Below are 115343 nucleotides of genomic sequence, written 5' to 3'. Positions count from 1 at the left end.
AACAGGCCCAGCGCCACCAGCGCCCCGGCCAGCAGCCCCAGCGTGAGCGCGCCCGACCACGGATACAGCGCCCGGTTGAGCTGCAAGGCCACCACCAGCGGCCCCAGCCCGGCCATCAGCAGGCCGGCCGAGATATAATCGAAGGGCTTGGGCTCGGTGCGCGGGCGCAGCGGGGGCATTTGGGTGATGATGAACCAAAGGGCCAGCAGGCCCAGCGGCAGGTTCACGTAGAACACCAGCCGCCAGCCCGCCACCCCGGGAATGAGGTTGCTGCCCTTATCCGTGAGAAAGCCGCCCAGCAACGGCCCCAGCACCGACGACGTGCCGAACACGGCCCCCGTAAACCCCTGGTAGCGCCCCCGCTCGGCCGGGGCAAACAAGTCGGCAATGATGATGAAGGCCATGGCAAACAGCCCCGCCCCGCCAAAGCCCTGAATGGCCCGGAACACCACCAGCTGCGTCATGCCATCGCCCAGCACGGGCAGCGGCCCAAACTCGCCCGCCAGTCCGCACAGTCCCGAACCGACCAGGAAAATGCTCACCGCCACAATCTCAATCGTGCGCCGCGAGTACATATCGGCCAGCTTGCCATAGATGGGCACCAGCGCCGTGCTGGCCACCAGGTAGGCCGTGGCCACCCACGTAAACCGGTCGAGCCCGTGCAAATCGGCCACGATGCGCGGCAGCGCGGTGCTCACGATGGTCTGGTCGAGCGCCCCCAGAAACATGGCCAGCAGAATGCCGGCGAAGGTGAGCATCTTCTGGCGGTGGGTGAGGGTTTCGGTCACGGCTTTTGATTTTGATATATTCACGGAACATCATGCTTCGCTGCGCTCTGCATGACGGGCTACGGGCTTCTTTGTTCGGATTACAGCAACCCGCGAATCCAGCCGCCATCTACCGGCACCGACGTGCCGGTGATGTAGCTGGCCCGCTCCGAGCACAGAAACGCCGCCAGCGCCGCGAACTCGCGCGGCTCGCCCAGCCGGCGCATGGGGATTTCGGCCTCCCAACGCGCCGTGGCCTCGTCCGCTGTAATGCCCTCGCGGGCGGCGGTGGCATCGGCCAGGCCCACCACGCGCTCGGTGCGGGTGTAGCCGGGCAGGATGTTGTTGACGGTGATGCCCTGGGCGGCCACTTCGGTGGCCAGGGTGCGGGCCATGCCCGTCACGGCCGCCCGCAGGCTGTTGGAGAGCATGAGGTTGGCCACCGGTTGCTTCACCGAAATAGAGGTGATGTTGAGGATGCGGCCCCAGCCCCGCGCCTGCATGCCGGGCAGCACGGCGCGGGTCAGCTCCACCACGCTGCCCAGCAGCAGGTGGGTGGCGGCTTCCCACTGGGCCGCGCTCAGGGTGTCGAAGGTGCCGGCGGGCGGGCCGCCGGCGTTGGTCACCAGAATATCGATGCGGCCGAAGCGGGCCAGGCCGGCTTCTACGAGGCGGGCCACGGCGGCGGGGTCGGCCACGTCGGTGGCCAGGCCCAGCACGGGCGTGCCGTGGGCGGCCGCGATGGCGGCGCAGGTTTCCTGCAAGGCCGCATCATGGCGGGCGCAGAGGATGAGCGTTGCGCCTTCGGCGGCCAGCTCCTCGGCCACGGCGCGGCCCAGGCCCTGGCTGGCGGCGGCCACCAGCGCTACTTTTCCTTTCAGTCCGAGGTCCATAACCGGGCTATTTCAGGCGCAGGTAGTCATCCGATTTGTCGAGCCAGTCCTGGCGGGGCGGGCTGAAGATGTCCACGTCCAGCGTGTCTTCGATGGCTTCGGCCTTGTGCCACACGTTGGACGGAATGTGCAGCACCTCGCCCACGCCCACCACAATGGGTTCGGCCTCTTCGGAGCCAATCCAGAAGCGCAGCGCACCTTCCAGGATGTAGGTAATCTGCTCGTTGTGGTGCTGGTGCAGGGGCACGATGCAGCCTTTTTTGAGGTAAACGTGGGCCAGCATCATCTTGTCGCCGGTGATGAGGCGGCGCGAGAGCTGGTCGGTCACCTGTTCTTTGGGCATATCGTCCCAGGTGTATTTGGTGGCAGTGGGGTTGTCGGGCATTGGGGGTGGGCTTTGGGTTTGATAAAAAGGCGAACGTCATGCAGGGCGCAGCGAAGCATCTTTACTGCGTAACTACCCTAAATGTTAGAATTACTTATGCGGTAAAGATGCTTCGCCGCGCTCTGCATGACGGGCTTTTATATTCCTTCTCCCCTACTCTCAAACCCTACACCCGCACCCTACTCGCCACTGCCGACACGCACAGCCCCATCACCGCAATCAGCGCGAATGACACCCGCAAATTCGTTGCACCCGCCACGAAGCCAATGGCCGGCGGCCCCAGCAGAAACCCGAAGAAGCCAATGGTGGACACCGCCGCCAGCGCCATCCCGGCCGACATATGCGTCGATTTGCCCGCCGCCGAGTACACCAGCGGCACCACCGCCGACGTGCCAAAACCGACCAGCAAAAAGCCCAGCAGCGCCATGGGCAGCGTGGGCCAGGCCACGGCAATGCTCAGGCCGGTGGCGGTGAGCAGGCCGCTGAGCTGAATGACGCGCTTCGGGCCAAGGCGATGAGCCAGCCAGTCGGCCCCGAACCGGCCCAGCGCCATGGTACTCATGAAGGCCGTGTAGCCCGCACCCACCCAGGCCGGCTCGGCGTGAATGACTTTCTTGAAATACACCCCGCTCCAGTCGAACATGGCTCCCTCGCAAATGAGCGCGCAGAAGGCAATGGCTCCCAGGCCCAGCAGCTCCTTGTCGGGCTTCACGAAGATGGGCTGGTCGGGGTCAACACCCAAATCTTCGCGCACGGTGGAGCCGGCGCTCACCGCCAGTCCGGCCAGAATAAACAGGGAGATGAAGACAAAATGCACGCCCGGTGGCACCGCGTGCCCAATCATAAACGAGCCCACGGCCGCCGCCACAAACCCCGCCAGGCTCCACAGCCCATGGAACGAGGCCATGATGGGCTTGTGCTGATACAGCCGCTCGACGCCCACGGCCTGGGTATTCACCGAAATATTCGTAAGGTTGCCGCCCACGCCGAACACAATGAGGCACGGCAGCAGCTGCCAGAGGCTGCCGGCCCAGCCCAGCCCCAGCAGCGCGGTGGCGTAGAGCACTACGCCCCACATCACCACCCGGCGGCTGCCGTGCTTGGCCACCAGCCACCCCGCCAGCGGCAGCGACAGCAATTGCCCCAGCGGAATGGCCAGCAGCACGCCGCCCAGCGCGGCCTCCGAAATGCCCATCTTTTGCTGTACGCTCGGAATGCGCGAGGCCCAGCTGGCAAAGCACAAGCCCAATAAAAAGAACAAAGCCCCCACGGCTAAGCGGTGGGTTTTGCGGGAAATCAACCCAGTGGGAGAAGCCAATGAAATCATGTTAATGCGCCGGGTCAGCACCCTGCCCAGCACCAAAATGGGTGCCGAGTCGGGGCAAAACTAAGCTCTCGCAACGCCCCGCCACCGCCATAAGTTGCTTCCGAATCAAAAATTGCGCCGCCCTGGCAGCAAACGTTACCGCTCTGCAACGCATCCCACTTTAATTGCAATACACAATCAGACAACATTTTACCATAAATACGAACCAACGTTTTTTACCGCCGCCGGCTCGCCCTACACCTGCGTGTCCTGCTTAATCTGAGCCATGATTTCGCGTAGCCCCTCGGCAATGGTGTCGGTTAGCGGCCGCAAGGTTTCGGGGTCGAAGCTGCCAGGCCACTGGTCCAGGGCTTTTACCGGGGGCAGCAGGTGCAGGGCACCCAGGTGTACTAGGCTCGGCGCAAGGGTGTGGGCGGTGGCTTTTAGCAGCGCAAGGCTCTGCGTTTGCATGCCCTGGGCCAGGCCGGCCAGCGCATCTTCGCAGCTTTCCACAAACGTCTCCAGCATGAAAGCCACGAAGTCCAGGTCGCCCTGGCCCACTTTCAGCAGCTCATCCACCGCATACAGCGGATTGGTGACGGGGACGGCAGCGGAAGGCATTGCCGCCAAAGCCACCGGCAGGGCGTCGGCGGCTTCGGCCGGCCGCAGCACAAACCGGCTCACGATTCTCAGCAGCTCCTCCTCCTTGAATGGCTTGGTGAGGTAGCCGTCCATGCCGGCGGCCAGGCACTTTTCCCGCTCGCCGGTAATGGCGTTGGCCGTGAGGGCCACAATGGGCGTGGCTAGGCCCAGTTGCTGGCGCAGCAGCGCCGTGGCGGCGTAGCCATCCATCACCGGCATCTGGATATCCATCAGAATCAGGTCGAAGTGCTGGTGCTGGGCCAGCTCTACGGCCACGGCACCGTGCTCGGCCTCGGTCACCTGCACATGGGCGTGGTTGAGGAAGGTTTTGGCAATCTGGCGGTTGAAGCGGTTGTCTTCCACCAGCAGCACTTGCTTGTTGCGCAGGTCCTGCCGGATGGGGCTGTCGGCGGGCAGCACTTCTTTGGGGGTCAGGTCGAGGGCAGAACCCACGGGCAGGCGCAGGGCAAATTCCATCTGGGTGCCCACGTTCTTCTCGCTTTCCAGCTGCACCTCGCTGCCCATCAGCTTCAGCAGGTTGCGGCAGATGCTCAGCCCCAGCCCCGTACCACCAAACTTGCGCGTAACCGACGAGTCTTCCTGGCTGAACTCGTTGAACATGCTCTGCACAAACTCCGCCTCGATGCCCACGCCGGTGTCGACCACCCGGAATATTACTTCGCCGGGGCCGGTGCCGTCGGTGGCGGGCACGTAGTCGCAGGCAATGGTCACGCGGCCTTTTTCGGTGAACTTGATGGCGTTGCCGGCCAGGTTCAGCAGCACCTGCCGGATGCGGTAGGGGTCGCCGAGCAACACGCGGGGCACGGCGGCGGCCACCTCCGTACTGAGGCACAGGCCTTTTTCCACGGCTTTATAATGCAGGGTTTGCTCCACTTCGGCCAGCAGGTGTGCGGGCGTGAAGCCGACGTGCTCCAGCGCCATCTTGCCCGCTTCGAGCTTCGAGAGGTCGAGAATGTCGTTGATAATCACCAGCAAATGCTCGGCCGATGTGGCGATGGCCTGGCGGTAGCTGTCCTGGTCGGGGGCCAGCGCCGTTTTGGCCAGCAGCTGGCTCATGCCCAGAATGGCGTTCATGGGCGTGCGGATTTCGTGGCTCATGTTGGCCAGAAACAGCTCCCGCGCCCGCACCGCCGACTCGGCCGCCAGCTTGGCGTGGCGCAGCTGCCGCTCGGTGTTCACCCGGTCGGTAATATTGAGGCCGTAGGCCACCACCATCTGCGGCGTGCCGTCGGCATGGTACACCGGCTGGAGGCAGCGCAGTTGATGCACCATGCCCCCGGGCCGGTCGAAGCTTTCCTCATACGTCACCAGCGCGTTGCCGCTGAAGGCTTCCATGATGCGGGCCTGCCGCTCTTCGGCCAGGCTCATGGGGTGGCCATACTCGGCACAATACTCGAAATTATCCTTGCCAATGACCCATTCGCGCTTGGCGGCATCCTTAATCCCGGTGGCATTCACGAGCAGGTAGCGCCCCTCGGCATCGAACACGCCGATGTCGCAGGGAATGTGGTCGAGAGCGTATTGGTAGAAGGCGCGCTGCTCAATCAGCTTTTTCTCGGCCTGGCGGCGGCGCGTGATATTCGAACCCGTGCCCACTACCATGCGCAACGTGCCATCGGGCCAGAACACCGGAATAAAGTGCCGCCGCATCTGCTGCGGCCCGTCAATCGACGTAAATTCTTCTTCCCAAATCACTTCGGTGTGCGTCTGCACGGCCTCGGCAAACAGCCGTTGCCGCCGCAGGGCCAGCTCGTCTGGCCGGCCCCGCCGGGCACCCAGCTCAAAATCATTTTTGCCGATTATCCACTCCAGCATGGCTTGTTCCCGGAAGCAGCGGGCATTCACAAACCGGTAGCGGGCATCGGCATCAAACACGGCCACTTCTACTTTCAGCTGGTCGAGCAAGGTTGTGAACATTGCGCGCTGCCCGGCCAGCTCCTGCTCCAGGGCCGCCGCGCGGCGCACCGCCGTCACATCGCAAAACGTGAGCAGGTGGCCCAGGTCCTCATCGGCGGGCACGGCGTAGCGGCATTCGAGCACGCGGCCATCGGCCAGGACAAAATCCCCGGTGGCCGAGGCGGCACGGGCGGCGCGCCAGGCCCGCGTGCAAGCCCCAAATCCGGCCGGCTCGCGGAAGCAGTGTTGCACGGCAGCAGTTACGTCCAGCTCCGGGCCGTGAAGCCCGGGGTCGGCCGGCAGCCCAAACAGCTCGCGGCACAACTGATTGGTGGCCAGCACCCGGCCTTGGGCGGTGGTCAGCAACACGGCCTCGCCCGCTGCCTGCATCAGCATGGTGAAACGGGCTTGGTGGGCGCGGTTTTCGGCCTGCGCCAAGGTCAGCGCGTGCCGTAAATCGGCTAGCTGTTCAGTGAGCGTTTGGTCTTTCTGACCGGTGGGCAGCAACTCAATAGAATCTGAATTAGAAGAGTTATAATTATTGTAGAAAACGACCATATTTCAAATAATATTTCTTGGACAGAATCAACAAATGTACAATGATTATCTAAATTAACCTACTCATAATCTATGCCTTAACCAACATTACATTCCTACTATTTCGCCATAAATTACAATATTATGCTTCACACTAAATATGACTCAACTCATTATACAGTGTGCTAATCCGAGCCTCTGAAGGCAGTTACTATGCGCGCTCATTCCTACAAGCACATGATTGTCTGAATCGCAGCAGCTTGCGTGGCTTCCTGTTGGGCTGGCACTCAATCCGGGCTCTATGCCACCGATGCTTACAGCCAATGACGGCAGGGGGCGCAACGGGCTTATTGTGCAGCCACTATTGCAGCAGGCGAGCCAGCGCCCGCCGGTAATCGGGGTTGTTGGTCATACCGTTGTGGCCGGCCCCGGGCAGCACAATGAGCGTGTCCGTGGGCTTGAGCAGGGCCTTCAGGCGAAGGGTCGAATTATAGTCGATGACTTCGTCGTGGTCGCCGTGAAACAGCACGATGGGCGCGCTGACTTGGCCAATTAACTCATTGGTCGGCATGGGGTAGCGCAGGATGAAGCCCGGCACAAATGGGTAGAGCCGCGCCGCCATATCACGCATGCTGAAGTATGGGGCCTGCAAAACCAGCAGCTTCGGATGGTGGCGGGCGGCCAGCCACGTAGCCGGCCCGGTACCGAGCGAATAGCCGAGAATGACGGTGCGATTTTCGGGGTATTCGGGCAGGAGTTTCCGGTACACGGTGTCCACATCGGCCAGCATCTGGGCCTGGTTGCTGATGCATCCGCCGCTTTTGCCGTAGCCGCGGTAGTCGAGCAGGAACACGTCGTAGCCCTGGGCGGTGTAGGTAGCCGCCGCGTCGCCCCAGCTATTGAGCGCGCCGCCGTTGCCATGCAGGTAGAACACCAGCCCTTTCGAATCATGCGCTTTAAAAAGCAATCCGTGCAGGCGGGTGCCGTCGGCGGCGGTGGTCCACCGCTCCTCAAACTGGCCCGGGAAATGGAATTGGTAGCCGGCCGGCAAATGCGTGGGCGCAAACAGCAGCTTCTCCTGCTTGAAATACAGCACGCCGCATAGCAGCACGTACAGCGCCGCCGCCACGCCCATCACAATCAGCACAACTTTCATAAGCAGCCGGCCGCAGCCCAGGGAAGCACTTGCCTCGCCAGTTGGCAAGGTAAAGCCCGGAGGCCCAAAAGCCCTTTAGCCCCCAATCGTGGCCATGCTCTCGAAGCTGAGCTGGTGCAGGGGCCGCTGCCGCTCGGCCTCGAAGCCGTTGGCGGCCCGGTGGCGGAAAGCGGCCGAGAGCGCGGCTACAATTTCCTCGTCGGATTTGCCGCCGCGCAGCAGGGCACGGGTATCGAGCACGCCCTGGTCGTAGAGGCAGGTTTTGATGCCGCCTTCCGCCGTGAGGCGCAGGCGGTTGCAGGTGCCGCAGAAGGTGCGCGAGTAGGCCGCGATGATGCCCACCGTGCCCCGGTGCCCGGCAATGCGATATTCCGAAGCCGTGGCCCCGGCCGGCATGCTTATCGGCAGGAGCGCGCCAAAATGGTCTTCCAGGTGCTGGCGAATGCGGACGTGATTCCAGGGCAAGGTGGCGGGACCGGCGGCGTGGCTGCCGCCGTTGAAGGGCATTTCCTCAATGAAACGCACGTCCACGGGCAGGTCGCGGCTAAGGGCGGCCAGCGGCACGAGGGCGTCGATGTTCTGGCCGTCCATCACCACGGCGTTGATTTTCACCTGAATACCCGCATCGAGCAGGGCATGGAAGGTTTCCAGCACCTTGGGCAGCTCGTCGCGCCGGGTAATCTGGAAGAACCGTTCACGGTCCAGCGTGTCGAGGCTGAGGTTCACGGCCTTCACGCCCAGGCGGGCCAGGGCGGGCACATGCGGCGCGGTGAGCACCCCGTTGGTAGTCAGGCTGATATCGTCGATGCCGGGCAACTGGGCCAGGCGCTCCATGAAGGGCATCAGGTCGCGCCGCACAAAGGGCTCGCCGCCCGTGAGGCGCACTTTGCGCACGCCCAGGCCAGCCAGCAGGCCCGTGAGGCGCAGCATTTCCTCGTAGCTCAGCAGCTCGTGTTTGGGCATGTACTTGATGCCTTCTTCGGGCATGCAGTAGAAGCAGCGCAGGTTGCAGCGGTCCGTCACGGCCAGGCGCAGGTATTCCAGCGGGCGGCCGTGCTGGTCGTAGAGGGGCGTGATGGCCGGCGCGGCCGGGGCGAAGAGAGATGGAAGCACGTTTATCACCAATTTTGCCCGGCTGTACGTAAGACTGCCGGCTTGTGGTAAACCCCGGATGCGGGAAAGGTGTTCAGGCCTTAGCCCGAAGCGCCGCCAGCGGCCGGTTTTCACCCCAGAATTTACGTCGAAAGATATGTCATTAAAAGTCGCCCTCTTCGGTATTACCCGCGAAATTGTGGGTACTTCGGTTATCGAGCTGCCGGCCCCCGCCCCCGCTACGGTGGGCGAGCTGCTGGCCGAAATGCGCCACCAGTACCCCGCTCTGGGCGACCTGCGCAGCTGCGCCGTGGCCATAAACAACGAGTACGCCAGCGCCGACACGCCGCTGCACACCACCGACGAAATTGCGTTGATTCCGCCCGTGGCCGGCGGCTGAGGTACCTTGGACTTTGCAGTCCGCGCATGAAGTAACCATCCAATGTTCCCACTCGCGGACTACAAAGTCCGCGCTACTACCTGCATGACTCCCCACCTCTCCATCACCGACCAGCCCATTGACATCGCCGCCGCCCTCGCGGCCGTGCAAACCGATGCCTCCGGGGCGGTCAACTCCTTCATTGGCACGGTGCGCAACCAGTCGGGCGGCCGGCCGGTGCGCCGCCTGCACTACGAGTCGTACGACAGCATGGCCCTCACGCAGCTGGGCCACGTCGTGGCGCAGGCCTACGAAAAGTGGCCCATGCTGCAGGAAGTAGCCGTGGTGCATCGCAAAGGCACGCTGGAGCTCGGCGATGTGGCCGTGGTAGTAGCAGTGGCCACGCCGCACCGCGCCGAGAGCTTCGCCGCCTGCCAGTTCATCATCGATACGCTGAAACAGGTGGTCACCATCTGGAAGCGCGAGGAATATGAGGACGGGACCGAATGGGTGGCGGCGCATCCATAGCCGTTCCCAATGCTCAATAGTGCAGATTGTCCCACAAAAAAGTCCCGACTTATACAAGTTCGGGACTTTTTTGTGGGACAATCTGACACATCGTGCCGTCTGGCGCGAAAGTGCTGCTGTTATTCCGGCACGTAAAATTTGCCGTTGGTTATCGTCTTGGTTGTGTTGGTGTTGGAATTGATACCCGTGAACGTAAATGTGCCACTGATACTATGCCCCGTGAATTCGGTGACGGTGATACTGCCACTGCCTACGGCGGTGGTCAGGCCGGGGGCAGTTCCCGCGTAATACCTTCCCGAACCGCTTTCAAAAGTGGCCCAAGCGGGCGAAGCAGGCCCAAAAGGATAAGTGCCGACGGCGGCGGGTACCTCCAGCTGGATGTCGGTTCGGATGCTGCCGGATTCGTAAATCCGGCCTCCCACCCGCACAGTTTGCGCCGGAATTTGGCCGCTGCCACCCGTGCCAGTCAGGTAGGATTGTGTGGTGGTTTCGCTGCCATTTTCCGTCCAGCTCACGGTGTATGGGGTGGGCTTTGGGGTAGGGTCCGGGGTGGCCTTTGAACAGCCGGCCAATCCAAGCACTACGAAGCCGATGGGTAGATATCGTTTCATGCTACGAAGGTACTTCACAAGAGGTTATATACCCTAAAAACCCTGGCATGCCATCGGCAGCCAGGGTTTCTGATGCAGTTGAAGGCGCAGTAATAGCCTGCGGCTGACATTTATTTGCTCGGAATCAGGTAGCCGAGCGACAGTTGGAAGGCCGAGTGGCGGGCGTTTTTCAGGTCGCCGTTGAAGTAGGTGCTGTTGTCGGATTTCACGAAGTCGCTGAAGGCTCCGGTGTAGCGCAGGCTCAGGCTCAGGCCGTTTTCGGCTTCGTAGCCCACGCCGGCCAGGTAGCCCAGCTCGTTGCGGTTGAAGCCGCTCACGTCGGTTTTATTCTGCGTTTCGGCCGTGCTGGGGCTGCCAATGGCCGGGGTAGTCGTGGTTTTGGTTTGGTTGTTGGCGCTTAGCAGGTAGGAATACTGCGGGCCGGCCTCGAAAATCAGGCCCGAGGCGCGCACTTTCAGCAGCACCGGCACATCGAGGTAGTTGTAGTTCACGCGGCCTTCGCGCTTCTGAGTACCGAATACCGACGAGTATTCCGTAGGCTTGTTCTCAAAGCCTTTCTGCGAATACAGGATTTCGGGCTGGAGCGACAGAAAGCCGTCCTGAATGAGCGGCACATTCAGCACCACGCCGCCCAGGAAACCGATTTTGTTGTTGTAAGTAGCCTGGTTCTGAAGGTTGCCGGCCAGGTTGGAATAGTTGGCCCCGGCGCGCAGGCCGAGGCGCACGCTCTGGGCCTGCGCCGACGAAACAGCGGCCGTGGCCAAAAGCACGGCCGTAACAAGTGCAGTCTTTTTCATGATAAAATAAGGTTGGTTGATAAGACGTGTCGCGGACGCATCCTTCAAAAACGTGCCAACGCGAGACCTGAACGCCCACTAACCGGATAATAGCCTGAACCGTAGGGCAAAAAAACAACCGCCGAACGGGCGGTTATTTTCAGCAACTGTGCATGAGCCGACGACGCTACCGGCTACTGCTCAGCTCCTGCGTGGCGGCGGTGCGCTCCTCGGGCGTGTTCACGTTGCGCAATTCGCCGGGCATGGGCGGGCTCAGCAATTCGATGTCGGAATTGATGAGCGCCTTGCGCGGGCAGGAGTAGCCCAGGCTCAGAAACCGCAGCAGCTGCCCGTAGCTGCGCGGCTCCCAGATGCTAACCAGCGGCTCGGGAAACGCATCCCACGGGCTGCGGAAAGACGTGGCCATCCGGGCAGGCTGCCGGTTGCTCACCAGGTATTCCAGCGTGTGGCGGGTGAGGAAGGGCAGGTCACAGGCCAGCACCAGCCAAGCCGCGTTGGGGTCGGCCTGCAAGGCGGAGAGGATGCCGCCCAGCGGCCCTAGGTTCAGGAAGGTATCGGGCAGGGCGGTGAGGCCGGCGGGCAGCTCCCCGGCCTGGTCGGGGCGCACGGACACGCGCACATCGGGGCAGAATTCGGCCAGCAGCGCGGCCGTGTGCTGGCGCTGGTCGAGGCCGTGGTAGTGTAGCGCGCCCTTGTCGGTTTGCATACGCTCGCTGCGGCCGCCGGCCAGCACGAGGCCGCGCAGCACCGGCACCGCCAGCTGGTACCATTGCCGGATGAAGGCCGCGATTCTGGCGGTATCGGCCAGCGGCAGCACGGGTGGCAGCGGGGCGGCGCTTAGATGTTCCAGCAACACGGCGGGCAGCTCCGTCTGGCCTTCGGCGAGGAGAATCAGGCGCACGTCGGTGAGGCGGTCGAGCTTCTTATCGAGCGGCTTGCGCGGGTCGACGATGACGACCTGCTGGCGGGCGCGGAAGTGGTTGCCGTTCACCAGCACCACGCTTTCGTGGGCCAGCAATTCGGGCTGCGAGAACTTATCCAGCGCCCGCGTCAGGTTGAGCTGGCGGTAGGTGATTTTATCCACTAGCTCGGCCGAAAGACCATTTTCGGCGATGTAAGGCACGGGCTTGGCCGCGATACCCAACGATTCTTCCGCGGCCGCAGAGCCGGCGGCGGCGTGGTCGGCATCGACGTAAGCCACGCGAAATTGCGGGGCCAGCAGCGGCAGCAACCGGGCTACCAGCGTTTGAATATCGCCGCAGGGCGCACCCAGAATGGCCAGCTCGTGGCGGCCGAATTCGCCCACGTCGGGCCGGGCGAGGGCAGCGTGCTTGGTCCGTTTTACGGTTGAGGTTGCGCTACTTTCCATGGTAAAAGTTACGAATTTTCGGCGCGATGAAAGTCTTTTTTGCCGCCGGTTTTCTCGATGAGCTGCACGCCTTCGATGCGGATATCATGCGAAAAAGCCTTGCACATGTCGTAGATGGTGAGGGCGGCCACAGTAGCCCCGGTCAGGGCCTCCATTTCCACGCCGGTGCGGCCCGTAACCACGGCGGTGCATACCACGCGCAGGGCATCGGCCCCATCAGGCTCGATGGTGATGTGGCAATCGTCCAGCCCCAGCGGGTGGCAGAGGGGAATGAGGTCGGCCGTTTTTTTGGCCCCCATGATGCCCGCCAGGATGGCCGTGTGGATAACCGGGCCTTTGTGCGAGGGCATTTCGCCGGCCTGCACGCGGCTCAATAATTCTGCGCCCAGCACCACGCGGCAGTGGGCTCGGGCCACGCGACGGGTGGGCATTTTGGCTCCCACATCCACCATGGTGGGCTGGTTGACGGCGTTGACGTGGGTGAAATTCTTGGTCAGCATAGGGCGTAGAGACGCATATTTGCGTCTAATCGTTGGATGGATAGTAGCGCGGACTTTGTAATCCGCGTCCCCAGCAAATATCCGAACGACAGCCAGGCGGCGCGGGGGCGCGGACTACAAAGTCCGCGCTACTCCTATTGTTTTACCGCAAACTATTGGGCCGGGCAGCCGTTTTCACCCCGGCACCGGGCCAAAATCGCCCCGCCCGCCCCGGCGAAACCCGCCGCGCCGGCCCAACCGGGCCGCCTATTTCACCCCGATTTTTATCATGACCAATACCGCATTAGTCGTTGGTGCCAGCGGCATCATCGGCAGCAACCTGGCCCAGGAGCTGCTCGCTCATAACTGGCCTACCTACGGCCTGGCCCGCCGCCCCGGCACCGACATTGCCGGCCTGCAACCCGTGGCCGCCGACCTCATGGACGTGGCCAGCCTCGAAACCGCCCTGGCCGAAATCCGGCCCACGCACGTCTTCATCACCAGCTGGATGCGCAACGACACCGAGGCCGAGAACATCCGCGTGAACGGTGCTATGGTACGCAACCTGCTGGCCGTGCTTGGCCCGAAGCATACCGTGCAGCACGTAGCCTTGGTAACGGGTTTGAAGCACTACCTGGGGCCGTTTGAGGCCTACGTGAGCGGTGGCGTACCGCCGCCCACGCCCCTGCGCGAGTCGCAGCCCCGCCTGGCGCTCGACAACTTTTACTACGCCCAGGAAGACGAGGTGTACGCCGCCGCCGCGCGGGACGGCTTCACCTGGAGCATCCACCGGCCGCACACCATCATCGGCAAGGCGGTGGGTAATCTGATGAACCTGGGCACCACGCTGGCCGTGTACGCCAGCATCTGCAAGGCCACGGGGCGGCCGTTCCGCTGGCCCGGCTCGCGGGCGCAATGGGAAGGCTTGTCGGATGTGACCGATGCCCGCGTCATCGCCAAGCAACTGGTGTGGGCCGCCACCACCGAGGCCGCCCGCAATGAGGCCTACAACGTGGTGAACGGCGACGTTTTTCGCTGGAGCCAGCTGTGGGGCCGCCTGGCCGAGTGGTTTGGCGTGGCGGCCATGGGCTTCGATGGCACCATTCACCCACTGGAAACGGAGATGGCCGGCGATGCCGACCTGTGGCGCGAAATTGCCACCAAAAACAGCTTGGCCGAAGCCGATTTGAGCCGCCTTGCCTCGCCCTGGCACACCGATTTGGACCTGGGCCGGCCCATTGAGGTGATGACGGACATGGCCAACAGCCGCAAGCGGGGCTTCACCGTGTTCCAGCCCACGGAGGACTCGTTTTTCGATTTATTTGCGAAGCTGCGCGAGGACCGGCTCATTCCGTAGGGCGCTAATTGAACGTCATGCAGAGCGCAGCGAAGCATCTTTACCTCAATACTAACTCTTCCGACTAGAATTACTACTGCAATAAAGATGCTTCGCTGCGCTCTGCATGACGTGCTTTTCGATGTAATTTTTACAACCTTCCCCCCATGCTCACCCCCGCCGAAGCCACCGCCCGCGTCCTCGCCACTGCCCACCCGCTGCCCGCTGAAACCGTGGCCCTGCCCCACGCCGCCGGCCGCATCCTGGCCGAAACCCTCACGGCCGACCGCGACTTTCCGCCATTCAACCGGGTGGCGATGGATGGCATTGCGGTGAGCTTCGCCGCCTGGGCCGGGGGTCAGTCGGAATTCGACATTGCCCACACCCAGTACGCTGGCGAGCCCGCCCGCCCGCTGCCCGGCCCGCAGCAGGCCGTGGAGGTGATGACCGGCGCAGTGCTGCCGCCCGGGGCCGATGCGGTGATTCGCTACGAAGACATTCTGCTGCACGACAACCGCGCCCGCATCCAAATTCCGCCGCCCGCTGCGTCCGGCGTCAACATTCACCACCAGGCTGCTGACCGCCGCGCCGGCGATGCCTTGCTGCTGACCGGCACCCGCCTCGGCCCCGCCGAACTGGCCGTGGCCGCCACCGTGGGCGCGGCTGAAATAGCCGTGCTCCGCGCGCCCCGTGTGGCCGTGGTGAGCACCGGCGACGAGCTGGTGGGCATCAGCGCCACGCCCCTGGCCCACCAGATTCGGCGCTCCAATGTGTATGCTCTGCAAGCGCTGTTTGCGCAGATGGGGGCCGATGTTTCGCTGTTTCACCTCTCCGATAACGTGGAGGAATTGCGCGTGGGCCTCACCAATATCCTGGCCGCCGGCTTCGATGCCGTGGTGCTGAGCGGGGCCGTGAGCAAGGGCCGCGCCGACCACCTGCCGGGCCTGCTGCGCGAGCTGCACGTTGAGGAAATCTTCCACGAAGTGCAGCAGCGGCCCGGCAAGCCGCTCTGGTTTGGGGCGCGGGCCAGCGGGCCGGTGGTGTTTGGGCTGCCCGGCAACCCGGTGTCCACCTTCATCACGGCCTGCCGCTACGTACGGCCCTGGCTGCGCGCCGTGCAGCAGCCCGAGGGTGCGGCCGAAACGGCCGCCACTATTGAAGCGCCCGCGCCGGCCGTGCTCACGGTTGATATCGCCTTCAAACCCCAGCTCACGCACTTCGTGCCCGTGCGCCTGACCGTGGACGCCGAGGGCCGCCGCCTGGCTACGCCCCTCCGCGTGGGCGGTTCCGGCGACATGATGGGGCTGGTAGGGGCCACCGCGTTTCTGGAGCTGCCGCCGGAACCGGCCGTGTTTGCGGCGGGCAGCGCATGGCCGGCATGGGGGTTGTAGCTCGGTAGCCGCTATCCAGAACCCGTCCTCAACAAGGCGGGAGCCGCTTTCGCAACTCCGGAAGGCTATCCCACCGAGGCGGGATGCTCTTCTGAAGTCCCAAAAGCCGACCCCGATAAGGCGGGATGCCCTTCCAGCAATCCAAAACCCACTCCCGACTTGTTGGGATGGCCTTCCGGCACTCCAAAACCCGGCCCCAACTTGTCGGGGTGCCTTTCCGCACCTCCCGAAGTCGGCACCGACTTGTCGGGCTACGCTACGCCGTTAGCTGCCGCAACCGCAGGTGTTGCAGCAGCATAATGGTTTTGCCGTCCTGGATTTCGCCCGTTTTCACCAGCGCCAGGGCTTCCGGCAGCGGCATTTCGAGCACCTCGATTTCCTCTTCCTCGATGCCACCGCCGGCGTGCTGCTCGGTGGCCGCCGAGTATTCGGCCAGGTAGAAAAACAGGCGCTCCGTGACCGAGCCGGGGCTCATGAAGGCCTCCATCACCTTCTCAACGTGGGTGAGGCGGTAACCGGTTTCCTCCTCCGTTTCGCGGATGATGGCCGCGTCCGGGTGCTCGTCATCGAGCAGGCCGGCACAGGCTTCGATGAGCATGCCCGTGGGGTTGCCGTTCACGAAGGTGGGCAGGCGGAACTGCCGGGTCAGGATGACGTGGTCGGTGGCGGGGTCGTGCAGTAGGATAACGGCCCCGTTACCCCGGTCGTAGGCCTCGCGCGATTGGGTTTCCCAGGTACCGTTTTTGCGTTGGTAGTCGAAGGTGATTTTGCGCAGGGTAAACCAGTCGTCGGATAAGGTTTCCTGCTCGCGGAGGCAGATTCGTGCGTTCATACAGGGGTTGAAAGTTCGTTGTTGAAAACAAGTAACGACGCGGTTGGGCAAATCGGTACCGCAGCTAACCGTCGGCGAAAAGCCCGCCGCCCGCCCTTTGCATCCCGGCGAACGCCTGGCCCGGGACCGCGCAGCCGGCCTAACGGTGCGCTCACAACGCCTGCGTTGGCTTGCGCCGCAACGCCCGTTCCGTTGTATCTTCGTCCTACGCTGCTATCCAGAAAGACCGAGGGACCGGGCCCGATGACGTCTTGGCAACCTACCACGAGTAGGTGCCAACTCCCGTTTCACCGCCGTTTTTGGTGAAAGAAGATGACAGCCGGAACCGGACGCTTGCGCCCGGGTTTCTTTCTGGATATGCGCCCTTACGCTGCTATATCGACCCAGAAAGAAATGTCCGTTTCCGCCCCTACCCTGCCCACTATTTCTCCGGAACGCGAAGCTTTCGCTTCGCGCTACCGCCTCCCCGAGCTGCTCCGCCAGCGCCTGCTGATTCTCGATGGCGCGATGGGCACCATGATTCAGCGCCACCCGCTCACGGAGGAGGATTTCCGGGGCACCCGCTTCGCCGACCATCCCAAGCCGTTGCGCGGCAACAACGACCTGCTCAGCCTGACCCGGCCCGACATCATCAAGGGCATTCACGCCGAATACTTTGCCGCCGGGGCCGATATGGTGGAAACCAACACCTTCTCGGGCACCACCATCGCGCAGGCCGACTACGGTCTGGAGCACGTCGTGTATGAGCTGAACTACGAGTCGGCCCGACTGGCCCGCGAGGCCGCCGATGAGTATGCCACGCCGGAGCGGCCGCGCTTCGTGGCCGGCGCGGTCGGCCCCACCAACCGCACCGCCTCGCTCTCGCCCGACGTCAACCGGCCCGGCTTCCGCGCCGTGACGTTTGATGAGCTGGCTACCGCTTACCTGGAGCAGGTGCGCGGCCTCGTGGACGGCGGCGTGGACACGCTGCTCATCGAAACTATTTTCGACACGCTGAACGCCAAAGCGGCGCTCTACGCCGTGCAGAAGTTCTTCGACGAAGGCGGCCGCGTGGTGCCCGTCATGATTTCGGGCACGATTACGGACGCATCGGGCCGCACGCTTTCGGGGCAGACGGTGGAGGCTTTCTGGAACTCGATTCGGCACCTGCCGCTGCTGAGCGTGGGCCTGAACTGCGCCCTCGGGGCCGACCAGCTCCGCCAGTACGTGCAGGAGTTGAGCCGCATTTCCGACGTCCACATCTCGGCCTACCCCAACGCCGGCCTGCCCAACGCCTTCGGTGGCTACGACGAATCGGCGGAAGAATTTGCCGCGCTGGTAGAAGATTATCTGAAGGAAGGCATCGTGACGGTGGTGGGCGGCTGCTGTGGCACGACCCCGCAGCATATTGCCGAATTGAGCAAGCTGGCCGAGAAATACCAGCCCCGCCAGCTACCCACCAAAATTCCGCCGGCCACCCGCCTGAGCGGTCTGGAGCCCTTCGGCATCACTAAGGAAAGCCTGTTCGTGAACGTGGGCGAGCGCTGCAACGTGACCGGTTCGCGCGCTTTTGCCCGCCTCATTCGCACCGGCGCGTATGAGGAAGCCCTGGCCGTGGCCCGCCTACAAGTGGAGGAAGGCGCGCAGGTCCTCGACATCAACATGGATGAGGGCATGCTCGATTCGGAGCAGGTGATGACGACGTTCCTGCACCTCATCGCCTCGGAACCCGACATTGCGCGGGTGCCGGTGATGATTGACTCCTCGAAGTGGAGCGTGCTGGAAGCCGGCCTGAAATGCGTACAGGGCAAGAGCATCGTGAACTCGATTTCGCTGAAAGAGGGCGAGGAAGCCTTCCGCGAACGGGCCCACACCGTGCGCCAGTACGGGGCCGCCGTGGTGGTGATGGCCTTCGACGAAAACGGCCAGGCCGACTCGCTGGAACGCCGCAAGGAAATCTGCCAGCGCAGCTACGATATCCTGACGAAGGAAGTGGGTTTCGACCCCTCCGACATCATTTTCGACCCCAACATCCTGACCGTGGGCACGGGTATGGACGAGCACCGCAACTACGCCATCGACTTCATCGAGGCCGTACGCTGGATTAAAGGCAACCTGCCCGGCGCGCTCACCAGCGGCGGCATCAGCAACATCAGCTTCTCCTTCCGGGGCAATGATTTGGTGCGCGAGGCCATGCACACGGCCTTCCTCTACCACGCCATCCGGGCGGGGCTGGACATGGGCATCGTGAACCCCGGCCAGCTCGGCGTATACGACGAAATCGAGCCCAAACTACTGGAGCTGGCCGAAGACGTGCTGCTGAATCGTCGTGACGATGCCACCGAGCGCCTCGTGGAATTCGCCGATACGGTGAAGCAGAAGGACAAGGCCGAAGTAGTGGCCGACGAGTGGCGCAGCCTCCCCGTGTGGGAGCGCCTGCAACACGCGCTGGTGAAGGGCATTACCGAGTTTATCGACGAGGATACCGAGGAAGTACGCCAGCAGGTGAACCGGCCGCTGGAGGTAATCGAAGGGCCATTGATGGCCGGCATGAACGTGGTGGGCGACCTGTTCGGGGCCGGCAAAATGTTCCTGCCGCAGGTGGTGAAATCGGCCCGCGTGATGAAGAAAGCCGTGGCCTACCTGGAGCCGTACCTCTTGGCCGACAAGCAGGGCTCGGAACGCCAGACGGCCGGCAAAATCCTGATGGCCACCGTGAAAGGCGATGTGCATGACATCGGCAAGAACATTGTGGGCGTGGTGCTGGCCTGCAACAATTTCGACATCGTGGACCTCGGCGTGATGGTGCCGCTGGAGAAGATTCTCGACGAAGCCCAGAAGCAAAACGTGGACGTTATTGGGCTCTCCGGCCTCATCACGCCCTCACTTGATGAGATGGTGTACGTGGCCCAGGCCATGGAAAAGCGCGGCCTGAAAATCCCGCTGCTCATCGGCGGGGCCACGACTTCGCGCCTGCACACGGCCGTGAAAATCGCGCCGTCGTACAGCGGCGCGGTGGTCCACGTCAACGATGCCTCGCGTTCGGTGGGCGTGGCGGCCGGCCTGCTCGGCTCGGGCGAAAAGGCCTACGCCCAGACCGTGGCCGACGACTACGCCGCCCTGCGCGCCGACTACGCCAGCCGTCAGCGCGACAAACGCTACCTATCCATCGAGGCCGCCCGCGCCAACGGCGTGCAGTCGGACTGGAACACGGTTGCCATCACCAAGCCCAGCTTTCTCGGCACCAAAGTGCTCGCAGACTACGACCTCGCCGAGCTGGCCCGCTACATCGACTGGACGCCCTTCTTCCACACCTGGGAGCTGAAAGGCCGCTACCCGCGCATTCTCACCGATGAAAACCTGGGCGAAGCGGCCACCAAGCTGTTTGCCGATGCACAGGCCATGCTCACCAAAATCATCGATGGCAAGCTGCTCACGGCCCGCGCCGTGCTGGGCTTCTGGCCTGCCAATACCAAGGACTACGACACCATCGAAATCTACGCCGACGATTCGCGCGAAACCGTCGCCAGCGAGTTTTTCACGCTGCGTCAGCAGGGCGAGAAAGGTCCGAAAATCCCCAACATCGCCTTTTCCGATTTCCTGGCTCCGAAGGAAACCAGCCGGGCCGACTACTTGGGCGGGTTTGCCGTCACGGCCGGCATCGGCATCGAAAAGCTCATCGAGCAGTACGACGCCGACCATGACGACTACTCTAGCATCATGGTAAAGGCCCTGGCCGACCGCCTGGCCGAGGCCTTCGCCGAGCGCCTGCACGAGCGGGTGCGCCGCGAGTTCTGGGGCTACGCGCCCGACGAGCACCTCACCGGCGAGGAGTTGGTGCAGGAGAAGTACCGCGGCGTGCGCCCCGCCCCCGGCTACCCCGGCTGCCCCGACCACACCGAGAAAATCACGTTGTTTAACCTGCTCGACGCGGAGGGCAAAACCGGCATTATTCTCACCGAAAACCTGGCCATGTACCCGGCCTCTTCGGTGAGCGGCATGTACTACGCGCACCCGGATTCGCGGTATTTTGGCCTCGGTCGCATTGGCGTGGACCAGGTGGCCGACATTGCGCAGCGCAAGCACATGCCGCTCAAAGAGCTGGAGCGCTGGCTGATGCCCAATCTGAACTACGAGCCGAAACAGTAGCGCGGACTTTGTAGTCCGCGAGTTGAACGACAACTGAAAGAATATACCGACCTCACGCTTCCAGGCGCGGACTATAAAGTCCGCGCTACTATCCATGAAAGTTACCGACCACCTCGCCCAGGCCAACGGCAAAACCCTCTTTTCCTTCGAGGTGCTACCACCTAAAAAGGGCGAAAATATCCACACGCTGTTCTCGAATATCGAGCCGCTGATGGAGTTTAAGCCGCCGTTCATCGACGTGACGTATCACCGCGAAGAGTACGTGTACCGCCACCATCCCAACGGCCTGCTGGAGAAGAAAACCGTGCGCCGCCGCCCCGGCACGGTGGGCATTTGCGCGGCCATCAAAAACCGCTTCGACGTGGACACCGTGCCCCACCTCATCTGCGGCGGTTTCACGAAGGAGGAAACCGAGAACGCGCTGATTGACCTGCACTTTCTGGGCATCGATTCCATCCTGGCCCTGCGCGGCGACCCCATCAAATCGGAAGGCCATTTCAAGCCTGAACCCGACGGGCACGCCTACGCCTGCGACCTCATCGGCCAGGTGGCAAACCTGAACAAGGGCGAATACCTGGATGAGGAACAGGATGATACCTGGGCCACCAACTTCTGCATCGGCACGGCCGGCTACCCCGAAAAGCATTTCGAAGCGTCCAACTACGCCTCCGACATCCGTTTCCTCAAGCACAAGGTGGACCGGGGGGCCGAATACATCGTGACCCAGATGTTCTTCGATAACGAAGAGTTTTTCAAGTTTGAAAAAGCCTGCCGCGACGCCGGCATCACCGTGCCCATCATCCCCGGCCTGAAACCGCTGACGACCAAAAGCCAGCTCACCATGCTGCCACGGACTTTTTTCCTCAACCTGCCCGAGCCGCTGGTGGAAGCCATCAGCCAGTGCCGCGACAACGAAGCGGCCCGCGCCATCGGCATCGAGTGGTGCCTCAACCAGAGCCGCGAGCTCATGGCCCACGGCGTGCCCTGCCTGCACTACTACTCCATGGGCAAGTCGGAAAGCATCCGGCGGGTAGCGGCCGAGCTGTTTTAGGCAAATTTCTCCCGAATAGCTTCGGGCCAAAAGGCGTTGCGCAGTGCCGAAACCACCTCCGGCAAGGCATTCACGCTAACCTTTCGGCCGGCGCGGTAGTACAGGGCACATGCGGCCGAAGCGGCCGTACTTTGCAACCTACTTACCGTGTTTGTGCTATGAATGGTGAATTGCGTAATCGGCCGGCGGGCCTGAAACTTGGCGGCGTAGTGCTGGCCGCACTGCTGCTCACGGGCTGCGACTCGACTCCCCGCGACCGGCAGGAGGCCGTGCGCGAAGCGGGCCACGAATTGGACACCGTGGCCCGCACCGCCGCCGGCAAGCTGGCCCGCATCGGCAAAGCCACCGCCCGCTACGATGCCGCCAACCGTGCCCGCCGCGCCCGCCCCCTTGACCCGCGCCAGCAGCTGGCGATGGAAGCCAAGCTGCTCGGCCCCTACAATGGCCAGATTAACGCCCTCACTCCCCAGGACTTACCGGCCGCCTACGGCCAGCTGGTGCGCGAAACCCGCACCCAGCGCGCCACCTGGACCGACCGCGACTGGGACTACGCCCGCGCCATCTACCAGCGCCTGAACGACCAGCTGAAGCAGGTGCGAATGGACATGCCTGCCCGCGACGAAGTGCGCGTCCGCGCCCGCCAGGCCGAGTTCGTGAGCCTGCAGGCCAGCCGCGCCGTGAACGGCATCGATGCCGCCACCCGGCAGCAGCCCAAATAGCGTTAAGAGTTAGCGGTTAGGAGTTAGAGCAGAATTCAGGATGGTATACGGGTGTAGAGACGCAATATTTTGCGTCTCATCGTTGAACGGCTCGCGGGAATACCGTTAGACGCTTCCGTTCAACGACGAGACGCAAAATATTGCGTCTCTACCTCGTTCAAATGCCTATGCACTAAAATGAGAAGCGCTCTAAGAGTTTACTAGCTTTTGTAGCAATCCGCTCAATCAACTCCTAACTTTCAACTCTTAACTCTTAACTCTTGTCCAGCCCCGATTCCGTCGTTTTCCTCGAATCATTCTACGAGCCGATGGCGGCCAACCTGGCCCGCACCCGGTTGGAGGCGGCGGGTATTCCGTGCTTTTTGAGCAATGAGAACCTGGTGGGACTGATGCCGCTCTACAGCCCCATCACGGGCGGCGTGCGGCTGCATGTGCGGCAGGGCGACGCAGAAACTGCGCTGCAAATTCTGCACGCCGAACCCGCGCCCCGCGCCACCGGCCCCGATGTAGCTTCCTTTGCCGCCGATGCGCCCGACCCGGTGACGCCCCGCTGCCCGCGCTGCGGGTCGTCGGACGTGGCTTATGGGGCGGCCACGCACAATACATACGGGTTCTGGTCGGGGCTGCTGTCGGTACTGCTGCGGTTTCCGGTGCGGGGCAAGCGGTTCCACTGCTTCCATTGCGGCAATGAGTTTAAGTAGTTGACAACCTGATTCAAATCCAATTTCGGCTCTTACAGCGACTATTGGCAAATATCCCGGTTGAGAATACCAGAAGCGCATCTTTTGCGTTCTTGCGGCATGGCTTTGGCGAATAACCGGCGGCACCTCGGGCCGCTGCTGCTTGGGTTGTTGATGACGCTGGGAACGGCGCGGGCGCAGGCCCCGGCCGGCGATGGCATCCTGGGCGAATATTACGAAGGGGCTGATTTCGAGCGCCTCGTGACGCGGCGCTATGATGCCACGCTGGCCTTCAACTGGGGCCACGCGCCGCCCGCGCCGGGACTGGGAGCCGAATATTTTTCGGTGCGCTGGACGGGCTGGCTGGTACCGCCCGTGAGCGGGCGCTACGTGCTGCATGTAGCCGTGGACGACGGCATGCGTATCTGGCTCAACGACAAGCTGGTTCTGAACGAATGGCGGCCCCAGCCCGTGCGCTACTTTACCACCAGTATCTTGCTGAAAGCCGGCGAACCCTACAAGCTGCGGGTCGATTACTTCCAGGATATTCTGGACACCAGCGCCCGCGTAACCTGGGAGCGGCCCGACGTGCCGCTGACGCCGCCGCCCTCGTCCTGGCGCAACCTTTGGGGAATGACGGCCGCCACGCCTAAGCCCGAGCCCATTCCAACGCAGTTCCTATTCCGCCACAACCCCCGGCCCTCCGCAGCTCTGGCGGCCGGCACGGTGCCCGCGCCGAAGCCCCTGCCCAAAACGCCGGTAGCGGCAACGGCTACCCCAGCGGCAAAGCCACTGGTTATCAGCAGTTCCAACAGGCTCACCGCTACCCCACCGCGCCGGCCATTCGCACCGCCACTGGCCGTGGCAAAACCAGCCACCTTGGTGCTGCCCGCCACCTCCGGTACCGGCCTGCTGCTGACCGACTCTACCGGCCCCGCCCGTCTGAGCCGCCTAGCCGTGGGTGAAGAGGTGACCTTGCCCAAACTTTATTTCAACCAGGGCAAAGCACAGTTGCTGCCATCCTCACGCATCGCCCTCGATCGGCTGGCCGCCGCTCTGAGTGCCCAGCCCGCGCTACGGCTTGAAGTGCAGGGCCACACTGACAACATGGGCAATGCCGAGCTCAACCGCCAGCTCTCACAGCAGCGCGCCGAAGCCGTGTGCCTCTACCTCACAGCGCACGGCGTGAACACGGCCCAGCTTCGGCCGATGGGCTACGGCGGCACCCAGCCCGTGGCCGACAATGCCGACCCTGCCCAGCGCCCCCGCAACCGCCGCGTGGTGCTACGCCGGCTCTGAGCCGCCGCCAGCAGCAAGGGTAAATAAGCGGGCAAGCAGTAGCCATAGGTGAGTTTTTCGCGTAAGCCGGGCATCACGTTTTCCTATCCGCCATGCCTCCAAAGAAAACTCCCGCAACTCCCGCCGCTCCCAAAAAGCCGGCCGCGCCCGCCAAAGCCGAGCGCCGCCCCACGGCCAAAGACATGAAGGCCGCCGCCCAAAAGCTACCCTACCCGGCCAGGCAGGCCGACATGAAGCTCCAGCCCGACTCAGACCTGGCCAACTACAAAGCCGCCGGCAAGCTCAAGGACAAAGTGGCCATCATTACCGGGGCTGATTCCGGCATTGGTCGGGCCGTGGCCATTGCCTTTGCAAAAGAGGGCGCGCACGTAGCCGTGGTTTTCAACGAAAACGTGGAGGATGCCGAAAAAACCAAGCAGCTGGTGGAAAAGGAGAAGCGCAAGTGCCTGCTACTGCAAATGGACGTGCGCGACCCCGAGCAGTGCAAGCAGGCCGTGCGCCGCACCCTGGCCGAATTGGGCGGCCTGAACATTCTGGTGAACAACGCCGCCTTCCAGATGAGCCAGGCCAAATTCGAGGACATCCCGGAGGAGCAGATTCGCCGCACCTTCGACACCAACATTCTGGGCTACATCTGGATGGCGCAGGCCGCGATTCCGCACCTTAAAAAAGACGACTGCATCATCAATACGGGCAGCATTGTGGGCATTACGGGCATTCCGATTCTGGTGGATTATGCCTGCTCGAAAGCTAGCATTCATGCCCTTACCAAGTCGTTGGCGCTATACTTGGGCGAGAAGGGCATTCGGGTAAACTGCGTGGTGCCCGGCCCGGTCTGGACGCCCAACATCCCCGGCACCATGCCCATTGAGGAAATTGCCAAGTTCGGCCACGAAGTTGCCCTCAAGCGCCCCGGCCAGCCCGAGGAACTGGCCCCCGCCTATGTGCTGCTGGCCTCGCAGGACGGCTCATTCATGACCGGCAGCCTCGTGCATGTGACGGGCGGCAAGCTCAGCAGCGACGAGTAGTCTTAGCCTGAATTCAGAACAATCATATTGAGCGCAGCCGAAATACCGCGCGTGTGGTAGTAACTCCATCGTATTGATTAGTGATGGCACGCGTGATGTCCCGGCTACGCTCAACATGACCGTACTTTCTGATACCTGCTCAGTCGCCTATACCTATTTAGCAAAGTTTTCGCGCCGCTGATAGTCAACCAACCAAGCCACCGGTTACCTTGCCACGTATCATGCCCTTCCAGGGCGTTAGCCAGCGAGTTATCCGTGTTTTTCATTTTTCTTCTTTCACTTTAATTCCCACTTTTTACATGGCCGAAAATTCCTCTTCCTTGCTCGACCGCAGCCGCACCATCGCGGGACCGGGCTACAACCGCTGGCTGGTGCCGCCAGCGGCCTTGGCCATTCACCTAGCCATCGGGCAGGTATATGCCTTCAGCGTATTCAAAAAACCCCTCGGGGCGCTTATTAGCGGCAACGTGGACGCGCCCGCACCCACCGACTGGACACCGGGCCAGATTGGTTGGATTTTCTCCATTGCCATTGTGCTGCTGGGCTTGTCGGCGGCCATTTTTGGCAAGTGGCTGGAGCGCGTGGGGCCGCGCAAGGCCATGATGGCGGCCGCGCTCTGCTTCGGCGGCGGCTTCATGATTGGTTCGCTCGGCATCCATCTGCACAGCCTCGTGCTGCTGTACCTGGGCTACGGCGTGCTGGGCGGCATCGGGCTGGGCCTGGGCTACATTTCGCCGGTGAGCACGCTCATTAAGTGGTTTCCCGACCGCAAGGGCGTGGCCACGGGTATGGCTATTATGGGCTTCGGCGGCGGTGCCATGATTGCCTCGCCGCTGTCGGTGGCACTAATGGCGCACTTCAAGAGCACGGGCACGCTGGGCGTGGCAGCTACGTTTATCACACTGGGCATCATTTACTTCCTGTTTATGCAGTTTGGGGTGTGGACCATCCGGGTACCGGCCGATGACTGGGTTCCCGCCGGCTACGTGCCCAATGCCGAACACAACGCCCTGATTACGACCGGCAACGTGTCGGCCGATAACGCCATCAAGACGCCGCAGTTCTGGCTGCTGTGGGTGGTGCTCATGACCAACGTAACGGCTGGCATTGGCGTGCTCGAAACGGCCTCGCCACTCATTCAGGACACATTTTCGAAGGCCGCAATGGGCGGAGGCAAGTTTGTGACGGCGGCGGCGGCGGCCGGCTTCGTGGGCCTGCTCAGCATGTTCAACCTGCTGGGACGCTTCTTCTGGTCGTCGGCTTCGGATAAGCTGGGCCGGAAGGTTACGTATGCCATCTACTTCGCGCTGGGCATCGCGCTCTACCTGCTCATTCCCACGCTGGGGCACAACTTGCAGCTCACCCTCTATGTGGTGGTAGCCTGCGTGATTATCAGCATGTACGGTGGCGGTTTCGCCACCATTCCGGCGTATCTGTCCGACCTGTTTGGCAAGTATCAGGTGGGGGCTATTCACGGGCGGCTGCTCACGGCCTGGAGCACGGCTGGCGTGGTGGGCCCTCTCATCGTCAACTACCTGCACGAGAGCCGCAAGGCCGAAGGCTTCACTGGTGCCGCCGCTTACCAAACGGTATTCTACACCATGGCGGGCCTGCTGGTAGTGGGCCTGCTGGCCAACTTCGCCGTGACGGCCGTGAACGAGAAATACTTCGAAAAAGGCCCCGTTACGCCCCAGGGCGGCGGACACTAAGCGCCATTCCTCCCTTCTAAATCCGACCCCAACATGAACCCTCAACCCAATAACGCCGGCACCCCGGCGGCCGAAACCAGCTCGACGGGCACCCTGGTTATTGCCTGGCTTTTCGTGGGCATCCCCCTGGCCTGGGGCGTGTCGCAAACCTTTATCAAGGCCCTGACCCTGTTTCAATAGCAGCGTCGCTATAGCAGATTAGGAAGCAGCCGGCCCGGTGGGTCGGCTGCTTTTTTTGTTAGGGAATTGCTGTTGCGAAGTGTAGGCCGAGAATCACGAGGCTGAAACTTAGCTGCGATACCTACCACGCGCCTTACCTTCCCGCCATGAAAAAGCTCTTACCCCTCGCCCTGCTCACGCTTCTCGCCGCTGCCCCGGCCGCGCCGCCCACGCAACGGGTACGCCAGTTCCGGCAGGCGCACGAGCGGGAGCTACTGGCCGAATTCGGGCAACTGGTGGCCATCCCCAACGTGGCGGCCGATACGGGCGGGCTGCAGCATACGGCGCAGTTTATTCAGGGCATGATGCGGCGGCGCGGCATTGCCACCGAGCTGCTGGCCGCGCCCACGCCGGACGTGCCGCCGGTGGTGTTTGGCGAGGTGCGCGTGCCGGGCGCTACCCGCACCGTCATTTTTTATGCCCACTACGACGGCCAGCCCGTGAACCCCGCGCAGTGGGGCTACGGCCTGCAGCCCTTCCGGCCGCAGCTGGCTACCGGCCCGCTGGACTGGGGCGGGCAGCCGGCCGAGCTGCCCGCCGCCGGCCAGCCGCTCAGTCCCGACTGGCGACTCTACGCCCGCAGCGCCTCCGACGACAAGGCGGGCGTAATGGCTATTTTGAGCGGCTACGAAGCCCTTAAAGCCAGCAAGCTCAAGCCCATTGTCAATATCAAATTCTTTTTTGAGGGCGAAGAGGAACGGGGCTCGCCGCACCTGGCCGAGATTCTGGAACGGCACAAGGCCCGGCTGACTTCCGATGTGTGGGTGATTTGCGACGGGCCGGTGCACCAGTCGGGCCGCAAGCAGGTAGTGTTTGGGGCGCGGGGCGACGTGAACATGCGCCTGACCGTGTACGGCCCGCGCCGGCCCCTGCACAGCGGCCACTACGGCAACTGGGCCCCCAACCCCGGCCTGGCCCTGGCCCGCCTGCTGGCCTCGATGGAGGACAGCACCGGCCGGGTGCGCGTCGCGGGTTTCTACGACGACGTGACACCGCTGAGCCCGGCCGAGAAAACCGCCCTGGCCCAGGTGCCCAACCTCGACGAAACCATCCGGCAGGAGCTGGGCTTTGCGCGGGCTTACGGCCCCGGCCAGTCGCTGGTGGAGCTGCTCAACCAGCCCTCGCTCAACATCAACGGGATGCAGAGCGCAAATGTGGGCACCCAGGCCGCCAACGTAATTCCGACCACTGCCGCCGCCGTGCTCGACCTGCGCCTCGTACCCGGCAACGACGCCCAGCGCCAGGTGCAGAAAGTGGTGCGCCACATCGAAACCCAGGGCTACCACGTCCTCAGCGCCGAGCCCACCGACGCCGAGCGCGCCCAGTACCCGCTGCTGGTGAAAATTCAGGCCGAGCCCGGCTACAATGCCCAGCGCACCCGTCTCGACCTGCCCATTGCCCGCCAGATTATCGCGGCCGTGCAGACCACCGTGGCCGAGCCAGTGGTGGTGCTGCCCACCATGGGCGGCAGCCTGCCGCTGTATGTATTTGAGCAGCAGCTCCAGGCCCAGACCATCACGGTGCCGGTGGCGAACTACGACAACAACCAGCACGCCGAAAACGAGAACATCCGCCTCGGCAACCTCTGGGATGGTATCGAAACCATGGCTGCGATTATGCAACTGAAATAGCCCTATCGACGCGGTTGCAGAAAATTCTGCTTTTGAAGACCGGCCGTCGGGAAGATTTTGCTCGTAAGGGGTTATTAGCTGAGCCGTTCTATACGGCGCTGTTTCAGCCCAATCCCCTTTCTTGCTGATGTCCGTTCCTACTTACCCAAGCGGCACCGTGCGCGCGTTGCTTGACACGCCGCATGTGTCGGCCGCCACGCGTGCCGCCGTGCAGGCCCGCCTCGACGCGCCCGCCTACGCGCCACAGTTTCTGGCCCCCGAGACCTACGCCCTGCTCGAAGCCGTGGCCGCCCGCATCTTCCCCCAGCCCGACCGCGCCGGTGCCCCCATCCCACTGGCCCCGGCCGTGGACCAGCGCCTGGCCGAAGGCCGCGCCGACGGCTGGCGCTACGACGCCCTGCCCCCCGACCGCGAGACCTACCGCCTAGGCCTCGGCGGCATTCAAGAAATTGCACAGGCTCAGTTTCAGGCTGATTTCGTTGCACTAGCCGCCGAACAGCAGGATGCCGTGCTGCAAACCCTGACCACCGGCACCCCGCCCGGCACCGCCTGGGAAACGCTGGACGCCGGCCGCTTTTTCGAAGAAATGCTGGCTGAGCTCACTGAAACCTACTACGCCCACCCGCTGGCCCAAGAGGAAATCGGCTACGTAGGCATGGCCGACTTGCCGGCCTGGACGAAAATCGGCCTCAATGAAAAAGAAGACCGGGAGGTGACAATGAGTAAATGAGTGAACGGGGGGATGAGTGAATGACGCTACTATCAGCACTCTTTCCCCGTCAGCTTCATTCACTCATCCCCCCATTCACTCATTTATCGACTGCAAAAATGCCCGACGAAGAAGTTCTCGAAGAAGGCGTCCTCAACCCCGTCAAGCCCGAAATACAGGACCCGCTGCTGCGGGCGCTGTTGGCCGACGAGCCCGCCGCTGCCCCCGTAATCACCGATACCCCGAAAGAACAACCGCAAGCCATCGAGCCCGAAGCCGACGAAGTCGACTGCGTGGTGATTGGGCTGGGCGCGGGCGGCGCGCCCCTGCTGGCCCGCCTGGCCCAAGCCGGCCTGAAAGTGGTGGCCCTGGAAGCCGGCCCCTGGCACAACCCTGAAACCGACTTCGCCACCGACGAAAAAGCCCAGGATTTCCTATTCTGGAACGATGAGCGGCTGGCTGCGGGCGGTGACCCGCTGGCGATGGGCAAGAATAATTCCGGCACCGGCGTAGGCGGCTCCACGCTGCACTACACGGCCTACACCCCGCGCCCGCTGCCCGACGACCTGCACATCCGGCGGGATTTCGGGCAGGGCGAGGACTGGCCGGTGAGCTATGAGGAGCTGGAGCCCTACTACAATGAAGTTGAACGATTTATCGGCGTTTCCGGCCCCACGCCTTACCCTTGGGGACCCGCCCGCAGCCAGGGCTACCCGCTAGCCCCGCTGCCGTTGAACAGCGCCGCCCAGCTCATGGTGCGCGGCGCGGAGAAGCTGGGAATCAAGACCTCGCCGGCTGCCAATGCGGCCCTTTCGGCGCGCTACTACCAGGAAGGCGTGGGCTGGCGCGAGGCCTGCACCAACCGGGGCTTCTGCCAGGCCGGTTGCTCCAACGGGGCCAAGTCGAGCATGGACGTGACCTTTATTCCGCTAGCGGTCAAGCACGGCGCGGATATCAGGCCCAACAGTTTCGTGACCGAGATTGAGCGTGATGCCCGGGGCTACGTCACCGGCGTGGTGTACACCCAAAACGGCGAGCAGAAGCGCCAGCGCTGCCGCCACCTCTTCCTCTGCGGCGGCTCGGTGGAAACCCCGCGTCTGCTGCTGCTGAACGAGCTGGCCCTAACCAGCGGACAAGTCGGCCGCAACCTGATGGCCCACCCCGGCCTACAGGTCTGGGGCACATTTGCCGATGAAGTTCGGCCCAACAAGGGCATTCCCGGCGGGCTGATTTCGCAGGACACCCACCGGCCGGCCGGGGCCGATTTCATCGGCGGCTACCTGCTGCAAAGCATCGGGGTGATGCCCGTAACATTTGCCGGGCAGGTGGCGCGGGGCCGCAAAATGTGGGGCCAGCCCCTGCGCGACTACATGCGCAACTTCAATCACATTGCCGGCATCAATATCCTAGGCGACTGCCTGCCGCACGACGACAACTTTATGGAGCTGGCTGAGGAAAAAGACGCCCGCGGCCTACCCAAGCCGCGCCTGCACTTCACGGCCCAGGAAAACGAGCAGCGCATGAACGCCCACGCCGAGAAAATCATGCGCGGCATCTGGGAGGCGGCCGGCGCTACCGATATCTGGTCGTTTCAGCGCTACGCGCACGTCATCGGCACGGCCCGGATGGGCCGGAGCGGCGACGACGCGGTGGTGGATGCAAACGGCCGCGCCTTCGACGTGCCCAACCTATACATTTCGGATAACTCGACCTTCCCCAGCGCCCTGAGCGTGAACCCGGCCCTGACCATTATGGCCCTGAGCCTGCGCACGGCCGATAAGTTTCTGGAGAGCCTGAAGTAGCAGTGAAGGGCGTGAACTGTCGTGCAGAGCGCAGCGCAGCATCTTGCTCGCAGTCACTAATTAATGCGGATACAACGATTACATTACTCCTTCTGGCAAGATGCTTCGCTGCGCTCTGCATAAGGGTTTAAATCCGAAATCAAACCAACTTATGAAGTCTTTTCTCACAGAAATCAACGAGCATTTCGGCGACGGCAACTACGAGGGCGACCAGTTCGGCGGGGCAACCGGGCATAACGGCAACGGCCTGCCCACGGGCCTGCCCAACAACTTCATGTTTGCCACCGGCATCGAGTGCAGCTACCCGACCATTGACAACGGCAAAACCCGCCGTGATTTGTTGGCCGAGTGTGACCACTACAACCGCTACAAGGAAGACCTGGCGCTGGTGAAGGAAATGGGCCTGAAGGTGCTACGCTACGGCCTGCCCTACTACAAAATCCAGCTCAGCCCCGACAAATACGACTGGGAATTTGCCGACTTAGCCATGGCCGAGATGCAGCGGCTGGAAATCACCCCGATTCTGGATTTGATGCACTTCGGCGTACCCGATTTCATTGGCAATTTCCAGAACCCCGAATTGCCGGTACACTTTGCGGCTTATTGCGAAGAAGTTGCCAAGCGCTATCCCTGGGTGCGTTTCTATACGCCAGTGAATGAGATTTACGTGACGGCCAAAATGAGCGCCAAGGACGGCATTTGGAATGAGCAGCTGAAGTCGGACAAGGCTTTCGTAACGGCCCTGAAACACCTGGTGGCCGCCAGCATCATGGGCACCCAGAAGATTGCCAAGCACCGGCCCGACTGCATCATCGTGCAGAGCGAGTCGGCCGAGTTCACCCACGAACTGCGCGCCGAGCACACGGTGGAGGTACAGATGCAGAACAAGATGCGCTTTGCCTCCCTCGATTTGCTCTACGGTCATCACCCCGAGGGCGACGTGGTAAACTACCTATACGACAACGGCATGACCCGGCGGGAATACGACTGGTTCATGGCCGGCGAGCCACCCGGCTACCAGGTAATGGGCAACGACTACTACGGCCGCAACGAGAAAATCATGCTACCGAACGGTCAAATCGTGACCAGCATGGACGTGCTGGGCTGGTACAACATCACCCACGATTACTACCAGCGCTACAAAAAACCGGTAATGCACACCGAAACCAACACCCTCGGCGACAAAGAGGCCTCCACCTGGCTTTGGAAGCAATGGGTCAACATTCTGAGGATGAGGAAAGAAGGCGTACCCGTCCTCGGCTTCACCTGGTATTCCCTCATCGACCAGATTGACTGGGACAAGGGCCTGGAGCGCAAGGTGGGCACCGTGAATCCCTGCGGCCTCTTCGACCTTGACCGCAAGCCCCGGCCCGTATCCGAAGCCTACAAAATGCTGCTGCAGGAATACGGTCAAATCACCATTGTGCCGCACGGCGAGCTGTTTGAGATAACCAGTGCGCCCGCAACGCTGAAGGTAGAAGTATAGCGCTGGCCAGCGCTATACTCCGCCATCATCCGGTCTTCACGCCGGGGCTGCATTCTTGCCGGCCATGAAGCACCAACCGCTCAACCACCAACTCCGCCGCCTGCTGTGGCAGCACGGGCTGCTGCTCTTGCTGGGCCTGGCCCTCTACCTGCTCGACAAGCACGAAGGCTTGCCGCCCGACGTGATTACGGGCCTGCTGCTGGCGGCGGCGGCCGGCAAAACCGGCTACTTCCTGCTCCATAATTTCCGGGCGCTGGCGGCGTTGCGCGAAACGTTTAAGCAGTTCCTGCTGCTCGTGTCGCTCAACCTGGGCATGATTGCACTGTCTTTTTCCCTCGATTTCTACTGCCTCTACCGGGTAAATGGGCACGCCTTCGCTGGTCTGAGGCCGGGTTCGGAACTGGAAATCTTCGGGCAGCTATTCTATCATAGCGTGGGTACGCTCATCAGCAACTCGGGTAGTACCGTGACGGCGGCGGGCGGCCCCACGCAGGTGCTGCTGCTGCTGGAAAAAATTGCGGGCTTTGTATCCACCGTCTTTGTTATCTCGAATGCGGCCAACTACCTCGGGCCACTGCCCAGAGCACGGCCCCGGCCAGTACGCCGGAATCATCGGCCGGAATCGCCGCCAATCATATAGTCCCCGTGAGCCCAACGCCGTAAGTGCGGACAATGCCTGTTTCAACCCCCGCCCTGCTCCTGCGCGTAGCCGCCATCTGGCCCCTGCCGGGCCTGGGCCTGCTGGCGCTGCCCGATGGCCCTACCCCGCACCTCACGGCCTACGAATTGCACGCGGCCGTAGCAGTAGAAGCGGTTTTGCCCAATGGCACGCGCCATCCAGGCACGGCCACCGTGGAAGAAATCACCCGGGGAGCAGTCCCGGAGCGCGGCCTGTTACTCGATTTTGGGACGAGTATTGTCGTGCCCAACCATTCCGAAATCTGGTTGAGCGCGCCCACTCCCTCTGGCCCCGATGATTGAGCGGATTAAATCCCAGGTCTTGGCCATCCGTGTGCCATTTTAATAATGCCAGGTAAGGGCACGCTCACCACGCCCTAAATCCATTGGCAGAGCCCCGACCGCTATTCGTCTGGCAGGTTTAATCTTTCACCAGAAATTTTCCTGTTTTCGGCACGGAACTAGTTGGGAGCCGCTTACGCTTTGCGTAAATTGCCGGACTACTTACGGTCTTGGCAATTTGGCTCTTCTATACTTCGTATGAAATTTCTTGCTCCGCTGCTCCTGGTGTGCCTCTTGGCACTACCAGCCGCCGCCCAGCGTATCGTAATCAGCGGCCAGGTAGTGGAAGCGACTAACGGTGAGCCGGTACCGTTCGCATCCATCTTCGTACCACGCACCAGTTTCGGCGTGACGGCCGATGCCGATGGGAAATTCAAGCTCGCCGTCACGGGCTCACCCGATTCCCTCGCGGTGTCGGCCATGGGCTTTGCCACCCAGCGCCGCCGGCTCAGCAACGCGGCCGTGCAATCGGTACTGTTCCGGATGAAAACGGGCGGCGTGACCCTCGGCGAAGTATTCGTAAGCTCGCGTCAGCCCGAAAACCCTGCCTTCCGCATCCTGCGCGAAGTGCAGCGCCACAAGCCCGAAAACGAGCGCACCGCCCTGAAGGCCGCTGAGTACGACTCGTACAACCGTATCGAAACCAGCCTGATTGACCTGCCGGCCTCCCTCAACAAGCGCAAGGCCATCCGCGATATCCGGGCGCTGGCCGTGCGCCAGGGAGCCGTCGCCGTAGGCGACCCCGACGCGCCACTGCCCGTATTTGCCTCCGAGGTGGGCTCGCGGGTGTACCAGCGCAATGCGCCGCTGCGCCGGCGCGAAGACCTGCTGCACAAGCAAATGCGTGGCGTAGGTCCGCGCGAGGGCTCGGTGCTCTCGCAGATGCTAGGCTCCAACTTTCAGAACTTCGACTTTTACCCCAACTGGCAGAACGTGCTGGGAAAGGACTTCATCTCGCCCATTGCCGAGGGTGGGCGCGGCACCTACGACTACGAATTGCAGGATTCGGTGTTTGTGGGCAAGGATTTCTGCTATCGAATTGCCGTTACGCCCAAGCGCAGCCACGACCTGGCCTTCAAGGGCACCATTTGGATTACGGCCGAAGGCTACGCCCTGCGCCGCCTCGACCTGGTGGCCAGCCCCGAGGCCAACATCAACTTCGTGAACGACCTGCGCGTAGCCCAGGAGCTGACCCCGCCCACCGACGGCCCCGGCCTACCCACGCGCACCAAGCTGCTCATTAGCGTGCGGCCTTCGGCCAAGCAGGCGGCCATGCTCATCCGCTACACCACCGTGAGCAGCAACTTCGTGCGCAATAAGCTGCACGACGAATCCGGCTTCTACGACCAGCCCATCGTGTCGTCGCTGATGGAGCCAGCGGGTGAAAGCCCCGTCGGCGGCCTGCTGGCCGGGCTGCCCCAGGGCGGAGCCGGTGGTTATTTCGACGCGCACCGCCCCGATACCCTGAGCCTGAGCGAACGCCAGGTATTTGCCGTGCTCGACTCGGCCAAGGCGCTGCCTTCGGTGCGCAACCTGCTCGACTGGGTCGACCTATTCGTGAACGGCTACAAGCGCGTAGGCAAGCTCGATTTTGGCCCGATTTCGACCATCTACGCCCACAATGACTTCGAGGGCGACCGCATCCGCTTTGGCTTCCGGACCACGCCGCTCATCAGCCGCGACTGGCTGACCCAGGTATACGTGGCCTATGGCACCCAAGACGGCCGTTTCAAGTACGGCATCCGCGAGAGCTACATCGCCGAGCGCCGCCACTGGACGGTATTCTCGGCCGAGTTTAAGCACGATGTGGAGCAGACGGCCCTTCTCGACAACGATTTCCTCGACAACAACAGCCTGTTTTCGGCAGCCTCACGCTGGGGCCGTTTCCGCCAAGGCCGCCCCGTGATGCGCGACCTGGCCTCCCTCAGCGTGCAGCGCGACCTGTTTCATGGCTTCACCGAAACCCTGACGGCGCGCTACCAGAACCTGGAGCCACTGTTTGACCTGCACCTTAATTCGGGCAAGCCCCCCCTTGGTGGTCCCCCACCGGTAGATGCGCCCTCATCCAACATCCTGCACCTAAGCGAGTTGGTAATGGAATCGCGCTATGCGCCCGACGAAACCCTGGTGCAGAGCGAGAACCGCCGCCGTGCCGTGGGCCTGAAGCGCCTGCCCGTGTTTGGCTTGCGCTACACGCTTGGTGCCATCGACTGGACGAAGGGCGACTTCATGTACCACAAGTTCAACCTGTCGGTATCGCACAGTGTGTCGGTAGGCTACTTTGGACGGCTCAACTACCGGGTGGAAGGCAACTATATTCCGACGGCCCTGCCCTACTTTATCCTCAAAACGCCCCTCGGCAACCAAACCCCGTTCTACAACGCCAACGCCTTCAACCTGATGAACTACTTTGAGTTCGTCACCGACCGTTCGGCCTCGTTGCGCCTCGACCAGCACTTCGAAGGCCTGTTACTGAATGCCATCCCCGGTATCCGCACGCTCAACTGGCGGCTGGTGGGCACGGCCAACGTGCTCTACGGTGCCCTCTCGGAGCGCGCCCGCCGGGCCAATAACAACTCGTCGGACCTGCCCGGCACCATTTCGCAGCCCTACGTGGAAGCCGGATACGGCATTGAGAATATTTTCAAGTTTTTGCGGGTCGATTTCATCCATCGCCTCACCTACCGCGATGTGCCCGACACGCATAACTTCGGCGTGAAATTCAGTGCGCAGTTCCGCCTCTAATGTCGGCGCAACCCCGATGAAAGTCCGCCCAGCTATTTTGCCGGGCGGACTTTCGTATTTTAGGGGCTGTATGTGGTTACTCACTCAATTGCACGAGCACGGAAAACGAGGAGCGGGAATGATTCAACGCACTGGCGGCGATTGGGGCCGCCGGGCGTGGCCCTGGCTGCTTGGGCTGCTGCTGGTGCTACTGGCCGCGCCCACCCACGCCGCCCAGCCTGAAGACACGCTGGCCGTGGGCCCGTCCCACCCGGCTCTGTACCTGGAGGAGAATTACTACAGCATGCTGGAAGACCCCACGGGCCGGCTCCAGTTGGCCGAGGTGCAGTCGCCAGCCTGGAGCCGCCGCTTTGTAGTACTGCGCGGCTCCGGCCACCCGCCCAACATCCAGCATCCGCGTAGCATTTACTGGCTGCGCATCACGGTGCGCCACGCGGCCACAGAGAACACCGCCTGGTACCTGGAGCTGTACGATTCGCACATCGGGCAGGCGGTGTTTTTCAGTCCGCGCCCCGGCTCAACCACGGCTTACGACAGCGTGGCGACCGGGGCCAGCTACTCCTTCGCCACGCGCCCGCATCCTTACAAAAACTTCCTGTTCGACCTGCCGCCCCGGCCCGGTGAAACCGCCACCTACTACCTGCGCCTGCACTCCGACACGCGCACCAGCTTCCGGGCCATGCTGCACAGTGGCGCGGGCCTCATCCCGGAACTGTCGCTGCAATACTGGCTGCTGGGCATTTTCTACGGCATCCTGTTCATCATGGTGCTCTACAACCTGATTCTCTTCTTCTTCCTCAAGGAGCGCACCTACCTCTACTACGTGCTGTACGTGGTAAGCGGGGCGCTGTTGTTTCTCACGGAGGACGGCCTGGGCTTTCAGTACCTGTGGTCGGCCTGGCCCGACCTGAACCACTTCGTGGGCGCGCTGGCCCCGGTGCTGCTGCTGCTCACGTTTGCCACCTACGCCAGCGGCTTTCTGGACACGGCTTCGCGCCTGCCGGCCCTGCACCGGGCGGGGATGTGGGTGGTGGGCAGCAGTACGGCGTTGCTGGTGCTCGATGCGGCCGTGGTGCATTCGGGGTTCAGCTTCTGGCTGTATCTGCTGCCTTATGGGTTACTGTACTACGCTGCTTTTCAGGCCTATCGCAGTGGGTTGCGGCCCGCCCGCTACCTGCTGCTGGCCCAAGCGCTGGTGGCTACCAGCCTCACGTTTCTCATCATGCGCAAGCTGGGCATCGACTTCTACAGCAACGTGTACACAGTGTACAGCCTCAACGCAGCGTTTGTGGTGGAGGTCGTGATTCTGAGCTACGCGCTGGGCGAAAAGCTTAAGGGCCTGATGGACACGACCCTGCTCACCCAAAACCGCCTGCTCAAGCAGCTCCGCAAAAAGCATCAGGCCCAGGACCGCCTCGTGGAGCAAATGCGCGAAAACCAAGCGCTTAAAGACCAGCTCAACACTGAATTGGAAGGCCTGGTAGCCCTGCGCACCACCGAGCTTCGCCAGCAAAACGAAACCGTGGCCGCCCAAAACCACGACCTATTGCAAGCCAACGGCCTGCTAGCCCTGCAATCGGCCGCCATCGAAAAGCTCAACGGCGACCTCAGCCGCGACCTCCACGCCGAGAAGGCAGCCCGCATCGAGTCGAAGGAAGTCGACTTTGGCGAGTTCAGCCAGATATACCCCGACAAAGATGCCTGCCTGCGCTACCTCGCCGACCTGAAGTGGGGCCACGGCAATTATCACTGCCGCAAGTGCGGCCACGAAAAAAGCTGTGAAGCCCGCGAGCCCTACGCACGGCGTTGCACGCGCTGCCGTTACGTGGAGTCGGCCACGGCAGCCACCCTCTTGCAAAAGTGCAAGTTCTCAATTGTTAAGGCGCTATACGCCGTGTTCCTGTTACACGCACACAAAGGCAATTGTTCGCCCTCCGAACTGGCCCGCATTCTGGACCTGCGCCAGGCCACCAGCTGGGCCTTCGCCCAAAAGGTATTGCAGGCGTTGCAGCGTCGCCGCCAGGCTCCCGACTACGAAGACGGCGAACCCTGGACCCATGTGTTACTGGATGCTTCGGCCGAAGCCGAAATAGAAGAGAACGAGGCCGCTGAAACCGAGCGATGAGCCTCAAAATATTCCGGTAACGTTTGTGCCGGATCCAGCGACAGATTTGCCCGCTTAATGACATAATGGATAGCTTTTCCGCCCAGTAGCTAGGAAGAGATAGATGATGCGTGTTTTTTTTCGTTTCACGCCGCTTCTTTTCATTGTTTTTTAGCCTGAGGCGGAAAATTCGAAAACGCTTTGGCTACTTATTTTAAGCGGGAATACGAAAAGAGTGCGTGTGCAGCAAGCGTATAAGCCCTGCCGACACCAATGGAGGAAACGGCCAAATGGAGCGTTTACAGGCATTTTTCAGTTGAATTTGCCAAACACAATTCCTTACATTTGGATAACTGAACAATCCAGATGGTTTCACTCTCCTCTCTGTTTCACACTCCTTTACTCTCCGGCCGGTCCTCGGTATTGGTGGCGCTGCCTCTGTCTTCGATATGGCGGAGTTTACTACTAATGGTGCCGCTGGTAGCCGCCTGCCAGCGCGGGGCCGTACCAATGGCTACCACTGCGGTACCGGCTGAATCCACCGCAGCGGAAATCCCACCGCCCACCTTCAGTCCCCGCGTGCAGCAGCTGCTGGCGCAGATGACACTGGAGGAGAAAATCGGCCAGATGACCCAGCTGAATATTTCGGCAATAAATCATACTGGCACCAACGGCGATGTATCCCTAGACTCGGCCAAAGCAGCGGGCTTAATCCGGGATTTTCATATTGGCTCCTTCATCAATGGGGAGGCGGTGCCGGCCGGGCAATGGCTGCGCTACTCGGCCGCGCTGCAACGCATTGCCCTGCGCGAGTCGCGGCTGCACATCCCCATGATTTATGGCATCGACCACATGCACGGGGCCAGCTACGTGGGCGGTACCGCCATTTTCCCACACAATATCAACCTGGGAGCCAGCTTCAACCCGGCTCTGGCCCGGCAGGCGGCCCGCGCCACTATCCTCGAATCGGCGGACCTGGGCCACCACTGGGTTTTCGCCCCAGTGCTGGATTTAGGCCTGAACACCTACTGGCCGCGCTTCTACGAAACCTTTGGCGAAGACCCGCTGGTGGCGGCCACGCTTGGCACGGCGTTTACCGTTGAGCTTCAGAACAATACCGAGATTGCGCCCTACAAAGTTGCCGCCTGCGGCAAGCACTTTCTGGGCTACTCCGACCCGCGTAACGGCTGGGACCGTACCAACGCCCTCATTCCCGACCAGCGCCTCCAGGAGTTCTTCCGGCCTTCGTTCCAGGCCGCAATCGATTCCGGCCTGAAATCCATTATGATTAACTCGGGCGAAATTAACGGCGAACCGGTCCACGCGTCCAAGGCCATTCTCACCGATTTGCTGCGCCGCCAGATGGGTTTCAAAGGCGTGGCCGTGACCGATTGGGAGGACATCAACCGGCTGGTGCGCGTGCAGAAAGTGGCCCCCAACGAGAAGGAAGCCACCTGGATGGCCATTGACGCGGGCGTGGACATGGCCATGACGCCCTACACTACCGATTTCTGCCGCATCGTGAAAGAGCTGGTGCAGGAAGGCCGCCTGACGCAGGCCCGCATCGACCTTTCGGCCGGCCGGATTTTGCAGATGAAGGACGAAATCGGCCTGTTTGAAAACCCTATGCCCCGCGCCGACCGCCTCAGCCGCATCGGCGACCCGGCCCTGCGGGCGCAGGCCGTGGCCGCCGCCCGCGAAGGCGTGGTATTACTTAAAAATGAGCGCAATGCGTTGCCATTGGCCCCGGCCCGCGTGAAGCGGCTGCTGGTCGTTGGCCCCTCGGCCGACTCCCGCGCCAACCTCTGCGGCGGCTGGACCCTGGCCTGGCAGGGCCGTACCGAAGACGCCTATCCGAAAGACGTGCCCACGCTGCTGGAGGCTTTGCACCGCGAATATCCGCAGACTAAAATTGAGATGCTGCCCTACCGCGATGCTACCGGCAAAATGCTACTGGCCAGTATATCTGCTGCCGCCAAGCAGGCAGATGCCGTGGTGTTGGCCCTGGGCGAGCGGCCTTACACTGAAGGCCTGGGCAACACCTCGGACCTGACCCTGCCCGCCGACCAACAACAGCTGGCTCAGGCGGTGCAGGCCAGCGGCAAGCCTACGGTGCTCATCATAATTGGTGGGCGGCCAAACATTATCCGGAGCGTGGCCGAGGGTTCATCAGCCATTATATGGGCGGGGCTGCCAGGCTACGGCGGGGGTACGGCGCTGGCCGAAATCATCAGCGGCAAGACCAATCCGAGCGGCAAGCTTCCGTTTACCTACCCACAGTTTGCTGGCCACATCACCAACTACCACCACGACAACAACGAGAACAGTCTCGATTTGAGCGACTTCGGCGCAGGATATGAACCGCACGGGGCTAAGTACAAAAGCTCGATGCTGACGGAGTTTGGTGAGGGACTGAGCTACACCACTTACGCCTATTCCGGGCTGGTGCTGAGCGACTCGGTGCTGACCGGGCCGGCCGCCCGGCTACGCGCCACGGTGCGCGTGGCCAACACCGGCTCCCGCGCCGGCCAGGAAGCCGTGCTCTGGTTCCTCACCGATGAGATTGGCCGCGTGGCCCGCCCGGTACGGATGCTGAAGCACTTTGAAAAACAAGCCTTTCCCGCTGGCCAAAGCCAGCAGCTGACCTTCGACATTGAGCCGCTACGCGACCTGAGCTACCCCGACGGCCAGGGCCACCCGCAGCTGGAAACCGGCTGGTATACCCTGCGCGTGGGCTCCCAGATGGCGCGGTTCCGCTACGTAGCGGGGCCGGTGGCCAGCACGTCCCCGGCCGCCGGCAAAGCCACCGGGGCCGTGCGCCCGGCGCTTGACCAATCGCGCCCCGGCATCGCTACGGCGGCTGCGCCGCACTAACCATTTCACCAACTTACCGGCTGCTTTCGGGCAGCCAACTCCTTCGCTTACCGCTTTTTAAAACTCCCACCATGAAGCGAAAATTTTACCTGATTGCGCTGCTGCGGCGCACTACTGTATTGCTGGCCTGCGGGCTGCCGGTACTGGCCGCCGGTGCGCCGGCTGTGGCAGCCACCCACCCGCTGGTGCGCCCGGCCGCCGATGTGCCCGTGACCGGGCGCGTGACCGGTGCCGATGGGACCGGCGTGCCCGGCGTAACCGTGCTGGTGCGCGGCACCGCCATCGGCACTTCTACCTCGCTTGACGGCACTTTTTCGCTCACCGCGCCCGAAGGCAGCACGTTGGTATTCAGCTTTGTAGGTTTCACGACCCAAACAGCTGTCGTGGCCAGTGGCACGCCCGTAAACATCACTCTGCGCGAAGATGCGCAGAAGCTGAACGAAGTAGTGGTAGTGGGCTACGGCACCCAGGACCGGGGCAGCGTTTCCAGCGCGATTTCCTCGGTTTCGGGGCACGACATTGCCACGCAGCCGGTGGCCGACCCCACGCAGGCGCTGCAAGGCCGTGCGGCGGGCGTGACCGTGACGCAAAACTCAGGCGCACCGGGCGGGGCGGGCGGCACGGCGGTGCGGGTGCGCGGCATCACGTCGGCGGGCAACAACTCGCCGTTGTACGTGGTGGATGGCTTTCCGCTGCCGTCGTCGGATGCGGAGGGTAAAAGCGTGGAAAACCAGTTGAACGCCATCAACCCTAATGATATTGAGACGATTGACGTGCTGAAAGATGCGTCGGCCACGGCCATCTATGGCTTGCGGGCAGCCAACGGCGTGGTCATCATCACCACGAAGCGCGGCAAGGCGGGCACGTCCAGCATTAACCTAGATGGCTACCGGGGCGTGCAGCAGGTGTGGCGCAAGCTCGACTTGCTGAATGCGGAGCAGTACGCGGTTATCAACAACGAAAGCATTCTGGCTCAGGGCTCTTCTCCAATTCAGGAAAAGCTGCGCGACCCGAAATCATTGGGCGCGGGCACGGATTGGCAGAAGGCGGTTTTCCGGCCCACAGCCGTGATTCAGAGCTACAACCTGAGCGCGGCGGGCGGCAGCGAGAAGGCGCGGTACGCGGTTTCGGGCGGCTATTTCCAGCAGGACGGCACGCTGAACGGCTCTAATTTTGAGCGGTTTACGCTGCGCGCCAATGGCGACATTCAGCTCAGCAAGCGCGTGAAGATTGGCAACAGCCTGTCGGTAACGCACCTGAGCGACCGGCAGCTCAACACCGGCAACGACGAGTTTGGGGTGTTGAACAACGTGTTGCAGGCCCCGCCGGTGCTGCCGGTGTACCGGCCCGATGGCACCTGGTACGAGGCCACTAAGGCCGACAACTACGTGGAGCCCAACCCGGTGCTGCAATCGCTGATTGAGAACAAGAAATTCAGCCGCAACCGGGTGCTTTCCACGGTGTTTGCCGAAGTGGAGCCGCTGAAGAACCTGCGTTTCCGCACCAACGTGGGCGTGGATTTGATTTTTGACAACGGCAGCAGCTTCACGCCCTCGCTGGGGCCGAACTCGCCGCGCAACGGCACGGGCACAGCCGGCGCGAGCTCGTTTTCCAACTACAACCCCGGCTACCTCATCGAGAACACGCTGACGTATGACCGGCTGTTTGCCGAAAAGCATCAGGTGACGGTCCTGCTGGGGCAATCGGCCCAGGAGTTCAACTTCAACTCGGTGAGTGCGAACCGCATTGGCTACCTCAGCAACGACCTGCAACAGCTCAACAACGGCCCCCAGACCAACCAGACCAACAGCGGCACCAGCAGCCAGACCCGCCTGGCCAGCTACTTCGGCCGGGTGAACTACGACTTTGCCGGCAAGTACATTTTCTCGGCCACGGTGCGCTACGATGGCACTTCGGCGTTTGCCACGGGCTACAAATTCGGCTTCTTCCCGGGCGCTTCGGTGGGCTGGCGTTTGTCGGAAGAGGCGTTCATCAAGAACATTACCGTCATCAGCAACCTGAAGCTGCGAGCGGGCTACGGCCGCGTGGGCAACCCCCTGAACGCCGGGCAGTTTGCCTACCTGGCGACCATCAACACGGGCATCACCTACCCGTTTGGGCCGACCAACGTGGCCACGGGCACGCAGACCATCAACTCGGGCGCAGCCCCTACCCGCGCTCAGAACACGCAGCTGCGCTGGGAAGACAACGTGCAAACCAACATTGGGGTGGATGTAGGCCTGTTCGGCAACCGCATCGAGGCCTCGGTGGATGTGTATAACCGCCGCTCGCCCAACCTGATAAACAACGTGCCGGCCTACCTCGTGACGGGTACCTACGAGGCCGTGCCCACCAACTCGCTGGTGTCCTACAACCGGGGCATCGACGTTTCGCTCTCGACCCGCAACCTGGTGGGCGGCGACGGCGGCCTGACCTGGACGACTTCGGCGGTATTCTCGGCCTACAAAAACCAGGTGGAGGACCTGGGCACGGGCGGCACGGCCTTCAATGGCACCGTCAACCGCAACGGCACGGCCCTGGTGCGCTACGACAAGGGCCAGGCCTTCGGCGCGTTTTACGGCTATGTGGCCGACGGCCTGTTTCAGACGACGGAAGACGTGAAGAACCACGCCACCCAGACCGTGAACCCCGACCCCGGCAAAAGCACCGGCCCCGGCGATATCCGCTTCAAGGACCTGAACGGTGACGGAAAAATCACGGACGCCGACCGCACCTTCATCGGCAACCCCAACCCGACCTTCACCTACGGCCTGAACAACACGGTGAGCTGGCATGGGCTGGACCTCAACGTGTTCGTGCAGGGCTCGCAGGGCAACGACGTGTACAACCTGAACCGCGTGTACACCGAAGGCGGCCTGTATAGCAACGGCAACAGCAGCACCCGCGTGCTGGGCCGCTGGACCGGCCCCGGCACCAGCACCGACGTGCCCCGCGCCATTGCCGGCGACCCCAACCAGAACCTGCGCGTGAGCAGCTACTTCCTCGAAGACGGCTCCTACCTGCGCGTCAAAACCCTGACCGTGGGCTACAACCTACCCAAATCCCTCACCCAGCGCGTGGCCGCCCAAAGCCTGCGCGTGTACGTGACCGGCCAGAACCTGCTGACCCTCACCAAATACACGGGCTTTGACCCGGAGCTCGGCGGCCGGGGCATCGACTTCGGCGTGTATCCGCAGTCGCGGGTGTACCTGGCGGGTGTGAACATTGGCTTTTGATAGTCCGGCCGCCTTTTCCCAACCAGTCGCCTTTATCTCTCCCACCAGATGAACTTCCTCCCCAAAACCGCCGCCGTGAGCTTTCTGCTGAGCCTGGGCCTGCTGACCACCACGGGCTGCGGCGAAAAATTCCTCGACGAGGCTCCCCGCGACCAACTCACGACCCAGAATTTTTATAAAACCGAGACGGATGCCATCCTGGCCACCAACGCGGTGTACTCGCAGCTGAGCCGCAAGGGCCAGTACAACTACTCGCTGTGGGGCATCGGCGACATCATGTCGGACAACTCGAACACCGGCGGCGGCGGCGGCGGCGACGGGGCCGAGGAAATTCAGCTCGACCAGTTCAACATTCCCAGCAGCAACCCCATGACCGGAGCCCTGTGGTCCGGCTGCTACGTGGGCATTGGCACGGCCAACCTGGTGCTGCAAAAGGTGCCCGCCATCACCAGCATGAGCCCGGCCATCCGGACACGCTGCCTGGGCGAAGCGCAGTTTCTGCGGGCCAAGTATTATTTCGACCTCGTGCGCTGCTTTGGCGATGTGCCCTTGCTGACCACGCCGCCCGCCAGCCCGGCCGATGCCGCCATTCCGCGCACGCCGGCCGCCAAGGTCTACGAGCAGATTATCAGCGACCTGCAAGCCGCCAGCACCAGCCTGCTGGGCAGCTACAGCGGGGCCGACCTGGGCCGCGCCACCAAGTGGGCCGCCATGGGCCTGCTGGCCAAAGTGTACCTCACGCTGGGCAACAAGGCCGAAGCCGCCCGCCTAGCCCAGCTCATCATCACGACCGGCCCGCACAGCCTGTGGACCAACTATGGCGACAACTTCAAGCTGGAAAACGAGAACGGCAAGGAGTCGCTCTTCGACGTGCAGTTTGTGTACGACCCCTCGCAATCCTACGATTTCAACCATCTGGGCTTCGTGGGCAACGAGTTTTTTGCCCCGCGCGGGCAGGGCCTGGCTCCGCAGGGCGGCTACGGATTCAACATCCCAGAGCCCAACTTCGTGGACGGCTACGAGGCCGGCGACCGCCGCCAGGCCGTCACCATCTTCAAGCCCGGCGACCCGTATCCGGCGGGCAGCACCTACCCTTCGCAACCCGCCGCGCTGGCGGGCTCGCCCAACGGCTACAACGTGCGCAAGTGGCTGGTGCCCAAAACCGTGACCAACGTCTGGGACTCGCCGCTGAATATTTCGGTGCTGCGCCTGGCTGAGGTGTACCTCATTGCCGCCGAAGGCCTGGGCGCTACTACCGATGGCTACAAGTACCTCAACATCGTGCGCCGCCGGGCTTTTGGCGAAGACATCACCAGTGCCTCGCCCCAGCCCCACGACCTGAACAGCAACAACACCAACGACTTCGACGCGGCCGTGCTGCGCGAGCGCCGCTACGAGCTGGCTTTCGAAAACGACCGGTGGTTCGACCTCAAGCGCACCAACAAGCTGCTCAACAACGCGCACCTTATCAGCAAGGGCATCAAGCCTTTCAACATCGTGCTGCCCATCCCGCAGTCGGAGCGCGACGCCAACCCCAACCTGACGCAAAACGATGGTTACTAAGCGCCCTGGTCCATTCCCACCCCTGCTATCCTCCGTTCTCATGCGTAGTTCTTTCCGTCAATCTGTGTTGCTGCTGGCCCTGGGGGCCGTGGCGTTGGGCTCGTGCCGCAAAAAAGAGGTAGGGGAGCTGGAAGGCCCCGTGCCCACCGCTGGCTTCACCGTGGCCCTGAACACGACCGTGTACCCGGTGGTGGCCACCTTCACCAACACCAGCGCCGACGGTTTCCTGTACCAGTGGGATTTCGGCGATGGCTCGCCCCTGGCCACCGGCCGCGATGTGACCCACACCTACACCCTGCCCCGCACCTACCAGGTGAAGCTGGTGGTGGCCGGCCGGGGCGGCACGAACACCGCGCCCGTCGATGTTACGATTCCGTCCGGCTGCGGCAATGCGGCGTATTCGGCCCTCGTCGACTGCGGCAAGTCGAATGCCACCAGCTGGACGTACTCCGACCAGCCGGGCGCTATCAAAACTTTCGCGGCCAATGGCACTACGCAGCTCACCGCGTCGGCCGCGCCGCTGCCCGACTGCCAGGGCGACGACCAGTTTCAGTTTGACCAGTATTTCAACTATACCTACGACGGCGGCGACAACTGCGGCGCGAACCTGAATGGGAAGAGCGCCTTCATTTTCCGGCCCACGGCCAATGGCCTGGGCCAGATTGTGTTGCAACGCCCCAGGTCCTTTATCGGCCTCACGGATTCGGTGGTGAATAAAACCTACGACATTGTGGAAGCCACGACCACCGTGCTGCGTCTGCGCGGCACCAACCCCAACGGCACCATCACCGAAGTAACGCTGGTGCCCACCCCGCCGCCGCTGGTGCTCACCGAGCGTCGCCTCACAGGCGGCGGCTCGCGCACCTGGATGCTCGACAACACGGTGGCCAACGCCATCACGGTGGGTACCGAAGCCGACCCTACGACCTACTTCCCCGGCGGGGCCCTGGGCAGCCTGCCCAACTGCCAGGCCGACGACGAATACACATTCACGAGCAGCCACAGCTTCATTTATGATGCCAAGGCCGAGACATTCGTGGCGGGGGCCTATTCCTGCCAGGCTCCGCGCTCGGTCAGCACTACGTTCACGTTTGGGCAGGCCGTGGGCGCGGGTGTAGGGCAGTTTGTGCTGGCCCCGCCCGCCTCGCCCACGGCCCCCGCGCCCTTCATCGGGGCCACCGATGCCGGCCCGGACCGCACGTTCCGCATCCTATCCATCAACAACCGCACGATGGTGCTGCGGACCGTGGGCGCACCGGGCTCGGTCTTTACCTTCAAGATGCGAGTAAAATAAGTCTTCCTCTTATCCTTTTCGATATTCCCATGACGCTATTCCCTTTTTCCCCGACGCGCCTTGCGCTTGGCTTCGCCGCCGTGGCACTGGCCGCCAGCGGCTGCACTCAGAACCCGCCCGGCCCGACCATTGTCGAAACGGCGGCGGTAACTCCGGAGGCCGTGAATGCCACCATCATGCCCTACGCCAGCTACCGCACGCTGGCGTGGAGCGATGAGTTTGATGGTGCCTCGCTGAACGCCCAGAAATGGGTGCCCGAAATAAAAGACGTGTGGTACAACAACGAGCTCCAGGCCACCACCGACTCGCGCACCAACCTGGCCGTGACCAGCGGCAACCTGGTCATTACGGCCCAGCGCGAGGCCTACCACGGCCGCGCTTACACCTCGGCCCGCATCAACACCAAGGGCCTGCGCGATTTCACCTTCGGCCGCCTCGACATCCGCGCCAAGCTGCCCAAGGGCAAGGGCCTCTGGCCGGCCATCTGGATGCTGGGCTCGAATGACAGCCAGGTGAGCTGGCCGGCCTGCGGCGAGATTGACATCATGGAGCTGCGCGGCAGCACGCCGCAGGTGAACGTGAGCACGCTGCACTTCGGCAACAGCGTGGCCACCAAGCCCCAGCCGCTGTCTACCACCTATGCCCTGCCCGGCGGCGATTTTTCGCAGGACTTCCACACCTTCAGCATCATCCGGGCGCAGGACAAAACCGAGTGGTACGTGGACAGCGTGAAGTACTTCACCACCACCCAGGCCCAGGCCTCGCCCTACCCTTTCAACAACCCGTTTTACATGATTCTGAACGTGGCCGTGGGCGGCGACTTCGACGGCAACCCCGACGGCACCACCACCTTCCCCCAGCAGATGCTGGTGGACTACGTGCGCTACTACAAGTACAAGGAGTAGCCCGGCGCGATACCGCCGTTCATTCCGGCCGGGGCTCTGGTGAGATGCTCCGCCGGATTGGGCGTTGGCCGCCGGCCCAGTGGGTCGGCGGCCAATAGGTTCCGGTCTGACAAGTTGAAAGAAGCACGTTCTGATAAACAACGACAACCGGTCAGACCGCCTAGGGCGGTCGGACCGGCAGGCCCTGCCCTTACCTGACTCATCCCCATGATTTCCACATTGCTATCCGGCTTACTGTTGCTGCTCAACGGTACTACGCCCGCTCCGAAAGCGGCCGTGGCCCCGCCACGCTACACGTTCAGCAAGCTGGCCTGGAGCGACGAGTTCAACTACGCCGGCCTGCCCGATTCTACGAAGTGGACCTACGACGTGGGCGGCAGCGGCTGGGGCAACAAGGAGGAGCAGTATTACACGAAAAAGCGCCGCGAAAACGCCCGCGTCGAGGGCGGCAACCTCATCATTGAGGCCCGCAAGGAGGCGCTGGTGGCCGGCAACGGCTACACGTCGGCGCGACTGGTATCGCGCGGCAAGGGCGGCAGCCAGCTGTATGGGCGGTTCGAGATTCGGGCCAAAATCCCGGGCGGGCGCGGCACCTGGCCCGCCATCTGGATGTTGCCCGACAAGAACCCCTACGGCAACCACGGCTGGCCCGACAACGGCGAAATCGACATCATGGAGCACGTCGGCTACGACCCCAACGTGATTCACGCCACCACCCACTGCAAGGCCTACTACTTCCGCATCAACACCCAAAAAACGGGCATTACCAAGCTACCCGACGCCATTTCGGCCTTTCATACCTACTCGCTGGAATGGACGCCCGAAACCATCACGGCCCAAATTGACGGCCAAATCTATTTCGCCCACCGCAACGAGGGCACCGGCTGGGAAACCTGGCCCTGGGACCAGCCCTTTCACCTGCTGCTCAACATTGCCGTGGGCGGCGAGTGGGGCGGCCAGAAGGGCATCGACGAAGCCGCCTTCCCCCAGCAGATGGTGGTGGACTACGTGCGGTTTTATCAGCTGAAAAAGGAATAACCAACCAGACCTAATTCCCATAACCCCAATCCCAATTTTTTTCACATTCTCACCAATTCCCACATGAACAACTTTACCAAACTACTGTGTGGCGCTGCGTTAGCTACCGGCGCGACCCAGGCGGCTTCGGCCCAGACCCTGTACGACAACTTCGAGACGACGCGGATTGTGTCGTACCCGACGGTGGAAGGCACGCTCGTGCAGAACGCGCCCAATCCCGGCAGCACTGCCGTGAACAGCAGCAGCACCTGCGCCTCCTACGCACGGGACGGCGGGGCCCAATACGCCGTGCTGGTGGTGAAGCCCAACAACGCCCGCATGGCCAGCGTGGCCGCCTACGCCACGGGCGGGGCCAAACGCATCAGCGTCAAGTTCCGCAGCCCGGCGGCGGGCGTGACGGTGGGCGTGGTGCTGCAAAACAGCACCAAGTCGAACGGCATGCCTTATCCCGGCGGCAAGTTCGGTACCGAGTTTACGGCCGTCACCACGGTGGCCAACGCCTGGGAAACCCTCACCTTCGCCCCCAGCGTGGCCGGTGGCGGCAACTTCGACCCGACGGTAACGGCGACCGATATCGACCAGATGCTGTTTCAGGTGGCCCCCGGCACCAATAACGCCAGCACCTACTACCTCGACGACATTATGGGGCCGGAACTGCTGGCCGTGGTGCCACCAACCAACCTGGCCGTGCGCCAGCTCTACGACAACTACGAGGGCACCCGCGCCATCAAGTACATCGCCTACAAAACATCCGGCGGCCTCAAGATTGACACACTGAACAACTCGGTGAGCGCCGCCAACCCCAGCGCCCACGTGGCCCGCTACACCCGCTCGACCAACCAGTACGATTCCTTCGTGATGCAGCCCCGTGGCGCGGCCCTGGCCGATGTCTCGAACTTCAAAAACACCACCGCTACGGCTCTGCACATGACGCTCAAGGTGTTCAGCGTCGCGCCGGGCGTGCTCTACCAGATTACCCTCCAGGACTCGACGGTGGCCGGGGCCACCAACTACCCGGCCGGCCGCAACTCGGAATATACCGCCACCACCACGGCTACCAACGCCTGGGAAACCCTCAGCTTCAACTTCGTGAACTCGCCCAGCGGTACGCCCAACACCGGCCTGAATGAAATTGTGCTGCTGGTGGCCCCCAATACCCTCGTCCGTCGCAAAGTATACCTCGACGACTTTTTTGGTCCGAGCCTGGTGGGCTTCGTGTCGGCTACCCGCACGGTGCAAACGGCTTCGGCGGCCTTCGCTCCGGCCTACCCCAACCCCACGTCGGGCCTCACGCAGCTGCCTTTCAGCCTGCAAAAGTCGTCCGTAGTGAGCCTGGCCGTGTTCGATAACGTGGGCCGCCGCGTGGCTCAGCTCATCGACGGCGAAACCCGCGCCGCCGGCCAGTTCACGGCCGAGCTGAATGCGGCCAAGCTGGCCCCCGGCCTCTACACCTGCCGCCTCACGGTGGACGGCGTGGCCCTGAGCCGCCCGCTGAGCGTGGAATAGTGCTCCACTCTTTCATCCCCATCTGACAGCCGTTACCAACGCCCCCACCAAATCTGGTGGGGGCGTTGTGCGTTTTCAACGAACCCAACGACGTACTTTGGGCCATGTCCGATTTTCGCCTTCGCGTATTCGAGGCTGTGGCCCGGCACCTGAGCTTCACCAAAGCGGCCCAGGAATTGTTCGTGACGCAGCCCGCCGTCACCAAGCACATCCACGAGCTGGAGAAGCACTACGGCCAGCGCCTGCTGGCCCGGCGCGGCAACCGCGTGGCCCTCACCGAGGCCGGCCGCCTGCTCCAGGGCCACGCCGAGGCCGTGGCCGCTTCCGCCCAACAGCTTGCCGACCAACTGCTGGCCCTGCGCGACCCCGACGAAGCCGCCGGCCGCCTGCGCCTGGGGGCCAGCACCACCCTGAGCCAGTACGTGCTGCCGGGCGTGCTGCCCGCCTTCCAGGCCCGCTACCCCAACGTGCAGCTCACCCTCACCAACGCCAATTCCGAGCGCATTGCCGAAGCCCTGCTGCGCGGCGAGCTTGACCTGGGCTTCGTGGAAGGCCGCTCCCGCAGCCGCGACCTGCACTACGAATTGCTGCTGCCCGATGAGCTGGTGGCCGTGCGCCGCGCCACCCCCGCCGGCCCGCCCGCCCAGCCCCTGCCCCCGGCCCAGGCGCTGGCCCACCCGCTGGTGCTACGCGAGCGCGGCTCGGGCACTCTCGAAGTGCTGGAGTTTGCCTTGCGCGAACTCAAAATCAAGCTCAGCACGCTACCGGTGGCCTTTTATTTCGATAACACCGAAGCCATCAAAGGCTACCTGGAGGCCGCGCCCGAGGCGTTGGGCTTTGTATCGCGGCGGGCACTGGCGCGCGAGCTGGCCGCCGGGCTCCTCGAAATCGTGCCGATTGAGGGGCTGGTTTTGGCGCGCCGGTTTGAGGCGGTGTGGGTGCAGGGGCAGCCGCTGGCACGGGCGGCCCAGCGGTTTCTCAGCTTCATTCAGCAGCAATTGAAGCCTTTGGTATAACCCCAGGTAATTTGGAATAACATTTTTCGATTACCTTCCCGGTAGGTATCGCCGTAAATTTGAGGCAACTAATCCGCTGTCTCATGGCCCACCCCACCCTATCGCCACCCACCGCGCCCGTGCCCGCCGACCCGGCCGATACCACGGGCACTTTCCGGCACTTCCACACGCCCCGCGTGCTATTCGGGCAGGATTTCACCCTCAGGCAGGTGGTGTTCGGGCTGCTGCTGGTGTTCTGTCTCACGCCGTGGGCCTCGCCGCCCATTGCCCTGGCGCTGGGCCTGGGGCTGGCCCAAACCATCGGCAATCCATTTGGCAGCCAAACCAAAAAGGCGACGGCCAAGCTGCTCCAGTTTTCGGTTATCGGGCTGGGTTTTGGCATGAATGCCCACGCGGCGGTGCAGGCCGGCAAAGAGGGCATCATTTTCACGGTCGTGTCCATTTTCGGCACGCTCATTCTGGGCTTTTTTGCGGGCCGGTGGCTGGGGCTGGGCCGGCATGTGGTACACCTCATTTCGTGCGGCACCGCCATTTGCGGCGGCTCGGCCATTGCGGCCATCGGGCCGGTGCTGCGGGCCAAGGACGAGGAGATGTCGGTGGCCCTGGGCACGGTGTTCGTACTCAATGCCATTGCGTTGTTTGCCTTCCCGCCCATCGGCCACGCCCTGGCCATGACGCAGAACCAGTTTGGCCTGTGGTGCGCCATTGCCATCCACGACACCAGCTCGGTGGTGGGCGCGGCGGCGGCCTACGGCAATCAGGCCCTGGAAGTGGCCACCACCGTGAAGCTGGCCCGCGCCCTCTGGATTATTCCGGTGGCCATTGGCACAGCCATGATTTTCAAGCAAAAGGGCGTCAAAATCACCATTCCCTACTTCATCTTCGGATTCATTGCCGCCATGCTGGTCAACACCTTCGTGCCCGCCGCCAAGCCGCTGGGACCGGTGATGGTGACCCTGGCCAAAATTGGCCTCACGGTCACGCTCTTTTTTATCGGCGCGGGCTTGTCGGCCAAGGTGGTGCGGTCGGTGGGCGTGAAGCCTTACGTGCTGGGCATCCTGCTCTGGCTGGTAATTTCGACCAGTTCGCTCTACGTGATTCTGCACACGGTGTAGATAATTCAGCGGAGGAATCATGCCGGTCACCGACCACCGTTCGGAAGCTTTTTGGGCGAAGCCGCAAGGTGGTTGGAATAGTGTAGAGACGAATCTATGCGTCCCGTCGTCCGTCCCGTACGGCCAAAATCATTTCGCGACGAAACGCACAGATGCGGCTCTACGCCTCCACTTTTTCCGCTGCTTTGGAGCGCAGCTGGCGCACGGTCGCGCCGGTGGCCCACAGCTCAGACTCGCGCACTTCCTTCAGCTCGGCTTCCAGCTCCTGGCGGTAGTTGGGCGTGGTGCCGCGCTCGATGGTGCGGCGGGCTTCCGCGCCGCTGGCCACACTGTCGTACAGCTCATTGAGGACCGGCAGGGTGGCTTCGCGGAAGCGGCCTTTCCAGTCCAGCGCGCCGCGCTGGGCGGTGACGGAGCAGTTGGCAAACATCCAGTCCATGCCGTTTTCGCCCACCAGCGGCACGAGGCTTTGGGTGAGTTCTTCCACGGTTTCGTTGAAGGCCTCGGAGGGCGAGTGGCCGCGCTGGCGCAGCACCTGATACTGGGCTTCGATGATGCCGGCCAACGCGCCCATCAGCACGCCGCGCTCGCCGGTGAGGTCGGAGTACACTTCCTTCTTGAAGTCGGTTTCGAACAAATAGCCCGAGCCCACGCCGATGCCCATGGCAATGGCTTTTTCCCAGGCCTTGCCCGTGGCATCCTGGAACACGGCGAAGGAAGAGTTCAACCCGCCGCCGGCCAGAAACAGGCGGCGCAGGCTGGTGCCGCTGCCCTTGGGCGCGACGAGAATCACGTCCACATCGGCGGGCGGGATGATGTTGGTCTGGTCGTTAAAGGTGATGCCGAAGCCGTGCGAGAAGTACAGCGTTTTGCCGGGCGTGAGCTTGCTTTTGAGCATGGGCCACAGCGCAATCTGGCCGGCATCAGACAGCAGGTTGCAGATGATGGTGCCGCGCTCGGCCGCTTCTTCCAGCGAAAACAGGGTTTCGCCTTCCACCCAGCCGTCGCGGATGGCGCGGTCCCACGACGGCGTGCCCGCGCGCTGGCCCACGATGACGTTGAAGCCGTTGTCGCGCATATTCAGGGCCTGGCCCGGTCCCTGCACCCCGTAGCCGATAACGGCAATGGTGTCGTTTTTGAGGTATTCCAGCGCCTTAGCGAGGGGGAATTCGTCGCGGGTAATGACGGTTTCGTCGACACCGCCGAAGTTGATTTGGGCCATGTTGGTTGGGGGTTGTAGCGCGAACTTTTAGTTCGCGCATGGGTTGGAAAAAATCGTTCGGGTCGCGAACTAAAAGTTCGCGCTACATGGTAAACACCGCGTCGCGGCTGTTCAGAAACTCGTTTTCGGCCACGTCCTCGCCCGGCTCGCGGCGCTCAAATTCGCGCAGCTTGTGGTTGAAGCCGTCGCTGGCTTTGATGATGGCGATGCGGGCCGAGCGCACGAACTCGATGAGGCCGTACGGCTGCAAAACCTTAATCAGCGCGTCGGTTTCCTCGCGGTGTCCGGTCGTTTCAAACACCGTATAATCCTTGCGGATGACTACGGCGCGGGCCCCGTTTTCGCGCAGCAGGCGCTCCACGGAGGCCTTTTCGGCGATGATGTCGGTGGGCACTTTGTAAAGGGCCATTTCCTGCCAAATCACATCGGAGTTGGTGTTGTAGTACACTTTCAGCACCTCCACCTGCTTCTCAATCTGGCGGGCCAGCTTGCTCACCACGTCCTCGGTTTCGGTGATGACGATGTTGAAGCGGTGGATGCCTTCGATTTCAGAAGGCGACACGTTCAGGCTCTCGATGTTGATTTTGCGGCGCGAGAAAATGATGGCAATGCGGTTGAGCAAACCCACCTGGTTTTCGGTGTAGGCCGTGATGTTGTATTCCTGGCGGTCGGGTTGGTGGGACATGGTTTCTGGAGTTAGTAACCGTCATGCAGAGCGTAGCGAAGCATCTTTACTGCTCAATGCAATCAATTCAAATGGGTTAGTGGTGGCGGGCAAGATGCTTCGTCTCTGCTTGATGCGCAGAATGCTCTGCGTGACGGGCTACCACAATCGTTCTGCCTACCGCAGCCTTATCTCGGCCACGCTGCACCCTTGCGGCACCATCGGGAAGATGTTGTTTTCCTTGGCCACCAGCACCTCCAGCAGGAAGGAGCCGGGGTGCGCCAGCATCTTTTGCAGCGCGGGCCGCAACTCCTCCCGCGCCTCCACGCGCTGGCCGGCGATGCGGTAGCCGGCGGCCACGGCCACGTAATCGGGGCTCTGGATATCCACGAACGAGTAGCGGCGGGCGTGGAACAGCTCCTGCCACTGCCGCACCATGCCCAGGAATCGGTTGTTGAGGATGATGATTTTCACCTCGACGCCGGTTTGCATGATGGTGCCCAACTCCTGAATCGTCATCTGCACCCCGCCATCGCCGATAATGGCCACGACCGGCCGTTCCGGCACACCAAACCTGGCCCCGATGGCGGCCGGCAGCGCGAAGCCCATCGTGCCCAGCCCGCCGCTGGTGATGTTGCTGCGGGTGTGGTTGAAGCGGGCGTAGCGGCAGGCTACCATCTGGTGCTGGCCCACGTCGGTCACGATGATGGCTTCGCCCTGCGTCAACTCGTTGAGCTGTTGCAGGACTTCACCCATGGTCAGCTCCTCGCCGGTTGGGAACAGTTCGTCGTGTATCACCGCGGCCACTTCCTCGGCCATATAGTTCTGAAAACGCTGGTGCCATTCGGGGTGGGTTTTGGGCTCGATGAGGGCGGTGAGCAGCGGTAGGGTTTCCTTGCAATCGCCCCACACGGGCACGGTGGCAGCCACGTTTTTGTCGATTTCGGTGGGGTCGATGTCGAGGTGGATGACCTTCGCTTGCTTGGCGTACTTGTCGAGGCGGCCCGTTACCCGGTCGTCGAAGCGCATGCCGATGGCGATGAGCACATCGCACTCGTTGGTGAGCACGTTGGGACCGTAGTTGCCGTGCATGCCCAGCATGCCCACGTTCAGCGGGTGTTCGGTGGGCAATGCGCCCGCACCGAGGATGGTCCAGGCGGCCGGAATGCCGCTTTTTTCGATGAAGGCTTTGAACTCCCGCTCGGCTTTCCCGAGAATCACGCCCTGGCCCCAGAGCACGAACGGCCGCTGGGCCTGGTTGATGAGCGCGGCCGCTTCGCGCAGGTACTCGGGCCGCACGATGGGTACCGGCCGGTAGCTGCGGATGTGCGTGCAGGGCACGTAGGGCGCGAAATGGAACGGCTGGAGCTGAGCATTTTTGGTAATATCGATGAGCACCGGGCCGGGCCGGCCGCTGCGGGCAATGTAGAAGGCCCGGGCCAGCGCCTCAGGAATTTCCTCGGCCTTGGTCACCTGATAATTCCACTTCGTGACGGGCGTGGTGATGTTGATGATGTCCGTTTCCTGAAAAGCATCGGTGCCCAGCAAATGCGCGAACACCTGCCCCGTGATGCACACCAGCGGCGTGCTGTCAATGAGCGCATCGGCCAGGCCGGTAACCAGATTGGTGGCCCCCGGCCCGCTGGTGGCAAACACCACGCCCACCCGGCCCGAGGCCCGCGCATAGCCCTGCGCCGCGTGGATGCCGCCCTGCTCGTGCCGCACCAGTACATGGTTCAACCGGTCGGAATAGTCGTAAAGCGCATCGTAGATGGGGATAATGGCCCCGCCGGGATAGCCGAAAATCGTATCCACGCCCTCGGCCAGCAGAATGTCGAGCACGGCCGTGGCCCCGGTGGCATTGGGCGCGGGAACAGTCGCTTCGGAGGCCTCACCCGCGACGGAAACAGCACCGGTTTCCGCAGTTGCTACGCCCATTTCGGCGGTTTCAGGCCGGGTTGGTGGCTGGTTCACTAACATGGCTCTCTTCCAGTAAATCGGTGATGCAGCCGTGGCTGGCGTCGCTCACAGTGCGGATGTATTTGAGGAGCACGCCTTGGCGCACGTTGGGGCGCGGGCGCTGCCACTGGGCGCGGCGCAGCTTCAGCAGGGCCGGCTCAAGCTGGATGTCGATGGTGTTGGCGGCGGCGTCAAGAATAATCCAGTCGCCGTTTTCGACCAGTGCGATGGCCCCGCCGTCGTAGGCCTCGGGGCAGACGTGGCCCACCACGAAGCCGTGGGTGCCACCCGAAAAGCGGCCGTCCGTAATCAGAGCCACCTTATCGCCCAGCCCGGCCCCGATGATGGCCGAAGTCGGCTTCAGCATCTCCGGCATGCCCGGCCCGCCCTTCGGCCCCACGTAGCGAATCACAACCACCTGCCCGGCCTGAAGGCGGCCCTGCGTGATGCCCTCGTTCAGCGCTTCCTCCGAGTCGAACACGTTGGCCGGGCCTTCAAACCGCAGGCCTTCCTTGCCCGTGATTTTGGCCACCGCGCCGCGCGGAGCGAGGTTGCCGTAGAGAATCTGGATGTGGCCGTCGGCTTTGATAGGGTTATCCAGCGGGCGCAGCAAATCCTGCTCCGCGCCCAGCGGCTGCACGTCAGCCAGGTTTTCGGCCAGGGTTTTTCCGGTCACGGTCAGCAGGTTGCCGTGGAGCAGGCCGGCCTCGAGCAGGGTTCGCATCACGGCGGGTACGCCACCCAGGGCCGACAGGTCTTCCATGAGGTATCGGCCGCTGGGCTTGAGGTCGGCCAGCACCGGCACGCGGTTGCTCACGGCCTGGAAATCCTCCATGCTCAGCGGCACGCCGGCCGCGTGGGCAATGGCAATGAGGTGCAACACCGCGTTGGTGGAACCGCCCAGCACGGTGACGACGACCAGCGCATTCTCAAACGCCGCCCGCACCAGAATGTCGCGGGGCTTGATGTCGCGCTCCAATAAAAGCCGCAGGTAAGCCCCGGCGTCGAGGCATTCCTGGTTTTTCTCCACGCTCACGGCGGGCAACGACGACGAAAACGGCACGCTCATGCCTAGCGCCTCGATGGCGGCGGCCATGGTATTGGCCGTGTACATGCCGCCGCAAGCGCCCGGCCCGGGGCAGGCATTATGGATGATGCCGGCGTAGTCCTCGTCCGAAATCTGGTCCTGCAATTTCTTCCCGTAGGCCTCAAAGCACGACACGATATTGAGCTGCTGCCCCTTAAACGTGCCGCCCTTGATGGTGCCGCCGTACACCATCAAACTGGGCCGGTTGAGGCGCGCCATGGCGATGAGGGCGCCGGGCATGTTCTTGTCGCAGCCCACCACGGTGGCAATAGCGTCGTAGTTATGCGCCCCCGCCATGGCCTCAATGGAGTCGGCGATAATCTCCCTCGATACCAGCGAAAACCGCATCCCCGGCGTGCCGTTCGTGATGCCGTCGCTCACGCCAATGGTGTTGAAGCGCAGCCCCACCAGCCCCTGCGCCTGCACCCCGATTTTCACGCCGTCGGCCAGCGCGTTGAGGTGCATGTTGCAGGTGTTGCCCTCAAAACCCGTGGAGCAGATGCCCACGAACGGCTTGCGCAAGTCCGCATCCGACAAGCCCGAGCCGATGAGCATGGCCTGCGCGGCCGGCAAGCTATCGTCCTGGGTGTAGATGCGGCTGTATTTGTTGAGAATCATGGCAGGGGTTGGGTAGGCGTTGGGAAAATTGTTCGTCATGCCGAGCGTAGCCGAGGCATCTCGCGTGAGCAGTAATCAATGCCGTTGCAACGATTGAATTAGTAATGCACGCGAGATGCTTCGACTAAGCTCAGCATGACGTTCCCGCGATTATTCAGCTAAGCAGTTTGCTCCACCGCCGCGCCCGATACCAGCGCGTGGTAGCGCTCGGCCAGCCGGGCACCCAGCGTTTCGGAGAAAGGCCTGCTGAACTCCAGCTCATCAATGGCCGCGATGCCCACCACTTCGGCGGCGGTGCCGGTGTAGAAGGCCCCGGTAGCGCCTTCCAATTCGTCGGGGGTGAAGAACTTTTCGGTGACCAAAATTCCGGCCTCCCGGGCTAGGTCGATGATGGTGTTGCGGGTGATGCCGCGCAGGATGCTGCCCTGCGGCGCGGTGAATAATTCGCCGTTTTTCTCGAAGAAGAAGTTGGCCCCCGGCCCTTCGGCCACGTAGCCGTTCATATCCAGCAGCAGGGCTTCATCGAAGCCGCGGCCCTTGGCTTCGGAGCTGGCGATGATGGAGTTGACGTAGTGGCCCGACACTTTGGCTTCGATGGGCACGGCCTTCGGATTGGGGCGCTGGTAGGGCGAGATGCTGAGGCGCAAGCTTTGGTCGCCGAGGTACTTGCCCCAGTCCCACACGGCGATGAGCAGGTTGCTGCTCGTGGCGTGCTTCAGGGTCATGTTGGGCGCGCCGGCGTACACCAGGGGGCGGATGTAGGCATCGGCAAGGCCATTTTTCTCCAGCAATTGGTAGGTGATGTCGGTCAGTTCCTCAACCGAATAGTTGAAGGGCAGGCCGATACTGCGGCAGGAGTAGTGCAGCCGCTCATAATGCTCCTCCGCCTTGAAAATGCGGGTACCGGCCGGTGTGGCGTAGGCCCTGATGCCTTCAAAAACGGCGTAGCCGTAGTGCAGCGACTGCGCGTAAGCACCCACCTGCGCGGCTTCGGCTTTCACAAACTCGCCGTCGACAAAGGCCAGGGTGTCGGGGTTGAAATACATGCGGGTTGATTCGTAAAGAAGAAAAAATCAATAAAAAAGCCTTTCTGAGCGCGGGGCTTAGAAAGGCTTTTGCTGGGTTGCAACAAGCTGTTCCTAAGCGCCCGCCGGGCCAGGAGTAATGACGGCAAAGACCAGCAGGCAGCGTTTTTTCATGGGTGGTTTTGTTGCGGGTTGAACGTCATGCCTTATCTGGCGTCCGCTTGTCGAAGCATCTCTACTGCTTCGTTGCAGTCGATTGAATTAGTTGCGCGGCAGAGATGCTTCGACTGCGCTCAGCATGACGGGCTTTTTCATTTGTTAGCCGTCAAATAATCGTGCTGATGCCAATTTCCACATTGTTCTTGTTCCACTGCTTCTCGTTGGAATCGGCAATCCAGAAGGCGATGTAGTTGCCCACTTCCTCGGTGGTGTAAGGGGCGGTTGGGCTCAACTCGGGCGTGAGAATGCTGTTGTTCAGCGCCTCGTCCACGGCCTCGCGCACCAGGGCTGCTTCGGCATCCAGTTCCAGATGCTCCAGCAGCATAGCCACGGACAGAATCGCGGCAATGGGGTTGGCAATTCCCTTGCCCTTGGCCTGCGGGTAGGAGCCGTGAATGGGCTCGAACAGCGCCACCGCCTCGCCGATGGAGGCCGAGGGCAGCAGGCCCATGGAACCGGCAATGACGGAGGCCTCGTCCGAAATGATGTCGCCGAACATATTCTCGGTCAGAATCACGTCGAACTGCGTGGGGTTGAGGATGACCTGCATGGCGGCATTGTCAACGAAGAGGTAATCCACCGTCACTTCGGGGTACTGGTGCGCCATTTCGCGCACTTCCTCGCGCCAGAGGCGGGAGGTTTCCAGCACATTGGCCTTGTCCACCAGCGTGAGGTGCTGGCGGCGGCCGGCGGCGGCCTGAAACGCCAGGTGCGCGATGCGGCGGATTTCGGTGCGGCTGTAGGTGCAGTAGTCGTAAGCACCTTCGCCGTCGGCAGTACGGCCCTTTTCGCCGAAGTAAATGCCGCCCGTCAGCTCCCGGAAGATGACCATGTCGGTGCCCTGAATGCGCTCCTTTTTCAGGGGCGAGTGCGCCAGCAGCACGTCGTAGGCCATCACGGGGCGGATATTGGCGAACAAACCCAGTTCCTTGCGCAGGCGCAGCAGGCCCTGCTCGGGGCGCACTTTGGCGCTGGGGTCATTATCGTATTTCGGGTCGCCGATGGCCCCGAACAGCACGGCATCGGCGGTGCGGCAGGCTTCCAGCGTTTCGTCGGGCAGGGGGTTGCCGGTGGCGTCGATGGCGCAGGCCCCCATCAGGTGCGAGCTGAGGTCGAAGTGGTGGTCAAATCGTTCGGCCACGGCTTCGAGCACCTTCACGGCCTGCCGGCATACTTCGGGCCCGATGCCATCGCCGGGCAACACGGCTATTTTCTTGCTTACCATTTTGTTTCCCAAGTCCAGGTTCGGTTTTGTTCGTAGGCTTCAATGGCGGGCTTCTGGCTCACCAGGTAGTCGATATCGTCGTAGCCGTTTATCAGGCACTCCTTTTTGTAGGCGTCGATGTCGAAGTGAAAGCTGTCGCCGGTGGCGGGCACGTGCAGCGTCTGCTCGGGCAGGTTCACCACGAATTGGGTGTCACCATCCTTCTCCGCAAGGACGAACAGGCGCACCAGTTCGGCATCCGTCACTTGCAGCGGCAGCAGGCCAGTGTTCAGCGCGTTGCCGCGGAAGATGTCGGCGAAATAGCTCGAAATCACCACCCGAAAACCGGCGTCGTACAGCGCCCAGGCGGCGTGCTCGCGGCTGGAGCCGCAGCCGAAATTCTTGCCCGCCAGCAGAATCTGGCCGGCGTAGCACGGGTCGTTGAGAACGAAGTTGGGCTTTGGCGTTCCATCAGTGTTCCAGCGCCAGTCGCGGAACAGGTTTTCGCCGAAGCCTTCGCGCGTGGTCGCCTTCAGGAAACGGGCCGGGATAATCTGGTCCGTGTCGATGTTCTCGAGCGGCAGCGGGACGGCGGCGGAATGCAGGGTTTGGAATTTTTCCATGTGAGTGGTGTCGTCTGGACTCTGCGAGTCCGGGCCTGACTGTTCGTGCGATGCCCAGACTCGCAGAGTCCAGGCTACAATCAATTCAAATACTGCGTGATGTCCACAATCCTACCCTGCACCGCCGTGATGGCCGCCACCAGCGGACTCGCCAGCAGCGTGCGCGACCCCGGCCCCTGCCGGCCCTCGAAGTTGCGGTTGGAGGTGGCCACGCAGTAGGCCCCGGCGGGAATTTTGTCCTCGTTCATGGCCAGGCAGGCGCTGCAACCGGGCTCGCGCAGTTCGAAGCCGGCGGCGGCCAGAATCTTATCCAGGCCTTCGGCAATGGCCTGCTGCTCCACCTGCTTCGAGCCGGGCACGATGAGGGCCTCAACGTGGCTGGCTTTCTGCTTGCCCTGCACGTAGGCCGCCACCGCCCGCAAATCCTCGATGCGCGAGTTGGTGCAGCTGCCGATGAATACGTAGTTAATTTCCTTGCCCAGCAACGACTCGCCGCGCTGAAAGCCCATGTATTTCAGCGACTTATCGAAGCTCTCGGCTTCGCTGGCCGGCACTTCGCTGGGGATGTGGCCGTTCAGCGCGATGCCCATGCCGGGATTGGTGCCGTAGGTAATCATGGGCGTAATTTCCTGAGCATCGAACTGATGCTCAGCCTCAAAAACCGTGTCTTCGTCCGAATATAGGGTTTTCCAGTAAGCCACGGCCTGGTCCCAGGCGGCTTCTTTGGGCGCGTACGGACGGCCCTGCACGTAGGCGAACGTGGTTTCATCCGGCGCGATGAGGCCGCCGCGTGCGCCCATTTCAATGCTCATGTTGCAGACCGTCATGCGGCCTTCCATGCTGAGGGCGCGCACGGCGCTGCCGGCGTATTCCACGAAGTAGCCAGTGGCTCCGCCCGTGCCGAGTTGCGCAATCACGTAGAGAATCAAGTCCTTGGCCGTAACGCCGGGCCGCAGCTCGCCATCTACCGAAATCCGCATGCGCCTGGGGCGGCTTAGGAGCAGGCACTGGGTGGCCATCACCTGCGCCACCTGGCTGGTGCCGATGCCGAAGGCCACCGCGCCAAACGCGCCGTGCGTGGAGGTGTGGCTGTCGCCGCACACGATGGTGGTGCCGGGCAGCGTGAGCCCTAGCTCCGGCCCGATGACGTGGACGATGCCCTGGCGGGCGTGGCCCAGGCCGTAGAGCTCCACGCCGTATTTGGCGCAATTCGCGGTCAGCTTGTCCACCTGCGAGCGGCTCAGCGGCTCCTCGATGGGCAGGTGCTGGTTGCGGGTGGGCACGTTATGGTCGGCCGTGGCGAGGATGCGCGCCGGGCGGAACAGCGGCAAGCCGCGGGCTTCGAGCTCGTCGAACGCCTGCGGGCTGGTCACCTCGTGGATGAGGTGCCGGTCGATATACACGATATCCAGGCCGCCGGGAGCGGGTTGAACCACGTGCGCTTCCCAGATTTTATCGAATAAGGACTTGGCCATTTTGCGGGGGTAGAGACGCATATTTGCGTCTCGTCGTATGGTGGGTTTGGAGGGGGAAACAAGGGTAATTCTGTTCAGACGTACTCAACGACGAGACGCAAAATATTGCGTTTATACATCGTTCAGCCTTCAGTGGGATTGAATTCGGCGGCCGTGGGTGCAGCCTGCTGAATCACGGCCACGGCATAGCTAATCCAATCGGCGTAGCGCTGGGGGAGCGACGCCGGTGGTTCAGGTTGGTGGTTTTCGGGGGAAGTAACGAGGCGGGTATAAGGCGTTTCGGGGGTAGTCATATCAATCATATCAATTAGCGGTAACGAGTTTTTCCTGTTCGACTAATTCGTGTAAGTCCTGGTCGACCACTTCGCGCTGGCGGTCGGCCAGCTCCATGAAGCGGGCGTAGGCCTTGTTCAGCTCGGGCTTTTCGAAATCGTAGCCGATTTTCTGGAGACGGTAGGCCAGCGCGGCGCGGCCGGAGCGGGCCGTAAGCACGATGGACGAATCGGCCACGCCGACTTCTTTGGGGTCGATGATTTCGTAGGTTTCGCGGTGCTTGATGATGCCGTCCTGGTGAATGCCGCTGGAGTGCGAGAAGGCGTTGGCCCCCACGATGGCCTTGTTGGGCTGCACGGGCATAGTCATGAGGTGCGACACGAGGGCCGAAGTTTCGGCCAGCAGGCGGGTGTTGATGTTGGTGTGCAAGTTCAGGTAAGGATGCTGGCGCAGAATCATCACCACTTCCTCCAGGGCGGTGTTGCCGGCGCGCTCGCCCACGCCATTCATCGTGCATTCAATCTGGCGCGCCCCGTTCATCACGCCCGCGATGGAGTTGGCGGTGGCCAGGCCGAGGTCGTTGTGGCAGTGCGTGGACAGGCGCACGGCGTGGATGCCGCGCACGTTTTCGTGCAGGAATTTGATTTTCGCGCCGTATTCCTGGGGCAGGCAGTAGCCGGTGGTGTCGGGAATGTTGAGGACGGTGGCCCCGGCCCGGATAGCGGCCTCGCACACCTGGGCCAGGAACACGTTGTCGGTACGGCCGGCGTCTTCGGCGTAGAATTCCACGTCCTCCACGAAACTTTTGGCGAGCTTCACGGCGGCGATGGCGCGGGCCAGCACGTCGGCGCGGGTAGTGCAGAGCTTGTGCTGGATATGGACATCGGAAGTGCCGATGCCGGTGTGGATGCGCGGGTAGCGGGCCGGGCGCAGGGCCTCGGCGGCCACGCGAATGTCATTTTCGACGGCGCGGGAGAGGCCGCAGACGGTGGCCTCGCGGGTTTGGGCAGCAATGGCCTGCACGGCGGCAAAATCGCCGGGGCTGGACACCGGGAAGCCGGCTTCGATGACGTCGACCCCGAGCTGTTCGAGCTGGCGGGCAATGAGAAGCTTCTCGTCGCAGTTTAGCTTGCAGCCCGGCACCTGTTCGCCGTCGCGGAGCGTGGTATCGAAGATTTGAATTTGCTGGGTTGCCATGCGATAAATCGCCCGAAACGAAGGGCTGCGGTGGTGAATAGGTTGGCAAGAATCACCCCGCGTCCGCGCCGCAAAACCACGCTTTTGGAAATTCTACTATTTCCAAAAGCCGGTTCTCATCAAATAAACATTTATTTATCAGCTACTTGCTTCATAAATTCCTACAATGCCTACCAAAAGCGCGGAGCCTGTATTTCAACTAATAAAGTCACTGACGCGGACCGAAAAGCGCCATTTCCGGCTGTTTACTAACCGGCCGGGCGCGAGTGAGGACCTCAAGTTCCTGCTCCTTTTCGACGCGCTCGACGCGCTGGAAACGGCCGACGACGCGGCCGTGCTCGCCCAGGTGCCCAGCCTGAAACGCGCCCAGCTGGCCAACCTCAAGGCCAACCTATACCGGCAATTGCTGGCCAGCCTGCGCGTGTACCACGCCGGCCAGAACCCGGATATTCAGCTGCACGAGCAGCTTGACTACGCCCGCGTGCTCTACAACAAGGGCTTTTACCAGCAGGCGCTCCGCATGCTGGAAAAGGTGAAGCAGGGCGCGCGCCAGGCCGAAATGCCGCACATCGTGCTGCTGGCCCTCGATTTCGAGAAGCTCATCGAAAGCCAGTACATCACCCGCAGCCTGGAGGACCGCGCCGAAACCCTCACCGCCGAGGCCACCGACACCGTGGCCCACCTGGCCAACCAACACGCGCTCAGCAACGCTTCGCTGCGCCTCTACGGGCTGTATCTGAAGGCCGGACACGCCCGCAACCGCACCGACCACGAGCACATCACGGCGTTTTTTCGGGAGAATCTGCCGCCGCAGGTGCCTCGCGACAGCGGCTTTTTTGAGAAGCTTTACTTCTACCAGGCCCATGTGTGGTACCACACGCTCGACCAGGATTTCCGGGCCGGCTACCGCTACGCCCAGAAGTGGGTAGACCTGTTTGAGGCCGCACCGGCCATGAAGGAGCTGCAAACCATGCTCTACATTAAGGGCCTGCACAATTTACTGGCCTCGCTCTATAATCTGCTGTACTACAGCAAATTCAAGCAGGTGCTGCAAACGCTGGAAGAATTTGCCGCCAACCAGACGCGGCGCAGCAGCCCCAACACCGAAATCCTGCTGTTTCAGTACCTTTTCACCAACCGCATCAACGCCTATTTTCTGGAAGGCCGCTTCACTGAAGGCTTGGAAATCATTCCGGACCTGCTGGAGCAGCTGGAGCGTTACAAGCCGCAGCTCGACCTGCACCGCACGCTGGTGCTGTACTATAAAATCGCCAGCCTGTACTTCGGCAGCGGCGAGTTTGTGAAGGCCATCGAATACCTGAATCTGGTGATTCAGCACAAGGAACTGAGCCTGCGCGAGGACCTGCAATGCTTCGCCCGCATCCTCAACTTGATTGCCCACTACGAGGCCGGCGACGATGCCAGCCTCGATTACCAGATTAAGTCGGTGTACCATTTCCTGGGCAAGATGGACGACCAGCAGCCCATGCAGGTCGAGATTTTCCGGTTTCTGCGCACGGTGGGCAGCATCGCGCCGCATCAGGTGCGCGAGGCCTTCATCCGGCTGCGCGACAAGCTCATTGTCATCGCCGCGATGCCGTACGAAGGTCGGCCGTTTCTGTACCTTGATATCGTGTCGTGGCTGGAAAGCAAGATTGAGAACGTGCCCGTGCAAGTGGTGATGCAGCGGAAGTTCCGGCAGATGAAGTAATGTAGCGTGGACGCTGCGAGTCCGCGAGCGAGCGCAACGAGCAGCCGCGACCGCATATGCGCCAAATGCTCGCTGCGCTCACTCGCGGACTCGCAGCGTCCACAGTACCTGCGGCCGTACCTTTGCGTCCTCATCGCATTCCCGCCAAAACCGATGTCGGCAACGACCTTCCTGCTGCTTTTCAACCTCCTTTTCGCCCTGCCGCCGTCCCCGAAACCAGCCATCACCTTTCCGGTGCCGAGCGGCGTGGGCAACCAGCTTTTCTACCTCCAGCGCGACCCGAATACTAACACCGTCATCTACCAGCTGAACGTGGACCGCGCCGGCCGGCTGAACGAGGACGAGCCCGTGAACGTGTTCTGGATTCGGTACGACGAGCACGGCGAGCGCAAGGATTTGAACTTCATCCAGCGCAAGTTCGCCTACGGCCTCACCGCCGAAAAGCTGGCGACCGATAAGTACGAGCTGAAATTCGCGGCCTACGGCAAGGTCCGGTTCTACCTGCTGCGCTCGCCGACGGACAAGGCATTGCACGTTTACACCACCATCAACGGCAAGCAATTGCAGCTGGAGCGCGTGTTTCTGCGCATCGAGGGCGGCACGTTCTGGGTGCCGAATGTGAAGTACATCGAGTTCAAAGGGCTGAACACGGCCACCCGCGAGCCGGCCACGGAGCGGATAATGCTGTAGCGCGGACTCTGTAGTCCGCGAGTGGAGGAATAAAAGCCAAACCGGTAAGGCTCCAAAACGCGCGGACTACAGAGTCCGTGCTACATACCATGCCGTGTATCTTTGGCTACGGCCGGACCGCCTGGCCCAGCCCCTTTCCTGCATGATTTCGGCCGCTTCTCTGCAAAACCTCTTCGGCATCAAAGCCAGCGAAACCCGCACTGTGGGGCTGTTTTTGCTGCATAATTTCCTGCTCGGCATCGGCTCGGTGCTGGTGTACGTGGCCGCCAACGTGCTGCTGCTGGAGCACAACCCCGAGCACAGCCTGCCGCTGGGCTACCTCGTGGGGGCACTGGCCATGATGGCCGTGAGCAAGGTGTACACCCATTTCGAGCACCATTACCTGCTCAAAAAGCTGGCCGTGCGCGTGCTTCTGGCCGTAGTGGCGCTGGTGGGCGTGCTGGGCGTGCTGGTGGCGGTGGGCCATTCGGTGGCGGCGGCGGTGGCCATTCTGGCGGGCTACCGGGTCATTTATCTGCTCACGAACCTCGAATTCTGGGGTATCTCGGCGGTGGTGTTTGATGTGCGGCAGAGCAAGCGCCTGTTCAGCATCATCAGTTCGGGCGACATGCCGGCCAAGGCGCTGGGAGCCGTGCTGGCCGCCCTCATCCACGGCGACGGGCAGTTGCCGGTGCTGCTGGTTGTGTCGTTTGTGGCCTACCTGGGGGCGCTGTTCACGCTGCGCGCCACGCTCAGCTCGCACGTGGTAGAGGCCATGGCGCGGCCGGTGCGAGCGGTGGCGCGGCCCCAGAAAAAGCTGGTGCAGCAGCTGTTCGGCGGCAGCCAGCTGGTACTGGCCATGTGCCTGAGCCTGGTGGCCATCGCGGCCGTGGTTACGGGCGTGGAGTATATGTTTTTTCTGAACGTGAAGCACAAGTTTCATGAGGCGGAGGATGTAATGCAGTCGGTGGGCTGGCTACTAGCGGCCACGTACTTAGCGGCCACGTTTTTCAAGCTACTGGTGAGCCGGCAGGCGCTGGAGCGCTACGGCGTGCAGTGGTCGCTGCGGCTGCTGCCGGTGGTGGCGCTGGTGGCGCTGGCCGTGTTTGGTGGCTACAAAGTGGCCAGTGGCTACTCGGCCACCGGGCAGCTGGCCTTCTACTGCGGGCTGTACCTGCTGCTCGAAGTGCTGCGCCGCACCGTGTTCGACCCCGTGTTTCTGGTGCTGTTTCAGCCGCTGGCCCCACCGCAGCGGCTGGCGGCCCACACGCTGGCCAAGGGTTTTTATGAGCCGCTGGGCATGGCCCTGACGGGCGGACTGTTCTTCGCGCTGCGCTCGTCGGGCCGGCTCGATGGCGGCCTGCCGCTGGTCTGGATGGGGGCGCTGCTGCTAGTGTCGCTGCTGTTTTTGCGCCGCACGTATCTCAGTTATCTGGCCGAATTGAAGGAGGGCCTGGGCCGCCGCTTCGCCGAAACCGCCGACCTGGCCCTGCCCGACGCCGCCCGCCACGTCGTGCTGGCCCACCTGCTCAGCCCCCACCCCACCGAAGTGCTGAACGCCGTGGCCTGGCTGCGGCAGCACGAGCCTAAGTTGCTGCCCGAGCACGCCCCGCGCCTGCTCGAACACCCCGACGAGCGCATTCGCCTGGCCCTGCTGGCTGCGCCCGAAGCCCGGCCGCTGCCTGCCGAAGCCCTCCAGGCGCTGGCCCTGCGCGACCCCGCCCCCGCCGTGCGCGAAGCCGCCGCCCGCCAGCTGGCCGCCGCCATTCCCGCCGCGCCCGCCGTGGCCGCGCTGCTGGCCGGCCCCGACCTGGCCGCCCGCCAAGGTGCCATCCGGGGTAGCCTGGAAGCTGATTCGCAACACGAAACTGCGCAGCACAGCCTCTACCAACTGCTGCCCAATGCGGAAAGCAACCCCGGCCCTACCGCCGAGCTGGCGGCGCTGGCGCTGCTCCCCCTTTTCCCGCTGGATGTTCAAAAGGAATTAATTGAGCGCCAGCTGGCCAGCACCGAGCCGGCAGTTGCGCAAGCCGCCCTGCACGCCATTGGCACCGTGGGGCACCTGGAGCTGGCCCATCACCTGCTGGCCGCGCTCAACGACAAGCGCCGCTGGCAAACGGCCGCCGATAGCCTTGTGGCGCTGGGTCCGGGCGTGGTGCCGCTGGTGCGCGAAGCCCTGCTGCGCGACGCGGAGCCCGCCCATCCGCACCGTCTGTCCACGGTGCTTGAGCGCCTGGATACGCCGGCCAGCCGCGCCGCGCTGGTGGAGCTGGCCCGGCACCCGCACCTGTTCTCGCGTGGAGTAGCGCTACGGGCGCTGCGCCGCTTCCCGGCCCGCACAGCCAACCGGCCGGTGTTTGAGCAATTGCTGCGCGAAGAATTTGCCCTGGCGGCGCAGCTGCTGCAAGGGCTGCTGGCAACGGGCGGCACGGATTTCAAGGCCACCATCGACTACGAATTGATGCTGCTGCACCAACGCGTGTTCGGCCTGCTGGCCCAGCTTTATGACGCCGAACTGGTGGCCACGGCCCAGCGCAACGTGGCCCACGCCGCCCGCGAACGCCAGGCCAACGCCCTCGAAATCCTCGACAATCTGATTCCCCGGCCCATTTACCAGGGCTTGCAGGCGCTGCTCGACGACTCGCCGGTGGCGGAAAAGGCCCGGCTGTTTGCCAGCCTCACGGCGCACAGTGCGCCCGGCCGCCCGCACCCGATGGCGGCCATGGGCGCGGCCTCGGCGGCGGGCAGCGCGGTGGCCCCACCTCCGCATCTGGTAGCCGAGCAACCACTCGCCGAAGCACTGCCCACGTTGCTGCTGCGGCGCGGCCACGTCGCCTTCACATCGTGGACGCTGAGCGTGGCCCTGCGCCACTGGCAACCCACCGAACCTGACGCGCTGGAATTGCTGCGCCCCTACCTCACTTCGCCTTATCTGCTGCTGCGCGACAGTGCCCAGCTGGCCGCCGCCGCGCTGGCTGCCCACCTGGGCCAGCCCTTATCCGCCCTCACCCTGCCCGCCATGAGCCATTCACACGCCGCCGCCGAGTCTAAAATCTCCGCCCTGGAGCGGGTGGTGGTGCTCAAAAGCACCGCCCTGTTTGCCACCACGCCCGAAAACGTGCTCAGCAGCATCGTGCCCATTATGAAGGAAGTGACGTTCCGGGAGGGTGAGGAAATCTTTGCCAAGGGCGACATTGGCACCTCGCTTTTCATCGTGCATGATGGCCAGGTGGGCATTTTCAACGGTCCGCAGCAGCTGGCCACGTTCGGGACGGGCGACTTTTTTGGCGAGCTGGCCCTGCTCGATGCCGAGCCGCGCTCGGCCACGGCGGCGGCCCTGAACGAGGTGCTGGCCTTTCGCATCGACCAAGAAGATTTCTACGACGTGATGGAGGAGCGCGGCGAAGTGCTGCGCAACATCCTTCGGATGCTGTGCCAACGCATCAGGGCGCAGAATGAGAAGATGCGGGAGCTGGCGGGATAGACGAGCAGTAGCGCGAACTTTGTAATTCGCGTCCCCGCGCATTTAGCGAGTCGTTGAAACGGCGCGGGGACGCGGACTACAAAGTTCGCGCTACTGCTTACTCCACCACTTCGTAAATCTTCACGGGCAGCGCCTTGTTTTTGAGCGCAACCTCATCAATATACTGGCAGTGGAAGGACTCTTTCACCTTCAGATACACGGCTTCGCTGATGATAATCTGGCCGGCTTTGGCGGCGGATTGCAGGCGTTGTGACATGTTCACCACGTCGCCAATCACGGTGTAGTCCAAGCGTTTGAGGGAGGCCGAGCCGATGTTGCCGGACACGACTTCGCCGGTGTTTATGCCAATGCTCACTTTGGGGCGGTAGTCGAAACCGGGGGGCAGCGGGGCTTGGCTCTGTTGCAGCGCGGTGCGGGCCGAAAGGGCGGCGTCGATGGCGCGGTCGAGGTGGTGCTCGCCCCGGAACACGGCCATCACGGCATCGCCCATGAACTTGTCGACGTGGCCGCCCTGGGCTATGAACTCCTTCACCACCAGGTCGAAATACGTGTTGAGCAGGCTCACCACGTCGGTGGGCGGCAGCTTCTCGGCCAAGGCGGTGAAGCCGCAGATGTCGAGGAAAATTACGGTGGCTTCCACGGTTTCGGAGGCCAGGAGGCGGTTTTCGAAGTCGGGCCGTGTCATGAAATTGAGCACGGTTTCGTCGACGTACATCTTCAGGATATTGTTTTCCTGGATGGCGCGGAGCGTGTCGCGGAGCTGGCGCACCTGGTCGGCGGTTTTTTCGATGGTCAGTTCCAGGTCGGCAAAGTCAACGGGCTTCACCACGAAATCGAACGCGCCCCGGTTCATGGCCGTGCGCAGGTTGCCCATGTCGCCGTAGGCCGATACGATGACCGTTTTCATGGCCGGGTGCTCGGTGTGGGTGCGCGTGAGCAGGGTGAGGCCGTCCATCACCGGCATGTTGATGTCGGAGAGGATGACGTCGGTATCCGGGTGTTCGAGGATGCGGTCGAGGGCTTCCTGGCCGTTGGTGGCGAAGAGAAACTCGTACGTACTTTCCCGAATTTTGCGCCGAAACTTCTGCTTGATAAGCAGTTCGAGGTCGGCTTCGTCATCGACCACCAGAATCTTGGTTTTCATAGGGGTAGGCAGAAGGCGAATAACTGGACGAAAATACGGTAGAAATGGGCGGAAGCGTCATGCAACCCTTGCAGAACCTCATGCTGAGCTTGCCAAAGCATCTCTACCTCAACACTAATTCAATCAAAGCAACGAAGCGGTAGAGATGCTTCGACAAGCTCAGCATGACGTTCTGAACTTCCCTACCAACCAATTACGGCAGCAGGTGCTGGAGCTTTTCCTTTAGTACTGCAAAATCCACGGGCTTGGTCAGAAAATCATTGGCCCCCAGGCTCATGGCCTGCTGGTAGCTGGCGTTATCGCCGTAGGCCGTAATCATCATCATGGTGGTGGGCGGCATTTCGAACTCCTCCTTGACGTGGCCGAGCAGGTCGAGGCCGCTCATGCCGGGCATGTTGATGTCGGAGAGAATGATGAGCACCTCGGAGTGGTGGGCGCGCAGGTAGGTCAGGGCTTCCTCGCCCGAAAAGGCGAAGCTGAAGCTCATCTCGCCGTTGCGGATTTCGCGGCGGAAACGCTGCAAAAACAGGTCGCGCACATCGGTTTCGTCGTCAACAACCAGAATCTGCATGGGGTGGATGCTTGGAAAGTAGTGGGGCCAAAGGTAGGGCGTGGCCCGGCTTAGGCCGGCAGGCGGATAATGAATTCGGTGCCCTGGCCCTCCTGGCTTTCCACGGCCAGCGTGCCGCCGTGGCCCTTGGTCACAATCTCGTGGCTCATGGACAGGCCCAGTCCGGTGCCCTCGCCCACCGGCTTGGTGGTGAAGAAGGGCTGAAATACCTTAGCCTTCACCTTCTCGGACATGCCCGTGCCGTTGTCCCGGATGCTGATTTCGACCTGCCCCGCCGCCACCCGGCTGCTCACCGTGAGGGCCGGCTGGTAGCCGGGGGCACCGTGCTGGCGCTGGCGCTGCTGCACGGCATGGAAGGCATTGGTAAACAGGTTAATCAGGACCCGGCCCAGGTCCTGCGGCACCACCGATACGGGCGGCAGCGCGGGGGCCAGCCGGGTGATGAGTTCGGCGGTGAAGTCCTTGTCTTTGGTGCGCAGGCCCTGGTAGGCCAGGCGCAGGCTTTCTTCGATGAGGGCGTTGAGGTCGGTGGGCTCGCGCTGGCTGGTGCCGGTGCGCGAGTGCTCCAGCATGCCCTTGATGATGGACGTGGCCCGCTGCCCGTGCTGGCTGATTTGCTTCAGGTTTTGCTTCAGGCCATCCAGGATTTCGCGTTCCAGGGTGGTGTCGCGGGCGGGGTTGTGCGGGTCGCCGTTTATGCCGTCTACCAGTTCGGTGCTCACTTCGGCAAAGTTCTTCACAAAGTTGAGCGGGTTTTGCAACTCATGGGCAATGCCCGCCGTGAGCTCGCCGAGGAAAGCCATTTTCTCGCGTTGCACCAGCTGGTCCTGGGCCGTTTTGAGCTCGGCCAGCGACTGCTCCAGCGCCCGGCGCGCGCGCTCCTCCTGGCGGCCGTGCCGGGCCAGAATGATGGCCAGCACCAGCAGGCCCACCAGCAGGCCCACCAGCCCGGCGGTGCGGTAGCGGGCGCGCAGCGCGGCCTGGCTGGCGGCGGCAGCCTGCATGCGCTGCTGCTCGCGGTAGTTGAGGCTTTGCAGGCGCATCACCTTTTCCTGCCCAAACAGCGTGTCCTTCATCACCAGCATGAGGCTCTGGTACTTGAGGGCGCTGTCGGGGCGGCCGCGCTGCTTAAAGTCCTGGGTGAGCAGCGTGCTGGCGTTGAGCACGCCGCGCAGAAAGCCGTTGGTCTGGGCCGCCTGGCAGCCCAGCCGGGCATAGTAGATGCTGGAATCGGGCTGGCCGGTTTGCTGGTAAAGCTGGGCCAGGCCCACGTAGGCGAAATTGAGGCTGCGCAGGTGATGCACCTTCTTCGATTCGGCAATGCTCTGGTAGTAGAACGTGCGCGCCTGCGCCACCTGGCCACTTTTGCGGGCCACGTTGCCCAGGCCGTATAGAATGTAGTTGGTGGGCGTGTGCAGGCGGCGGGCCAGGGCATAGGCACGCTCCTGAAAAATCCGGGACGAATCAATCTGACCAAACAAGTCATACGCCAGCCCGATATTGCTCAGCTCAATCACCGTGCGGTTATCGTCGTGCAGCTGCTCGCCAATTTTCAGGGCCCGGAAATAGTAGGCCAGCCCCTGGCGCTTGTCGCGCAGATATACGTAGATGATGCCGATACTGCGCAGGTTCTGGGCTATCAGGCCCTGGTCGTGGGTGGTTTCGGCAATGTGCAGCGACTGCTGAAATACTTCCAGCGAACGCGCCAGGTTGCTCTCGCGCAGGGCGGCCCCCAAGCGGTTGAGGGCTGCGCCCTCGCCCTGCCGGTAGTGAATGCGGCGAGCCAGGGCCAGGGCTTTGTTGGCGTACACGGCAGCCGAGTCGGTGTGCTGGGTCCAGAGCTGGTCGCTGATTTGGCAAAGCAGCGTCACGCGGTCATAATCGGTTTGAGGCAGCGTGAGGAGATGGCGCAGGCTATCCACGGCCGCCCCCGGCGACGGTGCCCCGGCTACCGCCGGCCCCGGGCCAGCCAGCAGCACGGCCAGCCACATGCCCAGCCAGCCAAGCCTACGGAAAGCGGCAATCCGGGGAATAAAACAAATCAACGAGCTGGTTCTAAAAAAGCGGATGATGAAGCTGGCGCTTATTCGCAAAGCTACCAACCGAAGCCCAGCCCTAACCGCTAAGTACAGGCCTTGGTTCAGTGGCTTAGCAGCGGGGGCTGGTGGTAGAATCAGAAAGGAGAAACAAGGGCAGCGGCGGGTGTGGCGGGTGGGCCTTGCGCAAGGCCAGTTGCCGGGGGTGGCCAATAATCAGCCGGCGTGATTAATAGGCAAGCTAATCAGAAACTCGGTAAAGCTGCCTTCCTGCGAGGTGACGGAGAGGGTGCCGCCGTGGCCCTGCGTCACAATATCGTAGCTCAGCGACAGGCCCAGGCCGGTGCCCTCGCCGGTGGGCTTGGTGGTGAAAAAGGGCTGAAATATTTTGGCCCGCACGGCTGCGGGAATGCCCTGGCCGTTGTCGCGCACCCGGATTTCCACTTTCTCGCCCACCCGCCGGGTGCTGATGCCCACGGTGGGCGCGTAGCCGGCCTCGCCGCGCAGCTGGCGCTGGCGCACGGCGTAGAAGGCATTGCTGAGCAGGTTGAGCAGCACCCGGCCCAGGTCCTGGGCAATAGCTTCGACGGGCGGCAGGGCAGCATCGAAATCGGGCTGGAGCGTAGCGTTGAAGGTCTTGTCCTTGGCGCGCAGGCCGTGGTAGGCTAGGCGCAGGTACTCGTCGGCCAGCTGGTTGAGGTCGGTGGGGGTGCGCTCGCCGGAGCTGGTGCGCGAGTGCTCCAGCATACCGCGCACAATGCTGGCCGCCCGCCCGCCGTGCTGGCTGATTTTGCGCAGGTTCTGCTTGAGGTCGGTCAGCAGCTCGGCTTCCAGTGCCAGGTCGCGGTCGGGCTTCTGCTGTTCTTCTTCCAGCTCGGTGATGAGCTCGGCGCTCACATCGGCGAAGTTGTTGACGAAGTTGAGCGGGTTCTGAATCTCGTGGGCAATGCCAGCGGTGAGCTCGCCCAGGCTGGCCATTTTTTCGGACTGCACCAGCTGGGCCTGGGTGATGCGCAGTTCGACCAAAGCGCCGCTCAGCTCCTGGGCCTGCTGCGTGAGGGCGGCGGTGCGCTCAGCCACCAAACGTTCCAGCTCCACGTTCTGGGCCTCGATGAGGCGCTTGGCTTTCTCTTCCTCTTCGCGCAGCACCCGCTCTTTTTCGAGCTGCTTCTTTTGACTGCGGGCAATGAAAACAAACGTAATCAGCCAGATAATGACGAAGCCCAGCGAATTATCCAGGAAAGCATCAAAGCTCTTGGGAATCTTACCATTGGAGTCTTCGATAAGAATTTCGAGCACTTTATAAACCGCCAAAGGGGCGATGGCAAACAGCAGCGTGCGCGCCGGGCGGTAGTGCCGCACGGCCAGCAGCACGGCCAGCAGCGCAACCAGCAGCAGCAGCCAGTATACATCAACCAAAACCGGCGATTTGTACCTGAAAGCCAACCCAATAACCACAAACGCCGCCGCCGGCACCCAGATGTAGTTCAGCGCCCGGTGCCAGCGCGGCAGCCGCTGCGGCAGGTCCAGAAACCGGCTCAGGCCGCGCATGATGCCATACGCCGTCGGGGCCAGGTAAAAAAGGTCGCCGTAACCAGCCGAGTGAGCCATAGTAGTGAGGAGCGCAGAAGGAAGAAAGTAGAGCAGGAAACGGCACGCGGGCCGCTGCAAAGGTGAGTAGCGGGGCCGAATTTCCCCCGTGCCCGGCTTCGGCCCCGCCCCCAAACGGCTTGAAATGTACTACGCCAGCCGTTATGCTTTGCCGCCCGGCGGCAGGCTGATGATAAATTCGGTGCCTTCGCCCTCGCGGCTTGTCACGGCCAGGGTGCCGCCGTGGCCCTTGGTCACAATTTCGTGGCTCAGCGACAGGCCCAGGCCCGTGCCCTCGCCCACCGGCTTGGTGGTGAAGAAGGGCTGGAAGATTTTTTCGCAAATGTGCTCCGGCATCCCCGTGCCATTGTCATACACCCGAATTTCGACGGCCCCGGCGGCGGTCTGGCGCGTGCTCACCGTCACGGTGGGCTGGTAGGCGGCCACGGCGGCCGTTTCCTGCTGGCGCACGGCGTGCAAGGCGTTGGTGCATAAGTTCACCAGCACGCGGGTGAGGTCGGAGGGCACCACGGGCACCGGAGCCAGATTGGGCGCAAAGTCCTGCACCAGCGTGGCATGAAAGGTGGGGTCCTGCACGCGCAGGCCCTGGTAGGCCAGCGCCAGGGCCTCGGCCACCAGGGCATTCAGCTCGGTGGGCACGCGCGGGCCGGTGCCGGTGCGGGCATGGGCCAGCATATCGGTGATGATGGCGGAAGCCCGCTGGCCCTGCTGGCTAATTTTGAGCAGGTTCTGCTTCAGGCCGGCCATTATTTCCTGTTCCAGGCCGGCAGGCCGGGCGGCGGGGTCGTGGTCGAGCAGGCCCACGCTCACATCGGCAAAGTTTTTCATGAACGCCAGCGGATTCTGGAGCTCGTGGGCAATGCCCGCCGAAAGCTCGCCCACGAAAGCCCATTTCTCGGCGGCCACCAGCTGGCTTTGGGCGGCGCGCAGCTCGTCCTGCTGCTGCTTGAGCAGGGCGTAGGCGCGCTGCTTTTCGCGGTTGTTGCGCCAGAGCACGGCGCTCAGGGTGCCCACGGCTCCCAGGCCCAGCAGCGCCCCCAGCAGCAGCCAGCGTTGCTGGCGGTTTTGGGTTTGGATGAGGCGGCTGGTGTTGGTGAGCGTTCCAATCTGAACCTGTTTGCGGGCCAGCTCGGCGCGGTATTCCAGTACGGACGCCTGCCGCCGGAGGTCGCTGCTGTTGAGGCTGTCGCGGTAAGTGCCAAACAACTCCTCGTAGCGATAAGCGGCCGCGAAATCACCGCGCCGGGCCGAAGCCTGGGCCAGCACCTGGCTGGCGTCGCGGCTGACTTGCCGGGCTCCGCTGCGGCGCGTGGCCTCCAGGCTTTGCAGGGCGTAGCTGATGGCACTATCGGGGCGGCCGGTGTGTAGCAGCGTGCGGGCCAGCACCAGCTGCGCCCGGGGCACTTCGCCCACGGCCCGCAGACGCTGGGCGCGCCGCAGGGCGCGGCGGGCATTGGCAAAAGCTTCGGGATAGTGCCCCTGCCGCTCAGCCATGTCGCCGATATTGATTCCCTCAAAAATCAGCCCGGCCTCGTCCTGGGTCCGCCGGAAGATGTTGGCATCCTGCTCGTAGCTGCGCTGGGCCGCCGCCCATTGGCCTTGGGCGCGGTAGAGGTTGCCCAGCCCGGTGTAGGCGTGGCCAATGCCGTTCTGGTCGCCCGAGCTCACGGCCCAGCGCAGGCCCTGCGTGAGGTAGCGCCGGGCCGCTGCATACTCGTGCAGGTAGGTACTGGTAATGCCCAGCTGCGTGTTGAGAAAGGCCAGCCACTTCTGGCTGTGGGCCGCCTCGGCCAGGGCCAAGCCACGCAGGTTGGCCTGCAACGACTTGGCATACAGCCCCTGCTCCGAGTACACGCTCGATTGGTTGTAGAGGCTGCGGGTTTGTCCCAGCCGGTCGCCGCTCAGCTCAAAGTCGTGCCGGGCCTGCTCCGAAAAACTTTCGGCCAGGCCGTACTCGCTGCGGTGGCGGTGGTAAAACCCCAGGCCCAACTCGGCTTCGGCCGCGCCAGCGGTGTAGCCCAGCAGCTGCGCCAGCTGGCGCGCCTCCTCAAACAGGGCAGCCGACTCGTCGGGGGCTTTGTTGCGCAGCTCCAGGGCCAAGGCGTTCAGGCTTTTAACGCGCCCGGCATCGGGCGGCGGATGGGCGCGCAGGGCCGCCCGCAGGCTGTCGACGGGCGGAGCTTGGAGTTGGGGCTGGGCCTGCACGGGCGCGGACCCAGGCAGCAGCACGCCGCCGGCTATGGCCCCGCGAAGGCTCCAGCCCACCACCAGGCGGCGCAGGCCCGAGGCCCAGCAGGCGGCGCGCCCCGTCCAATTGGCTGGCTTCTCCACAACTCAGGTGGGCAGGGTAATGAGGAATTCGGTGCCTTCGCCCTCCCGGGTTTTCACGGTGAGGGTGCCGCTGTGGCCCTTGGTCACGATGTCATAGCTCAGCGACAGGCCCAGGCCGGTGCCCTCGCCGGGCGGCTTGGTGGTGAAGAAGGGCTGGAATATTTTTTCCCGAACGTGCGGCGGCATCCCCGTGCCATTGTCTGAAATCAGAATTTCTACCACCGGGCTGTCGGTGGGGCGGCGGGTGCGCACCGTCACGGTGGGCTGGTAGCTGGCCGGGCCAGCAGTGCCTTGGCCTTGCCGGGCCAGGTCGCGCTGGCGCTGGCGCACGGCGTGCAGGGCATTGGTGCATAGGTTGAGGAGCACGCGGCCCATGTCCTGCGTTACCAGGGCCACCGGCCCCAGGCGCGGGTCGAGCTCCTTGCTCAGGGTGGCGTAGAAGTCCTTGTCGGTGGTGCGCAGGCCCTGGTACGCCAGCGACAGCGACTCGGCGGCCAGGGCGTTAAGGTCGCTGGGCACGCACTGGCCGGTGCCGGAGCGCGAGTGCTCCAGCATATCCTTGATGATGGACGAAGCCCGCTGCCCGTGCTGGCTGATTTGCTGGAGGTTCTGCTTCAGGCCGGCCAGAATCTCGGTTTCCAGCGCCGGAGCCGGGCCGGTGCCCTCGCCGTTCATGCCCTCCACAAGGTCGGTGCTCACTTCGGCAAAGTTTTTCATGAAGGTGAGCGGGTTTTGCAGCTCGTGGGCAATGCCGGCGGTGAGCTCGCCCAGAAAGGCCATTTTCTCGGCCTGCACCAGCTGGTTCTGCGTCTGGCGCAGCTGGGCCAGGGTGCGCCGGTTCACTTGCAGCTGGCGGTAGATGAACGCCCCCAGGCCCGATACCAGCAGCACCGTCAGCAGCGCGCCCAGCAGCAGCCATTGGCCCAGGCGCAGGCGCACGGCCTGCACGGCCTGCGCCTGTTGCAGGCTGGCAATCCGGGTGTTCTGGGCTTGTTCCGTCCGCTCGCTTTCGTACTGGGCTACGTGGAAGGTGTTTTGGGCGGCATTGAGGGTATCGGTGAGGGCAATGTAGGCGCGGGAGTAGCGCTGGGCCTCGGCCGGCCGGTTGCGGCCATCATAAAAGGCGATGAGCTGCTTTAAATATTCGGGCCGCAGGCGCTCGATGCGGGCGGCGGTGGCCTTGCGGTAGGCCAGCAGCCAGTGGCTTTCGGCGCGGGCATCGTCGTGCCGGGCCGTGTAGTACCAGGCCCAGGCGGCGTCCAGCTCAAACTCGCCGGGCTTGCCCGACATGGGGATGCGGAGCGAATCGCCGAGTTGCTGGGCCCGCGCCAGGAGCTGGCCCGCCGGGCCTACCCGCTGCATTTGCAGCAGCACCCGGCCCTTCTGCACCAGCGCGTAGGCTTGGCTGAGCTTGCGCTCGGCGGCGTCGCCGCCGCGGGCGGTCAGCACCGAATCCACCATGCGCAGGGCGGTGGTGGGGTGGCCGCCCTCGGCATACAGGCGCGATAAGGCCAGGAACGTAAATACCCGCTCCAGGCCCTGGAGGCGCCGAAATTCGGGCAGGCGCAGGGCCTGGCCCAGGTACTGCACGGCCTTAGCGCGGTTGCCCCAGTCGGCATACACGGCCCCGGCCACCAGCAGCTCGCGCACGTAAAGCGGCCGGTCGTAGGCCCGCACCAGGTCGGCGGCGCGCAGCACGCTGTTCAGGGCACGGTTGTAGTCGCCCATGCGCCGGTAGTAGCCGCCCTGCGACACGTAGCAGGCGGCCACGTTCTCGGTGGCCCCGTGCAGGCGGTAATACGTCAGCTTTTCCTCGTAGTAGCGCTTGCGGGCATCCATGCGGTTCAGCCGGTTATAGAGCGTCACCAGGTCCATGAGCAGCCACGGAATGGGCCGGCCCAGGCGGTCAAACTCCGTCACGGCTACTTTGATGGTGTCCAGCGCGGCCGCATCGGCACCTCCTTGCTGCCACATTACCAGCCCGTTGCGCAGGTGGCGGTAGGGGACTGCATCCAGCAGCTGCAGCTGTTGGTTGAGCCGCAACAGCTGGTCGAGCAAGGGCAGGGCCTGCACGTTGGTGGGGTGCAGGTCGAGCAGGTGTTGCACCACCCGCAGGCGGGCAGTATCGGAGGCCTGTTGCGGCAGGGCACGGGTCAGCGAATCATAATCGGCCGCCCAGTAGGGCTGCCGGGCAGCCACCGGGCAGCCCGTTACCCAGAAAATCAGCACCGTAAAAATCCATCTCATGGGCAAAGCTGGGTCTTGGCGGCGACGGGAGATTGGGTGGCCCATCCGTACCGCATTCCTTGGCGCGGCACCGGCGGCTGGGACGAAAAGCAGTAGGGCAGGCAGGGCATCATCGCGGGGAGGAGCGAATGGAGAATGGGTAAAGTCACGGCCCTATTGCCGGGCCGGCCGGCGGAGCCAGGTACCGGCTATGCGCCGGTTTCCTTTGTTCGCGCAAAGATGAATTAATTACTCCATTCCCCTTGTAATGGGCATCAGTAGTCAAAAACACCTGCTTAATTTTCAATAAATTAGGATTTCGAGAACCCGTTGCAAGCAGGAGGCGCACGGCTTCACAAACCGATGGCCGAAGGCGATAGTTAGTCAAGGTAGCGAATAATCCTGCCGCTTAATAAAGCATATCTAAATTTATTGCAACGCTTTAATTTTCGCGCAGTAGCGGAGTAGTTGCTGGCCGCTTTCCACATTTTGCTTTTTTCCGCTTTTTTTGCCGGCGCGCGCTGCCGGGCGTCATCATCTCACCGCACCCATTCCTGTCCTATGCAAGCCTCATCTGCCGAAGCGTTTGTCGTGCGCGAGCTGCGCCGGGGCCTGGCCCCCACCCTCTACTACCATAGCCTGGCCCACACCCTCGACGTGGCCCAGGCAGCCCGCACGCTGGCCGCCACCGAAGGCGTGACCGATGCCGAAAGCCTGACGCTGCTCCGCACGGCGGCCCTGTACCACGATGCGGGCTTCCTGCACACGTATGCCGGCCACGAGGCCCGGGGCTGCGAGATAGTGCGCGCCACGCTGCCGGATTTCGGCTACTCGCCGGGCCAGATTGAGCAGATTTGCGGCCTGATTGCCGCCACCCAATACCCGCAGGAACCCCGCTGCCACCTGGCCCAAATCCTCTGCGATGCCGACCTCGACTACTTGGGCCGCCCCGATTTTGTGCCCATCTCCACCAGTCTGTTCCGCGAGCTGACGGCCTACCAGCTCATCGCCGGCGAACACGCCTGGTTTCAGCTACAGGAGCGTTTCCTCACGGGCCACCAGTACTGGACGGCCACGGCCACGGCCCTGCGCGCAACCCCCAAGCAAGCCCGACTCACCCATATCCGCGCCCGGCTGGCGGCCTGGCCCGGCTGCGGCTCAGCTGAAGCTCAATAATCGGCCAGGCCGTTGCGCAGGGAGTACACTTCGGCAAAGGCATTGGCCAGCAGCAGCAGCGCCGCTTTCTGGCTGCGCACGCCGCTGGCGCAATGCACGACAACCAGCACATCGGGCTTCAAACGGGTTAGCTGCCCCGCCAGCTGGCCCAGCGGCACCAGCTGCCCGCCGATGCTGCGGCGGGCGTGCTCGTGCGGCTCGCGCACATCCAGCAGCTGGAGCGGCCGGCCGCTGGCCTGCCAGGCTTTGAGCTCATCAGCGGATATTTCGGGGGCGCGGGCCGGGGCCGCTTCAAGTGGCGCTTCGCCGCAAAACGCCGCGTAGTCAGGGGCCAGCGCGATGAGTTGCTGATTGGCCGCCACGGCCCGGAAGCGGATGGTCTGGAAGCGCATGCTCAGGGCGTCCACCAGCAGCAGGCGGCCGCTCAGCACCTCTCCTATTTCCAGAATGATTTTCAGCGCCTCGTTGGCCTGCATCGTGCCGATGAGGCCGGGCAGCACGCCCAGCACCCCGATTTCGGCGCAATTCGGAGCCTCGCCGGGAGCAGGCGGCACCGGGTGCAGGCAGCGGTAGGTGGGGCCATTCTGGTAATTGAATACCGAAACCTGCCCCTCAAACTTGAATATGGCCCCGAACACCAACGCTTTGCCCAACACCACGCAGGCATCATTGACGAGGTAGCGGGTGGCAAAATTATCGGAGCAGTCCACCACCAAATCGTACTCGGCGAACAGCGCCAGCGCATTGGCCGCCGAGAGCACCACCTGATGCGTTTGCAGCGCGATGAACGGATTTTGGGCGCGCAGCTTTTCGGCGGCCACCACGGCTTTGGGGCGGCCCACATCGGCGGGGGCGTAGAGCACCTGGCGTTGCAGGTTGCTGTCGTCCACGGTATCAAAGTCGAGCAGGCCGAGCGTGCCCACCCCAGCGGCGGCTAGGTATTGGAGCACGGGGCAGCCCAGGCCGCCACAGCCCACCACCAGCACGCGGGCGGCTTTGAGCTTCTGCTGGCCGGCCGGGCCGATTTCGGGCAGCAGCAGGTGGCGGCTGTAGCGGTTGGTTTCGGCGGCGGAAAGTGGGGCGGTAGCTGGGGTCATTGGGAAAGCAGAATTTTGGCGCAGTACGGCGGCCTGGTGAAACAGCTGGCCGGGGCAATTGGTGGAATCCGGCGGCAAATTTCGGGTGAATAGTGCGCATTAACAGTCGCTACGCTTCCGGCTTTGCCCCGGCCACCGCTGCCGCCAGGCAATTGCATTGAGGCTGACCCCTCCCCTACATTTGCCGGATTATGCGAAACCTTGAACAAGCGAAAAGCGGGCATTCACTATTTGCTTTAATTTAACATAATAATAAAATGGCCTGGCAAACCTGCTTTCAAGCCAAATCAGGCACCTTTTAGCCGCGTATAAACTCTTGGCCGTTTTTAATTGCCGCAACTCGCCCAGCTCCAGCCAGCGCGGCCTCCCAGGCAGCGTGATTGACAACTGCCACCCCGGAGCGAACTTACCGGCATGAAAGTTTGCTTCCTGATTTCCGCGCTGGCTGCGCTGCTGCTCGGCCCGCCGCCCCACGCCCAGGCCCAGAAAGCCGCCCCGCACGAGCTGCCCATCACGCCCGCCACCGCCGCCTGGGGCTACTACGATGCTGCCGCGCCGCCCGTGCTGCGCATCAAGTCCGGCGAAACCGTGCGGGTCCACACGCTCATCACCTCCACGCCGGCCCGGCTGGAAGGCGCGGGCCTGCCCGCCGCGCAGGTCGAGCCGAACCTACGCGACATCACCGAGCACGTCACCAACAAAGGGCCGGGCGGGCACATCCTCACCGGCCCCATTTTCGTGGAAGGGGCCGAGCCGGGTGACGTGCTGGAGGTGCGCATTCAGTCCATCGACCTGGCCATTCCCTACGCCTACAACGCTTTCGGGGCCAAAAGCGGCTTCATTCCGGAGGATTTCGGCTACGCCAAAATGCGCATTATTCCGCTCGATGCCAAGAAGATGATGGCGCACTTCCTGCCGGGCATCGACGTGCCGCTGCGGCCGTTTTTTGGGAGCATGGGCGTGGCCCCGCCGGCCGCGGCGGGCCGCATCAACAGCGCGCCGCCCGGCATTCACGGCGGCAACCTCGATAACAAGGAGTTAGTGGCCGGCACTACGCTGTATTTGCCAGTCCACGCGGCGGGAGCCCTGTTTTTTGTGGGCGATGGGCATGCCGGCCAGGGTAACGGTGAGGTCGATATCACGGCGTTGGAAACCTCACTCACCGGCACCTTGCAGTTCATCGTGCGCAAAGACCTGCACCAAACCCTGCCCCGCGCCGAAACGCCCACCGCCTACATCAGCATGGGCCTGAACGAGGACCTAACCCTGGCCGCCAAAGACGCGGTGCGCGAAATGATTGCCTTCCTGGTGACCGAAAAACACCTGAGCCGCGACGACGCCTACATGCTGTGCAGCGTGGCCGGCGACCTCGATGTAACGCAGGTGGTAGACGGCACGCGCGGGGCGCACATGATTTTATCCAAGAGCATTTTTGGGAAGGTGAAGGCGGCAAAAAAGGACTAGCTGAACCCTAGCTGACCGTCATGCTGAGCGTAGCCGAAGCATCTCTACCGCAATAGTAAATGGTTACTTGAACGGTAGAGATGCTTCAGCTACGCTCAGCATGACGGTCTTTTTTAATAGCTAAAACCCAAAAATCCAATATCTTCGTTGCCTACGCTTCCCATTCGCCCTGGCATCTGGCTATGATACAAAAGAGTCTGTTTTTCTTCGTGTTGCTGGGTGCTCCTATCGCCGTGCGGGCGCAGGTCGATACCGTGCGGGCCAGCACGCTGCCCGGCCCGCAGCTGGCCGAAAAGGCCTACAACAGCGGCTTGGCCAGCTTCAGCCAGCAGCGCTACCCGGCGGCGCTGGCCAGCTTCGACCAAGCCATCGCAGCCAAACCCGACTTTGCGGCCGCCTACACCAACCGCGCCGCCACCCGCTACGAGCTGAAAGAATACCCGCAGGCCCTGGCCGACTACGACCAGGCCCTGAAGCTGGAGCCCGGCAATTACGCCGGCTACTTCGGCCGGGGCCGCACCCACGAGGCGCAAAACCAGCTCAGCGAAGCCGAAAACGACTATTCTGAAGCCGTGAAGGCCAAGGCCGATTATGCGCCGGCCTGGTATAACCGCGCCGTGCTCCGCTTCGAAAAAGGCGACTACCAGGCCGCCCGCGACGATTTCGACGGGGCCATCAAGGCCGACCTCAAGCTGGCCTACGCCTACCACGACCGCGCCAGCACCCAGCAGAAGCTCGGCAACTACGCCGCCGCCGCCCAGGATTATACCGAAGCCCTGGCCTTGCAGCCCGAGCTGCTCTCGGCCCTGCTGAACCGCGCCACTGCCGAGCGCCACACCGGCCAGCTGCCCCAGGCCCTGAAGGACTACGACTCTTACCTAGCGAAGAAAACTGACAACGCGCTGGCCTACAACAACCGGGGCAGTGCCCGCTTCGAAAACAAGGACTACGCCGGGGCTATTGCCGATTTCAGCCAGGCCCTGCAAATAGACCCGAAGTATGCCTACGCCTGGAACAACCGCGCCGCCGCCCAGCTCAAGCTGGAAAAATACGCCGATGCCGCCGCCGATGCTAGCGCCGCCCTCAAGCTGAAACCCGACTACGCCGAGGCCTACCTCAACCGGGGCCACGCCCGCGAAATGCTCCGCCAAGCCGATGAAGCCTGCCAGGACTGGCGCAAAGCCGCCGAGCTGGGCATTGCCGTGGGGAATAACTACGCGGCGGCCGCCGGCTGCGCGGGCGAGGCGGTGGAGTAGCTATTATTAAACCCGCTTTATAAAGAACGTCATGCTGAGCGCAGCCGAAGCATCTCTACCGCGCAACTAATCAATACTAAAGCAACGAAGCAGTAGAGATGCTTCGGCTGCGCTCAGCATGACGTTCTTTTTTCTATCTCTGACTATGTCCTTTCCTATCCGTCTGCTATTCCTCCTGCTCCTCGCCATCACCGCCCTACCCGCTGCGGCCCAAAGCGTGGCCTTCACCAAAGACAACTTTGGCGATAACAAGGACGGCCTGCGCGAAGCCAACCGCGAGCTGAAAGCCGGCGACGACGACTACCGCGCCGACCCGCCGCGCTACGCCCAGGCCCTGCCGCACTTCCTGGTGGCCCAGGAATTCAACCCCAACAACGCGGCCCTGAACGTTAAAATCGGCGACTGCTACCTGAATTCGGCCACCAAAACCGCCGCCCTGCCCTACCTGCAAAAGGCGGCCAAGCTGGATGCCACTGCCGATGCCCGCACCCACTACCTGCTGGCCCGCGCCCTGCACCTGAGCGGCAAATGGCGCGAGGCCATGGCCGAATACCAGCTGGCCACGCCCGTGGGCAGCAACACCCGCAACGGCGACGCCGGCACCATCACGCCCAACGACTTGCAGCGCCGCATCCAGGAGTGCCGCAACGGCCAGCAGCTGATGGCCCACCCCACGCGCGTGTTCATTGATAACGCCGGGCCGGAGCTGAATTCGCAGGCCTCGGACTACGGCCCGGTAGTGTCGGCCGACGAGTCGACCATACTGATTACCTCGCGGCGTGAGGGCTCGACGGGCGGCAAGAAGGACCCGGAGGGCAACGGCTATTTTGAAGACATCTACCAATCGACCTGGAAGGGCAAGGCCTGGAGCCGCGCCACTAACCTGGGCGCGCCCGTGAACACCGACGACCACAACGCCACCGTGGGCCTCGCCCCCGACGGCCAGCGGATGCTGGTGTACGTGGGCACCAACGGCGGCGATTTGCTCGAAACCACCCTCGGCGGCAGCGCCTGGGACAAGCCCCGCCGCCTCAACGGCCGCATCAACACCAACGCCCACGAAACCTCGGCCAGCTACTCACCCGATGGCCGCTACCTCTATTTCGTGAGCGACCGCGAAGGCGGCGCGGGCAGCTCGGATATTTATAAAGTGGACCTCGACGGCAAAAACACGCCCGTGAGCCTGGGGCCAGCCATCAACACGGCCTATGGTGAGGAAGGCGCTTTTATGGCCCCCGATGGCAAGACGCTGTACTTTTCCTCCGAAGGCCACAACTCGATGGGAGGCTACGACATCTTCAAATCAGTGCTGGAGAATGGCAAGTGGAGCACGCCGGAGAACCTGGGCTGGCCCATCAATACGCCCGATGACGACGTGTTTTTTGTGACCTCCGCCTCGGGCCGGCACGGCTACTACAGCAGCGACCGGCCCGGCGGCTTGGGCGCGAAGGACATCTACCGCATCACCTTCCTCGGACCCGAAAAACAGCCTTTTTTGAGCGAAGAAGACCAATTGCTCGCCTCGCGCCTCGCGCCCATCAAGCAAACGGTGCTGGCTCCGGCGGTGGCGGTGGCCACGGCCCAGGTCACGATTCTGAAGGGCACCGTGACCGACGACGCCACCAAGCAGCCACTCGACGCAGCCATTGACCTGATTGACAACACCAGCGGGCAGACCATTGCCAACTTCCGCAGCAACGCCACCTCGGGCCGCTACCTCGTGAGCCTGCCCTCGGGCACCAACTACGGCATCGTGGTGCGGCAGGAGGGTTACCTGTTTCACTCCGAAAACTTCGACCTGCCCGCCGGCGCGGCCTTCGCCGAAGTGACGAAGGACATTCCCCTGAAGAAGCTGGAAATCGGCACTACCATCGTGCTGCGCAATATTTTCTTCGATACTGGCAAAGCCACCCTGCGCCCCGAAAGCACCGCCGAGCTGGAGCGCCTGCAAAAGCTGCTCACCGAAACGCCTGCCCTGAAACTGGAAATGGCCGGCCACACCGATGACGTGGGCGAAGCCGCCATGAACCAGGACCTCAGCCAACGTCGCGCCCAGGCCGTGGTCACGTACCTCACGCAACACGGCATTGCGGCGGCCCGCCTCACGGCCATGGGCTACGGCGAAACCAAGCCCGAAGTGCCCAACACCAGCAAAGGCAACCGCCAGCTCAACCGCCGCACCGAATTCAAGGTGACGGCCAAGTAAACTGTAGCGTGGACGCTGCGAGTCCGCGCCGGGCCTGCTCATACGCGGACTCACAGAATCCACGATACAGTCGAGAAAAACCTCAATTTCAACGGGCCACGCCCGTCGGTAATCGGAAACCCGGCCCGCCGCTCAGCGCCCCGCTCTACCTTGCAGCGTCAAACAACTGCCCCTTCCGGCAGATGGCGTTTTCTGCTTGAAACTACTTCTCCGCTTTTTCTACATGCGCCGGCTGGGCCTGCTGCTGCTGGCGCTACTAGGGCTGCTACTCACTTGGGCGCGGCCAGCCAGCGCCCAACAGGCTTATCTGCGCCAATTTGGCCCCACCGAGGGGTTCCGGCCGGCCTTCGTGTACGCGCTGTTGCAGGACCGGCAGGGCTACCTCTGGCTGGGCACCGGCGAAGGGCTCATTCGCTACGACGGGACGCAGTTCACCGCCTTCACCAAAAAAGACGGCTTGGCTGAGGATTTTGTGGTGTCATTGCGCGAGGAGCCCGCCACCGGCCGGCTCTGGGTGGGCCACTACCAGGGCGGTATTTCGGTGAAGCAAACCGCCAGCGGCGCATTCAGCCCCGCCCGGCGCAGCGCCGTGCCCGCCGGCCTGCTCCTGCTCGCCGACGGCCCCTCGCCCGTCGATACTGCGGCCATCGGCCGCTACCTGCGCCGCTACCACCTGCGCCTACCTGCCGGCACCGACATTACCTGCCTGCTCGAAGACTGCGAAGGCAACGCTTGGCTGGGCACCGCCGGCCAGGGTTTGCTGCGGCATTCGGACCGGCATTTGCGGCTGGAACCGTACCCGACCACCTCGGCGGGCCAGCTGCCGGCTCTCACCACGGTGCATCAGCAAGAGCTGGCAGAGGCTTGGGCGGCATTCGGCGGCAACCGTTTTTTTAAGCTTCACGCCAACCGGCTTGCGCCTGCCCAGCAGGGTGACTTCGTTGCGCCAGCTTTGCGCGGCGGGTCAGTAAAAGCACTGCTGCCACGCCCGGCCCGGCTGGGCGGCGGGTTCTGGGTGGGCACCGCCACGGGCCTTTACACCACCGCCGCGCCTACGCATATCCCGCAGGCTGTACCAGGCTTATCCAACAACCCCGATTTCAACATCACGGCCTTGGCCTACGCGCCCGGTTCCGGCCTATGGGTGGGCACCGCCGCCGATGGCCTCTACCTGCTGCCCGCCGATTCTTCGCTGCGCATCCGCCATTTCACCACGGCCAACGGCCTGCTGCACAACACCACCTACGCCCTGCTGGCCGACCACACCGGCCGTGTCTGGGTGGCTACGCACGGCACCGGCATCGCCGCCTACGACCCCGTGCTGGACGAATTCGTGCATTACCGCCTCGGTTCCGTGGGCCTCGATGCCAGCTCCCTGGCCGAGGATGCCGACGGCCGCATCTGGGTGGGCACCGAGGGCCAGAGCCTCTACTGCCGCCAGCGCTCCGGCCAGTGGCAGCAGCTCACGGCCGCCAGTCAGTTGCCATCCGACTACACCTACGGCCTGCTGCCGTTGCCCGCCGCGCCTGGCCACGCCGGCCCGCAGCTGCTGCTGGTGCATCGCCAGGGCCTCACGCTGCTTGACTGCCGCACCCGCGTCTTCACCCCGCTGGCTGCTGCTGATAACTCATTGGCGCGCGATTGCCTCGGGCCGGCCGCCCTGGCTGTCGGCCCGAGCACGGGCGCGGTGGCGTGGCTGAGTACCCGCGCCGGCCTGCTGCGCGTGGAAGTGGCCGCCGCCCGCCGCCTCGTGGCTGCCCGCCGGCCCGGCCTGGCCATCACCGGGGTCGAAGTTGACGGCGAGCCTCGTGCGCTGGATGCGCTGAGCTGGCTGTCAGCTACCCGCCACCGCGTCAATTTTACGTTCCAGGGCATCAGCCTCAATGCCGGCGAAGTCCTCACTTACCAGCACCGCCTGCGCGGCCTCTCCGATGAATGGAGCCGCATCAGCACCGCCCCCGAAGCCCAGTTTCCGGGCCTCTATGCCGGCCAGTACGTGTTTGAGGCGCGGGTGCGGCGCGGGGCCGCCGGCCCGTGGAGCCCGGTGGCGGCCGCCGCATTTGGCATCGCCACGCCGATATGGCGCACCTGGTGGTTCCGCACGTTTGCGCTGCTGGCGCTGGCCGGGCTAGCCTACGGGCTGGTGCGCTTCCGCGAGCGCAGCCTGCGGCGCACGCAGTTTGTGCTGGAGCGCACCGTGCGCGAGCGGACCACCGAGCTGCGCCAGCAAAAGGCGCACATCGAAGACATCAACGCCGATTTGGTGGTGGCCCGCGACGCGGCCGAGGCCTCGCGCCGGGCCAAGGCGCAGTTTCTGGCCAACATGAGCCACGAAATCCGCACGCCGATGAACGCCGTTATCGGCCTCACCAACCTGCTGCAAGCCACCCGCCCCAACACCGAGCAGGCCGAATACCTCACGGCCATCGAGTCGTCGTCGCAAAACCTGCTGGTGATTATCAACGACATCCTCGACAGCTCGAAGATGGAGGCCGGCAAGCTGACGCTGGAGCAGGTGCCCTTCCGCCTGCCCGAAGCCGTGCGCCGCCTCGGGGCCATGTTCAAATTCGCCACCGAGAGCAAAGGCCTGTTTTTCGCGGTGAGCGTGGCCGACAACGTGCCCGCCGCCGTGCTCGGTGACCCCGTGCGCCTGAACCAAATCCTGGTGAATCTGGTGGGCAACGCCATCAAGTTCACCCGCGCCGGCGGCGTAACGGTCACGGTAGAAACCGTGGCGACGCCTGACCCGACAGGCCACGCCCTCGTTCGTTTCGCCGTGCGCGACACCGGCATTGGCATTCCAAATGACAAGATGGGGGCCATTTTCGAGGATTTCTCGCAGGCTAACACCTCCACCACCCGCGAGTTTGGCGGCACTGGCTTGGGCCTGAGCATTGCCCGCAACCTCGTGCAGCTGCACGGCGGCCAGCTCGGCGTAACCAGCGAGGAAGGCCGGGGCTCCGAGTTTTTCTTCGAGCTGCCTTACGAAGTAGCCGATGCCAGCGCCGCCCGCCCCGATGCTCACGCCGGCCTGCTCACACCCTTCGAGCCCGCCCTGCGCGTGCTGGTGGCCGAGGACAATGCCCTCAACCAACTCGTGGCTCGTAAAACCCTCGAAGCCTGGAACGTGCAGGTGGTCATCGCCGAAAACGGCCGCCTAGCCGTGGAAGCCATCACCGGCGCGGCCCAGCCCTTCGATGCCATCCTGATGGACGTGCAGATGCCCGAGCTTGACGGCTACGGGGCCACCCGCGAAATCCGCCAATACTTTCCCGATGCCGGCCAGTTGCCCATCATCGGCCTCACGGCCTCCGTGCTGCCCGAAGACCGCGCCCTGGCCCTGGCCGCCGGCATGAATGATACCCTCGCCAAACCCTTTGAGCCGGCCGTGCTTTACGCCCGCATTGCCCACTTCACCGGCCGGAGCACCGCCGGTACCGAGTCAGCAACCACCCCCCACGAAGTACACACCACCAACCCATCAACCCACCACCACCCTACCAATCCACCAACGCTCAAGCCCGACTGGCACCTGTTAGAAGAATTAGCCGGCGGCAACGAAGGCTTCCTGCGCCAAATCATCACCACCTTCCTCAACGAGGCTCCGGCCCTGGAAGCCCTGCTTGCCGCCACCTGCCCCTCCGACCCTGCCGCGCTGGCCAGCACGGCCCACAAGCTCAAGGGCCAGGTAGCCTACTTTGGGGTACCGGTGCTGCACACCCAGCTCGACGAGCTGGAGCGCGCCGCCCGCCACCCCGCCCTGCCCTACTGCGAGCCGCTGCTTGACACCATCCGCCAGCAGCTGGCCGAACTGTATCCGCAGCTGGAAGAACGGGCCGGAACTTGAAAACTGACCGGTACGTCCTACATTCGTTACCAAAATTCCCCCAATTCTGCTTGTGTATGGCTGTTTCTAATCTGCGTTGCTTAGTGGTTGATGACGACCCGCTGTCGGTTCAGGTAGTGCTCAACTGCATCAACAATACGCCTTTTCTAACAGCCGCCGGCAGCTTCACCAACCCCATCGAAGCCGCCGAGGCGCTGCGCACCGCCCCCGTCGACCTGCTGTTTCTCGACGTGGAAATGCCGCTGCTTTCGGGCATTGAGTTATTGGGCATGCTCCAGCACCCGCCGCTGGTCGTGCTCATCACCAGCAGCAAAGATTACGCGGTGCAGGCCTTCGAGCACGCCGTGGTCGACTACCTGGTGAAGCCCGTGAGCTACGCCCGTTTCCTGCAAGCCTCCCAAAAAGCCCTGGAAATGGCCGAGCGCCGCGCCGCCGCTACCGGCCCCGATGCCATCGAAGCACCCGATGCCGACGCCGATTTCACCTTCGTGAAAGTCGACAACAAGCTCGTGCGCGTCGGCTTCGACGAAGTGCGCTATGTGGAAGCACTCGGCGACTACGTACACATCGTCACGGGCCAGAGCAAGCTCATCGTGTACAGCACCATGAAGGCCGTGGAAGAGAAGTTTCCCAGCAACCGCTTCGTGCGCGTACACCGCTCGTTCATCGTCAATATCAACCGCATTCAGGCCCTCGAAGACAACTCGGTTATCGTGGAAGCCAAGCACATTCCCGTGGGCCAGACCTACTTGCGCGAGGTGATGCAGCGCCTCAACAAATTCTAGCCGCCGCGCTTTTTTCCTTGCCCACTCCTCTGATATGCGCTTTTCATTAGCCTTTATTTCCGCCAAAGCCCCGCTGCTGACCGCGCTGCTCATACTGGTAGGCTTTGCCGCGCAGGCCCAGCAGGCCGGCGATACCACCAGCGTGGGCTGCGGCCCGCCCCTGGCCCGCATGCTATGCGTCGACCTCGACGGCCGCCCGTCCATCGACGAGCCCGCTGGCCCCTTCACCTACCAGTGGCACATGGGCGACGGCACCACCCTCACCGGCCCCACGGTGAGCTACTGCTACAAAGAGCGCAAAAACTACGTGGTTGAGCTCGACGTCATCGTGGACAAAACCGGCGAAATCCGGCGCGGCCAGAAGTACATCCCCGTCAACCTCGTGCAGCAGGACATCGTGGATTTCACGGCCTCCACCACCCGCGTGCGCGTGGGCCAGCCCGTGTCCTTCGATTCGCCCGAGGCGCAGCTTCTCACCTGCCGCAACGTGCAATATATCTGGGATTTTCGGGACGGCACCATTGTGCAGAGCCGCACGGCGCAGCACGTTTTCCGTCGGCCCGGCACGTACTCGGTGCGCTTCAGCATGCGCGGCTACGGCTCGCAGGCCTGCGTGGCCAGCCACTGCGTCTCGCGCGAAATCGTAGTCGAGCCCTAAGCTTATGCCCAGGAAATGCCCATGGTACCCTTGCTTTTTCTCCCTGGCTGCATTGCGGCCAACAAGCGCCGGAGCGGGTTGAACGTGGGCAGCCCCATACCAAGCTACCTGGCCACTCCCATCCCCCGCCCGGCGCAGGCCGCTCCGGCTCCGTAGCGCATGGCCCGTTTCGTCTTCTGGCGGCTGGCCCGCACCCTTCTGGCAATCTGGGCTTTGGCTTCGGCCGTATTCCTGCTGAGCCGCCACGACCTCGACGCCGCTCTACGCCTGGCCCTGCCCGATGCCGCCAGCCAGACCGGCTCCCAAACCAACCTGCTGCCCGAAAGCCAGCGGGCCGCGCAGCAGGCCTTGCGCCAGCGCTTTGGCCTCGACTTGCCGGTATTTTACGTGAGCCGCGGGCCGGCTTTAGCGGCCGGGGGGCAGCCCTGGCACTGGCACGGCCGCCGCAACCAGTACCACCAGTGGCTGCGGGCACTGGCGCACGGCGATTTGGGCACTTCGTTTCGAACGGGCGAGCGCGTAACCGAACGTTTGCGCCATGCCCTAGCTTTCACGCTGCCGCTCACGGGCACGGCGGCCGTACTTGCGGTACTGGGCGCGCTGGCGCTGGCGCAGCGCCTGGCCACGGCCCCGTGGTGGCAGCGCTCATTGCGCACGGGGCTGGTAGCCGTGCATGGCCTGCCGCTTTTCGTGGTGGCCCTGGTGCTGCTGCTGGTATTTGCCAACCCCGACGTGCTGGACTGGCTGCCCGCGTACGGCTTCGGCGATGACCTGAGCATGAGCGCGAGCACCGGCCAGCAGTTGGCCGAGGGCTTCCTGCACTTAATTCTGCCGGTATCAGCATTGGTTATTGCGGCCGTGCCCGAGCTCACGCTTCAGCTCACCGCGGCCCTGCAGCAGGAGCTGGGCACGGCCTACGCCACCACGGCCCGCGCCAAGGGCCTGTCCGAAACGGCCGTGGTCCGGCACCACGCCCTGCGCAACGCCCTGCTCCCCACCCTCGCCCAGATTGCCGAGTTCCTGCCCGCTCTCGTGGCCGGGGCCGTGGTGGTGGAGGTGGTATTTGCGCTGCCCGGCATGGGCCGCCTGCTGGCCGAAGCTTCCGCTGCCCGCGACTATCCCGTGCTGCTTGGCGGCGTACTGCTCACCGGCGCGGTCCGCCTGCTGGCCCTGCTAGTCGCCGACCTCTGCTACTTCTGGGCCGACCCCCGCATCCGTTGGCAATCCTGACCTCCTTCCGCCCCACCTGGCCACAGCGGCTGGCACTGGGCTGGCTGGGCTGGCTGGTGCTAGTGGCGGCCGTGGCCCCCCTGCTGCCCCTGCCTTATTCGCCGGGCACGCCCGATTTGGCTCACATGGCCACGCCACCGTTTAGCGCTGCCCGGCACTGGCTTGGCACCGACCCGCAAGGGCGCGATGTGCTTAGCACATTGGTTTATGGTGCCCGCACGGCCCTGCTGCTCACCTTGCCGGCCGCCCTGCTTGCGGCCCTGGTTGGGGGCCTGGCCGGGGCTGCCGCCGGCTTTTGGGGAAACACGGCCCGGATGCCTCTGCCTTACTGGCTGGTGGGCGCGGGCGGCATGTGGTGGGGCCTGCAGCTACCCATGCCCCCGCTGGGACTGGCAGTGGCGCTTTTTGGCGGAGTGCTGGCCTGGCTGGCAAATTCACAAAAGCGCCAGCTCCCGGCCTGGCCCTTGCCGGTCAATGCGTTGGTAATTGGCACGGCCACGGCCCTCGACACCATCCCGCGCCTGATTGTGGTGGTGGCGGTGGTGGCCAGCATTGGGCTTTCGGCCCTTGGCCTGCTGGCAGTGCTGGTGCTTACTACTTGGCCCCCACTGGCTCGTTTGGTGCGGGCCCAAATGCTGCGGGTACGCCGGCTGCCGTTTGTAGAGGCTGCGCGGGCGGGCGGCCTTTCGGAGGGGCAAGTATGGTTTCGGCACGCCTTGCCCCATGCCCTGCACCCGCTCCGCACCGCATTGCCGCTGAGCATGGCGGGCCTGCTGGGGCTGGAAAGCACTTTGTCGTTTCTGGGCATTGGCCTGCCCCCGGAGGTAGCCAGCTGGGGGCGGCTGCTCGCCACCGTGCGCAATGAGCCCAGTGCCTGGTGGCTATTACTATTCCCCTCATTAGTGCTCACTATGAGCATTTTAAGCCTAAGCACCTTGAGCCGCTCGACAATATCCAGGACTTAAGCTCCCGCGGGTAATGAGGGCACCTATTTCATGCTCCAGATTGGGCTAAAACGGCTGATAGGATGTCACAAATGCTGTCCTTCCACGAGAGTAATTACCTATTTCCTGTGTCAATTGAATGCTTATATTTTATTGAAATACAATATATTAACTCAATGAACGCACTGCTTAATTTTTATCAAATGTAATTTTACTGTTTATAAATTAGGTAAAAATACCGTACCAGCCGATTTTTTAATGTCACAATCAGGGGCATTATGTCCTTTTTCAGGCTGAGTAGTGGCCGTAACATTGTATTGCTTTTGATAAAAACCCTCGCTACTCGCCCCTAGTAGCGCTTCCTTTTCTACCACCGTTTTATCTATATCGTTATGTACCTGCTCATTTATCCATCATTAAGCAATCCTCGCCGGCCCAAAGCCCCGAAAGAAGCCACTCGTCCCATCTCCGTAGGCATCGATTTCGTCACTCCTGACGGAATGGTCGTGCCCCGGGTCTTGGGTGAAGCGGCGCTACTGGGCCGCACCGCCGTTTTGGTAGGAGGGCTTTTGGTTGGAGTATGGCCCCAGGCGTAGGCCTGTGTTTCCGCTGCTATTCCGCCTTTCCTTCTTTTTGGTTTCCAGCTCCTGATTACCCTTGCCGCATCTGGTATAATATGCTACCCATAATCCAGTATCTACCGCTCACCGGCTACCCCTGCTGAGTTTTAACCCGCCGTCTGCCCCGGCGGGTTTTTTTTGTCCATTCCCGAAGCAGGTTGCTCCAATTACATGCAGTACGCTAGCTAGCGCTGGCTTCGCTTTGGGCGCTCACCACGGCAATGCCCTCGGCAAAGGTGTGGGGGCGGTAGCCAAGGTCGCGCCGGGCCTTGTCGATGAGGAAGCCGGTGCGGGCGGGCCGGCGGGCGGGCTGCGTGAACGTGCTGGCATCGACCCGCTCAATCAAGCCGGCATCGAGGTCAAAATGCTCGGCTACGCACAGGGCCATGGCATAGGGCGTAAGCAATTCCTCGCCGCTGATGTGGTAGATGCCCTGGGCAGCCTGCCGGGCCAGCAGCCAGCAGCCCAGGGCCAGGTCCTCGGCCAGGGTGGGCGTGCGCCACTGGTCGGCCACTACTTTAATGGGCCTGCCGGCGCGCAGGGAATCGCGCACCCAAAGCACGATATTGGTGCGGCCGTAGTCGTGGGCCACGCCGTACACCAGCACGGTGCGGGCAATGGCCCACGGACCGGAACTGGACTGCACGGCCTGCTCGGCGGCCAGCTTGCTCTCGCCGTAAAAGTTAACCGGCCCTGGGGCGGCATCTTCAGCGAGCGGGCCGGCTTCGCCACTAAAAATGAAGTCGGTGCTGAGGTGCGTGAGGTGGATGAGTTGCCGGGCGCAGGTTTCCACCAGGTTTTCGACGGCCGTCACGTTGTGCTGCCAGCAGGCCTCGCGGTTGAGCTCGCACTCGTCCACGTTGGTCATGGCGGCGGTGTGAATGACGTGGGTGGGCTGCTCCCGGGCCAACACCTGCTGCACTTGGGCGGCATCGCTCACGTCCAGCGCTACGAAGCGAACGTCGGGATAGTGGCCGGCCAGCTTATTGGTGCCCCTGGACGTGGCGACGAGTTCTACATTAGGCTGCTGCCGCAGCAGAGCCACCAGCTTCTGGCCAAGCAGGCCATTGGAACCCGTGATAAGGACTTTCATGCGGCACGCCTTTGTAATGCACCAATGACCTGATTCTAAATATTACTGATAATCAGTAATTAACAACCCCAATGGGATGGATTACGGGTAGGTATAGCCATAGTCCTTTGTGATTTTCTTGCGCTTCATCTTCTCCACTTTCATGGTCATTTTGGCATCGGCCAGGGGGCGGTCGCGGCCGTCTTTGGGGAGCTTGGCAATTTTATCAATCACGTCGAGCCCTTGGATTACCTGGCCGAAGACGGTGTACTGGCCATCGAGAAAGTGGGCACCGTCGTGGTTTTCGACCAGGTAAAACTGGGTAATGCTGCTGGGCGTGCCAGCCGGGCCGCCCATGCGGGCGGCGGCTAGAGCGCCGTAATTGTGCTGGTGGCCGGGGGTGAGCTCGGCAGGGATGGTGCCTTCGTTGGGCTGGCCGAGGCCGTCGTTGCCGGGGTCAGCATCCTTGGAATTGGCATCGCCACCCTGCACCATAAAGCCTTCGATGACGCGGTGAAAGGTGGTGCCGTTATAGAACCCGCTCTGGGCTTTCTTCAGAAAATTGGCCTTGTGCAAGGGCGTGTCATCGAACAGAACCAGCCGGATAACGCCCTGCGCCGTGGTGATGGTTACGACCTCATCCTTGCTTTTGTGCTTGGCGGGCTTGGCTGGCTTATCCGCCGCGAACGTGGGCGAAGTCAGCCACAACAGAGCCAGAAATACGGTGCCGACCCAAGAAAAAAGAAAGGATTTCATAAGAGAAGAAAGCTGAAATAACGGGGTTGATGCCCCAAAAATACGTGGATTTGCTAGCTGTGGCCAAGCGCTTCGGCCGCATCCGCGAACGCCGCTAGCCGCGGTGTTCGCGGATGCTGGCCAGGATTTCGCGCCCGCCGCGCCCCAGCACGGTATCGGCCACCGATATACCCAAAGCCCGGGCTTCCTCGGCGGTTTCGACGGTCTGGATTTCCTCCACGTACTCCTCGCCGCTGAGGCTGATGAGGCCGCCGTGCAGGCGCAGCCGGCCGCCCTCCAGCGTGGCCAAGGCGAAGGATGGGATGCTGCACCCGCCCTCCATGGTGTGCAAGAAGGCGCGCTCGGCCAGCAGACAGGTGTGGGTTGCGGGATGGTCAAGGGCAGCTTTGAGGCGGGCTTTCAGGGCCTCGTCAAGGTCGGCGGCGCACTCGATGGCGATGCTGCCTTGCCCGGTGGCGGGCACAAACTGGTGGGCCGGCAGCGTGTGGCGCACCAGATGCTCGTAGCCCATGCGATGCACGCCGGCGAAGGCCAGCACCAGCGCATCAAACTGGCCTTCTTCGAGCTTGCGCAAGCGGGTCTGGAGGTTGCCGCGGGCTTCGGCGGTAGTGGCATTGGGGTAGAAGCGGCGCAGCTGGGCCTTGCGGCGCGTGCTGCTGGTGCCCAGCACGATACCGGGCTTATCAAGCGCAAAATGCTCATCAAAGCTCAGCACCACGTCGTTCACTTTTTCGCGCTCTAGGAAGGCCAGCAGCTCCAGTTCACGCGGGATGCTGCTTTGCACGTCCTTGGCCGAATGCACGGCGAGGTGGGTCTCGCCGCGCAACAGGCTGGCTTCCAACTCTTCGGTGAACACGCCTTTGGAACCGATTTTGGCCAGGCTGCGGTCCTGCACAGCGTCGCCGGTGGTCTGCATGGGCACGATTTCGGTTTCGAAACCGGCCTTTTGCAGCAGGTGGGCAACGTGCTCCGTCTGCCAGAGGGCGAGGCGGCTGGCGCGGGTGGCGAGGCGGATAGTCATGTTGGAATGGTTGCGTTTTGAGGGTTCGGGGTTGAATAATACATGCTGATTAGAGAGCCCTGAAGCGATGCCCGATGGCCGCAACTCAACTCTCAACATCCAACACTCAAGCCTTTAAAAATCCGCCCAGCCGCAGCGAGCTATCCACGAACACCATTTTGGCGTTGGCATTGCGCTCGATGTGGTAGTGGGCATCGGTCAGCTCTTTGGTTAACAAATCGGCGTTACGTGGGGTCACGAATCTGGCGAAACCAGCCACGAACTGCTGCTCCCCGCCAGCCAGGTGGGGCACAAATTTTGGGTCGATGCCGAACAGCAGCACCTTGCGCAACAGCCCCAGCGAGAAGCTGAGCAGCTCTTTCTGGTTTTCGCGGCCCAGCTTCTGGAACTCCTCGGCCAGTTTGAGAATATCGGCCGCTTTCTGACTGAATGAGAGGCGCATCCAGCGCATAAAAAAATCAGCATGGTCGTGGTCGGCGTTGGCGTCGCGGCTGGCAATGGCCGCGCCCAGGCTACCGTCGGCCAACTGGGCCACCTGGCGGGCTTTCACCTCGGGCACCTGGTATTCGTCGCGCAGATAGGCGGTGATATCGTCCTCCGAAAACGGGCGCACCACCACCGGCTGCACCCGGCTGATGATGGTGGGCAGCAGCTGCTCAGGCGCGTGCGACACGAGCAGGAAAATGGTGGCGGGTGGCGGCTCCTCCAGCAGCTTCAGCACGGCGTTGGCGGCGGCGGGATGCATGAGCTCGGGCAGCCAGAGAATCACGATTTTAAAGCGCGCCTCGAAGGCTTTCAGGCTCACCAGCTTCAGAATCTGCACGGCCTCGTCTTTGCTGATATTGCCCTGCTTGTTTTCGGCCCCGATGTGCTGCATCCAGTCGTTGAGGCCCTGGTAGGGATTATCGAGGATAAAGGCCCGCCACTCGGCCATAAACTTGCTGCTCACTGCGTCCTTAGCCACCGATTTGGTGGTGGTCACGGGCACGATGAAGTTCAAATCGGGGTGAGCCAGCTTGGCCGTTTTGGTGCAGGCCGGACAGTGGCCGCAACTGTCCTCGGCATCGGCAGCACGGGCTTCGCAGTTCAGAAACTGGGCGTAGGCGAGGGCCAGCGCCAGCGCCGCACCGCCCTCCTGCCCCCGAAAAAGTTGGGCGTGCGCCACATGCTGCCGCTGCACCGATTGGCGCAGCAGGGCCTTGACGGCGGCTTGGTTGGGGATATCGGCGAAGGTCATGCTTTAGCTTTCTCCCAAACCCGGTCCTCTTCCGTCGCCTCAAACACCACCTGCATAATCCCCTGCTCCACCGCATCATACGGCAGGCTGCGGCGGGCCATTACGCGTTCGGCCACTTCATTCACCTTGGGCAGCTTGAATGTTTCGAAACCGGCCGCGCCGCCCCAGCTGAAGCTCGGGATGAAGGTGCGTGGAAAGCCGGCTCCGAAGATATTGGCCCCCACGCCCACGACAGTGCCGGTGTTGAACATGGTGTTGATGCCGCATTTGCTGTGGTCGCCCATCATCAAGCCACAGAAGGTTTGGCCGGTGTCCACGAAGCGCTTGGCGGCGTGGCTCCAGATTTTGACGGGCGCGTAGTTGTTTTTGAGGTTCGAGGTATTGGTATCGGCCCCCAAGTTGCACCACTCGCCGATGACGGAGTTGCCGAGGTAACCGTCGTGGCCCTTGTTGCTGTAGCCCAGCAGGATGCTGTTGCCCACTTCGCCGCCCACTTTCGAGAACGGCCCCACGGTGTTGTCGCCACGCATTTTGGCCCCGGCGTTGATATGCGAACCCTCGCACAGCGCCAGCGGGCCTTTTATAATTGCCCCTTCATGCACCTGCGAGTTCTTGCCCAGGTAAATCGGTCCGTCCTCGGCGTTGAGAATCGCGGCGCGAATTTTCACCCCCTCTTCAATGAAGATGTTTTCGGCCCCGTACACGATAGTATGCGCGTCGTTCACCGGCTGCGAGGTGCGGCCTTTGGTGAGGAGCGCGAAATCGCGGCGGATTTCCACGCCGTTGCGCAAAAACAGCTGCCACGGCCGGTCAATCACCGCCACGGGCTCTACTACCTGCTTTTCCTCGCGCAAGCCATCCTGCACCAGCTCGGCCACCAGCGAAGCATCCGCCAGATGGGCCGCTACCAGTAGTTCGTCGCAATACAGGCCCTGGCCCGGCTGCAAGGCCTGCACTTGGCGCACCAACACCTCGTCGGGGCACACGGCCCCGTTGATAACCAGCGCCGGACCGGTCACCACGCCATCGGCGCACACCGGAAACTTAGCCTGCAAGTAAGGCTGCGTGAGGTAGCCCACGGTGGGTGCCCCCAGGTGCCGCTGCCATTTCTCGGCAATGGTGAGAATGCCGCAGCGCAGCGCCCCCACGGGCCGCGTGAACGTGAAGGGCAGCAGATGCGGCCGAATGGTCGGGTCGTCGAAAAGGAGAACGTGCATGGCAGAGAGCTTCAGGCCGCAAGCTACAAGCCACAAGCTCGCAGCCGACCCAGACGTACGAATGGATAGAGCTAAGAATGACAAAAGAAAACTCCTGCCAGCTTACGCCAACAGGAGTTCTATCAAAAGCTTATGGCTTGCCGCTTGACGCTTAAAGCCCAAATAAAAGCTATTCTTTGTTGGCGCTGCTCTGCTCTTTCTTGGCGTAGCGGCTGCGGAATTTCTCCACGCGACCGGCCGTGTCGATGAACATATTTTTGCCGGTGTAGAAGGGGTGCGAAGCGGAGCTTACTTCGATTTTCACCAGCGGGTACGTTTTGCCGTCTTCCATTACAATGGTGTCGGTCGGCTTCATCGTGGAGCGCGTGATGAACTTAAAGTCCGAAGAAGAGTCCTGGAATACGACTTCCTGGTACTCGGGGTGGGTGTCCTTTTTCATATCGAGAGGTCGGTTTTACCGGTTGAACCCTGCCGATTTTGCGGAAGGGACTGCAAAAGTACGGCTTAGCTCGGAAATACCCAACTCCGGGTCTAATATTTTCGCCACAGCGAGGCCCGCCACCCCGTGCGACTGAGCTTGTTGGCTTTCTTAAAAGGTTGTACATTTGAATTCGGCCCACACTCGGGGCCGGCCCGTTGCGCGTGCTGAAAGCTGTACTCGTTCGCCGTCTGTTGCGCCGTTCCGGCCCCGTAGCCCTGCTACTGGTGCTGTGGAGCGTGGCCGTGGTGTACGCGGCCACGCTCACGGTATTCACGGCGGCTTACTCGGGTACCATCGTGCGGGTTGACTGGGAAGTAAATTCCGAAACCGACGTTACCGGCTTCGAGCTGGCCCGCAAGGGAGCCACCGAAGCCAGCTACACCGTGGTAAATACCACCGCCGCCACTGGCATGCGGCACTACCAGTACCTCGACGCCAACGTGTACCGCACCACCGGCGGCACCGTGCCCGCCCCCGCACCCTCGGCCGGCAACGGGCCTTACACCTACCGCCTCACCGTGCGCGGCTCCGGCACCGACCAGAGCTACCTCACCGTGCTGGCCGGCACGCCCAGCGCCGTGCAACGCTCCTGGGGCACCATCAAGTCGATGTTCCGGTAGCGACAAAATATCAGCAGAACGTCATGCTGAGCGCAGCCGAAGCATCTCTACCGCGCAACTAAGTTAGGTTTAGTATTGCGGGAGAGATGCTTCGGCTGCGCTCGGCATGACGTTCTTTTTTAAAAAACCCCCTCATAATGCCTATTCCAACCCGCCTCTGCTTCGCTTCCAACAATGCCCACAAGCTCGATGAAATTCGACCGCTGCTGCCGGCCAGCCTGGAACTGCTGAGCCTAGCCGAAATCGGCTGCCACGAAGAGCTGCCCGAAACCCAGGATACCCTGGAAGGCAACGCCCGCCAGAAAGCCGAATACGTGCGCCAACACTACGGCATGGCCTGTTTCGCCGATGATACCGGCCTGGAAGTAAGCGCCCTGCATGGTGCGCCCGGCGTGTACTCGGCCCGCTACGCCGGCCCCCAGCGCCTGGCCGAAGACAACGTGGCCAAGCTGCTGCAAGAGCTGGCCGGCCAGCCCGACCGCTCGGCCCGCTTTCGCACGGTGGTGGCCCTGGCCGGGGCCGATGGTACCATGCACGCGTTTGCGGGCGAAGTGGCCGGCCATATTATGGAGGACCAGCGAGGTACCGGCGGCTTCGGCTACGACCCCGTGTTCGCGCCCACCGAGGGGGACGGCCGCACGTTTGCCGAAATGAGCGGGACCGAAAAAAACCGCATCAGCCACCGGGCGCGGGCCGTGGCCGGGCTGGTGGCTTTCTTGAACGCAGGAGAATAAGGTATAGGACAAAAAGAACGTCATGCAGAGCGCAGCGAAGTATCTTGCCCGCAGTGAGTAATTCAATAGACAGGATTAGTGGTGGCGGACAAGATGCTTCGCTGCGCTCTGCACGACGTTCTCCCAGCTCCCCTACCCCATATTCCCTGTCCCCAAACTACCTTTGCCTGCTATGCAGACCCCCTACTTAATTGGCATTACCGGCGGCAGCGCTTCTGGCAAAACCACCTTCCTGCGCCGGCTACTGGAAGCCTTCCCAGAGGAACAGATTTGCCTCATCTCGCAGGACAACTATTATCACCCGCGCGAAAAACAGTTGCGTGACGATATGGGGGTGGAAAACTTCGACCTGCCCGCCAGTATTGATGCCGCGGCCTATGCCGCCGACGTGCTAAGCATCAGCCAGGGCCACGAGGTGCGCCGCAAGGAATACACCTTCAATAATGCCACCGTGACCCCCAAGGAGCTAGTGTTCCGGCCCGCGCCCATTGTGGTGGTGGAGGGCATTTTCGTGTTTCACTTCGAGGAGATTGCTAAGCTGCTCAACCTGAAAGTGTACATCGATGCCCAGGAGCATGTGAAGCTACACCGCCGCATCATCCGCGACCGCGACGAGCGGGGCTACGACCTGGCCGACGTGCTCTACCGCTACACCCACCACGTAGCGCCCACCTACGAGCAGTTCATCGCCCCCTACAAGCACTACGCCGATATCGTAATTCCCAACAACCGCCATTTCGAGCGTGGGCTGGAGGTGCTGGTGGGGTATCTACGCACGAAGGTGAACGCCGAAGAATAAGACCTTCGCGAACGGCTAAACGGCTTTGGAAGGTCCCATTTGCGTAGCGTGACCGGCTAATCCGGCCGAATGTTTTTGCCGGATTCATCAAAGTAGCAGTTAAAATAGATTATATTGGACCGAAATTCATCTTTGCGGTTGCCCCGCACGGGGTTGGCCCCAGGATGAATTGCTCCGTATAACTCTTTTTTACACGCTATTCTTACGACGATGAAAGGTTCTTTTTACTTAACAGTGCTGGCGGTGGCGGGATTGGCAGTAATGACCAGCTGTGACAAAAATGGCCAGTCCGGCGTGCTGCAACACCCGGCGGGAAACGCGGCCTTGCGCGTGGCCGTGACGCCCGACAAGGAATACGACCAGGCTTTTGAAGCGTCGACCAGCAAGCTGAGCGATACGACTTACCTCATCATCACCAAGGCCGAGCGCGGCAGCGTGTTTGCCGTGCATACCGGCCCGTTGCCCATCGCCGACCACGCCGTGTGCTTTGCCAGCACCTACAACCCCGGCTTCCGGGAGTGCGTGGAAGAATATTACCACAACGCCGGCGGCGTGGCCATCCAGAACAACGAGGCTGGCTGGTGGGCCACACCTTTATGAGTTAAAAGTTAAGAGTTGAGAGTTAGGAGTTGACTTAAGCACACTTCCTGGCAACTCTTAACTTCTAGCTCTTAACTCTTACCTCCCCTAATGTATAGCAAAGCAGAGATAACCCGATTGCGCCAGGCGTTCTGGACGGCTTTTGGGCAATACATGGCCCCGGTGCCGTCGGCCGAGGGCGACACCACCAATTGGATAAACTATAAGACGGGCGTCAAGAACGTGTATTTCCGGATGCAGGCCGACAACCGCCGGGCCAGCATCGCCATCGAGCTCACGCATCCGGACGCGGGCATCCGCGAGCTGTTCTGGGAGCAGTTTCTGGAGCTGCGCACGCTGCTGCACGAAACGCTGGGCGAAACCTGGAGCTGGGCTCCCGACGCCACCGATGCCCAGGGCCAGCCGCTGAGCCGCATCTACCACGACCTGCCCGGCGTGAACCTGTTCAGCCGCGACGACTGGCCGGCGCTGATTTCGTTCTTTAAGCCCCGGCTTATGGCCCTGGATGCGTTCTGGGCCGACGCGCAGTATTCATTTGAGGCGCTGAAGTAGTGGGTTTTACGGAATTCAAATGGGGTTAAAGAAGCACTTGCTGGCTTTTCCGGCAAAGTGGTATCTTTGCAGACCCCGTTTGCCGCCATGTCCCAACTGATTGCTCGTTTTTGGTTTTCGCTCCGCTTCGCCTGGCTTGCCGCCACGGTGCTGCTGGTGCTGGGCCTGAACCAGCGGGCCGTGAGCGTGCTGCGCCTGCCCCAGGGCACGGGCGAAACCCGCCTCGCCGCCCCGCCCAAGGCCACGGTAGTGAAACAAAAGGTGCAGTTTGAAGCCACGGGCACGCCCAAGCATTTCGTGGCCCCGCCGGCCCATGCCTGGCTGCCGTTGCCCACGCTGGGCAGCGCCTGGCTGCCGGCCCTGCGCCGCGCTATGGCCGTGCCGCTCCCCCTGGCGGGCGTGCGGGCCGGCGAGATTTTCCGGGCGCGGCTGCTGGCCGTGGTCCTGTCGCCGCAGGCTCCCTAGTTTTTGAATTAAGAATTGAGAATTAAGAATTAAGAATTGGTGTCTGCCAGTTTTTCATTCTCGATTCCTCGTTTCTCAGCCCCCAATTCTTAATTTTTAATTGCTAATTGTTAATTGAATCAAATGCGTAACAAAGGATTAATCATCGCGCTTACCCTCGTCGTCACGGCGTTGTGCGCGTACTTCCTCTTCTTCACCTACGTCTCGCGCGGGGTGCAGGAGAAGGCCGTGGCCTACGCCACCCAGAACGGCAAGCTCAACGAAGGCCAGCGCCAGCACTACCTCGACTCGGTGTGGCGTGCGCCGGTGTTCGGCCCCTTCACCTACCGCGAGGTGCGCCAGAGCGAGCTCGGCCTCGGCCTCGATTTGAAAGGCGGCATGCACGTTACGCTGGAAGTTTCGCCGGTGGAAATTGTGCGCGCCATGAGCGGCAACAGCAAGGACCCGGCCTTCAATAAGTCGCTGGCCGATGCGCAGGAAGCCCAGAAAACCAACTCCGGCACGCCGTTCACGGCCTTATTTGCCCAAGCCTGGCAGCAGAACGCCGCCGGCCGCCCGCTGGCCGCCATCTTCGCCAATACCACGAACAAAAGCCGCAACATCGACATCAAATCCTCGAATGAGAAGGTGATTGCCGCCATCAACAAGGAAGAAGAAGAAGCTATCGACCGCTCGTTCAACATCCTGCGCACCCGCGTGGATAAGTTCGGCGTGAACCAGCCCAGCATTCAGCGCGTGAAGGGCACCGGCCGCCTGCAAATTGAGCTGCCCGGCGTGGACAACCCCGACCGCGTGCGCAAACTGCTGCAAGGCCAGGCCAAGCTGGAGTTCTGGGAAGTGTGGAACCAGAACGAAGTAGGCCCCTACCTGGTAGCCCTCGACAAGCAGCTGCAAGCCCGAGACGCCGCCGCCAAAGCCGGCCCCGCCGCCGCCATCAACATGGCTGACACCACTGCGACCGCCGCCGCCGGCGACTCCGCCACCTCGCTGGCCAAGCAGCTGGCCAAGAAAGCCGGTGGTGCCGCCGACTCGTCGGCCGCGGCCAACAAAGTCGGGGCCCTCGCCAAGCTCTTCACCATGCCCGGCCGCCTGGGCGTGAACCTGCGCGACACCTCGGCCATGAACAAAATCCTGAACTCGGCCGAAGCCAAAGCTACGCTGCCCCCCACCCTGGCCCTGCTCTGGCTTGGCAAACCAAAGACCATCGACAAGCAGGAGTACCTGGAACTGGTTCCGGTGCGCAAAACCCGCGACGGTGTACCGGCCCTGGCCGGCGAAGTAGTGAGCGATGCCCGCTCCGACCTTGGCCCGAACGGCCAGCCCGAAGTGTTGATGACCATGACCCCTGCCGGCTCACGTAAGTGGGCCAAGATGACCGCTGCCAACATCGGCAAGCAAGTGGCCATGGTACTTGATGACTATGTCATTTCGGCCCCGGTGGTGCAGAGCGAAATTACAGGTGGCGGTACCAGCATCACGGGTGATTTCCAGATTGAGGAAACCCAAGACCTGGCCAACAGCCTGAAAGCCGGCAAGCTGCCCGCCCCCACGCGCATCGTGGAAGAGGCCGTAGTAGGCCCGTCGCTCGGCCGTGAGGCCATCAACCAGGGCCTGTACTCGTCGCTGGCCGGCGTAGTGATTATCATGCTGTTTATGGCCTTCTACTATGGCCGCGCTGGTATTGTGGCCGACATCGCGCTGCTCTTCAACATCTTCCTGATTCTGGGCGTACTGGCGCAGTTCGGCACGGCGCTCACGCTGCCCGGCATCGCCGGTCTGATTCTGGTGATGGGTACCTCGGTAGATGCCAACGTACTGATTTTCGAGCGAATCCGAGAGGAGCTGGACCACGGCCTCGGCCTCACCGATGCCATTAACAAAGGCTACTCGCGCGCTTTCTCGGCTATTTTCGACTCGAACGTGACCACCATGCTGATTGCCGTGATTCTCGGCTTCTTCGGCACGGGCCCGGTGCAAAGCTTCGCCATCACGCTCGGCATTGGCGTGCTCACCTCGTTCCTGTCGGCCGTGTTCGTGTCGCGCCTCATCATCGAGTGGATGGTGAAGGGCAACGAGAACCACCCGATGACCTTCAGCACCTCGATTTCGCGCAACCTGTTCAAGAACCTGAACTTCGACATCGTGGGCAAGCGTAAAATCGCCTATGCTTTCTCGACCATCTTCATCCTCATCGGCTTCGGGCTAATGTACGTGCAGGGCGGCCCGAACCTGGGCGTGGACTTCAAAGGCGGCCGTGCTTACGTAGTGGACTTCAACAAAACGATGGTGGCTTCCGACGTGGCCGATAAAATCCGCCCCGCGTTCCAGAATGCCGGCCTTGAAGTGAAGCAATACGGCGCGCCCGACCGCCTGCGCATCACCACCGGCTACCTGGCCGAGGACGAGAGCGCCGCCGCCGATGCCAAAGTAGTGGCTTCCCTCAACCAGGGCCTGCAAGCCTACAGCGCCGATGCCCCGGTTATCAAATCGACCTCGAAAGTGGGCGCGACCATTGCCGACGACATCAAGCGCACCTCGGTGCTCTCGCTGGGCCTCACGCTGCTGGGCATATTCATCTACGTGCTGTTCCGCTTCGAGCGCTGGCAGTACTCGATGGCCGCCGTAATAGCGCTGTTTCACGATGCCCTGCTCGTGATTGCCGCCTTCCCGATTGCCCGCCTCTTCGGCGCGAACTACGAGATGGACCAGATTTTCGTGGCCGCGCTGCTCACGGTTATCGGCTTCTCGATGAACGACACGGTGGTTATCTACGACCGTATCCGCGAGTACCTGCGCGAGAACCCCAAGCTGACGTTCGCCCAGGTGGTGAACCCGGCCCTGAACTCGACCTTCTCCCGCACGATGATTACGTTCACCACCGTGTTTCTGGTGGTGCTGGTGATGTACATCTTCGGCGGCGAAACCCTCCGCTCGTTCTCCTTCGCCATGATTATCGGCGTGATTTTCGGCACGTACTCGTCGCTGTTCATCGCCACCCCGATTATCCTCGACACCTACGGCAAGAAAGAGGAGCGGGAGCGCAAGGCTGCCGGCGAGGACGTAACCGGCCTGCCCGGCGACGCGCCCAAACTGAGCACGGCCACGGTGTAATGTCTGAACCGCAGATTAAGTGGATTTAACGGATGGAACTGATTCAGCCGTTTTGAATTTACACTACTACAAAAAAGGTCGTCCACTGGGCGGCCTTTTTTTATATCCGGCTGCTGCAAGAGCGCAAGAATACGCTCGAATTAGTTCCATCCATTAATCCACTTAATCTGCGGTTCAGACACAGGCAACCTAATTTGCTTACCTTCCGAGTGGTCAGTTAAGAAGCCTGTCCAACGCCGCGCTATGCTGCACATCTCCCCATCCGATTCTGCCCCACTGGCGCTGCCTGAGCTGCTGGCAGCCTGCGTACGGCAGGAGCGGGTGGCCCAGCGCCGGCTCTATGGCCAGTTCCACGGCTTTGCGATGGGCATTTGCCTGCGCTACGCCCACGACCGTGACCAGGCCCTGGAGGCAGCCAACGACGGCTTCGTGAAAGTATTCCGCGACCTGTATCGCTTCGATGCGGCCCGCCACCCCGACGATGTGCCGGGGTCGTTCCGGGGCTGGCTCAAGCGCATCATGATTCACACGGCCATCGACCACTACCGCGCCAACGAGCGCCACCAGCACCAGCAGGAGCTCGACGACGCCACCCTGAACCAAGCCGACCAGAGTGCCACGCCCCTCGATGCACTGAGCTACGACGAGCTGCTGGCCCTGGTGCAGCGCCTGCCGCCCGCCTACCGGGCGGTGTTCAACCTGAACGTAATTGATGGCTTTGGGCACGAGGAAATTGCCAGACAGCTACATATCTCCGTGGGTACTTCCAAATCTAATTTATTTAAAGCCCGTGCCCATTTGCGGGCCATGCTGGCCCCGCTTACTACTTCCTCAGCTGTTCGATATGTGGTCCGATAACGATATAGATAAGGCGTTCCAACGGCTAAACCCGCCGGAGCCGGAACCGACGCCTTTCCCCCTGGATGCCTGGCTGCGGCTGGAAAACCAGTTGGACAAGGCCGTGATTGAGCGCGCCGTGCGGCGGAGATTATGGCAGTTTTTTGCGGCCGAAGTAGCCGTGGTGCTGCTGATTGGGCTGGGCTGGCTGGTGCTCCGACCCACGGCCCCAGCCCCGATTATGGCAACCGCCACGCTGGCCGGGCGGCCGGCAGTTTCAGCAATTGCCGCCGCCCCGGCGGCCGGGCACCAGACCACGGCAACAGCTCGCCGCCCGGCTCCAACAGCTGCCAATACCCCCCGCGCCGCTGCTTCAGACACTCCGCTAACCGCTGCGCCGGCATCAGCAGCTCCGGCAGCCGCTACCCGCCCATCCCAAGCTTCCTCAGCCGCTTCACCAACCCCTGCCGCCGCCGCTAGCAAAGCATCGGCAATTCCCCACCCAACCATAGCGCATCCATTTACGGTAACGCCCACTCCGGCGCTTGCCTCACATCGCCGAACCAGAGACGCGAACACCGAAGCCGCCGTTCGTCAGCAGGGTATTGCAAATGGTTTGGTGGCGGCCACCGAGACGGGCAAAGCGGTGCGCCGGTTTAGCGAAGGCGCGGCGGCCACCAACCGGTACGCAACGGTTACCACACCAAGTGAGCGTGTTGCTAAAACCTATTCAGAAACCAGCAAACGCCCAAAATCCAGGACCAGCCGCCTGCATAGCGTTGCGCCGGGCGCGGGCTACGCAGGGGCGGCGCACACCCGCAACCCGGTTGCCACTCACCCCTGGAATGCCCGGATGGCAAGCGTTACCACCACCGCTACGGATGGTTCCGCCACGCCTCCCACCAGTGCGGAAGCTATTCTCACCGCTGCTGGCTTTGTCCCGCTGGCCCCGGCTGCGGTGCCGGCCCCGGCTGCGGAGCCGGTTCCGCTGCCAATGCCGCTGGCCACGGTGGCCCTGGCCGAGACGCTGCCCCAGGCCGAGGTGGCTACACCAGCCCATGAGCCACGCTTCTACGTGGCCCTGGTGGGCGCGCCCGATGTGAGCACGGTGAAATTTGCCAGCATCGAGAAACCCATGGCCAACGTGGGACTGGTGCTGGAATACCGCCTCAGCCGCCGCCTGCGCGTGAATACCGGCCTGCTGCGCGCCACCAAACAGTACGTGGCCCGGCGCGCCGACTACGATTTCGGTGCCTATGCCCCAAACATTGTGCACCGCTACTTTGATGATGTGGACGGTAGCTGCACCGTACTCGACGTGCCCCTGAACCTGCGCTACGACTTGCTGACGCGGCCCCGGTACCGACTCTACGGCAGCGCCGGCCTGTCCTCCTTTTTTATGCAACGCGAACAATACTCCTACGCCTACACCGAAAACTACCGCGCCGGCTACTGGCAGGGCGATTTCGTGAATGCCAACCGCCACTACCTCAGCATCCTGAACCTGGCGGCCGGCTACGAGCGCACCCTCAGCGCCCATTGGAGCCTGCAAGCCGAGCCGTACCTGAAACTCCCCCTGGCTGGCGTAGGCGCCGGCAAAATCCAGCTCACCAGCGCCGGAGTATTTTTGGGGGTCAAGTACGGCTTTTGAGCATCATGCTACGCCCAAGTACCGGCCAACGCGCCGTTCCAGCGCCCCCTCTTGCTCATCTTGCTCATCTTCGTTATCAATCTCCCGACAATTTCTATGTCCGATATCAGTTCATTTTCTGCTTGGCTACGGCCAGCGCTGGCAGGCGCGGCCACGGCACTGCTGGCCCTGGCGGCCGGCTGCTCCTACGCACACGGCGACCCGGCTCCGGCGTGTGATATAGCCACCGAAAACATCACTTATGCCGGGGTAATTTCCCCCATTTTCGAGGCCAACTGCCGCCGCTGCCACGCCACGGCCGTAGCGGCTACACTGGGCAGCGGCAATGATTTCGGAAGCTACGCGGCCATCAGCAACTACCCGCAGGCTTCACTGATGGGCTCCATCAAGCACACCGCCGGCTATGACCCCATGCCCAAAGACGCCCCCAGACTTTCGGACTGCGACATTGCCCGCCTCGAAGCGTGGTACGCTAAGGGCAAGCCTCAATAACCCCCCTTTCTACTATGAAACGCTCTTTTTTTCTGCTAACGGCCTGGCTGTTGTTTGCCGCGCTCGGAGGAGCACGGGCGCAGAGCAAGTACATGACCAAAACGGGGCAGGTGTCGTTTTTTTCGGCCACCCCGATTGAGGACATTGAGGCCAAAACCCAGCAAACGGCGGCCATTCTCGATTTTGGGACCGGCCAGTTGGCTTTTTCCATCCCCATCAAAAGCTTCGTGTTCAAGCGCACCCTCATGCAGGAGCACTTCAATGAGACCTATCTGGAGTCGGACAAATTCCCCAAGGCCACTTTCACGGGGCATTTTGTGGAATTTGATGCCGCGACGCTGACCACGGCCGGTCCGCACAACGTGCCCGTGGAGGGCGACCTGACCCTGCACGGCGTAACGCACCATATTAAGCTGCCCGCCACCGTGGAGCTGAAAAATGGCCAGCTGCTGGCCGCCGCCACGTTCCCGGTGGCCTCGGCCGACTACGACATCGAAATTCCCCTGCTGGTGCGCAGCAACATTGCCAAGGTTGTGACCGTGCGCGTGGCCCTCACCTGCGCGCCCGTGGCGGGTGCCGTGGGAGCTACTTCCGCACCGCGTTAGCCTGTAATTCACTACGTTATTTTCTTTCCTGCTTTCATTATGACCCAAAATATTTACGCTTCACGCGGCTTTATGGGCCTGCTGCTGGCCGGGCTGCTGGCGCTGGCCAGCCCCGCCCGCGCCCAGACGGACCTGCTGCAAGACCTCGAAAAGCAGACCACCGACTCGACCCGGCGCGAGGTGGTAACCGCCACGTTCAAGGGCACGCACATCATCAACTCGCAGTCGGTGGAGACGCCGGGCCAGGGCACGCTAGCCTTCCTCATCCAACACCGTTTCGGCACCCTCAACAGCGGGGCCTACAACTTTTTTGGCCTCGACCAGGCCGTGCTGCGCCTCAGCTTTGAGTACGGCCTGACCAACCGGCTGGCCGTGGGAATCGGTCGTACCAACATCGAAAAGACCTTCGATGGATTCCTGAAATACAAGGCCTTGCAGCAAACCACCGGGGCGCGGCCCGTGCCGGTTTCGGTCACGCTGTTTGCGTCAGCCGCCATCACCACGCTCAAATTCGGCACCCTGCCCACGGAGCGCACTACGGCCTCGCGCCTCGACTACGCCTATCAGGTGCTCATTGCCCGCAAGGTCAGTCCGGGCCTGTCGGTACAGCTCATGCCCACGCTTATCCACCGAAATTACGTAGCCCTGGCCGGGATGCAGAACGACGTGTATTCCCTCGGCGCGGGCCTGCGCCAGAAGCTCACCAAACGCCTGGCCCTCACCGCCGATTATTTCTACGTGCTGCCCGGCTATGCGGCCGACCACTTTTACAACGCCCTCGGCGCGGGCATCGACATCGAAACCGGTGGTCACGTCTTTCAGCTGCACGTCACCAACGCCCAGGGCATGACGGAGAAGTTCTTCGTCCCGCAAACCAACGGCGACTTTTTCAACGGCGACATCTACTTCGGCTTTACGGTGGCGCGGAATTTTACCGTCAAGTCGCAGCTAAAATGAGTTAAAAGTTGCGCGTTAAAAATCAAAAAGGCCCGCTTGACGATTCAAGCGGGCCTTTTTGATTTTTAACGCGCAACTCTTAACCTACACCGTAATGCCTTCTGCTACTACGCTTTGCACTTCGGGCACCATGCGCTTGAGCAGGTTTTCGATGCCGGATTTCAGGGTAACGGTGGCCGAGGGGCAGCCGGAACACGAGCCTTGCAGGTTCACGGTCACGATGCCTTCGTGGTAGCTTTTGAAGGTGATGTTGCCCCCGTCCTGCTCCACGGCGGGGCGCACGTAGTTATCGAGCAGGTCGATGACTTTCTGGGCAATCTGGCCTTCCTGCTGGGTGGGGTCGCCGGCGGTGGCGGCTTGCGCGGCCTTCTGCTCGGCGGCGGGGTCCACGGTGAAAATGGGGCCACCGGCCTCCACGTAGCTTTTCAGGAACTGGCGCAGCTCGGGGATGAGCTGGGTCCAGGCCAGCTCGGGCTGGGATTTGGTAACGGTGACGAAGTTCTGGGCGACGAACACGCGGCCCACGTAGTCGAACCCGAACAGCTCCTGCGCCAGCGGCGAGTTGGCGGCGGCTTCGAGGTTGGGATAATCTACGCTCACGCCATCCACCAGCAGGTTTTGGTTGAGGACGAACTTCATGCTCTCCGGGTTGGGAGAAGCTTCGGCATAAATGGAAACAGCAGACATAGTTTCGGGGCTTAAAATCAAGGGGAAGCGCCGCCGAAGCGGCAGCTGCAAAGGTACAACCGCGACGGGGAGGCGGAGGTTGCAAATGTACCTACATCATTTGGAAAAGCCGCTCGCCCAATGACAAGTACCGCCGCGTTGCGGCTCAACGCCCTTGCCCAACCCATTCCTTGCCAACCGAAGAGTGCCACTCTTTAATTTTATTAGAAACGAGTGAGACTTTCGTTCAACCAACCCAAGAGTCCCACTCATTTCTAATAAAATAGGAATTACAAAAAACCATACCCGCCAAGCCCCGTATGGGCCGTATCCTACAAGACGACTTATTGGCATTAATTACCTGAAATACAGGCACAAAACCCCATCGGGCACAACCCAGCCGGGGTTGGCAAACTGCGAATTTGCGTAAGCTTTAACATTCTTAATCCAATGAGACAATTCTTCCCTGCTAGGAACCTGTTGCTGGCCCTGGCCCTGCCTTGGCTGGCCACGGCCGCCGCCCAGGCCCAGTTCGCGGTTACGGCGCTTAGCCCGGCACGAAACGCCACAGCCGCCCCGCGCCCGACTAACGTGGGCATCACCTTCAATCAGTCTGTGAATGCGGCCAGGGCGGGCAATGTGCGCGTTTTTAGTGCCCAGCGCGGCGGGCAACTAGTGCGCGGCGGCAACGCCACCGCCAGTGGCAGCACCATTACCGTGAACCCGGCCTCCGACCTACAGCCCGGTGAAACGGTATTCGTGACCGTGCCTGCCACCGTGGCCAGCACGGGCGCTACCGCCGCCACCCCGCATGTGTACCAGTTTACCGCTACCGCCGGCACCGCTACTGGTACCTTCGACGGTGGCACCGACCCCTATGTGAACGTCAGCCCGATGAGCGTGGTCGTGGGCGATATAGACGGCGACGGCGACCTGGACTTGCTCACGGCCAACCTTATCGGCTCGGTGAACATCCGTTTGAACAACGGAATGGGGGTGTTCAGCGGCAACACCGGCGTTGCCGTGGGCACGACGACGGCGAGCGTGGCACTGGGCGACCTGGACGGTGACGGCGACTTGGACCTGGTCACGGCTGACTATAGCAGCAATACAGCGAGCGTGCGCCTCAACAATGGGACAGGCCAGTTCAACAATGGCTCCAACCCGGGCGTAGGTACCAACCCGACGAGTGTAGCCGTGGGCGACGTAGACGGCGACGGCGACCTCGACCTGCTCACGGCCAACTATGGCACTACTGGCACGGTGAGCGTGCGCCTCAATAACGGGGCGGGCGTATTCAGCGGCGGCTCCGACCCCGGCGTGGACAGCCGCCCGCAAAGCGTGGCGGTGGGCGACGTGGACGGCGACGGCGACCTGGACCTGCTCACAGCCAACGGCATCGGCACGGTAAGTGTACGCCTCAACAATGGGGCGGGCGTATTCAGCGGCGGCTCCAACCCGGGCGTAGGTACCAACCCGACGAGTGTAGCCGTGGGCGACGTAGACGGCGACGGCGACCTCGACCTGCTCACGGCCAACTATGG

Annotated in this window: 91 protein-coding genes and 1 riboswitch (1 of these 92 running past the window's edge); of the genes, 55 read left to right on the top strand and 36 right to left on the bottom strand. The window is 62.6% G+C overall.

The genetic code is table 11. The features are described from left to right. The 7 genes from ACVWYF_RS18535 to moaA all read right to left on the bottom strand — a co-directional run. Positions 1-788, bottom strand: partial view of an MDR family MFS transporter gene (locus tag ACVWYF_RS18535; RefSeq protein ID WP_457070773.1) — the 5' portion only. The gene continues 784 nt to the left of window position 1, outside the view; 788 of the gene's 1572 nt are visible here — the first part of the coding sequence; its start codon is at positions 786-788; its stop codon lies off the left edge, out of view. A gap of 80 nt (positions 789-868) precedes the next feature. Next, positions 869-1660 (bottom strand): SDR family oxidoreductase, encoded by a 792-nt coding sequence (locus ACVWYF_RS18530; protein ID WP_457070771.1) that lies wholly within the window; start codon positions 1658-1660, stop codon positions 869-871. Positions 1661-1667: 7 nt separating this feature from the next. Further along, entirely contained in the window at positions 1668-2045 is a 378-nt protein-coding gene (locus tag ACVWYF_RS18525; protein ID WP_457070769.1) for a cupin domain-containing protein, read from the bottom strand. Between the two features lie 166 nt (positions 2046-2211). Then, positions 2212-3363, bottom strand: coding sequence for an MFS transporter (locus ACVWYF_RS18520; RefSeq protein ID WP_457070767.1), 1152 nt, complete (start codon positions 3361-3363; stop codon positions 2212-2214). A gap of 243 nt (positions 3364-3606) precedes the next feature. Then, entirely contained in the window at positions 3607-6468 is a 2862-nt protein-coding gene (locus ACVWYF_RS18515) for a response regulator (protein WP_457070765.1), read from the bottom strand. 340 nt (positions 6469-6808) lie between these two features. Next, a complete protein-coding gene (locus ACVWYF_RS18510; RefSeq protein WP_457070763.1) occupies positions 6809-7603 on the bottom strand; it encodes an alpha/beta hydrolase in 795 nt (264 codons plus the stop codon). Between the two features lie 75 nt (positions 7604-7678). Continuing rightward, positions 7679-8716, bottom strand: coding sequence for a GTP 3',8-cyclase MoaA (moaA, locus tag ACVWYF_RS18505; RefSeq protein WP_457070761.1), 1038 nt, complete (start codon positions 8714-8716; stop codon positions 7679-7681). A gap of 136 nt (positions 8717-8852) precedes the next feature. On the opposite strand from moaA, the gene ACVWYF_RS18500 reads away from it, so the two are divergent. Together ACVWYF_RS18500 and ACVWYF_RS18495 are read left to right on the top strand one after the other, a co-directional pair. Further along, the gene (locus ACVWYF_RS18500) at positions 8853-9095 is read left to right on the top strand and encodes a MoaD/ThiS family protein (RefSeq protein ID WP_457070759.1); all 243 of its coding nucleotides are present in this window, start codon (positions 8853-8855) and stop codon (positions 9093-9095) included. Between the two features lie 42 nt (positions 9096-9137). Further along, positions 9138-9602 carry a molybdenum cofactor biosynthesis protein MoaE gene (locus ACVWYF_RS18495; RefSeq protein ID WP_457070757.1) on the top strand — a complete coding sequence of 155 codons (465 nt, stop codon included), beginning with the start codon at positions 9138-9140 and terminating at the stop codon, positions 9600-9602. 119 nt (positions 9603-9721) lie between these two features. Here the strand turns inward: ACVWYF_RS18495 and ACVWYF_RS18490 are convergent, their stop codons facing one another. The 4 genes from ACVWYF_RS18490 to moaC form a co-directional block, all read right to left on the bottom strand. Then, positions 9722-10213 carry a DUF6252 family protein gene (locus tag ACVWYF_RS18490; protein ID WP_457070755.1) on the bottom strand — a complete coding sequence of 164 codons (492 nt, stop codon included), beginning with the start codon at positions 10211-10213 and terminating at the stop codon, positions 9722-9724. Positions 10214-10323: 110 nt separating this feature from the next. Continuing rightward, the gene (locus tag ACVWYF_RS18485; RefSeq protein ID WP_457070753.1) at positions 10324-11010 is read right to left on the bottom strand and encodes a porin family protein; all 687 of its coding nucleotides are present in this window, start codon (positions 11008-11010) and stop codon (positions 10324-10326) included. 166 nt (positions 11011-11176) lie between these two features. Next, entirely contained in the window at positions 11177-12379 is a 1203-nt protein-coding gene (locus tag ACVWYF_RS18480; RefSeq protein WP_457070751.1) for an NTP transferase domain-containing protein, read from the bottom strand. An 8-nt stretch (positions 12380-12387) separates the two neighbouring features. Further along, positions 12388-12879 carry a cyclic pyranopterin monophosphate synthase MoaC gene (gene moaC / locus ACVWYF_RS18475; protein ID WP_457070749.1) on the bottom strand — a complete coding sequence of 164 codons (492 nt, stop codon included), beginning with the start codon at positions 12877-12879 and terminating at the stop codon, positions 12388-12390. Positions 12880-13147: 268 nt separating this feature from the next. Here moaC and ACVWYF_RS18470 point away from each other — a divergent pair, with 268 nt between their 5' ends. Both ACVWYF_RS18470 and ACVWYF_RS18465 read left to right on the top strand, forming a co-directional pair. Beyond that, entirely contained in the window at positions 13148-14215 is a 1068-nt protein-coding gene (locus ACVWYF_RS18470; RefSeq protein WP_457070747.1) for an SDR family oxidoreductase, read from the top strand. A gap of 146 nt (positions 14216-14361) precedes the next feature. Further along, entirely contained in the window at positions 14362-15585 is a 1224-nt protein-coding gene (locus ACVWYF_RS18465) for a molybdopterin molybdotransferase MoeA (protein ID WP_457070745.1), read from the top strand. Positions 15586-15841: 256 nt separating this feature from the next. On the opposite strand, the gene ACVWYF_RS18460 is transcribed toward ACVWYF_RS18465, so the two are convergent. Beyond that, the gene (locus tag ACVWYF_RS18460; protein ID WP_457070743.1) at positions 15842-16417 is read right to left on the bottom strand and encodes an NUDIX domain-containing protein; all 576 of its coding nucleotides are present in this window, start codon (positions 16415-16417) and stop codon (positions 15842-15844) included. A 210-nt stretch (positions 16418-16627) separates the two neighbouring features. Then, positions 16628-16736, top strand: a riboswitch (SAM riboswitch). A gap of 188 nt (positions 16737-16924) precedes the next feature. Between ACVWYF_RS18460 and metH the strand changes: the two genes are divergently transcribed. From metH to ACVWYF_RS18335, 25 genes are all read left to right on the top strand, one after another. Continuing rightward, positions 16925-20545 (top strand): methionine synthase, encoded by a 3621-nt coding sequence (gene metH / locus ACVWYF_RS18455; RefSeq protein ID WP_457071167.1) that lies wholly within the window; start codon positions 16925-16927, stop codon positions 20543-20545. Positions 20546-20639: 94 nt separating this feature from the next. Beyond that, on the top strand, positions 20640-21596 hold the full coding sequence (gene metF / locus ACVWYF_RS18450; RefSeq protein WP_457070741.1) for a methylenetetrahydrofolate reductase [NAD(P)H]: 957 nt from the start codon (positions 20640-20642) through the stop codon (positions 21594-21596). Positions 21597-21754: 158 nt separating this feature from the next. Continuing rightward, entirely contained in the window at positions 21755-22315 is a 561-nt protein-coding gene (locus ACVWYF_RS18445; protein ID WP_457070739.1) for a hypothetical protein, read from the top strand. Positions 22316-22575: 260 nt separating this feature from the next. Next, complete coding sequence (locus tag ACVWYF_RS18440; protein WP_457070737.1) at positions 22576-23016, top strand: putative signal transducing protein; 441 nt, start codon at positions 22576-22578, stop codon at positions 23014-23016. Positions 23017-23115: 99 nt separating this feature from the next. Further along, positions 23116-24294, top strand: coding sequence for a PA14 domain-containing protein (locus ACVWYF_RS18435; protein WP_457070734.1), 1179 nt, complete (start codon positions 23116-23118; stop codon positions 24292-24294). A gap of 182 nt (positions 24295-24476) precedes the next feature. Beyond that, positions 24477-25322, top strand: a complete 846-nt coding sequence (locus ACVWYF_RS18430; RefSeq protein WP_457071165.1) for an SDR family oxidoreductase — start codon at positions 24477-24479, stop codon at positions 25320-25322. Between the two features lie 299 nt (positions 25323-25621). Then, complete coding sequence (locus ACVWYF_RS18425) at positions 25622-27031, top strand: L-lactate MFS transporter (RefSeq protein ID WP_457070732.1); 1410 nt, start codon at positions 25622-25624, stop codon at positions 27029-27031. A 33-nt stretch (positions 27032-27064) separates the two neighbouring features. Continuing rightward, complete coding sequence (locus tag ACVWYF_RS18420; RefSeq protein WP_457070730.1) at positions 27065-27211, top strand: MFS transporter small subunit; 147 nt, start codon at positions 27065-27067, stop codon at positions 27209-27211. Between the two features lie 146 nt (positions 27212-27357). Beyond that, positions 27358-28881 (top strand): M20/M25/M40 family metallo-hydrolase, encoded by a 1524-nt coding sequence (locus ACVWYF_RS18415; protein ID WP_457070728.1) that lies wholly within the window; start codon positions 27358-27360, stop codon positions 28879-28881. Positions 28882-29008: 127 nt separating this feature from the next. After that, positions 29009-29611, top strand: coding sequence for a gluconate 2-dehydrogenase subunit 3 family protein (locus ACVWYF_RS18410; RefSeq protein WP_457070726.1), 603 nt, complete (start codon positions 29009-29011; stop codon positions 29609-29611). Between the two features lie 98 nt (positions 29612-29709). Then, positions 29710-31392: a GMC family oxidoreductase gene (locus tag ACVWYF_RS18405; RefSeq protein WP_457070724.1), complete on the top strand. Its 1683-nt coding sequence runs from the start codon at positions 29710-29712 to the stop codon at positions 31390-31392. Between the two features lie 151 nt (positions 31393-31543). After that, positions 31544-32878, top strand: a complete 1335-nt coding sequence (locus tag ACVWYF_RS18400) for a family 1 glycosylhydrolase (RefSeq protein ID WP_457070722.1) — start codon at positions 31544-31546, stop codon at positions 32876-32878. Between the two features lie 64 nt (positions 32879-32942). Next, positions 32943-33518 (top strand): hypothetical protein, encoded by a 576-nt coding sequence (locus ACVWYF_RS18395; protein ID WP_457070720.1) that lies wholly within the window; start codon positions 32943-32945, stop codon positions 33516-33518. A gap of 32 nt (positions 33519-33550) precedes the next feature. Beyond that, a complete protein-coding gene (locus ACVWYF_RS18390; RefSeq protein ID WP_457070718.1) occupies positions 33551-33859 on the top strand; it encodes a hypothetical protein in 309 nt (102 codons plus the stop codon). A gap of 237 nt (positions 33860-34096) precedes the next feature. Beyond that, on the top strand, positions 34097-36643 hold the full coding sequence (locus ACVWYF_RS18385) for a DUF5686 family protein (RefSeq protein ID WP_457070716.1): 2547 nt from the start codon (positions 34097-34099) through the stop codon (positions 36641-36643). Positions 36644-36761: 118 nt separating this feature from the next. Continuing rightward, positions 36762-38768 carry a 7TM diverse intracellular signaling domain-containing protein gene (locus ACVWYF_RS18380; RefSeq protein WP_457070713.1) on the top strand — a complete coding sequence of 669 codons (2007 nt, stop codon included), beginning with the start codon at positions 36762-36764 and terminating at the stop codon, positions 38766-38768. 447 nt (positions 38769-39215) lie between these two features. Continuing rightward, positions 39216-41621 (top strand): beta-glucosidase, encoded by a 2406-nt coding sequence (locus tag ACVWYF_RS18375; protein WP_457070711.1) that lies wholly within the window; start codon positions 39216-39218, stop codon positions 41619-41621. Positions 41622-41692: 71 nt separating this feature from the next. Continuing rightward, the gene (locus tag ACVWYF_RS18370) at positions 41693-44857 is read left to right on the top strand and encodes a SusC/RagA family TonB-linked outer membrane protein (RefSeq protein ID WP_457070709.1); all 3165 of its coding nucleotides are present in this window, start codon (positions 41693-41695) and stop codon (positions 44855-44857) included. Between the two features lie 48 nt (positions 44858-44905). Continuing rightward, positions 44906-46420: a RagB/SusD family nutrient uptake outer membrane protein gene (locus ACVWYF_RS18365; protein ID WP_457070707.1), complete on the top strand. Its 1515-nt coding sequence runs from the start codon at positions 44906-44908 to the stop codon at positions 46418-46420. Positions 46421-46460: 40 nt separating this feature from the next. Further along, entirely contained in the window at positions 46461-47714 is a 1254-nt protein-coding gene (locus tag ACVWYF_RS18360) for a PKD domain-containing protein (RefSeq protein ID WP_457070705.1), read from the top strand. A 29-nt stretch (positions 47715-47743) separates the two neighbouring features. Continuing rightward, positions 47744-48619: a glycoside hydrolase family 16 protein gene (locus ACVWYF_RS18355; protein WP_457070703.1), complete on the top strand. Its 876-nt coding sequence runs from the start codon at positions 47744-47746 to the stop codon at positions 48617-48619. A 207-nt stretch (positions 48620-48826) separates the two neighbouring features. Further along, a complete protein-coding gene (locus ACVWYF_RS18350; RefSeq protein ID WP_457070701.1) occupies positions 48827-49657 on the top strand; it encodes a glycoside hydrolase family 16 protein in 831 nt (276 codons plus the stop codon). Between the two features lie 63 nt (positions 49658-49720). After that, positions 49721-51163 carry a T9SS type A sorting domain-containing protein gene (locus ACVWYF_RS18345; RefSeq protein WP_457070699.1) on the top strand — a complete coding sequence of 481 codons (1443 nt, stop codon included), beginning with the start codon at positions 49721-49723 and terminating at the stop codon, positions 51161-51163. 104 nt (positions 51164-51267) lie between these two features. After that, positions 51268-52179: a LysR substrate-binding domain-containing protein gene (locus ACVWYF_RS18340; protein WP_457070697.1), complete on the top strand. Its 912-nt coding sequence runs from the start codon at positions 51268-51270 to the stop codon at positions 52177-52179. Between the two features lie 83 nt (positions 52180-52262). Further along, on the top strand, positions 52263-53294 hold the full coding sequence (locus ACVWYF_RS18335; RefSeq protein WP_457070695.1) for a YeiH family protein: 1032 nt from the start codon (positions 52263-52265) through the stop codon (positions 53292-53294). 160 nt (positions 53295-53454) lie between these two features. On the opposite strand, the gene ilvC is transcribed toward ACVWYF_RS18335, so the two are convergent. From ilvC to ACVWYF_RS18285, 10 genes are all read right to left on the bottom strand, one after another. Beyond that, positions 53455-54516: a ketol-acid reductoisomerase gene (gene ilvC, locus ACVWYF_RS18330; protein WP_457070693.1), complete on the bottom strand. Its 1062-nt coding sequence runs from the start codon at positions 54514-54516 to the stop codon at positions 53455-53457. An 82-nt stretch (positions 54517-54598) separates the two neighbouring features. After that, entirely contained in the window at positions 54599-55201 is a 603-nt protein-coding gene (gene ilvN, locus ACVWYF_RS18325) for an acetolactate synthase small subunit (protein ID WP_457070691.1), read from the bottom strand. 156 nt (positions 55202-55357) lie between these two features. Further along, positions 55358-57160 (bottom strand): biosynthetic-type acetolactate synthase large subunit, encoded by a 1803-nt coding sequence (ilvB, locus tag ACVWYF_RS18320; RefSeq protein ID WP_457070689.1) that lies wholly within the window; start codon positions 57158-57160, stop codon positions 55358-55360. Continuing rightward, on the bottom strand, positions 57129-58844 hold the full coding sequence (gene ilvD / locus ACVWYF_RS18315) for a dihydroxy-acid dehydratase (protein WP_457070688.1): 1716 nt from the start codon (positions 58842-58844) through the stop codon (positions 57129-57131). Before ilvD ends, ilvB begins: the two co-directional genes overlap by 32 nt. 158 nt (positions 58845-59002) lie before the next feature. After that, positions 59003-59890 (bottom strand): branched-chain amino acid transaminase, encoded by an 888-nt coding sequence (locus tag ACVWYF_RS18310; RefSeq protein WP_457070685.1) that lies wholly within the window; start codon positions 59888-59890, stop codon positions 59003-59005. Between the two features lie 304 nt (positions 59891-60194). Next, complete coding sequence (gene leuB, locus ACVWYF_RS18305; protein ID WP_457071163.1) at positions 60195-61313, bottom strand: 3-isopropylmalate dehydrogenase; 1119 nt, start codon at positions 61311-61313, stop codon at positions 60195-60197. Then, entirely contained in the window at positions 61307-61915 is a 609-nt protein-coding gene (leuD, locus tag ACVWYF_RS18300) for a 3-isopropylmalate dehydratase small subunit (RefSeq protein WP_457070683.1), read from the bottom strand. Before leuD ends, leuB begins: the two co-directional genes overlap by 7 nt. An 80-nt stretch (positions 61916-61995) precedes the next feature. Next, positions 61996-63390 carry a 3-isopropylmalate dehydratase large subunit gene (leuC, locus tag ACVWYF_RS18295; RefSeq protein WP_457070681.1) on the bottom strand — a complete coding sequence of 465 codons (1395 nt, stop codon included), beginning with the start codon at positions 63388-63390 and terminating at the stop codon, positions 61996-61998. Between the two features lie 122 nt (positions 63391-63512). Further along, the gene (locus tag ACVWYF_RS18290) at positions 63513-63683 is read right to left on the bottom strand and encodes a hypothetical protein (RefSeq protein WP_457070679.1); all 171 of its coding nucleotides are present in this window, start codon (positions 63681-63683) and stop codon (positions 63513-63515) included. A gap of 10 nt (positions 63684-63693) precedes the next feature. After that, complete coding sequence (locus ACVWYF_RS18285) at positions 63694-64860, bottom strand: 2-isopropylmalate synthase (protein WP_457070677.1); 1167 nt, start codon at positions 64858-64860, stop codon at positions 63694-63696. A 166-nt stretch (positions 64861-65026) separates the two neighbouring features. Here ACVWYF_RS18285 and ACVWYF_RS18280 point away from each other — a divergent pair, with 166 nt between their 5' ends. The 3 genes from ACVWYF_RS18280 (at position 65027) to ACVWYF_RS18270 (ending at position 70724) form a co-directional block, all read left to right on the top strand. Further along, complete coding sequence (locus tag ACVWYF_RS18280) at positions 65027-66571, top strand: hypothetical protein (RefSeq protein WP_457070675.1); 1545 nt, start codon at positions 65027-65029, stop codon at positions 66569-66571. A gap of 153 nt (positions 66572-66724) precedes the next feature. Next, positions 66725-67261 carry a DUF4833 domain-containing protein gene (locus tag ACVWYF_RS18275; protein WP_457070673.1) on the top strand — a complete coding sequence of 179 codons (537 nt, stop codon included), beginning with the start codon at positions 66725-66727 and terminating at the stop codon, positions 67259-67261. A 142-nt stretch (positions 67262-67403) separates the two neighbouring features. Then, complete coding sequence (locus tag ACVWYF_RS18270) at positions 67404-70724, top strand: cyclic nucleotide-binding domain-containing protein (RefSeq protein ID WP_457070671.1); 3321 nt, start codon at positions 67404-67406, stop codon at positions 70722-70724. A 97-nt stretch (positions 70725-70821) separates the two neighbouring features. On the opposite strand, the gene ACVWYF_RS18265 is transcribed toward ACVWYF_RS18270, so the two are convergent. The 6 genes from ACVWYF_RS18265 to ACVWYF_RS18240 all read right to left on the bottom strand — a co-directional run bounded on the left by ACVWYF_RS18265 (position 70822) and on the right by ACVWYF_RS18240 (position 80664). Beyond that, on the bottom strand, positions 70822-71868 hold the full coding sequence (locus ACVWYF_RS18265; RefSeq protein ID WP_457070669.1) for an adenylate/guanylate cyclase domain-containing protein: 1047 nt from the start codon (positions 71866-71868) through the stop codon (positions 70822-70824). Positions 71869-72061: 193 nt separating this feature from the next. After that, positions 72062-72439 (bottom strand): response regulator, encoded by a 378-nt coding sequence (locus ACVWYF_RS18260; RefSeq protein WP_342295329.1) that lies wholly within the window; start codon positions 72437-72439, stop codon positions 72062-72064. Between the two features lie 50 nt (positions 72440-72489). Then, positions 72490-74484 (bottom strand): tetratricopeptide repeat-containing sensor histidine kinase, encoded by a 1995-nt coding sequence (locus ACVWYF_RS18255; RefSeq protein WP_457070667.1) that lies wholly within the window; start codon positions 74482-74484, stop codon positions 72490-72492. A 207-nt stretch (positions 74485-74691) separates the two neighbouring features. Next, positions 74692-76086 (bottom strand): sensor histidine kinase, encoded by a 1395-nt coding sequence (locus ACVWYF_RS18250; RefSeq protein ID WP_457070664.1) that lies wholly within the window; start codon positions 76084-76086, stop codon positions 74692-74694. 141 nt (positions 76087-76227) lie between these two features. Then, the gene (locus ACVWYF_RS18245; protein ID WP_457070662.1) at positions 76228-78417 is read right to left on the bottom strand and encodes an ATP-binding protein; all 2190 of its coding nucleotides are present in this window, start codon (positions 78415-78417) and stop codon (positions 76228-76230) included. 3 nt (positions 78418-78420) lie between these two features. Next, positions 78421-80664 carry a tetratricopeptide repeat-containing sensor histidine kinase gene (locus tag ACVWYF_RS18240; RefSeq protein WP_457070660.1) on the bottom strand — a complete coding sequence of 748 codons (2244 nt, stop codon included), beginning with the start codon at positions 80662-80664 and terminating at the stop codon, positions 78421-78423. Between the two features lie 540 nt (positions 80665-81204). Here ACVWYF_RS18240 and ACVWYF_RS18235 point away from each other — a divergent pair. Further along, positions 81205-81819, top strand: coding sequence for an HD domain-containing protein (locus ACVWYF_RS18235; protein WP_457070658.1), 615 nt, complete (start codon positions 81205-81207; stop codon positions 81817-81819). On the opposite strand, the gene moeB is transcribed toward ACVWYF_RS18235, so the two are convergent. Further along, on the bottom strand, positions 81813-82916 hold the full coding sequence (moeB, locus tag ACVWYF_RS18230) for a molybdopterin-synthase adenylyltransferase MoeB (protein ID WP_457070656.1): 1104 nt from the start codon (positions 82914-82916) through the stop codon (positions 81813-81815). The genes ACVWYF_RS18235 and moeB overlap by 7 nt on opposite strands. A gap of 414 nt (positions 82917-83330) precedes the next feature. On the opposite strand from moeB, the gene ACVWYF_RS18225 reads away from it, so the two are divergent. The 9 genes from ACVWYF_RS18225 (at position 83331) to ACVWYF_RS18185 (ending at position 95327) form a co-directional block, all read left to right on the top strand. After that, the gene (locus tag ACVWYF_RS18225; RefSeq protein WP_457070654.1) at positions 83331-84380 is read left to right on the top strand and encodes an acetamidase/formamidase family protein; all 1050 of its coding nucleotides are present in this window, start codon (positions 83331-83333) and stop codon (positions 84378-84380) included. A gap of 182 nt (positions 84381-84562) precedes the next feature. Next, positions 84563-85636, top strand: a complete 1074-nt coding sequence (locus ACVWYF_RS18220; RefSeq protein WP_457070652.1) for a tetratricopeptide repeat protein — start codon at positions 84563-84565, stop codon at positions 85634-85636. A 145-nt stretch (positions 85637-85781) separates the two neighbouring features. After that, a complete protein-coding gene (locus ACVWYF_RS18215) occupies positions 85782-87842 on the top strand; it encodes an OmpA family protein (RefSeq protein ID WP_457070650.1) in 2061 nt (686 codons plus the stop codon). A 196-nt stretch (positions 87843-88038) separates the two neighbouring features. Beyond that, complete coding sequence (locus ACVWYF_RS18210; RefSeq protein WP_457070648.1) at positions 88039-91689, top strand: ATP-binding protein; 3651 nt, start codon at positions 88039-88041, stop codon at positions 91687-91689. A gap of 56 nt (positions 91690-91745) precedes the next feature. Further along, positions 91746-92474, top strand: a complete 729-nt coding sequence (locus tag ACVWYF_RS18205) for a LytR/AlgR family response regulator transcription factor (RefSeq protein ID WP_457070646.1) — start codon at positions 91746-91748, stop codon at positions 92472-92474. A gap of 34 nt (positions 92475-92508) precedes the next feature. Then, positions 92509-93132: a PKD domain-containing protein gene (locus ACVWYF_RS18200; protein WP_457070644.1), complete on the top strand. Its 624-nt coding sequence runs from the start codon at positions 92509-92511 to the stop codon at positions 93130-93132. A gap of 30 nt (positions 93133-93162) precedes the next feature. After that, positions 93163-93288, top strand: a complete 126-nt coding sequence (locus tag ACVWYF_RS18195; protein ID WP_457070642.1) for a hypothetical protein — start codon at positions 93163-93165, stop codon at positions 93286-93288. Positions 93289-93291: 3 nt separating this feature from the next. Further along, a complete protein-coding gene (locus ACVWYF_RS18190) occupies positions 93292-94362 on the top strand; it encodes an ABC transporter permease (protein ID WP_457070640.1) in 1071 nt (356 codons plus the stop codon). Further along, a complete protein-coding gene (locus ACVWYF_RS18185; protein ID WP_457070638.1) occupies positions 94350-95327 on the top strand; it encodes an ABC transporter permease in 978 nt (325 codons plus the stop codon). Before ACVWYF_RS18190 ends, ACVWYF_RS18185 begins: the two co-directional genes overlap by 13 nt. A 780-nt stretch (positions 95328-96107) precedes the next feature. Here ACVWYF_RS18185 and ACVWYF_RS18180 read toward each other — a convergent pair. The 6 genes from ACVWYF_RS18180 to ACVWYF_RS18155 form a co-directional block, all read right to left on the bottom strand. After that, positions 96108-97019: an SDR family oxidoreductase gene (locus ACVWYF_RS18180; RefSeq protein ID WP_457070636.1), complete on the bottom strand. Its 912-nt coding sequence runs from the start codon at positions 97017-97019 to the stop codon at positions 96108-96110. Positions 97020-97100: 81 nt separating this feature from the next. Next, the gene (locus ACVWYF_RS18175; protein WP_457070634.1) at positions 97101-97754 is read right to left on the bottom strand and encodes a peptidylprolyl isomerase; all 654 of its coding nucleotides are present in this window, start codon (positions 97752-97754) and stop codon (positions 97101-97103) included. Positions 97755-97848: 94 nt separating this feature from the next. Next, a complete protein-coding gene (gene hemC / locus ACVWYF_RS18170; protein WP_457070632.1) occupies positions 97849-98775 on the bottom strand; it encodes a hydroxymethylbilane synthase in 927 nt (308 codons plus the stop codon). 106 nt (positions 98776-98881) lie between these two features. Next, the gene (locus ACVWYF_RS18165) at positions 98882-100012 is read right to left on the bottom strand and encodes a DNA polymerase III subunit (RefSeq protein WP_457070630.1); all 1131 of its coding nucleotides are present in this window, start codon (positions 100010-100012) and stop codon (positions 98882-98884) included. Further along, the gene (locus tag ACVWYF_RS18160; protein ID WP_457070628.1) at positions 100009-101229 is read right to left on the bottom strand and encodes a GlmU family protein; all 1221 of its coding nucleotides are present in this window, start codon (positions 101227-101229) and stop codon (positions 100009-100011) included. The genes ACVWYF_RS18165 and ACVWYF_RS18160 overlap by 4 nt, the downstream gene beginning before the upstream one ends. 169 nt (positions 101230-101398) lie before the next feature. Next, positions 101399-101668, bottom strand: coding sequence for a type B 50S ribosomal protein L31 (locus ACVWYF_RS18155; protein WP_457070626.1), 270 nt, complete (start codon positions 101666-101668; stop codon positions 101399-101401). A 233-nt stretch (positions 101669-101901) separates the two neighbouring features. Between ACVWYF_RS18155 and ACVWYF_RS18150 the strand changes: the two genes are divergently transcribed. The 12 genes from ACVWYF_RS18150 (at position 101902) to ACVWYF_RS18095 (ending at position 113133) form a co-directional block, all read left to right on the top strand. Further along, positions 101902-102330 carry a hypothetical protein gene (locus ACVWYF_RS18150; RefSeq protein WP_457070624.1) on the top strand — a complete coding sequence of 143 codons (429 nt, stop codon included), beginning with the start codon at positions 101902-101904 and terminating at the stop codon, positions 102328-102330. Positions 102331-102467: 137 nt separating this feature from the next. Next, positions 102468-103064: an RdgB/HAM1 family non-canonical purine NTP pyrophosphatase gene (rdgB, locus tag ACVWYF_RS18145; RefSeq protein WP_457070622.1), complete on the top strand. Its 597-nt coding sequence runs from the start codon at positions 102468-102470 to the stop codon at positions 103062-103064. Positions 103065-103236: 172 nt separating this feature from the next. Continuing rightward, positions 103237-103863, top strand: a complete 627-nt coding sequence (locus tag ACVWYF_RS18140; RefSeq protein WP_457070620.1) for a uridine kinase family protein — start codon at positions 103237-103239, stop codon at positions 103861-103863. A 210-nt stretch (positions 103864-104073) separates the two neighbouring features. Further along, the gene (locus tag ACVWYF_RS18135) at positions 104074-104463 is read left to right on the top strand and encodes a hypothetical protein (protein ID WP_457070618.1); all 390 of its coding nucleotides are present in this window, start codon (positions 104074-104076) and stop codon (positions 104461-104463) included. A gap of 90 nt (positions 104464-104553) precedes the next feature. After that, a complete protein-coding gene (locus tag ACVWYF_RS18130; protein ID WP_457070616.1) occupies positions 104554-105015 on the top strand; it encodes a DUF4268 domain-containing protein in 462 nt (153 codons plus the stop codon). Between the two features lie 87 nt (positions 105016-105102). After that, entirely contained in the window at positions 105103-105480 is a 378-nt protein-coding gene (locus tag ACVWYF_RS18125) for a hypothetical protein (protein ID WP_457070614.1), read from the top strand. Between the two features lie 123 nt (positions 105481-105603). Beyond that, positions 105604-108591, top strand: coding sequence for a protein translocase subunit SecDF (gene secDF, locus ACVWYF_RS18120; protein WP_457070612.1), 2988 nt, complete (start codon positions 105604-105606; stop codon positions 108589-108591). Positions 108592-108834: 243 nt separating this feature from the next. Further along, positions 108835-109449, top strand: coding sequence for an RNA polymerase sigma factor (locus tag ACVWYF_RS18115; RefSeq protein ID WP_457070610.1), 615 nt, complete (start codon positions 108835-108837; stop codon positions 109447-109449). Continuing rightward, positions 109436-111079, top strand: a complete 1644-nt coding sequence (locus ACVWYF_RS18110; protein ID WP_457070608.1) for a hypothetical protein — start codon at positions 109436-109438, stop codon at positions 111077-111079. Before ACVWYF_RS18115 ends, ACVWYF_RS18110 begins: the two co-directional genes overlap by 14 nt. A gap of 96 nt (positions 111080-111175) precedes the next feature. Next, positions 111176-111571 carry a c-type cytochrome gene (locus tag ACVWYF_RS18105; RefSeq protein WP_457070606.1) on the top strand — a complete coding sequence of 132 codons (396 nt, stop codon included), beginning with the start codon at positions 111176-111178 and terminating at the stop codon, positions 111569-111571. A 14-nt stretch (positions 111572-111585) separates the two neighbouring features. Continuing rightward, the gene (locus ACVWYF_RS18100; protein ID WP_457070604.1) at positions 111586-112176 is read left to right on the top strand and encodes a YceI family protein; all 591 of its coding nucleotides are present in this window, start codon (positions 111586-111588) and stop codon (positions 112174-112176) included. A 39-nt stretch (positions 112177-112215) separates the two neighbouring features. After that, positions 112216-113133 (top strand): DUF5777 family beta-barrel protein, encoded by a 918-nt coding sequence (locus ACVWYF_RS18095; RefSeq protein ID WP_457070602.1) that lies wholly within the window; start codon positions 112216-112218, stop codon positions 113131-113133. An 84-nt stretch (positions 113134-113217) separates the two neighbouring features. On the opposite strand, the gene ACVWYF_RS18090 is transcribed toward ACVWYF_RS18095, so the two are convergent. Beyond that, the gene (locus ACVWYF_RS18090) at positions 113218-113820 is read right to left on the bottom strand and encodes a NifU family protein (protein ID WP_457070600.1); all 603 of its coding nucleotides are present in this window, start codon (positions 113818-113820) and stop codon (positions 113218-113220) included. Positions 113821-114249: 429 nt separating this feature from the next. On the opposite strand from ACVWYF_RS18090, the gene ACVWYF_RS18085 reads away from it, so the two are divergent. Then, positions 114250-115343: Ig-like domain-containing protein (locus tag ACVWYF_RS18085; RefSeq protein WP_457070598.1), on the top strand; the 1094-nt coding region annotated here is incomplete at its 3' end.

This window comes from Hymenobacter sp. UYAg731, from assembly GCF_054061335.1.
This window is presented reverse-complemented; position numbering and strand designations above follow the sequence as displayed.

Coding starts and splice junctions, on each gene's coding strand:
- ACVWYF_RS18530 (WP_457070771.1), bottom strand. CDS start 1,660: ATGGACCTCGGACTGAAAGGAAAAGTAGCGCTGGTGGCCGCCGCCAGC.
- ACVWYF_RS18525 (WP_457070769.1), bottom strand. CDS start 2,045: ATGCCCGACAACCCCACTGCCACCAAATACACCTGGGACGATATGCCC.
- ACVWYF_RS18515 (WP_457070765.1), bottom strand. CDS start 6,468: ATGGTCGTTTTCTACAATAATTATAACTCTTCTAATTCAGATTCTATT.
- ACVWYF_RS18510 (WP_457070763.1), bottom strand. CDS start 7,603: ATGAAAGTTGTGCTGATTGTGATGGGCGTGGCGGCGGCGCTGTACGTG.
- ACVWYF_RS18500 (WP_457070759.1), top strand. CDS start 8,853: ATGTCATTAAAAGTCGCCCTCTTCGGTATTACCCGCGAAATTGTGGGT.
- ACVWYF_RS18495 (WP_457070757.1), top strand. CDS start 9,138: ATGTTCCCACTCGCGGACTACAAAGTCCGCGCTACTACCTGCATGACT.
- ACVWYF_RS18490 (WP_457070755.1), bottom strand. CDS start 10,213: ATGAAACGATATCTACCCATCGGCTTCGTAGTGCTTGGATTGGCCGGC.
- ACVWYF_RS18485 (WP_457070753.1), bottom strand. CDS start 11,010: ATGAAAAAGACTGCACTTGTTACGGCCGTGCTTTTGGCCACGGCCGCT.
- ACVWYF_RS18480 (WP_457070751.1), bottom strand. CDS start 12,379: ATGGAAAGTAGCGCAACCTCAACCGTAAAACGGACCAAGCACGCTGCC.
- moaC (WP_457070749.1), bottom strand. CDS start 12,879: ATGCTGACCAAGAATTTCACCCACGTCAACGCCGTCAACCAGCCCACC.
- ACVWYF_RS18470 (WP_457070747.1), top strand. CDS start 13,148: ATGACCAATACCGCATTAGTCGTTGGTGCCAGCGGCATCATCGGCAGC.
- ACVWYF_RS18465 (WP_457070745.1), top strand. CDS start 14,362: ATGCTCACCCCCGCCGAAGCCACCGCCCGCGTCCTCGCCACTGCCCAC.
- ACVWYF_RS18460 (WP_457070743.1), bottom strand. CDS start 16,417: ATGAACGCACGAATCTGCCTCCGCGAGCAGGAAACCTTATCCGACGAC.
- metH (WP_457071167.1), top strand. CDS start 16,925: ATGGGCACCATGATTCAGCGCCACCCGCTCACGGAGGAGGATTTCCGG.
- metF (WP_457070741.1), top strand. CDS start 20,640: ATGAAAGTTACCGACCACCTCGCCCAGGCCAACGGCAAAACCCTCTTT.
- ACVWYF_RS18445 (WP_457070739.1), top strand. CDS start 21,755: ATGAATGGTGAATTGCGTAATCGGCCGGCGGGCCTGAAACTTGGCGGC.
- ACVWYF_RS18435 (WP_457070734.1), top strand. CDS start 23,116: ATGGCTTTGGCGAATAACCGGCGGCACCTCGGGCCGCTGCTGCTTGGG.
- ACVWYF_RS18430 (WP_457071165.1), top strand. CDS start 24,477: ATGAAGGCCGCCGCCCAAAAGCTACCCTACCCGGCCAGGCAGGCCGAC.
- ACVWYF_RS18425 (WP_457070732.1), top strand. CDS start 25,622: ATGGCCGAAAATTCCTCTTCCTTGCTCGACCGCAGCCGCACCATCGCG.
- ACVWYF_RS18420 (WP_457070730.1), top strand. CDS start 27,065: ATGAACCCTCAACCCAATAACGCCGGCACCCCGGCGGCCGAAACCAGC.
- ACVWYF_RS18415 (WP_457070728.1), top strand. CDS start 27,358: ATGAAAAAGCTCTTACCCCTCGCCCTGCTCACGCTTCTCGCCGCTGCC.
- ACVWYF_RS18410 (WP_457070726.1), top strand. CDS start 29,009: ATGTCCGTTCCTACTTACCCAAGCGGCACCGTGCGCGCGTTGCTTGAC.
- ACVWYF_RS18405 (WP_457070724.1), top strand. CDS start 29,710: ATGCCCGACGAAGAAGTTCTCGAAGAAGGCGTCCTCAACCCCGTCAAG.
- ACVWYF_RS18400 (WP_457070722.1), top strand. CDS start 31,544: ATGAAGTCTTTTCTCACAGAAATCAACGAGCATTTCGGCGACGGCAAC.
- ACVWYF_RS18395 (WP_457070720.1), top strand. CDS start 32,943: ATGAAGCACCAACCGCTCAACCACCAACTCCGCCGCCTGCTGTGGCAG.
- ACVWYF_RS18390 (WP_457070718.1), top strand. CDS start 33,551: ATGCCTGTTTCAACCCCCGCCCTGCTCCTGCGCGTAGCCGCCATCTGG.
- ACVWYF_RS18385 (WP_457070716.1), top strand. CDS start 34,097: ATGAAATTTCTTGCTCCGCTGCTCCTGGTGTGCCTCTTGGCACTACCA.
- ACVWYF_RS18380 (WP_457070713.1), top strand. CDS start 36,762: ATGATTCAACGCACTGGCGGCGATTGGGGCCGCCGGGCGTGGCCCTGG.
- ACVWYF_RS18375 (WP_457070711.1), top strand. CDS start 39,216: ATGGTGCCGCTGGTAGCCGCCTGCCAGCGCGGGGCCGTACCAATGGCT.
- ACVWYF_RS18370 (WP_457070709.1), top strand. CDS start 41,693: ATGAAGCGAAAATTTTACCTGATTGCGCTGCTGCGGCGCACTACTGTA.
- ACVWYF_RS18365 (WP_457070707.1), top strand. CDS start 44,906: ATGAACTTCCTCCCCAAAACCGCCGCCGTGAGCTTTCTGCTGAGCCTG.
- ACVWYF_RS18360 (WP_457070705.1), top strand. CDS start 46,461: ATGCGTAGTTCTTTCCGTCAATCTGTGTTGCTGCTGGCCCTGGGGGCC.
- ACVWYF_RS18355 (WP_457070703.1), top strand. CDS start 47,744: ATGACGCTATTCCCTTTTTCCCCGACGCGCCTTGCGCTTGGCTTCGCC.
- ACVWYF_RS18350 (WP_457070701.1), top strand. CDS start 48,827: ATGATTTCCACATTGCTATCCGGCTTACTGTTGCTGCTCAACGGTACT.
- ACVWYF_RS18345 (WP_457070699.1), top strand. CDS start 49,721: ATGAACAACTTTACCAAACTACTGTGTGGCGCTGCGTTAGCTACCGGC.
- ACVWYF_RS18340 (WP_457070697.1), top strand. CDS start 51,268: ATGTCCGATTTTCGCCTTCGCGTATTCGAGGCTGTGGCCCGGCACCTG.
- ACVWYF_RS18335 (WP_457070695.1), top strand. CDS start 52,263: ATGGCCCACCCCACCCTATCGCCACCCACCGCGCCCGTGCCCGCCGAC.
- ilvC (WP_457070693.1), bottom strand. CDS start 54,516: ATGGCCCAAATCAACTTCGGCGGTGTCGACGAAACCGTCATTACCCGC.
- ilvN (WP_457070691.1), bottom strand. CDS start 55,201: ATGTCCCACCAACCCGACCGCCAGGAATACAACATCACGGCCTACACC.
- ilvB (WP_457070689.1), bottom strand. CDS start 57,160: ATGTTAGTGAACCAGCCACCAACCCGGCCTGAAACCGCCGAAATGGGC.
- ilvD (WP_457070688.1), bottom strand. CDS start 58,844: ATGATTCTCAACAAATACAGCCGCATCTACACCCAGGACGATAGCTTG.
- ACVWYF_RS18310 (WP_457070685.1), bottom strand. CDS start 59,890: ATGTATTTCAACCCCGACACCCTGGCCTTTGTCGACGGCGAGTTTGTG.
- leuB (WP_457071163.1), bottom strand. CDS start 61,313: ATGGTAAGCAAGAAAATAGCCGTGTTGCCCGGCGATGGCATCGGGCCC.
- leuD (WP_457070683.1), bottom strand. CDS start 61,915: ATGGAAAAATTCCAAACCCTGCATTCCGCCGCCGTCCCGCTGCCGCTC.
- leuC (WP_457070681.1), bottom strand. CDS start 63,390: ATGGCCAAGTCCTTATTCGATAAAATCTGGGAAGCGCACGTGGTTCAA.
- ACVWYF_RS18290 (WP_457070679.1), bottom strand. CDS start 63,683: ATGACTACCCCCGAAACGCCTTATACCCGCCTCGTTACTTCCCCCGAA.
- ACVWYF_RS18285 (WP_457070677.1), bottom strand. CDS start 64,860: ATGGCAACCCAGCAAATTCAAATCTTCGATACCACGCTCCGCGACGGC.
- ACVWYF_RS18280 (WP_457070675.1), top strand. CDS start 65,027: ATGCCTACCAAAAGCGCGGAGCCTGTATTTCAACTAATAAAGTCACTG.
- ACVWYF_RS18275 (WP_457070673.1), top strand. CDS start 66,725: ATGTCGGCAACGACCTTCCTGCTGCTTTTCAACCTCCTTTTCGCCCTG.
- ACVWYF_RS18270 (WP_457070671.1), top strand. CDS start 67,404: ATGATTTCGGCCGCTTCTCTGCAAAACCTCTTCGGCATCAAAGCCAGC.
- ACVWYF_RS18265 (WP_457070669.1), bottom strand. CDS start 71,868: ATGAAAACCAAGATTCTGGTGGTCGATGACGAAGCCGACCTCGAACTG.
- ACVWYF_RS18260 (WP_342295329.1), bottom strand. CDS start 72,439: ATGCAGATTCTGGTTGTTGACGACGAAACCGATGTGCGCGACCTGTTT.
- ACVWYF_RS18250 (WP_457070664.1), bottom strand. CDS start 76,086: ATGGCTCACTCGGCTGGTTACGGCGACCTTTTTTACCTGGCCCCGACG.
- ACVWYF_RS18240 (WP_457070660.1), bottom strand. CDS start 80,664: ATGAGATGGATTTTTACGGTGCTGATTTTCTGGGTAACGGGCTGCCCG.
- ACVWYF_RS18235 (WP_457070658.1), top strand. CDS start 81,205: ATGCAAGCCTCATCTGCCGAAGCGTTTGTCGTGCGCGAGCTGCGCCGG.
- moeB (WP_457070656.1), bottom strand. CDS start 82,916: ATGACCCCAGCTACCGCCCCACTTTCCGCCGCCGAAACCAACCGCTAC.
- ACVWYF_RS18225 (WP_457070654.1), top strand. CDS start 83,331: ATGAAAGTTTGCTTCCTGATTTCCGCGCTGGCTGCGCTGCTGCTCGGC.
- ACVWYF_RS18220 (WP_457070652.1), top strand. CDS start 84,563: ATGATACAAAAGAGTCTGTTTTTCTTCGTGTTGCTGGGTGCTCCTATC.
- ACVWYF_RS18215 (WP_457070650.1), top strand. CDS start 85,782: ATGTCCTTTCCTATCCGTCTGCTATTCCTCCTGCTCCTCGCCATCACC.
- ACVWYF_RS18205 (WP_457070646.1), top strand. CDS start 91,746: ATGGCTGTTTCTAATCTGCGTTGCTTAGTGGTTGATGACGACCCGCTG.
- ACVWYF_RS18200 (WP_457070644.1), top strand. CDS start 92,509: ATGCGCTTTTCATTAGCCTTTATTTCCGCCAAAGCCCCGCTGCTGACC.
- ACVWYF_RS18190 (WP_457070640.1), top strand. CDS start 93,292: ATGGCCCGTTTCGTCTTCTGGCGGCTGGCCCGCACCCTTCTGGCAATC.
- ACVWYF_RS18180 (WP_457070636.1), bottom strand. CDS start 97,019: ATGAAAGTCCTTATCACGGGTTCCAATGGCCTGCTTGGCCAGAAGCTG.
- ACVWYF_RS18175 (WP_457070634.1), bottom strand. CDS start 97,754: ATGAAATCCTTTCTTTTTTCTTGGGTCGGCACCGTATTTCTGGCTCTG.
- hemC (WP_457070632.1), bottom strand. CDS start 98,775: ATGACTATCCGCCTCGCCACCCGCGCCAGCCGCCTCGCCCTCTGGCAG.
- ACVWYF_RS18165 (WP_457070630.1), bottom strand. CDS start 100,012: ATGACCTTCGCCGATATCCCCAACCAAGCCGCCGTCAAGGCCCTGCTG.
- ACVWYF_RS18160 (WP_457070628.1), bottom strand. CDS start 101,229: ATGCACGTTCTCCTTTTCGACGACCCGACCATTCGGCCGCATCTGCTG.
- ACVWYF_RS18155 (WP_457070626.1), bottom strand. CDS start 101,668: ATGAAAAAGGACACCCACCCCGAGTACCAGGAAGTCGTATTCCAGGAC.
- rdgB (WP_457070622.1), top strand. CDS start 102,468: ATGCCTATTCCAACCCGCCTCTGCTTCGCTTCCAACAATGCCCACAAG.
- ACVWYF_RS18140 (WP_457070620.1), top strand. CDS start 103,237: ATGCAGACCCCCTACTTAATTGGCATTACCGGCGGCAGCGCTTCTGGC.
- ACVWYF_RS18135 (WP_457070618.1), top strand. CDS start 104,074: ATGAAAGGTTCTTTTTACTTAACAGTGCTGGCGGTGGCGGGATTGGCA.
- ACVWYF_RS18130 (WP_457070616.1), top strand. CDS start 104,554: ATGTATAGCAAAGCAGAGATAACCCGATTGCGCCAGGCGTTCTGGACG.
- ACVWYF_RS18125 (WP_457070614.1), top strand. CDS start 105,103: ATGTCCCAACTGATTGCTCGTTTTTGGTTTTCGCTCCGCTTCGCCTGG.
- secDF (WP_457070612.1), top strand. CDS start 105,604: ATGCGTAACAAAGGATTAATCATCGCGCTTACCCTCGTCGTCACGGCG.
- ACVWYF_RS18115 (WP_457070610.1), top strand. CDS start 108,835: ATGCTGCACATCTCCCCATCCGATTCTGCCCCACTGGCGCTGCCTGAG.
- ACVWYF_RS18110 (WP_457070608.1), top strand. CDS start 109,436: ATGTGGTCCGATAACGATATAGATAAGGCGTTCCAACGGCTAAACCCG.
- ACVWYF_RS18105 (WP_457070606.1), top strand. CDS start 111,176: ATGTCCGATATCAGTTCATTTTCTGCTTGGCTACGGCCAGCGCTGGCA.
- ACVWYF_RS18100 (WP_457070604.1), top strand. CDS start 111,586: ATGAAACGCTCTTTTTTTCTGCTAACGGCCTGGCTGTTGTTTGCCGCG.
- ACVWYF_RS18095 (WP_457070602.1), top strand. CDS start 112,216: ATGACCCAAAATATTTACGCTTCACGCGGCTTTATGGGCCTGCTGCTG.
- ACVWYF_RS18090 (WP_457070600.1), bottom strand. CDS start 113,820: ATGTCTGCTGTTTCCATTTATGCCGAAGCTTCTCCCAACCCGGAGAGC.